Below are 115,343 nucleotides of genomic sequence, written 5' to 3'. Positions count from 1 at the left end.
GCTCAAGGGCTACCACGCCTGGGGCGAAGCGCTGTTGCCCAAGCTCAACGGCATGTTCGCCTTCGCCATCTGGGAACGCGACGCCAAGCGGCTGTTCATCGCCCGCGACCGTCTCGGTGTCAAGCCGCTGTACCTGTCGCGCACCGGCCAGCGCCTGCGCTTTGCCTCGGCGTTACCGGCGCTGCTCAAGGGCGGCGACATCAGCCCGATGCTCGACCCGGTGGCGCTGAACCACTACCTGAACTTCCATGCCGTGGTCCCGGCGCCCCGTACCCTGCTGGCCGGCGTTGAAAAGCTGCCGCCCGCCACTTGGATGCGGGTCGAAGCCGACGGCTCCACCGAGCAGAAAACCTGGTGGACCCTGCCCTATGGTCCCCGGGCCGATGAGCAAAACCTGAACCTGCAGGACTGGATCGACCGCGTGCTCGACAGCACCCGCGAAGCGGTCGCCATTCGTCAGCGTGCCGCCGTGGATGTGGGCGTGCTGCTTTCCGGCGGCGTGGACTCCAGCATGCTGGTGGGCCTGCTGCGGGAAGTCGGTGTGGAAAACCTGTCCACCTTCTCCATCGGCTTCCAGGATGCCGGCGGCGAGCGCGGTGACGAGTTCCAGTATTCAGACCTGATCGCCAAGCACTACGGCACTCATCACCATCAGCTACGCATCGACGAAAAAGAAATCATCGAGCAACTGCCGGCGGCCTTTCGGGCCATGAGCGAGCCGATGGTCAGTCACGACTGCATCGCCTTCTACCTGTTGTCACGGGAAGTGTCCAAGCATTGCAAAGTGGTGCAAAGCGGCCAGGGCGCCGATGAACTGTTCGCCGGTTACCACTGGTATCCGCAGGTGGACGGCGCCAGCGATCCATACGCGGCCTATCGCGCCGCGTTCTTTGATCGCAGCTACGAAGAATATGCCGCTACCGTGCAGCCCAAATGGCTGACGGCCAACGACGCGGCCGGTGACTTCGTCAAGGACCACTTCGCCCAGCCGGGCGCCGACGCGGCGGTGGACAAGGCCCTGCGCCTGGACAGCACGGTGATGCTGGTGGACGACCCGGTCAAGCGTGTCGACAACATGACCATGGCCTGGGGCCTGGAAGCGCGCACGCCCTTCCTGGATTACCGACTGGTGGAACTCTCGGCGCGGGTTCCGGCGAAATTCAAGCTGCCTGACGGCGGCAAACAGGTCCTCAAAGAAGCCGCTCGACGGGTGATCCCCGGCGAAGTCATCGACCGCAAAAAAGGCTATTTCCCTGTACCCGGTCTCAAGCATCTGGAAGGCAACACCTTGGTCTGGGTCCGCGAACTGCTGCTGGATCCGAGCCAGGATCGCGGCCTGTTCAACCCGGCGATGCTGGATCGACTGCTGACCGACCCCAACGGCCAGCTCACCCCGTTGCGCGGCTCAAGGCTGTGGCAACTGGCGGCGCTGAACCTGTGGCTCAGCGAGCAAGGAATCTGATCGATGAAACCCCACAACCAACGCCTGCTGCGCGGCCAGGCACCGTCCTATGAACGCCTGCAGGCACGTTTGGCCGAAGACGGCAGCGAACTGGGCGCCGACCCGATCGCGGTGCACTGCGGCTGGGGCCGATTGCTGATCGGCCACACCTTCCCGGACCCGGCGAGCCTGGCCCAAGAGCTGCTCAATGAGCAATCGGGTGAGCGCGACATTGCCTTGTACGTCGCCGCGCCCCAACAAATATTGGGGCTGGAACCGGCGCAGCTGTTTCTCGATCCATCCGACACCTTGCGCCTGTGGTTCAGCGACTATCGCCAGGCCACCCGGGTATTTCGCGGTTTCCGGATTCGCCGAGCGCAAAGCGAGGCCGACTGGCAAGCGATCAACCTGCTGTATCAGGCCCGGGGCATGTTGCCCATCGATCCGCAACGGCTCACACCGCGCCATGAAGGCGGGCCGGTCTACTGGCTGGCCGAAGATGATGATACCGGCGCGGTGATCGGCAGCGTCATGGGCCTGAATCACCAGAAAGCCTTCAACGACCCGGAAAACGGCAGCAGCCTCTGGTGCCTGGCCGTGGATCCGCAGTGTTCGCGGCCCGGTGTCGGTGAGGTCCTGGTGCGTCACCTCATCGAGCACTTCATGAGCCGGGGCCTGAGTTACCTGGATCTTTCGGTGCTGCACGACAATCGCCTGGCGAAAAGTCTCTACGCCAAACTCGGGTTCCGGAACCTTTCGACGTTCGCCATCAAACGCAAGAACTGCATCAATCAGCCGTTGTTCCTGGGGCCAGGCCCCGAGGCGCAGTTCAATCCTTATGCGCGCATCATTGTCGAAGAGGCTCACCGCCGGGGCATCGAAGTCCAGGTGGACGACGCCGAAGGTGGATTGTTTACCCTGGTCCATGGCAGCCGTCGGATCCGCTGCCGTGAATCCCTCAGCGACCTGACCAGCGCTATCAGCATGACCCTGTGCCAGAACAAAAGCCTGACCCACAAAGTGCTGAAGAACGCAGGCCTGAACTTGCCGGCCCAGCAATTGGCAGGCAACGCCGATGACAACCTGGCATTTCTCGATGAGCACGAACGGGTGGTGGTCAAGCCTCTGGACGGTGAACAGGGCCAAGGGGTGGCGGTGGATCTGCGCACGATTGAAGAGGTGCAGAGCGCGATTGAAACAGCTCGCCAGTTCGACACTCGAGTGCTGCTGGAAAGCTTCCACGAAGGCCTGGACCTGCGCATCCTGGTGATTGGCTTTGAAGTGGTGGCCGCAGCGATCCGGCGGCCGGCGGAGGTGATCGGCGACGGTCGGCACACCATCGGCGCGCTGATCGAAGCCCAAAGCCGCCGCCGACAAGCGGCCACGGGGGGTGAAAGCAAGATTCCCATGGACGCCGAGACCCAACGCACATTGAGCGCGGCCGGCTATGACTACGACAGTGTGCTGCCTGCTGGCAAACACCTGTTCGTACGGCGTACGGCGAACCTTCATACGGGCGGCGTGCTGGAAGATGTCACTGGGATCCTGCATCCGGTCCTCGCCGACGCGGCGGTGCGCGCCGCGCGGGCGCTGGACATCCCCATGGTCGGCCTCGACTTGCTGGTGCCGGCGGCCGATCAACCCGAATACGTGTTCATCGAAGCCAACGAACGCGCCGGCTTGGCCAATCACGAACCACAACCCACTGCCGAGCGCTTTGTGGATTTATTGTTTCCTCATAGTCAGGCGGTGGCCTAGGTCTTTTCTCTGTGGCGAGGGAGCTTGCTCCCGCTGGGCTGCGAAGCAGCCCCCTCCATCTATAAGCGGGTTTGTGGGACAGGCCGGAGATCTGAACGGCGACCGCTTCGCGGTCGAGCGGGAGCAAGCTCCCTCGCCACGGGTTTCCCTTACTTAAACCTTCCTGGAGGAGTTTCCATGATCAGCAAGATTCCCGAACCGAATCTCGAATACCTGCAAAAGGTCCTGCTGGAAATGCTCGCCATTCCCAGCCCCACCGGTTTCACCGACACCATCGTGCGTTATGTCGCCGAGCGGCTGGAAGAGCTGGGCATTCCTTTTGAAATGACCCGGCGCGGCACGATCCGCGCCACCCTCAAGGGCCGCCAGAGCAGCCCAGACCGAGCCGTATCGGCTCACCTGGACACCATCGGCGCCTCGGTGCGCGCGATCAAGGACAACGGGCGCCTGACCCTGGCGCCAGTGGGTTGCTGGTCCAGCCGGTTTGCCGAGGGCAGCCGGGTCAGCCTGTTTACGGACACGGGGGTGATCCGCGGCAGCGTACTGCCGTTGATGGCGTCCGGGCACGCGTTCAATACCGCCGTCGATGAGATGCCCATCAGTTGGGATCACATCGAACTGCGCCTGGACGCCTACTGCACCACCCGCGCTGATTGCGAATCCCTGGGCGTGGGCATTGGCGATTATGTAGCGTTCGATCCTCTGCCGGAGTTCACCGAGAGTGGTCATATCAGTGCCCGGCACCTGGACGATAAGGCTGGGGTTGCGGCGCTGCTGGCGGCGCTCAAGGCGATTGTCGACAGCGGCGAAGAACTGCTGATCGACTGCCACCCGCTCTTCACCATTACCGAAGAAACCGGCAGCGGCGCGGCGGCCGCACTGCCCTGGGATGTCAGCGAGTTCGTCGGCATCGACATCGCCCCGGTCGCACCGGGCCAGCACTCCAGCGAGCACGCGGTGAGCGTGGCGATGCAGGATTCCGGGGGCCCTTACGACTATCACCTGTCACGGCACTTGCTGAAGCTGGCCAGGGAAAACGAACTGCCGGCGCGTCGCGACCTGTTCCGTTATTACTTCAGCGATGCCCATTCCGCCGTCACGGCCGGCCACGATATCCGCACCGCCCTGCTCGCCTTCGGTTGCGACGCCACCCATGGCTACGAACGCACTCACATTGACAGCCTGGCCGCCCTGAGCCGCCTGCTCGGCGCCTACATCCTCAGCCCACCGGTATTCGCCAGCGACGCCCAACCGGCCCAGGGCTCGCTGGACCGCTTCAGCCATCAGCTCGAACACGATGCGCAGATGGAAAGCGATACCCGAGTGCCGTCGGTGGACAGTTTGATTGGGCAGCGGTCGGATAACTGAGCAAGATTCCAGAATCTCAGTGCCAGTCATACCGCCATCGCGAGCAGGCTCGCTCCCACAGGGATATCTTCATTGAGCATAAAGTTTGTGCTCAACGCTGAGCCCATGTGGGAGCGAGCCTGCTCGCGATGAGGCCTGAACAGACACCCAAAACCCAAAGCTAGCCGCAAAAGCCCTTTGGCCGTAGCATCGCGACATTGTCTAGCCGAGGTACCCCATGCTGATCCCCCACGACCAACTCGAAGTCGACACGCTCACTCGCCTGATCGAAGATTTCGTGACCCGCGACGGCACCGACAATGGCGACGACACGCCGCTGGAGACCCGCGTATTGCGGGTCCGGCAGGCCTTGACCAAAGGCCAGGCGATGATCGTCTTCGACCCGGAAAGCGAACAGTGCCAGTTGATGCTCAAGCACGACATACCCAAGCATCTATTCGACTGAACAGACCTTGCGGCTGGCCTGGGCCCTTTTTTTCTGAATCTTTTCGTAAATCTCGGAGCGATGAACGTCGATATGCCGGGGCGCTTCCACGCCAAAACGAACAGTGGTGCCGTTGACCGAGAGCACTCGGACGGAAATATCATCACCGATGGAAATCAGTTCACCCACAGCGCGGCTAAGTACGAGCATGGTTCTTGTCCTTAAGAATATCTGGACCTTGACCATGCCCGGCCCGCTTGAGGTTCTCAAGACACCCTCAAGAATTCAGTAACGCCCTACAAGCAAGACTCTGGCAACTGAAGGAAACGTCCTGCAAAACCCTGTCAGACAGCGGACTTATTCAAGAGGTGGAAATCCGCGGGCCAAACAGAATCACACTCGCCCCCACCACGCAGAGCGCCACACCCACCCAGTCGGAAGCCAGCGGCCGCGCTCGCTCCACCACGGCCAGCCAGCCGATCGAGGCGATGATATAGATCCCGCCATAGGCGGCGTAGGCACGACCGGCGTAAGTCGCCTCGATGCGGGTCAGCAACAGGGCGAACAGCGTAAGGCTCAGCAGCGCCGGCGCGATCCACCAGGCGCTCTTGCCCTGGCGCAGCCACATCCAGAACGCGTAACAGCCGGCGATCTCAAACAGCGCGGCGAGAAAGAACCAAAAGTAGTTGAGCATGGGAGCGTCCATCAGGAGGGCCGAATGTGGCCATCCTGAGGACGTCGGACACTGAGGTCAACTCGGGTTCTGCCGAGCCTTGGCGCGCATCTTGTCGGCCATGACGGTCATTTCGTCGTACAGCAACTGCGGATTCTTCTGCTTGATGGCCCAGGCCATGCGCCCTTGCTCGTGAGGCAGGATCATGAACTGGCCCTGGGCGACCTGCTCATAGATGTAGTCGGCAATATCGGCCGCGCTGATCGGCGAGCTTTCCAGCAACTTGCCAACCTGGGCTTTCATCGCCGGCGTAGGGCCGCGGAAGGAGTCCAATAGGTTGGTCTGGAAAAACGACGGGCACACCACATGCACACCGATTTCCTGCTGCGCCAGCTCGATCAACAGGCTTTCCGACAGCGCCACCACGCCGGCCTTGGCCACGTTGTAGTTGCTCATGGCCGGGCCTTGCATCAGGGCGGCCATGGAGGCGATGTTGATGATCCTGCCGTGGCTTTTTTCCAGCAACGGCAAGAACGCCTTGCAACCCTTGACCACGCCCATCAGGTTGATCGCGATTTGCCAATCCCAATCCTCCAGGGACAGTTCGCTGAAGAATCCACCCGAGGCCACACCGGCATTGTTGACGATGATGTCGATGCCACCGAGCTTCTCTTCGCAGGCCTGGGCAAACGCCGTCAGTTGACTGTAGTCGCGCACGTCGCAGCGCTGGACAAAACCGTCGCCGCCAGCGTCACGCACCAACCTGAGGGTTTCCTGAAGGCCTGGCTCACTGACATCCGACAAGGCCAGGCGCCAGCCTTCGCGGGCCCAGCGCAGCGCGATTTCGCGACCCAGGCCAGAACCGGCACCGGTAATCATCATGCGATTTTGCATAGCAAACAGCCTTGTTGTTCCGGGAGAGATGAGCCGAGTGTAGCGAAGGACCTTGCCGGACCCACGCTCCATCAGAGTGCTGAATGGCGAGGGCAAACCTTAATGGGTTTTCAGGGGAACAGCGCTGTGGAACAGCTTCGCTCCCATAGAGGGGTTCTTTGGAGCACTAAAAAACTTTGAATTTTTTACAGGACGTTACGGTCGGACATATTAAGCCGCCCGGATTTAATGCATGCGTGCTGGTAGTTGAAAGTTGCATCACTCCAGAACTGACCAATAAGGAAATCACCAATGGGCACAATACTCATCATTATCCTGATCCTCCTGCTGATCGGTGGCCTGCCGGTCTTCCCTCACTCCAGAAGTTGGGGTTACGGCCCGTCCGGTATCCTCGGTGTCGTACTGGTAGTGCTGTTGATCCTGCTGTTACTGGGCAAGATATGAACCACTAAGTGACAAAAAAAGAGGCCCGTTAAGGCCTCTTTTTTTATGCGCTGAACTTTTCAGTCCGGAACACCCTGTGTCACGCCGGCGGTGTTATCCAGCAGGCTCTTGGTGGCGGTTTGCAGAAACGCCTCCAGCTTGAGTTTCATTTCAGCCGCCTGCGGCGCGTCGGCAATGACATCCGCGCGTGGCTGGGCACCGAGTTGGTAGCGATACAACTTCGGCGCCATTTCCTTTTCCCTCGGCAACACCAGGATTTTGTCGTCGCGGATGATCGCCGTGGTCTGGTCACTGCCCGACGGTTTGATCACGCCAAATCCGCTGTCGCCTGGCGGCAGGTTCAACAAATCGCGGCCCCAGCACTGGTTACGCACTTGCCCGCCGATCCGGCCCATGATGGTCGGGACGATATCGATCTGGGTGCCCACGGTGTGGTTGCGCTGGCCGAACTTTTCCTGGATACCCGGGCCGATCAACAGCATCGGCACGTTAAAGCGGCCCAAGTCCATTTCGGTAAGCTGGCGCTCGTTACCAAAACCGTGGTCACCGACGATGACAAACAGTGTTTCCTTGAAATAAGGCTCCTTACGAGCCTTTTCGAAGAACTGCCCCAGCGCCCAATCGGAATAACGCATGGCGGTCAGGTGCGTATTCAGGCTGCCACGGTCCGTGACCGGCTCCACCGGCAACGGTGTCGGCAACGCATACGGCGTGTGGTTGGAGAGGGTTTGCAGCAGCGCATAGAACGGCTTGCCGTTTTCCCGTGCCTTGAGCTCGATCAGGGAACGGTCGAACATATCCTGATCGGACACGCCCCAGGTCGGATCGGAGAACACCGGGTTCACATAATCATTGCGCCCGATGAATGTGGTCATACCCTGGCCGCTGAAGAAGCCCGACTGGTTGTCCCAGGCGAAATCACCGTTGTAGACATACACGTCGTCGTAGTCGCGGGCACTGAGCAGTTGCGGCAGCCCGGAAAACTTGTGGCTGCCTTCAGGTGTCTGCATCAGGTACTCGAAACCCGGCAGGTTCGGGAAACACGCCATGGTGGCAAACATGCCCTGATGGGTGTGGGTGCCATTGGAGAAGAAGCGGTCAAACAGCAGACCTTCCTTGGACAGTTTGTCCAGATAAGGCGTGATATTGCCCGGCGCGCCCAGGGCGCCCACCGAGTGACCCGCCATGCTTTCCATGAGGATCACCACCACGTTCTTGATCGGCAAAGTCTTGTCGGCGGGTGGCGTGTAGTCGCGACGTACGGCAGCGGTGTCTGCATCGACCAGTTTGTCGTCGGGCATCACCAGCATGTCCCGCACGGTCTGCTGGGCCAGCGGCTGCTCGAGGGTGGCTTTCCAGATATTGTCACGGTGTTCGGACATCCGGCTCTTGGCCGCAGCCACCAGTGACAACGTGCCATTGAGGCCCAACTGATTGGCAAAGTTCGAATCGGTGGTGTAGACGTCACCCCAGCGCATGGGCGGCCCCTGGCGCAGTGTGCCCCGGGCGGCTCCCACGGCCACGACCAAGCAGACCAGGAACACCGCGACACGCCCGTACCACGGAGCAACCTGGCGTGTGCCGATCGTGCCGCCACTGAACGGCCCGCGCGGTCGGGTCGCGCGGTCGGCGCCCTTGAACGCCATCGCGAGGATCAGCGTGCCCACGGCCCACGCCAACAGGTAGCGCACCACCGGGAAACCGTACCAGAGCATGCTCATCACGGTTTTCGGGTCTTCCTGCACATACTGGAAGACCAGGCCGTTGAGACGCTGGTGAAACTCGCGGTAGAAGTCCATCTCCATCAGACCGAGGAACAGCCCGATGCTGGCGGTGACGGTCAGCCAGAAACGAAAAAAACCACGTGCCGCCATGGCCCGCGCGCTGAACAAGGCCAGCAGCAGCGGAATACACAGATAGACCACCAGACGCAGGTCAAAACGCAGTCCGTTGACGAATGCCTCAACGAAGGTAGAGGCCGGGGAGTCGAGGATCATTTCGCGGTTGTAGACCAGCAGCGCCACGCGCAACAGGCTGAACATGATCATCATGACCAGGGCACAGAGCAAGGTGTAGACCAGGTGTGATTTGACGGTCGGTTGCAGCAGGCGATGCGTGGTGCGGTGCTGACTCAGGGCGTCCGGGATTGCCATGTCGTGTAAGGACCTAAAGGGGTTGGGGGCGAATAGAACAACGGCGCGTCCTATGCCGACCATCACCCGGGTCCCTGGGTCTGCGCGGGTGCGCAAGCGTTGAATGAATGGCGGGGCATCGCCATTTGACTCACCGACCGCAACAAGCGCCGGGATTGTCCGCGAGGGGCTGTGAAAATTTTGTTCAATGACTATTCGCAAACACAAAACCGCGGATTGCCCGATGAATTGTGTGCCGAACCGCACTGTGGTCAGGGGATAGATCCCTGACCACAGGTCAGCGTTGTTCCCGATCAGTCGTTACTTGGTTTGTTGATTGCCTGCAGAACGTACTGCGGCATGGCGAACGCGCCGAGGTGAACTTCGGGGTTGTAGTAGCGGGTGATGATACCGCTGCCAATGAAACGCTCGCGCAGGGTCTCGCGAGACAGCTTGCGATAGGCGGTATCCGTCGAGCCCCAGGCGAAAGTCATCGCGCCGCCAATGTAGGTCGGCACGGCGGCCTGATAGAAATGCCAGTCGGCAAACAGGCCACGCAGACGTCCGGCGGTGGTTTGTACCTCGCCCAGTTGCATGAACGGCGTGCCGTTCTGGGTCACCAGAATGCCGCCTTCGTTCAGGCAGCGGTGACAGGCCTGGTAGAAGTTTTCCGAAAACAACACTTCACCCGGACCGATCGGGTCGGTGGAGTCGGAAATGATGACGTCGAATTTCTCCTGAGTGGTCGCGACAAAATGCATGCCGTCGTCGATCACCAGGTTCAGCCGCGGGTCGTCGTAGGCGCCTTTGGAGTGGTTGGGCAGGAACTCCTTGCACATGTCCACCACGGTGCCGTCGATTTCCACCATGGTGATGTGCTCAACGCCCAGGTGCTTGGTCACCTCGCGCAACATGCCGCCGTCGCCACCGCCGATGATCAACACGCGCTTGGCCGCGCCGTGGGCGAGAATCGGTACGTGGGTCAGCATTTCGTGGTAGATGAATTCGTCGGCTTCGGTGGTCTGGATCACCCCATCGAGCGCCATCACCCGGCCCATGCGCGGGTTCTCGAAAATCACCAGGTGCTGGTGCTCGGTGCGCACTTCGTGCAGCAGCTTGTCCATCCGAAAACGCTGGCCGTAGCCTTCGTAGAGGGTTTCCAGGTAGTCGCCGGTCGGGGTAGTCGTCATGGTCAGGTGCTCCGATAAATACGCGGTTGGCCGATGAAGGCTCGCAAAGGCGCGCATTCTACGACGCCGGGCATGACAGGTCGAACCTTGAAGACTCATCACCGGCTGAACTCAGCTTCCTGTGGCGAGGGGATTTATCCCCGCTGGGCTGCGAAGCAGTCCTTTGACACTGAACTCAATCTTCCTGACACACCGAGTTGCCTGGTTGGGGGGCTGCTTCGCAGCCCGGCGGGGATAAATCCCCTCACCACAGGGTTCATCGCCAGCTTTTAGCGGAACTGACGCCCCAACCCCGCCGGAACACCTTCGATGGTGGTTTCTTCCCACGGCCCGTTGGGGCTGATGGAGCGGCTCCAGCCGTTGCTCCAGCGGTAATAGGTGCGCTGGCGATAGAAGGTGTTGGTGTGGTTGTCCAGCACATAGACCCCAAGTTTGGCGTCCCAGTGGCTATTGCCGCCGGGTGGTGGGGCGAAGCTGGCGGAAGTACGGGGCAACGGCTTGGCCGGTGTGTTCGGCGTGACGGGCTTGCTTGGGGCGGTCGACGGCCCCGGCTTGGTGGCCGGGCCTGAAGACGGGATGGGAGGCAGCGGCGCCGACGGCTGCGGCGGACGCTGGACCGCACAAGCACTCAGGCCCAGGACGAGCGTGAGCAGGGTGATACGAGCGATGGCGGTCATGGTGCGAATTCCTGTTATTTATCCGGGCTGTCGATAGTCAGTTGTTGCTGCGCCGTGGTGCTGCTCGCCAGAGGCTTGCTGCGGCCGATCCATTCACCGGCGGTCGGTTGACCGGCCCGGGAAATGCGCGCCACCAGTTGGACTTCAGGGAAGTTCGACAGTTTCAGTTGCGGCATCATGGCGTCCGCATCGCCCAGTTCCACGGTAACAGGCAGGTCAGCGACGGTCAGGCGCTTGGCCGCCAGCGGCGCCGGCGGGCCGGAAGCGGCGCGGGCAAAGATGAACACGCTGTCGCCCGGCTGCACCTTGGCCTTGAGCTCCGGCGCCAGCTCGACGCGCACCTTGAGCAATGCCGCAGCCTTGCTCACTGGCGCCTGGGCAACCTTGCCGCCGCTGGCCTCAAGCTTCTCGGTGGCGCGGTTGATACCGCCTTGTAGCGCATCACGGGACTTGTCGCCTTCCGGCAGTTGCGCGAGCAGACGGCCCCAGTAATCAATGGCCTCCTGATAGCGCTCGCCTTCGAACGCGGCGATTCCCAGCAGGCCCAGGCTGGTGACCTCCTTGGGATCGAGCTTGAGCGCTTCGTCGGTCAGGGCCTGGACCTTGTCCGACCATTTCTTGCCATCGGCGAAATACTGCGCCTGAGCCCACTGGCCCAACAACTCGGGTTGGCGACCGGCCACCGCCACGGTCCGCTCGAAGATCTTCGCGGCATCCGCCGGCCGGTCCTGGGCCATGTAGGTGCGACCGAGGAAATACAAGCCCTCGGCGTTATCCGGTTGCGCCGCCACCGCGCGCTCCAGGCGCAGGGTCATTTCTTCCATCGACTGCGGCGCCTGGGCGAATTCGCGGGTCAGCTCGACCTTGTCGCTGGCGCCGAAATGCAGATACAGCCCCAGGCCCAGCACCGGCACCAGCACGGCGGCGAGTAACGGCAACGGTTTACCCAAGCGAGACTCGCGCGGCGCATCAGCGCCTTCGGTGTCGGCGAGCAGTTCTCGCGCGGCTTCGGCGCGGCCGGTGTCCAGCTGCGCGGTATTCAGCACGCCCTCTTCCTGCTCGGCCTGCAACTCGGCGACGCGCTCCTGATACAGCGCCACGTTGAGCGCGGTACGGTCCTCTTCGCGCTGGGCGCGGCGAACACGCAATACGGGGATCAACAGAAAACTCAGGGCAACCAGGAGAAGCAGACCTGCGGCGAGCCAAAAATCAATCATGCTTGGTTTTATCCAACAGTTGGTCGAGGCGCTGGCGCTCTTCGACAGAAAGCGTGTCCGGGGCAGCCGTGCGCTGGACCCGGCGGCGACGCACAATCACCGCGATGACCACGAAACCACCGAGCAACAGCCCGGCGGGGCCAAACCAGAGCAGTGCGGTCTTGGAGGTCAAGGCCGGGTTGTAGCGCACGAACTCCCCATAGCGGTCCACCATGAAATCGATGATCTGCTGGTTGTCCTTGCCCTCGCCGAGCATGCGGAAGATTTCCTTGCGCAGATCGGCGGCAATCGGTGCGTTGGAATCGGCGATATCCTGGTTCTGACACTTGGGGCAGCGCAGTTCCTTGGTCAGTTCACGGAACCGCTCGCGCTCGCCCTCGTTGGCGAATTCGTAGGTGTCGATGGCGGCGTGGGCCACGCCGGCCAGGCTCACGCCGAGGATAACGGCTGCTAACCAGCGCTTCATGGCTTGGCCTCATCGACCAGCGCCTGATACTTGGCGGCCAGTTTTTCGCGCCAGACCTGTTCGTCGATCACGCCGACGAACTTGTCGCGGATGACGCCCTTGGCGTCGATGAAGAAGGTTTCCGGCGCCCCGTAAACGCCCAGGTTCAGGCCCAGAGAGCCTTCTTCATCACGAATATCCAGTTGATACGGGTTGTGGAACTCGGCCAGCCACTTCAAGGCATCGGCGTTGACGTCCTTGTAATTGACGCCGTAGATCACCACGCCGTTCTGGGCCAGTTTGTTCAATACCGGATGTTCAACCCGGCAGGAAATGCACCAGGTGCCCCAGACATTGACCAGCGCCGGTTTGCCCAGCAGGTCCGCCCGCGTCAGGGTCTTGTCGCCCTGCACCGACGGCAGGGAGAACTCCGGGAACGGCTTGCCGATCATCGCCGACGGCAATTCGGCCGGGTTCAGGTAGAGCCCTCGGTACAAAAACACCGCCATCAATAGGAACAGAGCCAGCGGCAACACCATCAACCAACGCTTCATGCAGGGGCTCCCGTCATGCCCAGGGTTTCACGCACCCGGGTTTTTACCTTGACCCGATAACGACGATCCAGCGCCGCCAGTATTCCGCCCAGGCCCGTCAGCAGGCCACCGAACCAGATCCAGCGCACGAACGGCTTGACGTGGACCCGCACCGCCCATGCCCCATCACCCAGGGACTCGCCCAGCGCTACGTAGAGGTCGCGGGTGAAACCGGCATCGATCCCGGCTTCGGTCATCACCGAATTCTGCACGGTGTAGAGGCGTTTTTCCGGATGCAGCACGGTGATTTCTTGACCGTTGCGAATGACCCGCACAGTGCCTTTGTCGGAGGTGAAGTTCGGGCCTTCGTAATGTTTGGCCCCCTCGAATACGAACTGATAGCCCCCCAGGTCCATGGACTCTCCGGGTGCCAGACGCAGGTCGCGCTCGGCGCTGTTCTGGCTGGACAGCACCACACCCAGGGCGCAGACGGCGATGCCCAGGTGGGCGATCTGCATGCCCCAATAACTGCGAGTCAGGGTGGGCAGGCCCTTGATCAGGCCTTTGTGGCGGGTCTTGTCGAAGATATCCCGCACGCCAGCCAGCAACACCCAGGCCGCCAGCACGAAAGTCGCCAGTACCGCCCAGTTGAAATCGCCATATGCAATCGCGGCAATGACGGCCAGGGCAGCAGTGCCCAGCAGCACGGGCGTCAGCATGCCCATCAGCCATTTGACCGGCGTGTCTTTCCAGCGCACCAGCATGCCGACAGCCATCACCACCATCAGGATCGCCATCAGCGGAATGAACAATGCATTGAAGTACGGCGGGCCGACCGACAGCTTGGCGCCGGTCAGCGCGTCGAGCACCAGCGGGTACAGCGTACCCAGCAGGATCATCGACGCGGCGACCACCAGCACCAGGTTGTTGCCCAGCAACAGGGTTTCCCGGGACCAGAGGTTGAAGCCGACCTGGCTTTTCACCACCGGCGCCCGCAAAGCGAACAGCGTCAGCGAGCCGCCAACCACGAACAGCAGGAACATCAGGATGAACACACCACGCTCAGGGTCGGAGGCAAAGGCATGCACCGAAGTCAGTACGCCGGAACGCACCAGGAAGGTTCCCAGCAGGCTGAGGGAGAATGCCGCGATGGCCAGCAGCACGGTCCAGCTCTTGAACACCCCACGTTTTTCCGTGACGGCCAGCGAGTGAATCAGCGCGGTGCCCACCAGCCAGGGCATGAACGAGGCATTTTCCACCGGGTCCCAGAACCACCAGCCTCCCCAGCCGAGTTCGTAATAAGCCCACCACGAACCCAGGGTGATGCCAATGCCCAGGAAAGCCCAGGCGACGATGGTCCAAGGACGCGACCAGCGCGCCCATGCGGCATCCAGACGACCGCCCAGCAGCGCGGCGATGGCGAAGGCGAAGGCCACTGAGAATCCAACGTACCCCATGTAGAGCATCGGCGGGTGAACGATCAGGCCGATGTCCTGCAGCAACGGGTTGAGGTCGCGGCCATCCAACGGCACCTGCGGCAAGATGCGCTCGAAGGGGTTGGACGTGAGGATCAGGAACAGCAGAAAACCGATGCTGATCATGCCCATCACCGCCAGCACACGGGCGAGCATCACTTGCGGTAACTGCCGGGAGAACACCGAGACCGCGAAGGTCCAGCCGGCGAGGATCAACGCCCAGAGCAGCAGAGACCCCTCATGGGCGCCCCACACTGCGCTGAACTTGTAGTACCAAGGCAAGGCGCTGTTGGAGTTGCCGGCAACGTACGCCACGGAAAAATCGTCAACCATGAAGGCGTAGGTCAGGCAACCGAAGGCGAACAACATGAAGGCGAACTGCCCCCAAGCCGCCGGCTGGGCCAGGCTCATCCACAAACGATCGCCACGCCAGGCACCGAGTAAAGGCACCACCGCCTGAACGATGGAGAAACACAAAGCCAGGATCATCGCCAGGTGACCCAGCTCGGGAATAAACAGACCGGTCATCGATCAACCCTCCTTCACGGGAGCGGGCGCCGACTGGCCGCTGTCTTTCAAAGCCTTGGTCACTTCCGGCGGCATGTATTTTTCGTCGTGCTTGGCCAGGACTTCATCGGCCACCACCACGCCTTCGGCATTGAGCTTGCCCAGGGCGACGATGCCCTGCCCTTCGCGAAACAGGTCGGGCAGGATGCCACGATAGGTGATGGTCACGGTCTTGTTGAAATCGGTGACGTTGAATTTCACGTCCAGCGAGTCCCCGGTACGCACCAGGGACCCCTCCTCCACCATGCCGCCGGCACGGATGCGCGTGTCTTGGGGCGCTTCGCCGTTGGCAATCTGGGTCGGGGTGTAAAACAGGTTGATGTTCTGTTGCAAGGCGCTCAGGGCCAGGCCGACCGCAGCGCCGACACCCACCAGGAGGGCAAGAATGATGACAAGACGTTTTTTGCGCAGCGGATTCACTGACCGTTCTCCCGGCGCAGACGACGCGCCTCTTGTTGCAGATACCGCTTGCGGGCCAGGATCGGCGCCGCCACGTTGAGGGCCAGCACCGCCAGGCAGATGCCATAGGCTGACCAGACATACAGGCCGTGATGGCCCATGGCGAGAAAATCGCCGAATGACGCAAAACTCATCGAGCGGCCTCCAGGCTGTTCTGTACTTCGGCCTTCACCCAACTGGCCCGGGACTCGCGCTTGAGCACTTCCAGGCGCATGCGCATTAACAGCACAGCGCCGAAGAAACAGTAGAAACCCAGCGCTGTGAGCAACAGCGGCAGCCACATCTCCACCGGCATCGCCGGTTTTTCGGTGAGGGTGAAGGTCGCGCCCTGGTGCAAGGTGTTCCACCACTCCACCGAGTACTTGATGATCGGGATGTTGATCACGCCGACAATCGCCAGCACCGCACAAGCCTTGGCGGCGCTGTCACGATTGCTGATGGCGTTGCCCAGCGCAATAAGACCGAAGTACAGAAACAGCAGGATCAGCATCGACGTCAGTCGGGCATCCCAGACCCACCATGAGCCCCAGGTCGGTTTGCCCCAGATCGCGCCGGTGACCAGCGCTACGGCGGTCATCCAGGCACCGATGGGGGCGGCGCATTGCAGGGCCACGTCCGCCAGTTTCATTTTCCACACCAGCCCGACCACACCGCACACCGCCAGCATCACGTAGATGGACTGGGCCAACAGCGCCGTGGGCACGTGAATGTAGATGATGCGAAAGCTGTTGCCCTGCTGGTAGTCCGGCGGGGCGAAGGCCAGGCCCCAGACTACGCCAATGCCCATCAGCAGCACTGCCAGGAGGCTCAACCAGGGCAACAGTTTGCCGCTGATGCCGTAGAACCACTTGGGTGAGCCGAGCTTATGAAACCAGGTCCAGTTCATTGCTGTTTTCCATCACGGTTGCGGCACGCTATCACGGGCCGCCAGTCTGCCTTTACTTCAGAAGAAGTGGTCAGTTTTCGACCAGGCGTCATTATTATTCGCCGACGCTGATTTTCAGGCCAGCGGCTATTGCAAAGGGTGTCAGGGTTATCGCCAGGGCGGTCAGGCTCCCAAGCCACAGCAGATAACCGGTTGCCGGCATGCCTTGCAGCGCGGCTTGCAAGGCGCCACTACCGAGGATCAACACCGGGATATACAGCGGCAGGATCAGCAGCGCCAGCAACAGGCCGCCACGCTTCAACCCAACCGTCAATGCCGCGCCGACTGCGCCGAGCAGGCTCAACACCGGCGTGCCCAGCAACAGCGACACCAACAATACCGGCATGCAGGCAGCGGGCAAGCCCAGCATCATTGCCAGCAGCGGCGAGAGCAAGACCAGCGCCAGGCCGGAAAAAACCCAGTGTGCCAGTACCTTGGCCAAAACCAGAAGGGCCAGGGGGTGCGACGAAAGGACCCACTGCTCCAGGGATCCGTCCTCGAAATCACTGCGGAAAAGCCCGTCCAGCGAGAGCAGGACCGATAAAAGGGCCGCCACCCAGACCAGCCCCGGCGACAAGGTTTGCAACAATTGAGTCCCGGGACCGACGGCCAGCGGGAACAGTGCGATGACAATCGCGAAGAACACCAGCGGATTGGCCAGTTCGGCCGGACGGCGGAACAACAGGCGCGCCTCGCGAGCAAGCAGTAGGCCAAACACACTCATACAGCCCAATTCCCAAGATCGATGTTGCGATAACCGGATGGCATCCGCGCCAAGGTGTGGTGGGTGGTCAACAGCACCATGCCGCCTCTCTCGCAGTGCCCGGCCAGATGCTCCTCGAGCTGCGCCACGCCCTGCTTGTCCAGAGCGGTGAAAGGCTCGTCGAGAATCCACAGCGGCGGGCTGTCGAGATATAACCGGGCCAGGGCCACGCGGCGCTGCTGGCCGGCGGACAGGGTGTGGCACGGCACGTCTTCGAAGCCGCGCAGGCCCACCGTCGCCAGCGCCTGCCAGATCGCCTCACGACCGGCCGGTCGATGCAGCGCGCAGAGCCAACTGAGGTTTTCTTCAGGCGTCAGCAAATCCTTGATGCCGGCGGCATGGCCGATCCAGAGCAGGTTGCGGGCCAGTTCGCTGCGCTGGCTGTGCAACGGCTGGCCATTGAGCAGCACTTGGCCGGCGGTCGGCTGCATCAACCCGGCCAGCAGGCGCAACAGGCTGGTCTTGCCACTGCCGTTAGGGCCGCTGATCTGCACCATATCGCCACGCGAGAGTCTCAATTCGAGATTCTCGAAAAGCAGCCGCAAATCTCGCTCACAGGCGAGGCCGACGGTTTGCAGGAGAGGACTGGTCAAGGGATAGCGGGCCTTATACGGTTCAAGTCGGCCATGCAGCGGCCGTTAAAGAGGTGCAGCATAGATGCTTTGGTGGCCGGTTCCACAGAGCTGCGTCAAACAATTGCAAGGTTTTCGCCACTCCCTGAAAGACCGGCGGCATTATACATGTCATGCCCCAGGGGGCGTGCTCAATTAGCTTCCCAAGGTAAGACCGCAGATGACAGGCGACATGAACATACCGCCGCTGCCTCAGGCCTCGGCAACCACCCGTATGCCGGCGGTCACGGGCGAGCTGCTCAAATTGCTGACGCCGGTCGAAGGCCTGATCGGTGCGGGCCAGACCGCCAAGGCCGAGGTGTTGTCGCTCAAGCAGGCGGAACAGACCTTCCAGCTGTTGCTCAAGGTCACCCTGGAGAGCGGTCGCCAAACCACCGTGCAAGCCACCAGCACCCAGCCATTGCCCCAAGGCACCAGCTTGGCGGTGACGCAGCCATCCGCCAGCAACCTGGCGATTACCGTGCAGCAGGCCATCGCCTCCAGCGTCGCCACCCTGACCCGTATCGACACGGCACAGATGCCGGTCGGCACTCTGCTGCAAGGCAAGGTGCTCACCAGCCAGGCGTTGCCGCAGTTGCCGGGACAACCGGCGGTTTACCGGTCGCTGGTGAGCCTGCTCAACACGGCCCAGGCTGGCAGAACCCTGGACATCGACAGCCCGCGACCGCTGCGCATCGGCACGCTGTTGAGTGCTCAGGTACAAGATGCCCAGACCTTGAAATTTGTCCCCTTGAGCAACCGCCAGGAACAACTGGCGGTCAGCCAGCAACTGGTCACGCAGATGAGCCGTCAGGGCTCGCTGGACAGCTTGGTCACCGCGCTGCAGAACACCGCGCTGCAAAAGCTTCCGGCCAGCGACGACACCGGCGCCGAGCTGCGCGCCGCAGTGACACGGCTGTTGGCGGGCCTGCCGGACATCCAGCAACTGAGTACACCCAAGGGCCTGGCTCAGGCCATGGCCGCCAGCGGCGCGTTCCTGGAAAGCAAACTGCTGGCCGGGCAAGTACCGAGCCTGGCGCCAGACATGAAGGGCGATCTGCTGAAACTGATCGCCCAACTGACCCCAGCCCTGCCCGCCTCCACCAACCTCGCTGCCATCATTGCCGCCAACACGTTGGCCCAGGCGCTCCCCAGCTTCGTGCGTAACGCCCTGGGAACCCTCGGCCAGGTCAGCGTCAAGCCGCAACCCACCAGTTTCCCCCTGCCCTCACGCCTGTTGAAAGGCCAAGACGATGAAGGCGACCTGGAGCAGCTGCTGCGCCTGGCCGCCGCCGCCGTGTCGCGCCTGCAAACCCATCAGTTGTCGAGCCTGGAACAGACGGGCCTGACCGACGATGGTCGGCTGATGAGCACTTGGCAGCTGGAAATCCCCATGCGCAACCTGCAGGACATCGTGCCGCTGCAGGTCAAGTTCCAGCGCGAGGAAACCCCGCCCCGGGAGCAGCCACAGGAACGCCGTGAAGAACGCGAACCGAAACAGCAGCTCTGGCGGGTCGAGCTGGCGTTCGACATGGAGCCACTGGGGCCGCTGCAGATTCAGGCCCAGTTGCTCAGCGGCAGCCTGTCGAGCCAGCTATGGGCTGAGCGGCCATACACCGCCAGCCTGATCGAAAGCAATCTGACCGCGCTACGTGAACGCCTGGTGACCTGTGGCCTGAATGTGGGCGACCTGGATTGCCACCTCGGCACCCCGCCCCAAGGCCCCAAGACTCGACTGGAACAACGCTGGGTGGACGAAACCGCATGACAACCGACACCGCACCACGCCAGGCCATCGCCCTCAAATACGACGGCCTCCACGCACCGACCCTCACCGCCAAGGGCGACGAAGCCCTGGCCGAGGAGATCCTGCGGATCGCCCGGGAAAGCGAAGTGCCGATTTATGAAAATGCTGAGTTGGTGAAGCTATTGGCCCGAATGGAATTGGGCGACAGCATTCCGGAAGAGTTGTATCGCACGATTGCCGAGATCATCGCGTTTGCCTGGAATTTGAAAGGCAAATTCCCCCAGGGCTATGACCCGAACGCGCCAAGTGTCGAGAAGGATGTGACCGATCGCGGCGACGATTACTGATCGCTCAAGTCAAAGGCGGCTCTTGTGGCGAGGGGATTTATCCCCGTTGGGCTGCGTAGCAGTCCCCAAAAAAGCGACTCATTTTATCTGACACGCCGGATCGCCTGGATTCAGGACCGCTTCGCGGTCCAACGGGGATAAATCCCCTCGCCACAAATGCGCCCCAAAAAAAATCGCAGCCGAAGGCTGCGATCTCTTGATCTCTCTTGCAGCTTGCCCCTCGAAGCGCTTAGCCGCCCTTATGCAACTTGCTCATCAACTCCGCCTCGGCCTGGGTCAAACCGCAGGCCTGGGTCAGTTCGTCGACGCTGGCGCCCATGCCCACCAGGCGGGCGGCCTGGGCGAAGGACAGGCTGGAGGGGTCGCGCTGCTCCAGTTGGGCCAGTTTGTCCGGCAACGGTGCGACCACGGCACGTAGCTCATGCAAGGCTTCGCCCATGCGCACTGTGCCGTTCTGGTAATCGTCGACGCGTTTGGCCAGGCCCCGGATGCGTTGATCACGCAACGCATCGCCCTGGGCCTGCTGAGCGGCGATCTGCCGCTGACCGCGTATGTACGCGACAAACATCGCCAGCGTGCCTGCCCAGAACAGGAACAGGACAATGACTGCTACCTCAAGAATCAAATCAGATACTCTCCAGTTCCGACCATTCCTCTTCGCTCATCATCTTCTCCAGCTCGACCAGGATCAGCAACTCGTTGTTCTTGTTGCACACGCCCTGGATGAACTTGGCCGACTCTTCGTTACCGACGTTAGGTGCGGTTTCGATCTCCGACTGACGCAAGTAAACCACTTCAGCGACACTGTCGACGAGGATGCCGACCACTTGCTTGTCGGCCTCGATGATCACGATACGGGTGTTGTCGTTGACCTCGGTGGAGTTCAGGCCAAACCGCTGGCGAGTGTCGATCACCGTGACCACGTTACCGCGCAGGTTGATGATGCCCAGCACGTAGCTTGGCGCACCGGGTACCGGGGCGATCTCGGTATAGCGCAGCACTTCCTGAACGCGCATCACGTTGATGCCGTAGGTTTCGTTATCGAGTTTGAAGGTTACCCATTGCAAAATCGGATCTTCGGAACCCTTGAGAGACGACGCCTTATCATTCATACCCTGACCCCTCGAAAAACCGCCTGTGGCGGTGTGTGTTCTGCCCCGTGACGCTGTGCGTCACCGGTTGTCTTATTTCGGTTTCTGGACCGGCTTGGTGCCGCCCAGGTGTTTTGCCCCGCCGCTGGCGATCAGCTCGGCCAGCTCGGATACGTCCAGCAAGGCGCACATATGCTCGATCACTGTACCGGCCAGCCATGGCCGTTGCCCTCGATGGCTGCGCCACTTGATCTCGTTCGGGTCCAGGCGCAGCGAGCGACTGACCTGATGCACCGCCAAACCCCATTCATACCCTTGCACCGAAATCACGTATTGCAGGCCCTGGCGAAAATCATCGCGATAACGGTCCGGCATCACCCAGCGCGCGGTATCCAGCACCTTCAGGTTGCCGGCCTGGCTCGGCAGGATCCCGAGGAACCATTCCGGCTGGCCGAACAACGGCGTCAATTCCTGCCCGGCCAGGGAATATATCGATCCCAGGCATACCAGCGGCACCGCCAGGGTCAACCCGGCCACATCGAACAACAAACACTCGAACGGCTCGGCGGCCCAGGCCGGACGGTCGTCGGTCGGCACCGGCGGCGGTGGGCTGCTCGGTGGCAGATGGACTTCCACCACCGGCGTCACCAGGCCCTGCAGCAACGGTGCAACGGTCGAGACCGGCGCCAGGATCGGCGCAGGCGCTTCCATCACTGCCACCTGAGGCTTGATGAACGGAGCCTCGACTGCCGCGGCAATCACCGTTTTGTGTGCATCACGGGCCTGCTCTTCGAGCACGGCCGCCTGAAACTCATCCAGTCCACCTTCGGCTTCGACGGTCTCGGGCAACGCCTCGATCACGCTCGGTTGCGGTGGCAATTCTTCGGTTGCTTCCTGCAACAGCCCATCCAGATAAGACTGCAGGGCCAATTGCGGACGCGAGGTTGTCTTTATCGGGCGGCTCATGGGAACAGTGCGCCACTTGAAAAGGTTATCGGCATGTATGCGCCAGGACTTGAGCGCTCACAATCGAGTGCAATGCCTTTGGTAAGCCTCTTCACCTTAAGCCACCTGCTGCGAAACGAGCTGCTGGGCCAGCAGGTGCTTGAGCAGCGCCCGGTAGGCCAGCACGCCGCGGCTCTTGCCATCGAATTGCGAAGGGGTCACACCGGCACGGCTGGCGTCACGCAAACGCGTGTCGACCGGAATGTAGCCTTGCCAGATGTCATCCGGGTACATGTCCCGCAGCACGCGCAGGGTGCCCAGGGACGCCTGGGTGCGACGATCAAACAGGGTCGGTACGATGTTGAAGGCCAACGATTGCTTGCGCGAGCGATTGATCATCGCCAGGGTATTGACCATGCGCTCCAGGCCCTTGACGGCCAGGTGCTCGGTCTGCACCGGGATAACCAGTTGCTGGCTGGCCGCCAGGGCGTTGACCATCAGCACGCCAAGCAGCGGCGGGCTGTCGATGATCGCGTAATCGAAATCCTGCCACAGTTGCGCCAGACTCTTGGCGATCACCAGGCCCAGACCGCTTTGCCCCGGCGACTGCCGTTCCAGGGTCGCCAGGGCAGTGCTGGATGGCAACAGGGAAATACGCTCATCGCTGGTGGACAGCAGCAACTGCCCCGGCAAGCCTTCGGGCACCCCGCCCTTGTGCAGGAACAGGTCGTAGTTGCTGTGCTCCAGACTGTCGGGATCGTAACCAAAGTAGCTGGTCATCGAGCCGTGGGGGTCCAGATCGACCATGACCACGCGCTTGCCCGCCTCGGCCAGCAATCCGGCTAAAGCGATGGAAGATGTGGTTTTACCCACACCACCTTTTTGATTGGCGACTGCCCAGACTCTCATTCGGATTGTTCCTCCCGGCCGATACAGGCTCGACCGAGAAATAGCTCGGTTATAAAGCGGGTGACGGAGAATTGACGGCGCTCTGTCTTCCCGGCGACTTGGGCTGGGTCGGTGCAGTTTGTGTGCCAGCACGCTTCAATGCCGCATCCGGTGTTGCATGGGCCGTGCCGGTCCCGGTCAGGCTACGGCGCACCTCAAGGTTGCGCGACACCACCAGCACCACTCGCCGGTTGCGCGCACGCCCCTCGGCGGTGGCATTGTTGGCCACCGGCTGGAATTCACCATAGCCCACCGACGCCAGCCGGCCGGGGTTTACGCCCTGCATGGCGAGCATGCGCACGATGCTCGCCGAACGCGCCGATGACAGTTCCCAGTTGGTCGGGTACTGCGCAGTGCGAATCGGCTGATCGTCGGTGAAGCCTTCTACGTGGATCGGGTTGTCGAAAGGCCTGAGGATAGCGGCCACTTTGTCGATGATGTTGAACGCCATATCGCTGGGCATGGCGTCGCCGCTGCCAAACAACAGGCTGGAATTGAGTTCGATCTCAACCCACAACTCGTTGCCGCGCACGGTCATCTGATTGGAGCTGATCAGATCGCCAAACGCCGCGCTGATGTCATCGGCAATGCTTTTCAACGGATCGCTGCCGCCAGCGATACCGGCATCGACCTGCTCGGAGTCCCTGACCAGCGGTTTGGCCGGCGTGGTGGTCTTGGGCCGCTCATCACCAATGGGGATGGGCTTGAGGGCGCGGTCGGAGTCGGTAAACACGCCGATCAGCGCCTCGGAAATCACCTTGTACTTGCCTTCGTTGACCGACGAGATCGAATACATGACCACGAAGAAGGCGAACAACAGTGTGATGAAGTCGGCATAGGAAACGAGCCAGCGTTCATGGTTGACGTGTTCTTCACGATGCCTGCGACGTGCCATTTTCCATGTCTCCCATCAGTCCATGAAGCCCTGGAGCTTCAACTCAATGGAACGCGGGTTTTCACCTTCGGCGATCGACAGGATCCCTTCCAGCAACATTTCGCGATAACGCGACTGGCGCAACGCGATGGACTTGAGCTTGGCGGCGATCGGCAGCAGCACCAGGTTGGCACTGGCCACACCATAAATGGTCGCGACGAAGGCCACGGCGATGCCGCTGCCCAGTTGCGACGGATCGGCCAGGTTGCCCATCACGTGGATCAGGCCCATCACCGCACCGATGATGCCGATAGTCGGTGCATAGCCACCCATGCTTTCAAAGACTTTGGCCGCTTCGATGTCACGGCTTTCCTGCGTGTAGAAATCCACTTCCAGGATGCTGCGGATGGCTTCCGGCTCAGCGCCATCCACCAGCAGTTGCAGGCCTTTGCGCGAGTAGTTGTCGGGTTCGGCATCGGCCACCCCCTCCAGGCCCAGCAAGCCTTCCTTGCGGGCGGTCAGGCTCCAGTTCACCACGCGGTCAATGCCCCCGGCCAGGTCGACTCGCGGCGGGAACAGAATCCAGATGAGCACCTGCATGGCGCGCTTGAAGGCGCTCATGGGGGACTGCAACAGCGCCGCACCCACGGTGCCGCCGATCACGATCAACGCCGCCGGGCCGTTGGCCAAGGCCCCCAGGTGACCGCCTTCCAGGTAATTGCCACCGATAATGGCGACGAACGCCATGATGATGCCGATCAGGCTGAGCACATCCATTACAGGCACGCCTCGACCAGGTGTCTACCAATGTCGTCCAGCCCGTACACCGCGTCGGCCAGATCCGCTTTGACAATCGCCATCGGCATGCCATAGATCACGCAACTGGCTTCATCCTGGGCCCAAATGGCACTGCCGCCCTGCTTGAGCAGGCGTGCGCCTTCACGACCGTCGGCGCCCATGCCGGTGAGCACCACCGCCAGAACTTTGTCGCCGTAGGATTTAGCTGCGGAGCCGAAAGTGATGTCCACGCACGGTTTGTAATTGAGGCGCTCATCGCCGGGCAGGATTTTCACCGCGCCGCGACCATCGATCATCATCTGTTTGCCGCCCGGCGCCAGCAGCGCCAGGCCCGGACGCAGGATGTCGCCATCCTCGGCCTCCTTGACGCTGATACGACACAGCTTGTCGAGGCGCTCGGCGAACGCCTTGGTAAAGGCTGCGGGCATATGCTGGATCAGCACGATCGGCGCCGGAAAGTTGGCCGGCAACTGGGTCAGGACCCGCTGCAATGCCACCGGGCCGCCGGTGGACGTCCCAATGGCGACCAGTTTGTAGGCTTTGCGTTTGGGGGCCGGCGACGATGGCGCACTGGCTGGCGCGGAACGAGTTGGCACTGGGGCCGGGGCACTGCGCGCAGGGGCCGGGTTGAAGCTGCCCGACGAAGCTGGGGCTGGCGCAGGTGCAGGCGTTGGCGCAGGTGTGCTATAGGCTCCAACACGCCGGTTGCTGCGGGAAATACTGTGGACCTTCTCGCACAGCAACTGCCGAACCTTGTCAGGGTTGCGCGAAATGTCTTCGAAATTTTTCGGCAGGAAATCCACCGCCCCGGCGTCCAGCGCATCGAGGGTCACCCGCGCGCCTTCATGGGTCAGGGAGGAGAACATCAATACGGGGGTCGGGCAGCGCTGCATGATATGCCGCACCGCCGTGATGCCATCCATCATCGGCATCTCGTAGTCCATGGTGATCACGTCCGGCTTGAGCGCCAGCGCCTGATCGATTGCCTCTTTGCCGTTGGTCGCCGTACCGACGACCTGAATACTCGGGTCCGCCGAGAGGATTTCCGAGACGCGGCGGCGGAAAAAACCCGAATCGTCCACCACCAGGACTTTAACTACCATAAACACTCCGTTAGACGAGACGCGGCTGCGGGCCGCGCCCCTCCAGAATCAAATACGCCGTGCGGCGTAACGCTTGAGCATGCTTGGCACATCGAGAATCAACGCGATGCGGCCGTCGCCGGTGATGGTGGCGCCGGACATGCCCGGGGTGCCCTGGAGCATCTTGCCTAGCGGCTTGATGACCACTTCTTCCTGGCCCACCAACTGATCGACGACGAAGCCAATCCGCTGGGTGCCCACCGAAAGGATCACCACATGGCCCTCGCCCTGCTCGACATGAGCGGCGGAGCTGACCAGCCAGCGCTTGAGGTAGAACAGCGGCAGTGCCTTGTCCCGCACGATCACCACTTCCTGGCCGTCCACCACGTTGGTGCGCGACAGGTCGAGGTGGAAGATCTCGTTGACATTGACCAGAGGGAAGGCAAATGCCTGGTTGCCCAGCATCACCATCAGGGTCGGCATGATCGCCAGGGTCAGCGGGACCTTGATGACGATTTTCGAGCCCTGGCCCTTGGTCGAGTAGATGTTGATCGAACCGTTGAGCTGGGAAATCTTGGTTTTCACCACGTCCATGCCCACGCCACGGCCCGACACGTCGGAAATCTCGGTCTTGGTCGAGAACCCCGGGGCGAAGATCAGGTTGTAGCACTCGGTGTCGCTCAGGCGGTCGGCGGCGTCCTTGTCCATCACACCGCGCTTCACCGCGATGGAGCGCAGCACGTTCGGGTCCATGCCTTTGCCGTCGTCGGAGATCGACAGCAGGATGTGGTCGCCTTCCTGCTCGGCGGCCAACACCACCTTGCCGCTGCGGGGCTTGCCTGACTCTTCGCGCTCTTGCGGCGACTCGATACCGTGGTCGACCGCGTTGCGCACCAAGTGGACCAGCGGGTCGGCCAGCGCCTCGACCAGGTTCTTGTCCAGGTCGGTCTCTTCGCCCACCAGTTCCAGGTTGATTTCTTTCTTGAGCTGGCGTGCCAGGTCGCGAACCAGGCGCGGGAAGCGCCCGAAGACTTTCTTGATCGGCTGCATCCGGGTCTTCATGACCGCGGTCTGCAAGTCAGCCGTGACCACGTCCAGGTTCGACACGGCCTTGGCCATGGCTTCGTCCTGGCTGTTGAGGCCCAGACGCACCAGGCGGTTACGCACCAGCACCAGTTCGCCGACCATGTTCATGATCTCGTCCAGGCGAGCGGTGTCGACCCGTACAGTCGTCTCGGCTTCGCTGGCTGGCTTATCCGCCGGCGCGGCCGCCGGTGCACGGGCTGGCGCCGGGGCGGCCGCAGCGGCAGGCTTGGGTGTCTCAGCCTTCGGTTCCGGTGCCTTGGCGGCGGGTTTGGCCGCGGCCTTCTCCGCTGGCGCAGCTGCTGTGGTGGTGGCGGCAGGCGCAGTGGCTGCTGAGGCGGTGCCGACTTCGCTGAACTTGCCCTTGCCGTGCAGTTCATCAAGCAGTGATTCGAACTCGTGATCGCTGATCAGGTCGCTGCCCGCTGCGGCGGCGGCAGGCTTGGCTGGGGTCGGCGCCGAAGCGATGGCCGAATCCAGTGCGTCCACGGCAAAGTTGCCCTTGCCGTGCAACTGATCGAGCAAAGCCTCGAACTCATCGTCGGTAATATCGGAGTTGTCGCCTGCTGCTTTCGGGGCGGCCGGGGCACTCGGGGGGACGACTGCATCCACGGCGAACTGGCCCTTGCCGTGAAGCTGATCGAGCAGCGACTCGAACTCGGCGTCGGTGATTTCATCGCTGGTGGCGGCATCGGCGGCCGGCGCAGCCGGGGCAGCAGGCGCCGCCGGAGCCTGGGCTTGGGCCTTGACGGCGTTCAGCGAGTCCAGCAGTTGTTCGAATTCGTTATCGGTGATGTCGCCTGATTCCTCGGCGACCGGTTCCTCAACCACTGGTGCGGCTACCGGTGCAACCTCGTCAGCCGACTGCGGCTCGGCCAGGCGCGACAGCGCGGCGAGCAACTCAGGCGTAGCAGCGGTGATCGGTGAGCGCTCGCGCACTTCACTGAACATACTGTTGACCGCATCCAGCGCTTCGAGCACCACGTCCATCAATTCCGAGTCAACGCGACGCTCACCCTTGCGCAGGATGTCGAACACGTTCTCGGCAATGTGACAGCACTCCACCAGCTCATTGAGCTGGAGGAAGCCGGCGCCTCCTTTTACAGTGTGGAAACCGCGAAAAATTGCATTGAGCAGATCCGCATCATCCGGTCGGCTTTCCAGCTCGACCAGTTGTTCGGAAAGTTGCTCTAGAATCTCGCCGGCCTCAACCAGGAAATCCTGAAGGATCTCTTCATCGGCGCCGAAGCTCATTAATGGCTGCTCCTAAAACAGGGCTAAAACTCAGAATCCAAGGCTGGACAGCAAATCGTCCACATCGTCCTGACCGGACATAACGTCTTCTCTTTTATCGGCATGAATCTGCGGACCTTCACCCTGAGAGAGATGTTTTTGTGGATCTTTTTCAGCAAGTATCGCTTCACGGTCGTGTTCGATGCCTGCAAAGCGGTCGACCTGGCTGGCCATCAACACCAGTTTGAGCAGGTTGCTTTCCACTTCGGTGACCAGTTGGGTTACCCGTTTGATCACCTGGCCGGTCAGGTCTTGATAGTCCTGAGCCAGCAGAATGTCGTTGAGATTGCTCGCCACAGCACGGTTCTCGGTGCTGCTGCGCGTCAGGAAACCGTCAACCCGACGGGCCAGGTCCCGAAACTCCTCAGCGCCGACTTCACGCCGCATGAAGCGGCCCCAGTCGGTGCTCAAGGCCTGGGCTTCATCGCTCAGGCCATTGACCAGCGGCGTTGCGCTCTCCACCAGGTCCATGGTGCGGTTGGCCGCGGCCTCGGTCAGCTTGACCACATAACCCAGACGCTCGGTCGCATCAGTGATCTGCGAGACCTCCTCGGCCTGCGGCATGTTCGGGTCGATCTGAAAATTGACAATCGCGCTGTGCAGTTCACGCGTGAGCTTGCCCACTTCCTGATACAGACCGCGGTCACGGGTCTGGTTGAGCTCATGGATCATTTGAACCGCATCGCCAAAGCGGCCTTTTTCAAGGCTGTCGACCAGTTCGCGGGCATGTTTTTTCAGGGTCGATTCGAAATCACCCATTGAAGATTCGTTATCCATAGCTCCCCCGTGGCGCCGTTAACCGATGCGTTCGAAGATTTTTTCGATCTTCTCTTTCAACGCCTGGGCCGTGAAGGGTTTGACCACGTAGCCGTTTACACCGGCCTGGGCCGCTTCGATGATCTGCTCGCGCTTGGCTTCGGCAGTGACCATCAGCACCGGAAGGTGCTTGAGTTTTTCGTCGGCGCGCACATGGCGCAGCAAGTCGATACCGGTCATGCCGGGCATGTTCCAGTCAGTCACCAGAAAGTCGATGCTTCCGCTGTTGAGAACCGGAATGGCAGTGGTGCCATCGTCGGCCTCGACCGTGTTGGTGAACCCAAGGTCACGCAACAGGTTTTTTATGATCCGCCGCATCGTTGAGAAGTCATCAACGATGAGGATTTTCATGTTCTTGTCCAATTCGACCTCCAAGCAGTCTTAAACGCGCCCAGCACCTGAACGCGCCATTTCAATCAATCCGGCACAACACTCGACAACGGTCTGGAGGACCACGGAGAGAGACTGGCTCAGCGCATGCCAGGCCAGACTCGTTCGCAGTGTCCCCACACTGCTGTCAGCGCGCTCGCCACTCCCCCAAACGCCCCCGCAAACGGGCCGCGCACTGGCTGTGTAACTGGCTGACCCGCGATTCGCTGACCCCCAGGACCTCACCGATTTCCTTGAGGTTCAGCTCTTCGTCGTAGTACAGCGCCAAGACCAGTCGCTCACGCTCCGGCAAATTGGCAATCGCATCCGCCAGCGCGCTCTGGAAACGTTCATCTTCCAGGTCACGCGATGGCTCCATGTGAGCACTCGCGCCGTCCTCGTGCAGCCCTTCGTGTTCGCCGTCCTGCAACAGGTCGTCGAAACTGAACAGGCGACTGCCCAAGGTATCGTTCAAAATCCCGTAATAATCGTCGAGACTCAATTGGAGTTCGGCCGCAACCTCATGATCTTTAGCGTCACGCCCGGTTTTAGCTTCAATGGCGCGAATGGCGTCACTGACCATGCGGGTATTGCGGTGCACCGAACGCGGTGCCCAGTCGCCCTTGCGGACTTCGTCGAGCATCGCCCCGCGAATGCGAATACCGGCATAGGTCTCAAAGCTGGCGCCCTTGCTCGCGTCGTATTTGTTCGACACTTCGAGCAGGCCGATCATGCCCGCCTGGATCAAGTCCTCGACCTGGACACTGGCCGGCAACCGCGCCAGCAAGTGATAGGCGATACGCTTGACCAGAGGCGCATAACGCTCAATCAATTCGTACTGGGCGTCCCGTGCCGATTTTTTGTAGAGATGGTTGTAACCGCTGGCTGTCATAGCACGGGCCCTGCTGTTTGTTGCACGAGACGCTCGACGAAAAACTCCAGATGCCCGCGAGGGTTGGCTGGCAATGGCCAGGTATCAACCTTCTGGGCAATAGCCTTGAACGCCAGTGCGCATTTGGAACGGGGAAAAGCTTCATAAACCGCACGTTGCTTCTGGACGGCTTTACGTACGCTTTCGTCGTAGGGCACTGCGCCGACGTATTGTAGGGCGACGTCCAGGAAGCGATCCGTGACCTTTGTCAACTTGGCGAACAGGTTGCGTCCTTCCTGCGGGCTCTGGGCCATGTTGGCCAGGACGCGGAAGCGGTTCATGCCGTAGTCACGGTTCAGTAATTTGATCAGGGCATAGGCGTCGGTGATGGACGTCGGTTCGTCGCAGACCACCAGCAAGACTTCCTGGGCAGCGCGTACGAAACTGACGACCGAATCACCGATACCGGCAGCGGTGTCGATCACCAGCACATCGAGGTTGTCACCGATGTCGCTGAAAGCCTGGATCAGACCCGCGTGTTGAGCCGGAGTCAGATGAACCATGCTCTGGGTGCCCGAGGCAGCCGGCACGATGCGAATCCCGCCGGGCCCCTGCAGCAGCACGTCACGCAGTTCGCAGCGCCCCTCTATCACGTCCGCCAGCGTGCGCTTGGGAGTGAGCCCCAACAGCACATCGACGTTCGCCAGGCCCAGGTCGGCGTCCAGCAGCATGACCCGTCGGCCAAGCTCTGCCAGAGCCAGGGACAAGTTCACTGACACGTTAGTCTTGCCGACGCCACCTTTGCCGCCGGTCACCGCGATCACCTGTACGGGATGCATGCTGCCCATGTTCGTTCTTTACCTTGTCTTACTTAGACGGAGGCCACATTACTGGCTGCGCGTTCACATTCGGAACAATGCATGGCAGACCATCGATGTAGGTACAAAAAATATTCATGATTACCTCAGCCGACCTGCTTGGTCGGGCTGTGGTAGATGTCAGCGAACATATCAGCCATGGCTTCTTCGCTGGGTTCTTCCTGCATTTGCACACTCACGGCACGACTGACCAGTTGATGACGGCGCGGCAGATGTAAATCATCCGGGATCCGCGGCCCGTCGGTCAGGTAGGCCACCGGTAAATCATGACCGATCGCCAGGCTCAACACCTCGCCCAGGCTTGCCGTTTCGTCCAGCTTAGTCAGGATGCAACCGGCCAGCCCGCAGCGTTTGTAGCTGTGGTACGCGGCGGTTAGAACCTGTTTCTGGCTGGTGGTTGCCAACACGAGATAATTTTTTGACCGGATACCACGCCCGGCCAGGCTTTCAAGCTGCATGCGCAGGGCCGGATCGCTGGCTTGCAGGCCGGCGGTATCAATCAGCACGACGCGCTTGCGCAGCAGCGGCTCCAGCGCCTGGGCCAGGGACTGGCCCGGATCCACATGGGTCACCGACACATTGAGGATCCGACCCAAGGTCTTGAGTTGTTCCTGGGCACCGATACGGAAACTGTCCATGCTCACCAGGGCGATGCTCTGGGCGCCGTACTTGAGTACATAACGCGCCGCGAGCTTGGCCAGGGTGGTGGTCTTGCCCATGCCGGCCGGGCCGACCATGGCAATGACGCCACCTTCTTCGAGGGGCTCGACTTCCGGGGTGGCGATCATTCGCGCCAGGTGCGCCAACAGCATGCGCCAGGCCTGACGGGGTTCTTCGATATCGTTGATCAGCGCCAGCAGGTCGCGGGACAACGGGCCGGACAAGCCGATGCGTTGCAGGCGACGCCACAGATTAGCCTGGGCCGGACGGTTGCCTTGCAACTGGTTCCAGGCCAGGGAGCCGAGCTGAACTTCCATCAGTTCACGCAGGCTGTTGAGTTCGAAGCGCATCGAGTCCAGGGCCCGCGGGTCGACGCCACCGCCTGACGCGGCCTGAACCGGTGCCGGACGACGCGGCTCAGCCTTGGCCTGCTCGACCAGCGGCTCGGCAGCGGTCAACGGCAGTCCAGCGGTCAGTGGCTGACCGGCGAACAATTGACGATTGGTGCCCTCGCTAGCTTCGCCATCGCTGCTGCGCAAGCTCAATTCGGCCTGAGCACTGGCGATGCGCGACTGGGTCTTGCGCAGCTCATCCTCGAGTTCCATGTTGGGAACGCGCGGGGCCAGCGCCGACAATTTGTAATCCAGAGCCGCCGTCAGCTCGACACCGCCGGCGATCCGGCGATTGCCAATGATGGCTGCTTCAGCGCCCAGCTCGTCACGAACCAGCTTCATGGCCTGACGCATATCGGCGGCGAAAAAACGCTTCACTTGCATAAACCACTACCTCAGCCGTTGGGCCCTACTGTCGCAACGATGGTCACTTGCTTGTTGTCCGGTATTTCCTGGTACGCCAGCACATGCAGCCCCGGGACCGCGAGGCGCCCGAACCGCGAGAGCATCGCGCGAATCGGACCGGCCACCAGCAGGATCACCGGTTGGCCTTGCATCTCCTGCCGCTGGGCTGCATCGATCAGCGAACGCTGCAGCTTCTCGGCCATGCTTGGCTCCAGCAGAACGCCCTCTTCCGAGCCTTGTCCTGCCTTCTGCAGACTATTGAGCAATATCTGTTCCAACCTTGGCTCCAACGTGATCACAGGCAGCTCCGACTCAGTGCCTACAATGCTTTGGACGATTGCGCGGGATACGCCAACCCGCACCGCAGCCACCAGAGCGGCGGTATCTTGACTCTTGGAAGCGTTGTTGGCGATCGCCTCGGCAATGCTGCGGATGTCGCGCACCGGCACCTGCTCGGCCAACAGCGCCTGCAACACCTTGAGCAATTGCGACAACGAAACCACACCGGGCACCAGCTCTTCGGCCAGCTTTGGCGAGCCTTTGGCCAGCACTTGCAGCAATTGCTGGACTTCTTCGTGGCCGATCAGCTCACTGGAGTGCTTGTACAGAATCTGGTTCAAGTGGGTCGCAACCACGGTACTGGCGTCCACCACGGTATAGCCAAGGGACTGGGCCTGGGCCCGCTGGCTGATTTCGATCCACACCGCTTCCAGGCCAAAAGCCGGATCCTTGGCGGTAATGCCGTTGAGCGAACCGTAGACCTGCCCTGGGTTGATCGCCAGTTCACGGTCCGGGTAGATCTCGGCTTCGGCCAGAATCACGCCCATCAGCGTCAAGCGATAGGCACTGGGCGCCAGATCGAGGTTGTCGCGAATATGGACGGTGGGCATCAGAAACCCCAGGTCCTGGGACAGCTTCTTGCGCACGCCCTTGATCCGCGCGAGCAATTGACCACCCTGATTGCGGTCCACCAGGGGGATCAGACGGTAACCGACTTCCAGGCCGATCATGTCGATCGGCGTCACGTCGTCCCAACCCAGCTCCTTGGTTTCCATGGCGCGAGCCGGCGATGGCAGCAGCTCCTGCTGGCGCTTGACCTCTTGCAGGGCCTGGACCTTTTGCACGTTCTGCTTCTTCCAGAACAGGTAGGCAGCCCCCGCCGCCAGGGCGGCCATGCTCAGAAAGGAGAAGTGCGGCATCCCGGGGACCAGGCCCATCACGGCCATCAGCCCGGCTGCAACGGCCAACGCTTTGGGCGAAGCAAACATCTGCCGGCCGATCTGCTTACCCATGTCTTCGGAGCCGGACGCACGGGTCACCATGATCGCGGCGGCTGTGGATAACAACAGTGATGGCAATTGCGCCACCAAACCGTCACCAATGGTTAACAGGGCGTAAACCTTGCCGGCCTCGCCGAAAGTCATGCTGTGCTGGAAAATACCGACAGCCATGCCGCCGATCAGGTTGATAAAGAGGATCAGCAAACCGGCGATGGCGTCACCGCGCACGAATTTGCTGGCACCGTCCATGGAACCGTAGAACTCGGCTTCCTGAGCCACTTCCAGGCGACGGGCCTTGGCCTGACCCTGGTCGATCAGGCCGGCGTTGAGATCAGCGTCGATTGCCATTTGCTTGCCGGGCATTGCATCGAGGGTGAAACGCGCGCTCACCTCGGAAATCCGCCCGGCACCCTTGGTCACCACCACGAAGTTGATGATCATCAAAATGGCAAAGACGACGATACCCACCACGTAGTTGCCGCCAATCACCACCTCACCAAAGGCCTGGATCACCTTGCCAGCGGCATCATGACCGTCATGACCGTGGATCATCACCACGCGGGTGGACGCCACGTTAAGGGCCAGACGCATCAGCGTCGCCACCAGCAGAATGGTCGGAAACACCGCAAAATCCAGTGGCCGCAATGCGTACACGCACACCAGCAGTACAACGATGGACAACGCGATATTGAACGTGAAGAACACGTCCAGCAGAAACGGTGGCACCGGCAGCATCATCATGGCGAGCATGACCAGCAGCAACAACGGCACGCCCAGATTACCCCGGCTGAGGTCGGCTACGTTGCTGCGTGCGGTGCTGAATAACTGAGAGCGATCCACCAATAATCCCCGTTCCTGTGAAGCAAACTTTTGACGCCCGAAACGGACGCAGACGGGGTATTGCAAGAAGCCTTCCAACTTTCGTCGGAGGCCGAAATAGAGGCGCTAGCCAAAGCGCTGAATGCAATCGAGTGGGAGCCCGAATCAGGAGTCGCGGCGCAAATCCGGTGGAATCGGCAAATCCTTGAGAGGCTCGGGGCGCTTGCCCTTGCCGGCGCGGTGTTGACGGATCTGATAGACGTAAGCCAGCACCTGAGCCACGGCCAGGTACAGGCCACCAGGAATTTCCTGGTCGAGTTCGGTGGAGTAGTAAATCGACCGCGCCAATGCCGGGGATTCAAGCAGCATCACTTCGTTGGCTACGGCGATCTCGCGAATTTTCAGCGCCAGGAAATCACTGCCCTTGGCCAGCAACACCGGGGCATTGCCTTTATCGGGATCGTACTTGAGCGCCACGGCATAGTGGGTCGGGTTGGTGATGACCACGTCGGCGTCTGGAATCGCCGCCATCATCCGACGTTGGGACACCTCACGCTGCAACTGGCGAATCCGCTGCTTGACCTCCGGCTTACCCTCCTGGTCCTTGTGCTCGTCGCGGATCTCCTGCTTGGTCATCAGCAACTTCTGCTTGCTCTGATACAGCTGGATCGGCACGTCGATGGCGGCAATCAGAATCAAGCCGCAAGCCATCCACAATGTACTCCAGCCCACCAACTGCACGCTGTGGATGATCGCCTGCTCCAAGGGTTCATGGGCGATGCGCAGCAAGTCGTCGATATCAGCCTGCAGTACCGTCAGCGCTACGAACAGGATCAGGAGGAACTTGCCGAGCGCCTTGAGCAGTTCAATCAGCGCCGTGCTGGAAAACATTCGCTTGAGGCCGTTAGCCGGGTTCATCCGACTGAACTTGGGGGCCAGGCTCTTGCCGGCAAACAGCCAACCTCCGAGGGAGATCGGACCAATAATGGCCGCCAGCAGGAGAAAGATCAGAACCGGTTGCACGGCCAGGATCGCGATCTTGCCGGAGTGCAGCAGGTATTGCCCCATGGCACCGGGACTGAGCAGTACCTCGCGGGGCAGGGAAAAATTCAGGCGCATGATTTCCAGCAGATCCAGGGCCAGCCCGCCGCCATAAATCAATAAGCCACCGGCCCCGGCCATCGTCACCGCCAGAGTGTTGAGCTCCTTGGAGCGCGCAATCTCACCTTTGTCCCGGGATTCTTTCTTGCGCTTCTCCGTGGGGTCTTCTGTCTTGTCCTGACCACTCTCGCTTTCGGCCATGGTTCAGCGCGCCTGTGCCATATCGCGTAACAGCTGCAGGGCTTGGGTCGCCAACGGCTGGTACTGATTGAGAATATCCCCCAGGCTGATCCAGAAAATCACCAGGCCCAGCACCAGGGTCAACGGAAAGCCTATGGAGAAAATGTTCAACTGCGGCGCCGCCCGAGTCATGACACCAAAGGCAATATTGACCACCAGCAGCGCGGTAATCGCGGGCAATACCAACACCATCGCCGCGCCCAGAACCCAGCCAAGCTTGCCAGCGATGTCCCAGAAATGATTGACCAGCATCGCGCTGCCCACTGGCAATGTGGTGAAGCTCTCAGTCAGCACCTCAAACACCACCAGGTGCCCGTTCATGGCCAGAAACAGCAGGGTCACCAACATCGTCAGAAACTGCCCGATTACCGCACTGTTCACGCCGTTGGTGGGGTCGATCATGGAGGCGAACGCCATGCCCATCTGGATCGAAATGATTTGCCCGGCGACTACAAACGCCTGAAAGAACAGTTGCAGCGAAAAGCCCATCAAGACGCCAATCAGAATCTGCTCGGCCACCAGCATCAACGCACTGAGGTCCAGGGCGTTGACCGGCGGCATAGGTGGCAGCCCCGGCGCGATGACCACCGTGATCGCCAGGGCGAAGTACAGCCGTACGCGGGTCGGCACAAGGGTGGTGCCAAAGACCGGCATGCTCATCAGCAGCGCGGTAACGCGAAACAGCGGCAGGATAAATGACGCCACCCAGGTACTGATCTGGGTATCCGTCAGTTCGAGCATCGACATCAGGTCAACCGATCAACTGCGGAATACTGCCGTAAAGCTGCAGGATGTATTCCATGAAGGTTTGCACCAGCCAGGGACCGGCGACGATCAACGTCACCAACATCACCAGCAGACGCGGCAGAAAGCTCAGGGTCTGTTCGTTGATCTGGGTCGCGGCCTGGAACATTGCCACCAGCAAGCCCACCAGCAGGCTGGGTATCACCAGCACGGCGACCATCATGGTCGTCAGCCAGAGCGCTTCGCGGAACAGGTCTACCGCTACTTCAGGCGTCATATTCTTGCTACCCGCACAAATGGCCTACACACCGCCGAAACTGCCCGCCAGGGTGCCGATGATCAGGGCCCAGCCGTCCACGAGCACGAACAGCATGATCTTGAACGGCAGGGAAATGATCAATGGCGACAGCATCATCATACCCATGGCCATCAGCACGCTGGCGACCACCAGGTCGATGATCAGGAACGGGATGAAAATCATGAAACCAATCTGGAACGCGGTCTTGAGCTCGGACGTCACGAACGCCGGCACCAGGATGGTCAGCGGCGCTTGATCCGGGCTGGCGATGTCTGTGCGCTTGGACAAGCGCATGAACAGTTCCAGGTCGCTGGTGCGGGTCTGGGCCAGCATGAAATCCTTGATCGGCACTTCAGCCTTGGCCACCGCATCCTGGGCGGTGATGGTTTCCGCCAGATAGGGTTGCAGCGCATCCTGGTTCACCCGGTCGAAGACCGGTGCCATGATGAACATCGTCAAGAACAGCGCCATGCCGGTCAGAATCTGATTCGACGGCGTCTGCTGCAAGCCCAGGGCCTGGCGCAGGATCGAAAAGACGATAATGATCCGGGTGAAACTGGTCATCAGCATGACGAACGCCGGGATGAAACTCAGCGCGGTCATGATCAGCAGGATCTGCAGGCTGACCGAATACTCCTGAGCCCCTTCGGCGTTGGTGCCCAAGGTAATTGCCGGGATCGACAGCGGATCGGCAGCGAGCACCAACGGCGCGGCCAGCATCAGGACCACCGCCAACAGAATGCGCAACGGCATTACTTTTTATCCTTCTGATCTTTACCCAACAGCTCCATGAGACGCTGGGCAAACTCGGGGGTGGCCTGGTCGGTGGCAGGCACCTGCACCGGCTCCTTGAGAACATGCAATGCAGTGATAGTGCCCGGGCTAAGCCCCAGCAGAATCTGCTCGTTGCCAACCTGAACCAGCACCAGCCGATCCCGCGGGCCAAGCGCGCGGGAACCGACGATGTCGATGACCTGCCCCTTGCCGGCTGGCCCAGCCTGCTGCACGCGCCGCAGCAACCAGGCCAGGAAAAAGATCAACCCCAGCACCAACAGCAGACCGAGCACCAATTGCGCCAGTTGCCCAGCGATCCCGCTACTCGCCGCCGGTGCCGCAGCGACGGTGGCTACCGGCTCGGCTGCCAGCACACTGAATGGCAGCATCAAGGCTGCGGCGAAAAAACCTTTCACTCAGCGCAGCTTCTTGATGCGTTCGCTCGGGCTGATCACGTCCGTCAGGCGAATGCCGAACTTCTCGTTGACCACCACCACTTCGCCATGAGCGATCAACGTGCCGTTGACCAGCACATCCAGCGGCTCGCCAGCCAGGCGATCCAGCTCGATCACCGAGCCCTGGTTAAGCTGCAGCAGGTTGCGGATATTGATATCGGTGCTGCCCACTTCCATGGAAATAGACACTGGGATGTCGAGAATCACGTCCAGGTTCGGCCCGTCCAGCGTCACCTGTTCGTTGCTTCTAGGCACGCTGCCAAACTCTTCCATCGGCAGGCGGTTGGAGGCGTGAGCGCCAGTGTCGGCCGCCAGCAAAGCGTCAATGTCGGCCTGCCCGGCGTCGCCGGTTTCTTCCAGGGCTGCAGCCCACTCGTCGGCCAGCGCCTGGTCATCCTGGGTGTTCATATCGTCAGCCATCATTTGTCCTCGGCGGGCAAAAATTCAGTTAAAAACGTAAGGGTTCGACACCGCTCAGCGGCGTTCGATCGGCTCGATCACCTGCAACGCCAGGTTGCCTTTGTGAGAGCCCATCTTGACCTTGAAGGCCGGTACACCGTTGGCGCGCATGATCATGTCCTCAGGCATCTCGACAGGAATAATGTCCCCCGGCTGCATATGCAGGATGTCCCGCAGGCGCAGCTGACGCCGGGCAACCGTCGCGCCGATCGGCACGTCGACATCCAGCACATCCTGACGCAAAGCATTGATCCAGCGCTCGTCCTGATCGTCGAGATCCGACTGGAAGCCGGCGTCGAGCATTTCCCGTACCGGCTCGATCATCGAGTACGGCATGGTCACGTGCAGATCGCCACCACCGCCATCGAGCTCGATGTGGAAGGTCGAAACCACAATGGCTTCGCTCGGGCCGACGATGTTGGCCATGGCCGGGTTCACTTCCGAGTTGATGTACTCGAAGTTCACTTCCATGATCGCCTGCCAGGCCTCCTTCAGATCGACGAAGGCCTGCTCCAGCACCATGCGCACTACCCGCAGCTCGGTCGGGGTGAATTCACGCCCTTCGATCTTGGCGTGACGACCGTCACCGCCGAAGAAGTTGTCCACCAGCTTGAACACCAGTTTGGCGTCAAGGATGAACAGCGCAGTGCCGCGCAACGGCTTGATCTTCACCAGGTTGAGGCTGGTGGGTACATACAGCGAGTGCACGTATTCACCAAACTTCATCACCTGCACGCCACCGACGGCCACATCGGCCGAACGGCGCAGCATGTTGAACATGCTGATGCGGGTGTATCGGGCGAAACGCTCGTTGATCATTTCCAGGGTCGGCATCCGTCCGCGAACGATGCGATCCTGGCTGGTCAGGTCGTAGCTTTTGACGCTGCCCGGCTCAGCAGCGTTTTCGGTCTGCACCAGGCCATCATCGACACCATGCAACAGCGCGTCGATTTCATCCTGGGACAACAGGTCCTGCACGGCCATGTCGGGTTCCTACTGCAATACGAAGTTAGTGAAGAGCAACTGTTCGATCACCACTTTGCCGAGCTCTTTCTGAGCCACTTCCTGCACGCTGGCCGTGGCTTTCTGACGCAGCATTTCCTGGCCGACGGGCGTGGCCAGGGTGTCGAAATTCTGTCCGGAAAAGAGCATCACCAGGTTGTTGCGGATCAGTGGCATGTGCACCCGCAGCGCTTCCAGGTCAGCCTGGTTGCGGCCCAACAGGGTGATACTGACCTGCATGTAGCGTTGGCGACCGTTCTGGGTGTAGTTGGCCACGAAAGCGGGCGCCATCGGCTCGAAAATCGCCGGCTGCTTGCCTACCGGCGCGGCTTCGACCGCCACGGCCGGCTTGCTTTGAGCGTTGTGCATGAAATACCAGGTCGCTCCCACGGAAAGCCCCATGGCCAGGAGCAAGCCCACCACGATCAAGATGATCAGCTTGATTTTGCCCTTGGTTGCCGGGTCCTTTACAGCTGCTGCTTCGCTCTTCGCCATGCCAATAATCCGTCACTAATCGGGGTTTTCACTGTTGCACGGCAAGGCAGGAGCAAGTGTTATGCCAGAAGTGTTTGGAGAAAGGGATGTGAGATAAATCTTCAGGACGCCATAAACCAATGTGGGAGCGGGCTTGCTCGCGAAGGCGCAGTGTCAGTCGACATCATTGCCAACTGACACACCGCTTTCGCGAGCAAGCCCGCTCCCACAGGGTTTTCAGCGTTTGGTCAGGCGTAGAAATCGACCGCGCTGGTGCCGATCACGCTGGTGGCAGTGGCTGCTACTTCAGCAATGCTGGCTGGCAGGTCTTCCTCTACCGAATCCACCCGCCCGCCGGACGATGTTGTGCGCCCAGCCTGAGCCTGTTGCTGCGCTTGCTGATCCTGCCCCTGGGAGCCACGGGACTGGTCGGACACGCTGACGTCGACCTGGCCCATGCCCTGCTGGGCAAAACTGTCGCGCAGGCGATGCATCTGGCCTTCGAGAGCTTCGCGAACGCCGGAATGAGCGCTCATGAACGTCACTTGGGTCTGCTGATCCGGAACCATGTTCACCCGAATATCCAGGCGACCGAGTTCGGCCGGCTGCAACTGGATATCGGCCGCCTTGAGGTTGACGCTCGACAGGTACATCACCCGGTTGACCACCTCTTCGGTCCAGCCGCTCTGATTCATCGCGATAGGCTGGTTGACCGGTATCGCATTGGCGGTTTTTGGCGTGGCGGCCTGGGTCAGCGCCGCCAGACGGTTGGCGAAGTCATCCACGCGAGTATCGCTGGAAGCAGCGGTCAGATCCTTGAGGCCCTCATTGAGCAAGCCGCCAAATGCCTTTTCACCACCCTGGCTGCCGGGGCCGGTACTGTTCTGGTCAGCCTGCACGGTGAGCATGCTTGCCATGCCGGCGGCAAAGGTTTGAGCAGATGTCGATTCAGCGTCGAGCGATACCGGGGCGGGTGCCTTGGACTGGGCCTGACTGGCAGCGGAAACATGGCCGCCCTGCTCCATCGCCAGGCGCAAGGCAGGCAATGCATCAAGCGGATCGGCGGCCGGATCGAATTCAGGGTCGACCACCACCGCAGCCTGGGCCACTGTGGCCAATGGAGCGACCGGCGCCGCCACCGCAGCCGCGACTTGAGGCGTCGTCGTGGCCACCACGGGCGCGGGCTCTGCCTCGGTTGCGACAGCCGGTGCGATCATATCCGGCAGCAACGCGGGATCCACTGCTGGATCGCCAGAAGCAACTTGCGCCGCCGGGGTTTCAGTCGTGTCGGCGCCGTCATCATTGGCCACTTTGTCATCGGCCGTTGACGGTTTGTCGGCGGGCAAGGATTTGCCGCTATCGGCAACCGTCGTCTCGGGGGCGGCAGCCGTTTCGTCGCCATCATCTTTTTTGACGGTGTTATCAGAAGCCTGGTCGCGCACCTGTTTAACCGATGGCTCGGGGGCCATCGACGACTTGGCGGGGGCCTGGCGGGCGAAGACCTGAGCGAAGCTGGAGGCTTTATTCCCGAACTCAGGGGCCGCTGCCGGTGAATTGACGGCGGCCTGAGGCTTGGCCTGCGGGGTGGCCTGAAGCAGTGTATTGGGCGTTACGGGCATAAAAAGGTCTCCGCTGCACTGGAATCATAGGTACAGTCGAGAGAGGAGAATGCAAGGGACGGGCCAACCTATTGGCAATGCTCGAATCTCAGCAGTGGAACCCTTCACGCTCTTCCCTGCAAAGCTTGCGAACGTGGGCGAATTCACTGTCGATTTCGCTGACCAGCTTTTCGATCCCGCCTAACGACGGCTGTTTGGCACGTTGCTCCAGTTCGCCGCACAGTTCTGCCAGACGGATGGCACCCATGTTACTGCTGCTGCCCTTGAAGCTGTGGGCCGTGGCACTGAGCTTTTCCGCGTCCCGAGCCTCATGCAGCACACGCAGGCGTGCTTCGGAATCGTTAAGAAAGGTATCCAGCAACTCCAGATACCCGTCCTCCATGACTTCCTTCAACGTACTCAGTACGTCGCGGTCCAGATGAATCTCACTCACTTGTTCGCTCCCTGATCAAGAATGGCGCCGATTATGCCAGAGCCTCCCAGAAAAACTCCACGCGCGCACTACGACCATCGTCTGACCAGCAGGCCTGATGGCTCAACTGGCGGACCAGGCTCACGCCGCGCCCCGACAACCGGTTACTGTCCGCAGGTCGCGCCAACACCCGGGCGACATCGAAGCCCTTGCCACTGTCTTCGACTTCAATGACCAGACGACCACCGTCACCGTGAGGCGTGACGTGCACATGAACCCGGACGTGACCGCTGTTCAATTCATCCAGGCGCTGGTTGCGCTCGCTGTAGTAACGGGCGAAACCCGACGCGTCGCGCTTGATACTCGAGTCGAGCCCCAATACGCCATGGTCCAGCGCATTGGAGTAGAGCTCCGAAAGCACGCTGTAAAGGGCGCCACTCTGAGCCCTGAGCCCGTGAACCTCAAGCAACAGCTGCAACAGGTACGGCATCGGGTTGAACCGCCTGAGCGTCTGCGCGCGAAACTCGAAACTCATCGACCAGTCCAGCGGGCTGGACTGGCCGCTATCGGAATAGACCGGCGGCGGCGGGTTGAGTTGCGTCGGTGCGACCAAACGCACCTCGACCATACTGAAGTCATCCCGCGGCTCGCCGCGAAAGTCTCGCAAGGCTTGCTGGATGTCTTCGAAAAGACAGTCGGGCTCGCGATTGGCCGAAAAAACCTGTTGCAAACGCTCCACGCCAAACAGCTGCTCATTGTCGTCGGCGGTGTCGATCACGCCATCGGACAGCAGGAATACCCGGTCACCCAGCGACATGGGGTGCACTTCAGTGCGGTCATCGAACAATTGGGGAGTGAGCACGCCCAACGGCAGGTGGCGCGCCGGCAATAGCGTGCGCACGCCGCTGAGGCTGTCATGCAGGTAACCATCAGGCATGCCGCCGTTCCAGACTTCCACCGTGCAGCGCTGGAAACTCAGACATAACAGGGTCGCGCAACAGAACATGTCCACCGGCAGGATGCGCTTGAGCTTGGCATTCATCTCCCGCAGGATCTGCGCCAGGCCATAGCCTTTGGCGGTCATGCCGTAGAACACCTCCGCCAGCGGCATCGCGCCGACCGCGGCCGGCAAACCGTGTCCGGTGAAATCCCCCAGCAGGATGTGCATGTCGCCTGCCGGATTGAATGCGGCCAGCAGCAAATCGCCGTTGAACAGCGCGTAGGGGGATTGCAGGTAGCGGATGTTCGGTGCGCTCAGACAGCCGGAATGGGCGATCTTGTCGAACACGGCCTTGGCTACGCGCTGCTCGTTGAGCAGGTAGTCATGGTGCCGGGATATCTGGTCACGCTGCTCCACGACAGTGGCCTGCAACCGACGCAAGCGGTCCATGGCCTTGATCTTGGCGGCTAGGATGACCTGGTTATACGGCTTGGCCAGAAAATCGTCACCCCCCGCTTCCAGACATCGGGCCAAGGCTTCGCTTTCGGTCAGCGAGGTGAGAAAAATGATCGGAACCAACTGCTCCCCGGCCAGTTGCTTGATCTTTTGCGCCGCCTCGAAACCATCCATCACCGGCATCATCGCGTCCATCAGCACCAGGTGCGGACGCTGCTGGATATAGATATCCACCGCCTCGGCACCGTCAGCCGCAGTGAGCACGTGATGGCCCTGACGACGGACAATAGTCGACAGCAGCAGTCGGTCAGCGGCACTGTCTTCGGCAATCAGGACCGTCAGCGGTTCGAGGTCGGACAACATGGCTGCAGGTCAAGCTTTTCCGGGATGAAGCTTGTCCTGGAGATGGCCTGCCTGTGGCTTGTCTTTTTCTCCCGCGCTGTCTTTCCCTGCATCTTCTTTCGGATAGATATCGAACAGCTTGTCGAAGTTGGAGATCGCCAGGATTTTCTTGACGTCACTGTTGCTGTTCACGATCCGGATATCCGAATCTTCGCCGCCTGCATGATCGCGCAGCAACAGGAGCATGCCCAAGGCGGAACTGTCGAGATAGGTGGCTTCTTTCAAGTCCACCACAATGGATTCGGGCTTTTGGTTGAGCCGCTCGTAAGACTCGCGAAACTCTTGATGCCGGCCAAAATCGAAACGACCCTTGATCGAGATCGTCAGCTTTTGCCCATCGGGGGATACTTCGGTAACGACTGACATGTTCGGCTTCCTTGTCATGGACATACGTGTACAAGGTTTAGCACCTGGTAGAAGTCTGAGCAAGGTTTGCAACACTTGCCTCGCAAAATCCCGGCCCGATGATCAATACGGATCCTGACGCGGCAGACGCTGGGACAACTCATCCAGCAGTTTTTGCTCGCGTCTGTCCTCCAATCGCCGCGCTTCGTCGATATAACGCTGTACGAGTTTGCGCAGGCCTTCGACCCGGGCGAAAGCTTCTTGCCAGCTCTGACGGGCCTTTTCCAAGTTGTTCTGGTGCCAGACCAGACTCTGGCGCTGCTGGTCGATGGCGGTGCCCAGTTGCGCAAGAAAGCCCTGGTAGCCCAGCAACCATTGCCCAGAAACGCCATGACTGCCACGGGCGATCCATTGTTCCTGATATTCGAGGCGAAAGTTTTCCAGGTCCGCCAGCTTGCTTTCGGCGACTGCCACCTGGCCCTGGAAATAGGCCAGGCGCTGGACGGCAGTTTTTTCGGCCTTTTCCGCCATCTCCACCACGGGCGCCAGACGTGCCGCACGACTCGTGGCCATGGCCGGTTACCCGCCTGCGACCGGAGTGAAGATGCTCTGCAGGTGCGCTTCGCTGGCGCCCATGCCGATGTTGTCGTTCAGGCTCTGGCGCAGGTAAACCGCCATTGCCGGATAGAGATTGATGGCGGTATCGGTCTCACGATCACCGCCCGGCACGTAGGCACCCACGCTGATCAGGTCACGGCTCTGCTGATAGCGTGACCAGTATTGCTTGAACTGTTGCGCACGCTTCAAGTGCTCGGCGCTGATGACCGACGGCATGACCCGGCTGATGGACGCCTCGATGTCGATGGCCGGATAGTGCCCCTCTTCGGCCAGACGCCTGGACAACACGATGTGACCGTCGAGCACGCCACGGGCCGAGTCGGCAATGGGGTCTTGCTGGTCGTCGCCTTCGGACAGCACGGTATAGAACGCCGTGATCGAACCGCCGCCCTTCTCCGCATTACCCGCGCGCTCAACCAGCTTGGGTAACTTGGCGAATACCGAGGGTGGATAGCCCTTGGTGGCCGGCGGCTCGCCGATGGCCAACGCGATTTCCCGCTGGGCCTGGGCGAAGCGGGTCAACGAGTCCATCAGCAACAGGACGTTCTTGCCCTTGTCGCGGAAATACTCGGCGATCCGCGTGCAATACATGGCAGCCCGCAGACGCATCAATGGCGCATCATCGGCCGGCGAAGCCACCACCACCGATCGTTTAAGGCCCTCTTCGCCGAGGATGTGCTCGATGAATTCCTTCACCTCGCGCCCCCGTTCGCCGATCAGCCCGACCACGATAATGTCCGCCTCGGTGAACCGGGTCATCATGCCCAGCAGCACACTCTTGCCCACCCCCGTACCGGCAAACAGGCCCAGACGCTGGCCGCGCCCGACTGTCAACAAACCGTTGATGCAACGGATGCCCACGTCCAGCGGTACGCTGATGGGGTCGCGCTTGAGGGGGTTGATCGTCGGGCCGTCCATCGGCACCCAATCCTCGGCCTTCATGCCGCCCTTGCCGTCCAGGGCACGCCCGGCGCCGTCCAGCACCCGTCCGAGCATGCTCATGCCCATGGGCAGCCGACCGGTGTCAGCCAAAGGCACAACCCGCGCCCCAGGTGCGATGCCGGCTACGCTGCCCACCGGCATCAGGAAGACCTTGCTGCCGGAGAAGCCCATGACTTCTGCTTCGACCTGGACCGGGTGATAACTGTCGTCGTTGATCACCATGCAGCGACTGCCCATGGCGGCACGCAGGCCCTCGGCTTCGAGGGTCAGGCCAACCATGCGCAGCAAGCGCCCTTCCAGGATAGGCTGTCCGGCCAGCTCGGTAGCCTCGGCGTAACTGCCCAGGCGCTTGCCGAAGCTGGTTCGCTCAAGGCGCATCGCGGCCGTCCAGTTCAGGGGCAGTGAGTTCAAGAGCATCCGATTCTGCGGCGTCTTGATCAATATGGGTGTCAACCGGGGGCTCGTCTGGCAATTCCAGGCTCAGGTCGGCAGCGGCCGGGTGCAGTGCCTGTTCGTGCAACTGGTCGAAGAGCTTGGCCATGATCTGGCTGATGCGGGTTTCGATGGTCGCATCAATGCGGCTGTGCTCGGTTTCCACACGGCAACCGCCCGGCAGTAGGGCTTCGTCCTCGACGATGCGCCAGGTTTCTTCATGACGCTCACGCAGCGCCTTGACCAGTTCGAAATCCTGAGGATTGATGTACAGCCGCACATTGCCCACGCCCAACGGCAAAAGCTTGAGGGCTTCGCGCATGACGTGTTCGATCTGGCTCGAATCAATGGCCAGTTCACGCTGGATCACTTGTCGAGTGATGTGCTGCACCAGCCCGACCAGGGACTTCTCGATCTGAGTGTCCTGCTCGGCGATAGGCTCGAACAGGTTGAGCATCAGCGATTCCAGCGCGCGGAGCTTGGCTGTCAGCGCTACGTCGGCTTCCTGGCGAACCTTGAGCGTGGTGCTATGGAAACCTTCTTTTTCACCAATGGCGAAGCCTTCGTTGTAGGCCTCCTGACGAATGCTTTCGACTTCTTCGAGGGTCAGTGGCTGGACTTCTTCCAGCGGCACCTCCTCCATTTCCGGCAGTTCTTCCTCGGGCTCAGGCTCGGGCTCGGGGACGTGGGGATCGAAGCTGGGCAGCGACCAGACGTCAAAACCACCGACATCCCGAGCGCGGATCAGGTCGCTGGGTGAATCATCACTCTTGGCAGACATAACGACCTTAAATCATCTCTTCGCCGCCCTTGCCACCGAGCACGATCTCTCCGGCTTCGGCCATACGGCGGGCGATGGTGAGGATTTCCTTTTGTGCGGTTTCCACGTCGCTGACACGTACCGGGCCCTTGGCCTCGAGATCGTCGCGCAACAGTTCGGCCGCCCGTTTGGACATGTTCTTGAAGATCTTTTCCTTGACGCCTTCGTCCGACCCCTTGAGGGCCAGTACCAGGACGTCGGAGGACACTTCGCGCAACAACGCCTGAATGCCACGATCGTCGACATCGGACAGGTTGTTGAACACGAACATGAGGTCTTCGATCTGACCGGACAGGTCTTCGTCGAACTCGCGGATCGAGTCCATCAACTGACCTTCGATCGAACTGTCGAGGAAGTTCATGATGTCCGCCGCGCGCTTGATGCCACCCAGGGTGGTGCGCGAGGCATTGGAGTTACCCGAGAACTGTTTCTCGAGAATCTGGTTCAATTCTTTCAGGGCCGCCGGCTGCACGGTATTGAGCGACGACACCCGCAGGATGATGTCCAGGCGCACCTTATGATCGAAGTTGCCCAGCACTTCACCGGCCTGGTCCGGGTCGAGGTAAGCCACCACGATCGCCTGGATCTGCGGGTGCTCGTAGCGAATCACGTCAGCCACTGCGCGCGGCTCCATCCATTTGAGGCTGTCCAGGCCGCTGGTGTTTCCACCCAGCAGAATCCGGTCGATCAGGCCATTGGCCTTGTCTTCGCCCAGCGCCTGGGTGAGCATTTTGCGCACGTAGTCGTCGGAGCCGACGCCCAGGCTGGTCTGGTCGCCGACGATGTCGACGAACTCACTCATCACCTGCTCGACCTGCTCACGGTGCACGTTGCCCATCTGCGCCATGGCCACGCCCACGCGCTGAACCTCCTTGGGCCCCATGTGACGCAACACCTGGGCGGCGTCGGTCGATCCCAGGGACAGCAGCAAAATCGCGGCTTTGTCGACCCGGGACAATTTGGCAACAGCGGCTCGATTATCACTCATCTGCGTTAATCCACTCTTTCACGACCTGAGCCACACGACCCGGGTCTTCTGCCACCAGACTCTTGATAGCGTTCAACTGAGCGTCATAGCCTTCGCTCGGGCTTGGCAGCAGAATGCTCTGCGGCCCGCCGAGGCTGACGCGATCATTGGCCAATTCGCCATCCAGGCCGCCCATGCCTCCCAGCTCTACATCACCCAAGCCAGCCAACTGCTTGTTCTTGCCGCCACCGGTGATGTTGTTGAGCACCGGACGCAGCACGCCGAACACCAGGATCAGGATGAACAGCACACCCAATACTTGCTTGACCACATCCCAGAACCAGGGTTGCGAATAAAATGGAATGTCGGCGATCTCTTCGCCGCGCTCCTGGGAGAACGGCACGTTGATCACGCTCACGCTGTCGCCACGGCTGGCGTCGAAACCCACCGCGTCCTGCACCAGACGAGTGAATCGTGCCAGCTCGTCGGCACTCCACGGCGCACGGCTGGTTTCGCCATTGGCCGGGTTGATCTTGACCTGATCGTCCACCACCACCGCCACCGACAAGCGATTCAAACGGCCCTGCTGCTGCTTGGTGTGGCTGATGGAACGGTCGAGCTCGAAGTTCTTGGTCGACTGTTGGCGCTTGTCGGCCGGGTACGGCGCCAGCATGGGCTGACCGGTGGCCGGGTCCATGATCTGTTGACCGTTGGCGTCGATCAGCGGCTGGCCCGGTTGCACCATGCCAGCGGCCGCAGTGGCACCACCGGTGGTTTGGGGCGCGCTGGCCGGCGACGGCGGTTGGTTGCTAAGCGCACCAGGTACCCCTTGCGGGCCATTGCTGGCGGTGCGTTGCTCGTTCACCGACTGTTCGCTGCGCAACGCCGGTTGATCGGGGTTGAACTGTTCGGACGTTGATTCGACGGAGCTGAAATCCACATCGGCCGACACCTCGGCCTTGTAGCGGTCGTTACCCAGGATCGGTTGCAGGATGTTGTGCACCCGCTGAGTCAGCATGCCTTCCATGCGACGGCTGTAGTCGAATTGCTTGCCGGCCATGGTCAGAGCAGAGTTCTCCGCCTGATCGGACAACAGGTTGCCCTTCTGGTCGACCACGGTGATCTGGGACTTGCTCAACTCGGGAACACTGGTTGCCACCAGATTGACGATGGCCACGACCTGGCTGGGCTCCAAAGAGCGACCGGAATACAGTTCAACCAGTACCGAGGCGCTTGGCTTGCGCTCATCGCGCACAAACACCGAGCTTTTTGGAATCGCCAGGTGCACACGGGCACCCTTGACGTTGTTCAGGCTGGCAATGGTACGCGCCAATTCGCCTTCAAGGCCGCGACGATAACGGGTCGCCTCCATGAACTGGCTGGTACCCAGGCCCTGGTCCTTGTCGAGGATCTCGAAACCGATATTGCCATCGGTGGGCGTTACGCCAGCAGCGGCGAGTTTGAGGCGCGCGCGCGCCACGTCGTCGGCCTTGACCAGCAAGGCGCCGGAATTGGGTTCGACGGTATAAGGAATGTCGGCGGCAGCCAGGGTCTCCATGACTTGCTTGGCGTCCATGCCCTCCAGACTGCCGTACAAAGGACGGTAGTCCGGCTGCTGGGACCACAGCACCACGGCAAACCCGATCGCCACGCTCGCAGCCAGGCCGACCAACAGGCCCACCTGACGCAGCATGGTCATCTCGGAGAGGTTTTCCAGGAAGGACAGACCGAACAGCGGCGGTTTGCCGTCGGGCGGAGTGGCCTTGGCCGGAACGTTATCAGCGACTGCTTCTGCCATGACTCAATAATTTCCTTAGACCGGCATCTGCATGATGTCTTGGTAGGCTTGAACCAGCTTATTGCGAACCTGGGTCAACGCCTGAAACGAGACACTGGCTTTCTGCGAAGAGATCATCACGTCCGTCAGGTCGACGCCACTTTTGCCAATCTCGAAAGCACTGGCCAACTGACTCGACGCCTGCTGGGTATCGTTCACTTTATTGACGGCTTGACCGAGCATGTCGGAAAAACTGCTGGCACCCACTTCCGGGACCGCGACCGACTTAGGCTGTGCCATGGCGTCCATTTGCATGGCCCGCATGTCCAGCATCAACCGATTAAATTCAATACCTTGGCTCATGGTCTACTCTCTCTGGCGGCCCGCATTTTTTTGACACTTACTCAGCGGGTACACAGGTATTAGCAACAAGGGTGCCAGCTCCGTGGCGACAGAAAACAAATGCTCACATAAGCTCATGTGGGAGCGGGCTTGCTCGCGAAGACGATCTGTCAGTCACATTTGCATTGGCTGAACCACCGCTTTCGCGAGCAAGCCCGCTCCCACATGGATTTTCGGTGCATACCACTCAACTGGCGAAGAGATAAGCCTCCACGTCCATCCCCGCATCACGCATTTGCGCCAGCTTGTAGCGCAGGGTGCGCGGGCTGATCCCCAAGCGCTCGGCCGCTTCCTTACGCCGGCCACGCTCGGCGCGCAGGGTGTCGATGATCATCTGGAATTCGCGACGACGCAGATCGTCTCCCAAAGCACCGGCCGATTCGCCCTCCACTTCCACCGGAGGGGCAAACGCCGGGACTGCGGTCGCTGCCGGCAATGGCGCGCAGGCCACCGGCCCGCTCAGACAGAAATCTTCCGGTTGGATCAAACCGCCCTGCTGCAGAATCAATGCCCGCTGAATGGCATTGTCCAGCTCCCGTACATTGCCAGGCCAACGGTAGGCAATCAGAAACGCCTGGGCCTCGGGGGACAGTCGGGCTGCCGCGTGCTTCATTTTATTGACGTGTTTGCTCAGCAGACGCTCGGCCAGCGGCAGGATATCGGCGGTGCGCTCGCGCAACGGTCGCCAGGCCAGCGGAAATACGGACAGACGGTAATAAAGGTCTTCACGAAAACGCCCCGCCGCCACTTCGCCGGCCAGGTCGCGGTTGGTGGTCGCCACCACGCGGATATCCAGGCTGATAGGCTTACGCGCACCGACCCGCTCCACTTCCCGCTCCTGCAACACGCGCAACAGCTTGGCTTGCAGGCCGAGGGGCATTTCGGAAATTTCATCGAGCAGAATGGTGCCACCGTCAGCCTGCTCGAACTTGCCGGCCTGGGCCGAGATGGCCCCAGTAAACGAGCCCTTCTCGTGACCGAACAGCGTCGCTTCCAGCATATTGTCGGGAATCGCCGCACAGTTGATGGCAATGAACGGTTCGCTGGCACGCCGGGATTGCTGGTGAATGTAGCGCGCCAGCACCTCCTTGCCGGTGCCGGACTCGCCGGAAATCAAAACAGTGGAGTCACTGCGCGCCACCCGCGCGGCCAACGCCAGCAACTGCGCGCTGGCCGGCTCGATCGCTATCGGGCCTTCGCCCTCGACGGCGGGGCTGCCCAAGGCATGACGGGCCACCAGGTCCAACAGCGCCTTGGGCTCGAACGGCTTGACCAGATAATCCGCAGCTCCTTGGCGCATGGCATCCACGGCGCGCTCGACGGCACCGTGGGCAGTCATCAGCAGGACCGGCAATTGAGGTTGGCGGGCGCGCAACAGACCAAGCAGTTGATGGCCATCCATGCCCGGCATGTTGACGTCACTGACCACCAGGCCGAAGGTCTCTTGAGCCACAGCCAGCAAAGCATCTTCCGCCGAACCGACGGCGGTGTAATCGTGCCCGGCCAGCACCAGGGTATCGGCCAGCGCCTCACGCAGGGCCCGGTCATCCTCAACCAGTAACACCTTGATCGTCATGCCCCTCACTCCACTCCCGGCGTACTGCAAAACAATGGCAAAAGCACCAGTGCACAGGTGCCACGCCCCAGACGCGAGCGCAGTTGCAATTCTCCCTGATGGGCACGCGCCACAGCCTTGACCACGGTCAGGCCAAGGCCCGTGCCTGTAGTCTTGGTGGTAAAAAAGGGCTCGCCCAAACGCGTCAGCACCGCCGGCTCGATGCCGCTACCACTATCACTGACGCATAAGCGCAAGGTATTGCCCCGCGTATACAAGTGCACCTTGAGCCGAACATCGCCGCCGCTGGCCTGGACCGCGTTTTCGATCAGGTTCAACACTGCGCCCACCAGGGTGTCGCGGTTACACAACACCTCGCCAGCATGGCTGTCGCATTGCCAGCGAATCGGCAGGTCCTGCACGTGGGTCAATGCGGCGGCCTGCAAGGATTGGAGCAAAGCCTTAGGGGTGACGCGATCGGTCAATGGCAACTCGCCTCGAGCGAACACCAGCATGTCGCGCACTTGATGCTCCAGCTCGTGCAGCCGCTCTTTCAGGCGCCCGGCGAAGCGTTGCTGGGTTTCCATGGGCAATTGCTGCTCGGTCAGATGACTGGCGTACAACAGGGCGGCGGACAGCGGCGTACGAATCTGATGAGCCAGCGAGGCCACCATCCGCCCCAGGGAAGACAGGCGCTCGTGGCGGGCCAGTTGATCTTGCAGGTGACGGGTTTCAGTCAGGTCATTGAGCAACACCAACTGCCCGGGCTCGGCGTCCAGTGAACGAGTGGAGATGGACAGGCGCCGACCGTCCTTGAGCGACACTTCATGGCCGTCGTCTTCACGCGGGGCGAAGCAGCGGGCGATGACGTGCCGCCACAACTCGCCCTCCAACGGCAGGCCGAGCAGCTCGCAGGCCGCCGGATTGGCTTCGCGCACGCGCCCATGAGCATCGATGACGATAACGCCACCGGGCAACAGGTCGAGGAGATTTTGCAGCCGATTGGCCAGCCGTTCCTTTTCCGCCAGCTCCTGCATGCGCTGGGCACTGACCACTGCCAGCTCACCCTTGAGCTCAGTGACGCGAGCTTCAAGCAGGCTGTAGGAATCGGTCAACCGGCTGGACATCTGGTCGAACAGCGAATAGGCCTGCTCAAGTCCAACCCGGCTTGCCTGTTCGGCGGACGGCATGATCCCCGGCTCGGGGACAGGGGAGATCTGGGCGGCTTGGGTCATCGTGCTCTCTCGCTTGGCTGACCGTCAGTTAAACGGAACGTTGCGAGGGATGTAGCAATACCCGTGCCGAAAAAAAACCGCCTGAAAAATCAGACGGTTGGAAAACAGGCGTCAATCATCCGCCTGTTCATCTCCTTCGCGACGGCTCATGCCGTACTTGCGCATCTTCTCCACCAGGGTGGTGCGACGGATGCGCAGGCGTTCGGCGGCGCGGGCCACGATACCGTTGGCATCGTCCAGAGCCTGCTGGATAAGGCCTTGTTCCAGGCCTCCCAGATAATCCTTGAGGTCAAGGCCTTCTGGTGGCAGCAGGGCATTGGCGGTGAAGTCCGGCGTATGGCCGTTGATTGCTACGCGCTCTTCCAGATCGCTGCGCAGGCTATCAACCATTTGCTCGTCTTCATCGTCGACATAACGGAATTTCTTCGGCAACTCGACCACGCCGATCACACCGTAGGGATGCATGATCGCCATGCGCTCGACCAGATTGGCCAGCTCACGGACATTACCCGGCCAACCGTGGCGACACAGGGACATGATTGCCGCCGAGTTGAAGCGGATCGAACCGCGCTTCTCGTGCTCCATGCGCGAAATCAGCTCGTTCATCAGCAGCGGAATGTCTTCGACCCGCTCACGCAGCGGTGCCATTTCAATCGGGAAAACATTGAGGCGGTAATAGAGGTCTTCGCGGAAACTGCCCACCTCGATCATGCTCTCGAGATTCTTGTGGGTCGCGGCGATGATTCTTACATCGACGCTCTGGGTCTTGTTGCTACCCACGCGCTCGAAGGTGCGCTCCTGCAAGACTCGCAGCAACTTGACCTGCATCGGCAACGGCATATCACCGATTTCATCGAGAAACAGCGTGCCGCCGTTGGCCAGCTCGAACCGACCAGCCCGGCTGGTGATGGCGCCAGTGAAGGCCCCCTTCTCGTGCCCGAACAGTTCGCTCTCGAGCAACTCGGCCGGGATCGCACCACAGTTGACCGGCACGAACGGCGCTTCGCGACGCTTGGAATGGTAGTGCAGGTTACGCGCAACCACTTCCTTGCCGGTGCCCGACTCACCCAGGATCAACACGCTGGCGTCGGTATCGGCGACCTGCTGCATCATCTGGCGCACATGCTGGATCGCCCGACTGGTGCCAACGAGGCTACGGAAAAGGTTGGGTTCGCGATGCCGACCGCGCTCACGCGCCTGGTCGTACATCTCGCGATAAACCTGGGCGCGGTGCAACGAATCGAGCAACTTGCTGTAGCTGGGTGGCATTTCCAAGGTGGAAAGTACCCGACGACGCTGGTCTTCAGGCAAGTCAACGGAAGAATTTTCGCCCATTAACAAAACCGGAAGGAACTCATCCCAGGTTGAGAGTGTCTTTAGCAAGCCCAAAAGTGTTGCGGGCGCATTTACGGTCCCAATCAGAACGCAAATGACTTCACGACTGGATGACAAAGAGCCGACGGCCTGCTGCCAGTCATGGCTTCCGCAGGGTAAATTTTCTTCACCAAGAAAATTTAGGATCACCGCCAAATCGCGGCGGCGGACGCTATCGTCATCGATCAGGAGAATTTTGGTTTCACGCCACATGCAATAGCAACTTCCCTAGTCAACTCAATGCCCGGAATTAGGGGGCAAGCTAGACGCTTGCAGACTTGTCATGCCTGTAGACGCCTGAAATCTGTAAACAGCCACTAGTTAAGTCAAAAATCCGTGCACAGTCAAATTTATGGCGCACTTTGTTCAGATTAACTGAGCGTTAACCGAACAGATGGTAAACCTTTGCCGCGTTCTGCGCTTGATGGATCTGCGACATCTCGTCGACGATCGCCTGACGCTCGCCAGTGGCCGCCTCCAGCAGTTGCCGATAGACCCCCAGCAACTCCTCAAGATTGCTCCGCAACGCCGCCTCGTCTACCTCAGGCTCGCTCAGAACGTCTTCCATGCAGGAACGGCAAGCCAGGTCCAATTGACCGATTGCCTCCCAGTTGCGCTCGACCAGGGCACCGACCAGGGCATCACGGGTTTGTTCGATTCGCTGCAGGACAAGACTCATGAGCGTGCTCCTTAGAATTGCGGACCCGGTGCGGCGATGGCATCCCAACCTTCCTTGACCGTGCTCAGCAGATCGGCGACTTCGTCAAGGATCTTCGGTTCGGTCTTGGCATTGGCTTCGGCCAGGCGATTCATCATGTAGGTATAGAGACTATCCAGCTCGGCGACCGACTCAGCCTGGTTTTCCAGGTCCAGGCCTTCACGCAAGCCGCCAATGATGCCGATGGCCTTGCTGATCAGTACGCCTTTGTTGGCAATATCCTTGCGCTCCATCGCGCCCTTGGCCTGGGCAATGCGATCCAGCCCGCCCTCCATCAGCATCTGCACCAGACGATGGGGACTTGCTTCGGAGGTTTGCGCCTGGGCGCCAATCTTCTGGTATTGGCGAAGGGCTAACATCGGATTCATGTTCTACCTCATCAAAAAAACTTCGGTTCGTATAAACAGCGTATCGACGCCGCGTCAAAAAACTTTAGATCGAAAAAGCCGAAAGCCCGGAGCGCTGTCAAAACGCTGCCGGGCTTTTTTGTATCAGGCGAAATCAGCTATTTTTCTGCTGCGCCGTCATCGCTTCGAACATGGAGGTGATGTTACTGGCCGTGGCTTTCAGCTTGCCGACCAGGGTATCCATGTCGTTGTACTTTTTGGTCAGTACCGCGGTGAGGGTTTCGATTCGACGATCAAGGGCTTGCTGGTCTTCGAAGAGCTTCGTCTTGATGATATCGAGGTTCTTTGAACGAGTGGTCAGGATAGCTTCGACATTCGACGCTCCACCCGAACCGGTCTTGCCTTCCGTATAGGGCTTGATTGCATTATCCATGCGTGCAAGCAGACCATTTTCTCCCGCGAACAGCGTCTGGACCTCCCCACCCAACTGCTTGTCATTCAACGCAGCGGTAAATTTCCCGCTGTCAAAATCCAGAGCACCGGTCGCTTGGTTGGTCGTGATACCCAACTGAGAAAGAACGGTCAGCTTGTCACCAGCACCAGTCTCGGACAAAGGCGCTCGAATAGCTGCCAAAAGCGAGCGTGGTAACGAGTCACCGGTCAATGCCGCGGGGACCGAATTACCTTCCGCATCCGTCGACGGCTTGGTCAGGGATGTCACAGCCCTGGCAACGGCGTTATAAGCATCGACGAATTTCTGAATTGAAGCTTTCAAGCCATCAGCGTTGGTGGCGACAGTGACCGTCGTTGGACCGGTATTGGCAACGAGCAACGTCATACTCAAGCCCGAGACCACATTATCCAACTTGTTGGTCGGGCTGGTCATTGCCAGGCCATCAACACTGAAAATGGCGTCCTTGGCAAACCCCAGGGAACCTGAAGAAGTTGCGGTTGGGGGGGTGGCCATCGCTACGGAGCCGTCAGCCGCAAGGCTGGCAACACCGCTAAGAGAGATATCGCTGCCTGCACCAGTCTTCGTCGACCCCACTACCAGACGTGAACCGAAACTGTCGGTCACGATGTTGGCGGTCAGACCGCTGGAGGAGTACTTGCTGTTGATTGCGTCCCGAACCGACTGCAGCGTCGAATCAGCAGGGATATCAAGGGTGTAATCCGTGCCCCCCTGACTGATGGTCAGCGTACCGGTTTCCACAGCACTGGAAGCACCACCTGCGAAAGCAGCCGTCGCAACTTTCGACGAGGTAGCCAACTGAGTGACGTTTACCGTGTAAGTGCCGCTCACCGCCGAGTTGCCGGCAGTCACCGTCAAGGCACTTGTATTGGCCGAAGTAGCGGCAACCCCTGTGAATTGAGGCGTGGTCGTGCTACCCAGGCTTTTCAGCGTGGACTGGAAGGTAGCCAACAGCGATTTCAGAGTGCCGATACCTGAAATATTGGCCGTATTGGTCTTGGTGGCACGGTCAATCTGACCTTGCTTGGCTGCTTTGTCAGAATCCACCAATGCCTTGACGATAGCACCGGTATCAAGGCCAGAGCCTAAACCCAAGCCAGGTAGAATTGGACTTGCCATGTGGGACTCCCTTCAGTGTGCCGCCGGCCTTTTGACCTTTACAACGCTCAAAAGACTAAAAGAACAAAATTCGTGCCAGCTATCAGGCTTGCGCGCTGAACAACAGGCTGCTTGCATCATTCAAACTGTTCGCCAGTTTAAGCACTTCTTCATTTGGGATCTGGCGAATCACTTCACCGGAGCCACTGGCAATCACTTTGACAACCACTTTGCCTGAAGGCTCATCGATTGAGAACTCCAGGTTACGCTTGACCGACTGAACGAAGGTTTCGATTTCCTGAACCGCCCTCTTCAGTTTTTCCTGCTCGGCCACAGCGTCTTTCGGTTCATCCTTGACCGGTACCACGGTGGCAGCATCGGCTCGAGGCTTCTCCACTGGCTTGTCGGCAATTGTCGTCGCCGGCTTCGCAGCTGGATAAGACAAGTTCAGCTTCACGCTCATATCCATGTCCATCACCTCATGAACTGAAAAAGCGGAAGAGCACGCAAGCGCACTCCCCCGCTAAAAACTCATCCGACTATTACTGAAGCAGCTTCAGTACAGCGGATGGCAGTTGGTTGGCCTGAGCCAGTACTGCGGTAGAGGCTTGTTGCAGAGTCTGTTGCTTGGTCAACTGTGCAGTTTCAGCAGCGAAGTCGGTATCTTGTACGCGACCCAGTGCAGCGGCGGCGTTTTCGTTGATGTTCTGCAGGTTGGAGATGGTGCTGGTCAGACGGTTCTGGGCAGCACCGAGGTCCGCACGGCTGGCGTTGATGGTCGCCAGAGCAGCGTCGATCGCGTCGATTGCAGCGGAAGTGTTGGTTTCAGCCTCAGCACTATCTGCAGCACTGATCGCGATGGCAGCAGAGTCAACGCTCAGGGTCGCAGCGTCGAAGCTGTCGCTCAGGGTCAGAGTGATCTGGTTGGTAGCACCGGTGTTGGAGCCGACCTGGAAGGTCATGGTGCCAGCGGAACCGTCGATCAGGTTCTTACCGTTGAGGTTGGTGGAGTTGGCGATACGGGTCAGTTCGTCCGACATCTGAGCAAATTCTTTGTTCAGAGCATCACGGTCAGCAGTGCCGTTGTTGTCGTTTCGTGCCTGTACTGCCAGTTCACGCATACGCTGCAGAATGTTGGTGGATTCCTGCAGAGCGCCTTCAGCGGTCTGAGCGATGGAGATACCGTCGTTGGCGTTCTTGATCGCAATAGTCTGACCGCGGATTTGCGAGGTCATACGGGTGGAGATCTGCAGGCCGGCGGCGTCGTCTTTGGCGCTGTTGATTTTCAGGCCGGAAGACAGACGGGTCATCGAAGTGGAGAGAGCATCGGAAGCCCGGTTCAGGTTCTTCTGAACGTTCAACGATGTGACGTTGGTGTTTACTGTTAAAGCCATGACGAATTCCTCGTTGGTTGGGTACTGCGGCTTCCGGCCCTGGCAACCGCCGGGTGTGGCCTAGAGAACCTTCGTAATAGTTATCGTCGTAATCGGAACTTGCTTTAGCGGTTTTTTCAAATAATTTGCCATCAGGATGCCACCCCTCGTAAATCAAGGACTTGGCAGGGCCTGGAGGTAAAAAAATGACGTCAGGGAAATGCCAGGGCCGTCCTTCCATCAAGCAACGGCCTCAATTGAGAGAGAAATGGACTTAAACCGCCGGACCAGCGGTCAACAAGTCAACCAGCTCATACTCAAGATAATCCGCCAGCGAGAGCCAGTTCTGAGCCTGCTGATCGTGGAACATCAAGCCGAGCAAGCCGCTCCAGGATGACTGGACATCGCCTGGCATAAGCTCGACAAAAGGCTGCGCGGCCTCGATCACTGCAACCATCGCCAGCCCCGCCTCGACATCGCAGCCAAGACGAAACAGCCGGGCACACCGGCGCGCGTCTTCGATCACACCCTCAAGGCCGCTCATCGCACAAACTCCGGATGAAAAGCAGTCCCCACGATCATCGCCCCATCCCGGCTGCTGTTATAGAAACGCACCTGCGGGTGCCCAGCGATAAAACGCTCCAGCTCACACAAATAACTGCGAAAGTTGAGCTGAGTCTTGACGCGCTGACCATGGCCGTCCAAAACCCAGTGTTTTGCCACGCCCAACTGTGGCCCCAGGTCGCCGTCGCCCCAACCCGCATGGGTCTTGTCATGGGGAAAAGCGAAGTCAGCTCCGAACAAGGTGACTTGCGCCGCGCCCATCCTGACGGCCAGGTCCACGGCCGGATGAATCACGCTGCCACCTACGTACAGCTTGCCCCGAGGCAGTTGTTGGCGCATTTGATGATAGACAGGGCTGGCGGAATAACCGGCATAACGGCGCCCCTGCCAGGCTTCAATCACCGATGGATCCGCCATGGGCAGGTAAACCAGGGCAATGTCGCCTGTGTCTTCGGGCGGAAGGTGGCGTGCCGAAATGCGTTGATCGATGCTGACCACGATATCCGGCCGAATGCCGTGGTTGAGCAATGGTCGGTAGGCCGTATCGACACAGATCACCAACGGCCGCTCGGCTTGCTCACTCAGCTCGCGCAGCCGCTCGAAATGTTGCTCGAGACTCGGCCCGGTGGCGATGACAAAAACCTCGCGTCCATTGAGGGTGCCAAACAGCTCGGCGACATCATGATCACCTTGCACGAGGCCGAAGGTGGCTTGCAGACGCTCGATGATCACCGGGTTCCGGGGGTCGAATTCGCGGTTATTGAAGGCCAGATGGATTTCACTGATCAATCGATCGCGAATCTTCGCGTTGAAATCATCGGCCAGCACCAGTTCGGCGGGCAGGGCGAAAAACGGTAGCTGGATTTCTGCCAGATCGCCGGCATAAAGCACTTCGACCCGCGTGTCAGCAAGCCATGACGACTGGTCCAGCAACTGCAACACAAGGGCGAACACTGAGCCATTGAGGATATGCACGTGCAGGCGCTCGACCTCTACCCGCTGCAGCAGCCGGCTTTGCAGATCCCCCAGCCCGGTGCCATAGACATGCACCGAGTTGGCGTCCTGCGGCAGACTGGCGGCTTGCAGTTCGGCTTCGGCGAGACGGTCATGCCGGCTGGTCAGCTGGATGCCGTTGATGCTCAGGGTCGAACCCAGGCCCTCCACCAGATCGGCCTGCAATTCACCGGCGTTCTCCAGCAGCAACCGCTGGGCCAGGGCCGGCCAACGTTGCTCGATCACCTGGAAATTTCGCTCAAAGAACTCGCTCATGGCGTCTCGCTTTTCCATCGGGCAAAAAAATAGCGTTCAAGGTTACACCTTGAACGCTATTTTTTGTGCCCCGGATTTAACGGCTCAGGGACGATAAATAATCGCCGAGCCCCAGGACAGGCCTACACCAAAACCACTTAACGCCACGCGCTTCCAGTCGGAATCGAGCACGTGCTTTTCCAGCAGCAATGGAATGCTCGACGACACGGTGTTCCCGGTCTCGACCATATCCTTGATGAACTTCTCCGGCTCACCTTCGAAACGCCGCGCCACCGCATCGACAATCGCTGCGCTGCCCTGGTGAATGCAAAAGGCATCAATGTCGCTGGCTTGCAGATCGGAATCGGCGAGCAATTCATGCAAATGGGCCGGCACCTTGATCAAGGCGAAATTGAACACTTGGCGACCGTTCATGAAGAACACCCCGTCGCTGACCTTCAGGTGCGGTGCACCGGAACCGTCGGTGCCGAACTTGGCCTTGCCCAAATGCCAGGGTGCATCCTCGCCCATCCAGGTAGCGGTGGCCGCGTCGCCAAACAACATCGTGGTGTTGCGATCTTCCGGGTCGACGATCTTCGAATACGGGTCCGCCGTTATCAGCAGGCCATTCTTCAGGCCGGCGGCTTCCATGAAGCCCTTGATGGCGTAGATGCCATAGACATAACCCGAGCAGCCCAGGGAGATATCAAACGCCGCCACGGTGGTCGGCAAGCCGAGCTTGTCCTGAACAATGGCCGCGGTGTGAGGCAAGCCTTCTTCGTCACCGTTCTGGGTAACGACGATCAGTACATCGACAGACTCACGCTTGAGGCCGGGATTGTTGGCAAACAGCGCATTGGCCGCTTCTACACACAGGTCCGAGGTTTCCTGCCCGTCATCCTTGCGCGGCAAGAAGGCGGAACCGATCTTGCCCAGGATGAACTCTTCATCCTTGTCGAACTTCGCACCTTGTGCGTAATTATCCACGCCGGCTACAGGAACGTAGCTCGCAATGCCTTTTATGCCAATCATTACGGCTTCCCAATTAAAAACAGCCCAATACCACCGCTCGCAAGGATTCGAGGGGCGCCGACAAACGGGAAGTGTAAAGGGCTATCACTGGGCCTGATAAGGGCCAGGCGCCATCTTCCCGGTCAATACAATACAGTGAAGATGCGCGTTATGACTCACAGGTCACGCGATTTTACTGATTAAGCCTTTTTGAAAAGGCCTAATCAGCAACAACGAGTGTAGTAACAGGCCCTATGCCAACAACCGCGCCCAGTCCACCGCCGTGGCGGTGCCCAGCGCAAAGCCGGTACCGGTCAAGGCCAGGTTGGGGTTACGGGCCGGGTCGTGTTCGAAGCGCGCCTGCCATTTGTCCTGCAGGGCGCCGGCAGCCTGTGGCGCTTCGACGAATGTGCCGGGGTGCAGCATCTGGGCCTGAGGGGTCCAGACGGTGAGATAACCCGCATCGGCCGCTTTCAGGCACAGATCGACGTCGGCAAACGCCTCGGCGAAGTGCTCCTCGTCCAGGCCGCCCACGGCTTCGAACAGCTCCTTGCGGATCATCAGGCAAGCGCCCGACACCGCCGAGTAGCTCTGCTCCACCTGGTGGCCGTTGAGGTAGCCCTTGGCGTCTTTGCGTTCGCCTACAAACACCGAGCCCACCTGGCCGTCGGGCTTTAGTACCAGCCCGGCCTGGGTGGTGACACCACGGTGGTCCATCTGTTTGCTGCCGACGATCCCCACCTCAGGCCGCTGGGCCTGGTTGAGCAGACTGTCGAGCCAGTTGGCATTGACCACTTGCACCTGGGCCGACAGCAGCACCAGATAGTCACCTTTGGCCTGACCGCTGGCCCAGTTGTACAACGCCGACGCGCTCAAGCGGCGGTCGCTGCGCAGAATGCGAACCCGTTCGCCCTTGCCTTCCAGGCTGTCCAGCCATTGGATCAGGTCTTCGGATTGGCTGTGGTTGTCGGCAATCACGATTTCATGACGATGGTAGCGAGTACGTTGCAGCACGCTGACCAACGCCTGTTGGACGTGTTCAAAGTTGTCGCGACTCTCGAGGATGATCGACACCAGCGGCCGTTCGGCGTGCTGGTAATCGATCTGGTAGGTCAGCGGCTGGGCCGAGGTGACCTGGGCGCGATAGCCCCGGACAGTCAAGTGACGGGTCAACACCTGACGCTCTTGAGGGTTTTCTTCCTGCGTCGGGGCGTTGCAGATCAACAGCGGCTCGGCCAGATGCGCCAGACCGCTGAGCCCTTCGTCCTCGATCAGGCGCAACAGCAGGTCCAGTTCCAGGGCCTGGGTGTATTGCGCGCTAAAGCCACCGGCCTGGGTCAGCACCTCACGGCGAATCAGCCAGTGCCGCGCCATCAACGAAGGCACCGATTGCAACAGATCAAGGTTGACCCCCGGACGGAATACGTCGGTGAGGCTGCCATCGGTCTTGCGCTGGATTTCATCCATGGCTACCGCACGCACACCCTCGGCACCGATCAGTTCGAGGCTGGCGCGCAGCAGGCCGCTTTGGGTGAACTGGTCACCGGCTTCGGCCAGCAACAGCCAGTCGGCGGTGGATTGCCCGACGACCTGATTGATGCGCTCGACGTAATTGGCGGTGCTGACTTTGACGAAGTGCACGGTGTCACGCGCGGTGGTGGTCGCCGGCAAATCACCGGTGGTGAACACCACTACGTTGAATGCTTTGCAATGGCCATTGACCAGGCTGTCGAAGGAGGCCTGCAACTTGAACATGTCAGCGTCCAGATCCAGCAACAGGATGCCAAACCGCGGCCCGCCCTGATGCTCGGCCAGGTGGGCGGCGATGGACTTGAGTTGCTGTTCATCAGGGTTACGTGCCTCAAGCCAGCTCAACAAGCGGCCGGAGTGCATGTTCTCCAGTAGCCGGCGATCCTGCTGTCCCGGCACCGAGTCCAGGCGCTCGAGCCAGGCTTGCAATTTCACAGCTTCCTCGGGCTCATCGCCGTTCTTCAACGATTCGGCCAGGCGCTTGACCACGGTACGGTTGAACGCATAAAGACCTTGGGCTTCCCACAAACGGCTGCGTATCGTGCGTTCGTTGTCGTTGGGTTGCACCTGCATCAATTCGTGCTGGCGCAGCAGGATGCCTTCCAGTTGCTGAAGCTGAAGGCGACCGGCCGGCATGGCATGCAGCAGGAATTCGAACTGGGTCAGCAGATCGAATACCCGTTGGTTGTAGAAAGGCATCTCGACAAACTGCTGTGGGCCAAACGAACGTATCGGCTCGCCCCCTGCTTCCAGCCAGGCCGAACGAATGATCTGTGTGCCCTTGAGTGAACGCCCCTGCTGCAGGCAGTCAGCCATGGCCGCGAAGCTGTCCAGAGCGATCTGCTTGGCACGTCCCGGCGCTTGCTCGCGCAGCGGCGTTGGAAGGGACGCCAGAAACTCGGCGAATTGCTCGCGCTCGGCAACGCTTTTGGCGTCCTTGTAGCTAAGCACGGTCAACACATTGGTGTTGTGTTCGGAACCGCCGTAGTTGAGTTCGCGCACGGCGAACGGAATCGGCAGGATCCGCGCCTTGGCGCACGCCAGCAAGTAAAAGGTATGACCGATTTCCTGCCATTCGAAACTGGTGCCTGGCGGCAGCATGCCGTACCACTGCTGCAGCAGGTCGGTGCGGGTCACGGCATAGAACGGCGGCAGGAACTGATCCATGAAGCGGATCACCCGGTCTTCGGACAGTTCGCTGTTGTAGTCCTCATGCACCTTGCGATCACGACGGAAATAGTTCACTTCGGTCGCACAGGACAGGTACATGATCCCGTAGCCATGGCACAGGCCATAGTCAGGATTGGCTTCGAGGAACTCCACCGACTCGGTCAAGGCATTGTGCAGCAGGAAATCGTCATCGGCGGCGAACACCATGTAGGGCGTCGTGACCTGATTGACGCCGTACACCAACTTGTCTTGCAGCCCCTTGTAGGTGAACTGAGGCAAGTGCCGGTAATCGACCGACGGAAAGTCCCGGGCAATTTGCTCATCGCGCTCGACCGATGAATCAAGCACCAGCACCGAACACGGATAACCGCTGTAGTAATGCAATGTCCGGCGCAGGAACGCGCTGCGGTTGTGGGAGATCACCACCACCGTGAACCGCTCGTTCAGCGGTGCCACGTTGCTTTGAGCATTGTTTCGAACCTGCATATTTCCTGTCCCCACAACCTGCCAGACGCCAATGATTTGATACGGATGAATTAACGAACCCGGCGCAGATAGCCATCCGGTGCAACGGTGATCAGCAGCTTGTTCTGCAACTGCCGGTCAATTTCGAAATCGCCATTTTCCTCAAGGTATTTCCACACCGCGGTTTTCGGGTTGTCGCCCGGGCCCCATGGACGATCCGGGAAAAAGTCCGCCGGCATGTCCTCGACCACGGTGTCCATCACCACGCAATAGCTGCCCACCGAAACCAGCGGTGCGTACAGGCGCAGTTCTTCGAGGACATGGTCGTGGGTGTGGTTGGAATCGAGCACCAGGATGACTTTTTTGCCTTTGGCCGCAGCATGGACCTGCTCGGCGATGGCCGGATCGATGCTCGAGCCCTCGATCATCGAGATGCGTTTGCTCATCGGGTGGTTTTCGATGGCTTCACGGTTATGCGGGCGGATATCCAGGTCGATGCCCAGCACTTCGCCGTGGCCTTGCAGTTCCAGCAACGAGGCGTAATAGATGATCGAACCGCCGTGGGCGATGCCGCACTCGATGATCAGGTCAGGCTTGATCTGCCAGATCAGTTCCTGCATGGCCATCATGTCCTGCGGCAGCTGGATGATGGGGCGGCCCATCCAGGAAAAATGGTAGCTGTACTTGTGACGGGCCGATTCGTTGAAAAACTCCTTGGCCAGGCCAACGAGTTTCTGGTCTTGGCCTTGACCGGCGATTTCGGTCTGGCATTGGGCTTCGAAGGCTTTATGGATCGTGTTGTCGGTCATGTTCGAATCTCGTGGTTATTGGAACGAAGCACTGTCAACGGCGTGGTAGACGTAACGCCCACCGGTCATCCGCTTGATCTCTTCAAGGTAATTGGAATTCATCACAAACACGTGCGCCCCTTCAGGCAAGGTATCCATCGCCTCATCCGGTGAGCAGACACGCGCGCCGCTCAAGGGCAGATACCGTCCTTGCTTGGCCGGGTTGATATCCACCACGCAGTCCACCGCCACACCCGCGCGTTGCAGGAACAGCGAATAGATCACCCCTTTGGACGAAGCCCCCCAGATCGCCGAGCCTTGCTGCGGCGCAGCCTGGATAATCTGCACCGCGCGCCCGAGACTGGCAGTGAAGCCGTCCGGCAACGCAAGTTCCGCCGCGGGTTCTTCCGGCGTCAGGCGCAACGTAGCCAGGTCAGCCACGATGTACAGGTACTGGCCGCCGAACAGATGTCCGGCCTCATGTACCGTGCCGAACATTCGGCGCAGGTCATCAAGGCGGAAATAATTGACATGCTCGTAGAACAGGTCGAACCAGGCGCGATGCTCCAGGATCCAGTCCAGGCAAGGCACTTCGATGTAGATTTGTCCGCCCTGGTTGGCCGCTGCGATTTCGGCGAGAAAGCTCAGCGGGTCCTGGATGTGCTCAAGCACATGACGAAGCACCACTGCATCGGCCGACAGGCCCAGGTCACGAGTGAACGGCGCCTTGATCACATCGGTGTTATCGCCCTCGTAGGCCGGGTCGATGCCCGTGATGGCGTAGCCACGCTGCTTGAGCAGCTCCAGGAAATAACCCTTGCCACAACCGACCTCGATCAGCTCCTGAGCGCGGAAATGCCGGGCAATGATGCCTTCTACCTCAGACAGATGCTGCTGGAACTGAGCTGAGTGGGCCTGTTCGTTCTGATAATCACTGTCGTAGCTGAGCTTGTCGGCATCGAATGCCTGGTTGAAGACCAACCCGCTCACTTCGTCCTGGACGAGTACCATATCGGCACACGCCGAGGCTTTGGCCGACTGCTCATCGGCAAAGGTTCGGTTTTGCAGCACCGGAAGACCGGTGGCCCGGTACAGCTCACGCGTCATGTGCGGCTCCCAATAAGGTTTGCAAACGGTCAGCCACGCCCCAGAACGCCATGGGTTCGTGAGTCGGATAAGGATATTGGCCCAGGTTCAGGCGAAGGATGGCACCACGCTCGCGCAGGTGTGCTTCCACCAGCGCGCGCACCGACACCGGCTCGCCGCTGGAACAATTGACCACGCCATTGAATCGCCGCCGCAGCAGCAGGCCAGCCAAATGGGCGACCGCAGTCTCGATGGGCAGGTAATCGCGCAACTGCTCCCCCCCAGACATATCGAATACCGCTGCTTGCGCATCGATCGCCCGGTCCAGCGCCGCCAGCAGACTGTTGGGGTTCTGGCCAGCGCCATGCAGGTAGAACAGACGGGCCCACTGCAAGGTAAAGGGATGCTCGCGTTGCAGGTGTTCGAGAAACAGGCGCAAGGTATTTTTCGCCAAGCCGTAAGGATTGGCCGGTTGCGGCGCAGTCTGCTCGTCGAGCGGCCCGCTTTGCAGGCCATATTCGAAACAGGTGCCAGTGACCAGCACTTGGGAAACGCCTGCCTCGACGGCCTTTTTGATGAAGCGATAATCAGCCATCAAGTTGTGTTCGAAATGAAACAGTGCGTGGTAATTCGGCAACCCAGGCCATGCCAGGTGCGCCAACGCATCGACTCCTTCGGCCAGCGCCGCGACGTCCAACGCGTCATCGTGAACATCAGCCGCCACGAACTCGACCTGGTCGAACCAAGGCAATGCTCTCGCCGGTTCGACCCGACGGGCAACAGCCCTTACCTCACAGCCACGCGCTAGCAACGCCTGGACCAGATGACGGCCGACGAACCCCGTAGCGCCAGTCACCAGGACCTTCATAGCACCGTCAACTCAGGCACGGCGATCACGAACTGCCCACCCCACTGGCGAACCTCGGCCAACTGCTGGCTGACTTCGCTCAACAGGTTCCAGGGCAGGACGAGGACATAATCGGGTTTCTCCCGCGCGATACGCTCAGGCGACACCACAGGGATTCGACTGCCCGGCAGGTACTTGCCCTGTTTGTGCGGGTTGGCATCGGCGACCCAGGCCAATAGGTCGGGTTTGACCCCAGCATAGTTGAGCAACGTATTACCTTTGGCGGCCGCGCCATAACCGACCACATGCTTGCCATCAGCCTTGGCCTGCAACAGGAAGCGCAGCAAACCATGCTTGATGGCCTCCGCGGCCGGCGCCAGGGTGGCGTAATACGCAGAAGTTTTCACGCCAGCAGACAGCTCAGCCTGCAACTGCTGTTGCACCGTGGCCTGCACCGGACGACGCACGTCATCGGCACGCTGGACGAACACCCGCAACGAACCGCCGTGGGTCGACAGTTGGCTGACATCGAATACTTCCAGCCCGTTGCGCTCGCACAGTGTTTGTACGGCCGTCAGCGACAGGTAGGAAAAATGTTCGTGATACAGAGTGTCGAACTGCTGCCCGGCCATTAGCGTGAGCAATTGCGGAAACTCAAACGTCGCTACGCCCGTCGGCTTCAGCAGCGTGGCGAAACCGACGAGGAAATCATTGATGTCCGGCACATGGGCGAGCACGTTATTGGCCGCCATCAGGTCGGCTGCCCAACCCTCCCCCATGAGTTGCAACGCGGTATCGCGGCCAAAGAACAGCTCGCGAATTTCCAGACCCTTTTCACGAGCCGCCTCGGCGGTGCTGCGGGTCGGCTCGACGCCCAGGCACGCAATGCCGCGCTTGGCCACGTACTGCAACAGGTAACCGTCGTTGGCGGCAATCTCCACCACGCGGCTGTCCGGGGTCAAATCGAAGCGTTCGACCATCTCGGCCACATAGCGCTCGGCATGGGCCAGCCAAGTACTGGAGAACGAACTGAAATAGGCATAGTCGGCGTCGAACAGACTGTCGGCGCGGGTGTAATCCTCGGTCTGTACCAGCCAGCACTGCTGGCATACCGCAACCTTGAGCGGCACCCACTGCTCGGCCTGCTCCAGTTGGTCGGCCCGCACGTAGGCGTTGGACGGCGGCGACGTGCCAAGGTCAATCAGTGGCAACACCAGGGCAGTCCCGCAACCTCGGCAATTCATACACGCACTCCAGCGAAATGCTCATCGAGCAAGGGATGGCTGCTGTCCCGGATCGACAGATTATTGACAGGCAGCGGCCAGGCAATCGCCAGCCGCGGATCATTGACCGACACGCCACCCTCATGCTCCGGGGCGTAATCGGCACTGTGCAGATACAGGAGTTCGGCATCGTCAGTCAGGGTCTGGAAGCCGTGGGCAAATCCGGCCGGGATCAACAGGCTGCGTCCGTCACCCGCCGTTAAATGCTCGGCATGCCAGCGCAGGAACGTGTCGGAATCGGGGCGCAAATCCACCGCCACATCCCAGACCTCACCGCGCAGGCAAGTGATCAATTTGGCCTCCGGTTGCGCCGCGCTCTGGTAATGCAGACCTCGCACACTGCCTCGCTCGCGGGTGCAGGAATGGTTGATCTGACGGATATGAAAGGGTTGGCCGAACGCGCTCAGACTGCCCTCGCAGAACAGCCGGGCAAAATGCCCGCGCTGGTCTTCGAAGCGTTTGTGCTGGACGCTGAACAGCCCGGCAAGAGGCAATGCCTTTAACAAAAACTCGCTCACAACGCGCCTCGGTACAGGTTCAATTGGCCGAGGGTGACCTGACGCATGTCATCGCCGTTCTGCCACGCCAAATGCCAATCGAGGGTCTGGGCCAGACACTGCTGCAACGACCAACGCGGCTGCCAACCCAACAACTGCCGGGCGCGGCTGCTGTCCAGGCGCAACAGGCCGGCTTCATGCAAATCGCTCGGTTCGATCCGCAGGCCTGGCGCCAGCGGCCAGCGCTCGGCGAGCAACTGAACGACTTCGCCGACGCTGCACATGTCAGCCTCGCCGGGGCCGAAGTTCCAGGCACCGGCGAACTCCGGGCCTTGCTCAAAGAGCCGCGCAGCCAATTGCAGGTAACCGGCCAGCGGCTCCAGGGCGTGCTGCCAGGGGCGTACGGCCTGGGGATAACGCAGCGTCACCGGTTCGTCCGCCGACCAGGCCTTGAGCACGTCCGGGATCAGCCGTTCAGGGGCGAAGTCACCGCCGCCCAGCACGTTTCCGGCCCGGGCCGTGGCCAGGGCCAGGCCGTGTTCGGCGTAACGATCGGCGGAGAAAAACGAGGCGGCATAAGACTGCGCCAGCAACTCGCAACAGGCCTTGCTGCTGCTGTAAGGATCATGGCCGCCCAGGGCTTCGTTTTCGCGGTAAGGCCACAGCCATTCCTGATTGGCATAGACCTTGTCGGTAGTGACCAGAACACAGGCTCGCACGCCGCCGATCTGACGGACCGCTTCGAGCAGGTTCAGGGTGCCCATGACGTTACTGGAATAAGTGCCCAGCGGGTCGCGATAACCCTCGCGCACCAACGGCTGGGCCGCCAGGTGCAGGACGATCTGCGGCTGCACGTCGGCGAGCACTTCCAGCAAGGCACCGAGGTCGCGCAAATCACCGCGCCGATCATCGATGCCCTCGCCTACGCGGGCCAACTCGAACAGGCTTGGATCAGTGGCCGGATCCAGGGAAAAGCCACTGACCTGCGCGCCCAGGCTTTGCAGCCACAGCGCCAGCCAACTGCCCTTGAAACCGGTGTGGCCGGTAACCAGCACTCGCTTGCCGCGCCAGAACTCCGGACTCAACCCCATTGCTTCCATGGGGCCTCCCCGCTTTGCCACAGGGCCTCAAGATGATTTTTATCTCGCAGGGTGTCCATCGGGTGCCAGAAACCGTCGTGCTGGAACGCCTGCAGTTGCTGTTCCGTTGCCAACGCCGCCAGCGGTTCGGCCTCCCAGGAAGTCTGGTCGTCAGCGATATAAGGCAGGACCTTGGGCGAGAGTACAAAAAAACCACCGTTGATCCAGCCGCCGTCACCCCGAGGTTTTTCGGTGAAACCCAGGACGCTATCGCCGTCGCGCTCCAGCGCACCGTAACGTCCAGGAGGTTGGACCGCCGTGACCGTGGCGAGCTTGCCGTGGGCCAGATGAAAATCCACCAGTGCACCGATGTTGAGGTCCGAGACGCCGTCGCCATAGGTAAAGCAAAACGCCTCTTCGTTTTCCAGATAACGCGCCGCGCGACGCAGCCGCCCTCCGGTCATGGTGTCTTCACCGGTGTCGATCAGGGTCACGCGCCACGGCTCGCTGTAGTTCTGGTGAACGTCCATGCGGTTGTTGCACATGTCGAACGTGACATCGGAGGTGTGCAGGAAGTAATTGGCGAAGAAGTCCTTGATGGCGTAGCCCTTGTAGCCCAGGCAAATGACGAAGTCGTGGATTCCATGGGCGGAATACTGCTTCATGATGTGCCAAAGAATTGGCTTGCCGCCGATTTCGATCATCGGCTTGGGCTTGAGGTGCGACTCCTCGCTGATCCGCGTGCCGAGACCACCTGCCAAGATAACTGCCTTCATCGTCTCCCCTCTTGTCCATCACCGGGCTCGGCCAAGCGTTGTTTCGCTTTGCGGGCGCGGGGATTACACCTTCGATGCCGATCCGGGCGCCGCGGTATGCCGCAAGCGCTCGTTTTATGGCGATATGAGGGGGGCTTGCAGGAAACGCGCCAGCTCGCTGGAGGGGATTTGAATCAGAACAGGGTTGGATACTGATCTTTGTGGCGAGGGAATTTTATCCCCTCGCCACAGGCCTTCCGGCCCAAACAGCTCATGCTCAGTCCGGCAACCAGCCCCACAACCAATGCTGCAAGTTGTCGCCACTGAGCATGAAATCACGAAGCACTGCTTCGCGCAGTTCATCGCCCATGCGGTAGCTGGCGTCAGGGTCGGCCAGGTGCATGCGGATTGCCGCGATCCACTCCTCGGTGCTGTTGCTGCGTACTTTGGTACACGGCAGGAAACCGTCGTAGGCCTTGGTGTCGGTGCAGATCACCGGGTAACCGCAGGCGCCGTATTCCAGCAGGCGCAAGTTGCTCTTGCAGTCGTTGAAGATGTGGAACTCCAGCGGCGCCAAGGCCAGGTCCAGGTTCAGGCTGGCCAATTTGGAAGGATAAGTGCTCAAGGCAACCGACCGGTGGAATTCATGGATGTACGGCCGCAGCGCATCCGGACACATACCAAAGAAGACCCACTCCACCTCGTCTGCCAGCTCGCGAACCACGTCCGCAATGATCTCCAGGTCACCGCTGTGACTTGTCCCACCTCCCCAACCCACCCGAGGCTTGGAGGACGTACCGCGACGACTGGTCAACCGACTCCATGGTTTGGGCGGCAGCATGTTGGGCACGATACGGATCTCATGGTGCATGCTGGACAACGCATCAGCGAGCGACGGCGTCGTCACCACAACGCGATCACACAATCCGATCCCTTCGCGCAGCATCTGCTCGATATTGACCGGCTTGTTGCGCGCATGAGTGTTTTTCTTGGGCGCATTGACGACGTAATCGTCAAGCTCGAAGATCCGCAGGGCATTGGAATACTTCTTCATCCTCAGGATATCGCCAGCAGCACCTTCACTGTAGCGCCCCTGCAAGACGATCGTATCCGGCGACAAGCGCTCGACTTCTACGGTCGAAGGCGACTCGTAGGCGACTCGGGCAATCACCCGTCCCGCAGCCTCCAATTCGGCCAACGGAGCCGTGACACGATAATGGCCGACCGCGGTGGCGTTGACCGGCAAGCCAAGCACCAGTGGCAACGCGCGGGTGTAGAACGGATTCCAGTTGTTGCGCAGCGAAGGCTCCAGGCTGAAGCTCGATGCTCCCAGGCTCAGCGCAGGATTGTAGGCAGGATCCCGGGCAATCTGCGGTAACCACCTACGAGAGAAGATTTCGTGTTCGCGCTCCATTAACGTGGTTTCATCGGGCCGGACAACGCTTGATTGAGGGTCGACTTTCATCAAGGTGGCGTAAGGCGTCCAAACCACCAGATAGCCGTGCTGGCCAGCGCGCAAGCACAGGTCGACATCGCTGAGACCGAGGGTAAAGGACGTTTCGTCCAGGTAGCCGAGTTCATCGAAAACCTGCTTGCGCACCATCAGGCAGTCGCTGCTCACCGAACTCCAGTTCTGGGTCGTGTGCAAACGTTGCATATAGCCCCGGGAAGCCGCTGACTCACCATAGAACGGCGTCCCCACCGGCCCGGCCAACCCGAGAATCTGCCCGCCGCCAACAAGGGCGCCTTGAGGGCTGAGGATCCTGGCACCTACCACCGCGACCTCAGGTCGCTGGGCATGATTGATCATCTCGTCCAGCCAATCATTATCGCGAACGATAATGTGCGTACTGAGCAGCAGCAAGTATTCACCACGGGCATGGCTGGCGGCAAAATTACGCACAGCGGCGTCATTGGCCTCGCCGACATGACGCAGCACCCGCAGCATGCTCGCCCCCAACTGAGCCATGTTCGCCAGCCAGTCGAGCATGGCCGGATCCTGGACGCCGCTGTCGACGATCAGGATTTCATAATGGGTATAGGCAGTACGCTCGATCAGGCTTTCGGTGCAGTGTTGCAACGCCGCAAGCGAGTCACCGGTACGCACGATAATCGACACCAGCGGACGTGCACCGTGTCGATAGTTGATGCGATTGATCAACGGCATCGTATCCGGTGAGATCTTGTGTTCGATGCCGATACGATCCAGATGCGCGCCAACCAACCGGGCATTGCCTTCAATGACCTCGGGCAGCGACAACCATTGGGCGAAGCTCAGGGCCGACTCGACTTGGATTTCCGGAATGTGTTCGATGGTCTGAGGGCCGGCCTCTTCCACCAGGCGCCAGAGCAGATCGTGGGGCGCCAGTTCACCCTGGGCCGGCTCGAAGCCGCCTGCGGTCATGAACCGCTCACGCTCGAAAGCCAAGGTTCGGCCAACATAAGGATAGGCCCGCATCAGGTCCAGGTTGAAGTCCGGCTTGAATACCGGCTCGAAGGACTCCCCGTCCACCAACGCACCTTCATCACTGTAGACGCAAAGGATGCCCTGCCTCCCGGCCACGCGCTCGGCCAGGATCAGCAATGCCGAATCGCGCAAAACGTCGCCCGCTCGCAGCAGGTAAAACCAGTGCGCGCCTTCCAGCTGTGGAATGATGGCATTGAGCTGACGCTGCCAATCGGCCTGATAAGGCAACTGCAGCACTCGCTCGTCGACCTCGCAATGCGCATCGGAAAGCACCACCACGGCCTGGGCGCGATACAGTTGGCCCTTGATGCTACGCAACGTCGCCGCAAGCGACGTCGCATCGCCAAGAGCATCGATGATCACAGGCACGATGTTCGGCTGAAACGACCAGCTATCGATGCGCGCGGGCATGACACGCCGCTCAACCTCGCTGAACTGGCGGACGCTCAGCCACTCGCGGTAAAAGTCGGCGTAGCTCTCACTTTGCGCACCTACCCGACCATTGACGACGGTATTGCGGTTGCCCAGCACGCGGGTTACGCAGAGTTCCTGCCAGGCATGAGGCTGGTCAGTGATTTTGTTCAAATCGATGCAGCGCACCCAACCCGAGGCCGGAGCCGCTTCGCCGCTGCGCGCAACAAGCATTTGCGCCAGCCACCCCCCTTCTGCCTTCGCGGCCTTGAGCATTTCCGGAGTCTTGCTCAAACGCTCCGGGTACAGTCGCTCGACACTCAACACGGTATTCAAGGCAATCAAGTTGCCACGACGCATCAGGCAGACGAACAAAGCAAAGTCGAGCAAAGCGACAAAACCGGCACCGTCCTGAAGGAGCGCCGGCAGCAATTCCAGCACATCGGCCCGGCGCATCAGCGCGGAACTGAAATTACCAACGAAATTGGTCAGCGTGCTCTCGAAAATCGCCAGCATGTCATCGCCCTTGAGCAGGGCATCGTTGGGCGAGAAGCGGCAATTGTCCACACGGGGTGGCAGGATGAAGTTACCTGCGTCACACAACAACCGAAGCGCGAACACAACGCTGACATCAGCATGATCCATCAACGCCTGGGCCTGCATGGCAATGCTCGGCGCAAACAGCCGATCATCGTCACACAGCACTTTGATGAACTCGCCCCTGGCCTCCTCGACACAGCGCAACAGGTTGCCCTGAAGCCCCAGCCGCTGCGGATTTCGCAGATAGCGGATCGGATGGGACGGTTCAGTGAAGGAATCGACTATCCGACGAATTTCATCGCCAGGCGAATCGTCGCAAACCACGATTTCGATCTGTGCGTAAGTCTGGGCAAGGGCACTGAGCAGTGCCTGGTCGAAGAACCGGGGGTTGTACGCAGGAATGACGATGCTGACGAGGGGCAATGATTTCACGGTGAAAACTCTCGAGCGGCGGGCCCCGGCCTTTTCAGGCCGAAGCCCCGGAACCGCTTAAAAAAGACGGTTGGCGGCTCGGTCGATACCGGCTCAGATCTTGTTGAACAGGCCCAGTTGGGCGATCTTGCTGAAAGCCAGTTGCGAGGCCTGCAACATGGTCTGCTGCAAGGTCAGGCGCGTCATCACTTCAGCCGCATCGGAATCACGAATCGACGATTGGGTCTGGCTATTGGCCAACAACAGACTCTGGTTCGTGTCGCTTTGGGTTTCCAGAGCCTGACCACGCCCACCTACCGAACTCAAGGCGCTGGACAACTGATCGGTGCCGCTGGCCAGGTTGCCAATACCGGAGGCCAGCGAAGCCTGCAGCTTTTGCAGCGCAATCGGATCGTTGTTGGTCGGCGTGCTCAACGCGGTTTTCAGTTGGTTCACGGTGTCCAGAATGTTCTGGGTCTCGTGGGTATTGACCGCGATACTGAACTGATCGCCCGCACCGGGCGTACCGTCGAGTGTGAAGCTCACACCCGAGGCGGTGGCCACGTTGCCGGCCAGAGTGCCGCTGGACACCGGCTGGCTGTTGGCGGTCAACGGCGCGGCGTACAGGTCGAAATCGGTGGCGCTGGTGAACTTCAATACGGCCGAACCGGTAGGGAAACTGGCGTGATACGCCACCGGGTCGGTGATCTCGCTCCCCGTGACCTGGACGGCGGTCGGGTTGCCCGGGCTACGGGTCGCGACAAAGGTGTCCGGCTTGGCGGCCAGGGTGAAGGTATGGCCTGGCAACACGGTATTGGCATCATCACCGGTTTGCAGATTGATGTTCAAGGTCAGTTCCAGGCCACGGAACTGCACTGCCTGACCGCTTTTGCTGGTGGGGTCAAAAGCGCCGCCCTGGCTGGCTTCGGCGGTGACGTCGTTGCCGCCGGAGTCGGTGATTCTCAGTTGCGTGCCACTGGTGAATTCAACGGTATACGGCTCGCCGCTGCGGAATTTGCTGTTGTAGCTGACACTGGACGAGACCTGACCGTCGGACAGCACTACACGACCATCATTCACCGCCGGCGCGGTCATGGTGACCTGGCTGCGACTGGTGTTGACGGCCTGCTGGAACACTTCCCAGCCGGTGCTGTTGGTGGCCATCGACATGGTGTCGCCGACTGGCAGGTCGAGGGTCACCTGGTCACCGTTGTAGCTGTAGCTGCCATCAGTGTTACGGGTGAACGGGATGGTGTCGCCCTTGGAACCGGCGAAAATGTACTTGCCGTTTTCGTCCTTACTGTTCATCAGGCTGAGCAACTGCTCTTCGATCTGTGCCAGCTCGGAGGCGTTGGCCTGGCGGTCGGCGTCGGTGTAGCCAGCGTTGCCGGCACCGACGGCCAATTCCTTGGCGCGTTGCAGCACGTTGCCAATGCTGGTCATCACCGCTTCAGTGGTGCCCAGGGTGGCCTTGATGGTGTTGGCGTTGGTTTCGTACTGGGCCAGCATCGAGGCCTGCGTGCCCAATTGCAGCAGACGCGAAGCCCCTACCGGGTCATCGGCGGCGGTATTGATGCGCACCAGGCTGCTGGCCTCTTCGCTGGTCTTGACCACATTGGCGAAGTTTTTCTGATAGTTCGCAGCCGTGGATTCGTAAAACTGGGCGGTAGAAATTCGCATGGGCTACGACTCCTTAAAGACTGTTGATCAATGTGCTGAAGATTTCCTGCGCAGCCTTGATGATCTGCGAAGACGCGGTGTAGTACTGCTGATACTTGACCAGGTTGCCGGTTTCCTCGTCCAGGTCCACGCCCGACAGCGAGTCGCGAGCGCCTTTGGCGTTATCCAGGATCGCACCGGTGGCGGCGCTGTCGAGTTTGCCCTGGGCGGCCTTGGAGCCGACCCCTTCCACCAGCTTGCCGTAGGCATCGCCCAGGGAAATACCCTTGCTGGCGGAACCGGTGTCCACGGTCTTGGCAGTCTGCAAACCGGCCAGGACAGTACCGTTACGGTTGTCCAGGCTGCCGGCCTGGCTGACGCTCACATCGATCGCGGCGCCGTTGGACGGCGCGCCCGCAATCGACATGTCGAAGGTGACGGTACGCTGCACCGGCGGTGCGGAAGAATCCATGATCGGGTTGCCGCTGGCATCCTTGAGCGGAACGCTCAGGCTCAAGGTATTGCTCTGGCCGGGCTTGATCGTGCCATTGCTGATCTCGACGCCCGTGGCATCGAGCAACTGATAAGCCTGGCTGGTGCCGTCGGCGGACGTCGCGCCGAAGACCACCTTGACTGGCATCGAGGTCTTGATGCCGTTCTGGATGATGGTGGTGGTGGCTTCGTCATAGATATCCAGCTGCGACGTCATGGCCGGCTGGCCGCTGGCCGGAATGGTCAGCGTACCGCTGCCGCCCGGCACGATGGCGGCGCCCAGCGGGGCGGCAATCGCCAGCCGCTTGGAGTCGGTCATCTCGGTCTTGATACTGGTCGCTGCGTTGCGGGTCGGGGTGATCTTGAACGAATCACCAGCGGCAGCGGTGCCATTGGCGAAGGTCATCGAGAAACCGTCGATCACCGGCGGCGGCGTCGTTGCGGTATTGAACGACCCCATCGAAGTGCCGTCGGGCAGGCGCTGGACCGTGTAGTCGGTGCCGCTGGTGAACGTCACCTTGTAATCGTTGGTGGTCAGCGCGCCGGTGTCTTTGATGGCCACGTTGAAGTTGCCGGAACCGGCGCTGTTGTCCAGCGCGGCAATGCTGCGCTGGCTCATCTGCGCGGCACTGTTGATGTTGGTGAACAGGTTGGAACCGAAGGCGCCGTTCTTGTCGATGCCGGAGGCCTGGATCGCGTTCATCTGGTCGGCGACCACCAGGGCCACGCGGCCCAACTCATTCATGGCCGGGTCGAGCACGGTGCTGCGATAGCGCATCAGGCCGCCGATCTCGCCACCGGTGAGTACCTGGGTGAGGTCCATGACACTGGAGCCGCTATTGAGCTGGATCCCCAGGCGCCCCGGATCGTTCTTGTCCGGCACGGTTTGCAGGGTATTGACGGTATTGCCCATCACCAGCGGCTGGCCGGAACCCAGGTAGATGTCCAGGCTGCTGCCGTTCTCCACGACCTGAGTACCGGTGAACGCCGAGAGCTGGAGGATGGTCTGGTTGCGGGCATCGAGCAGATCGTTGGGAGCCCCGCCGGAGTTGGAGACTTCGGCGATCTTCTTGTTCAACTGAGCAACGGTGGTGGCCAGTTTGTTGACCTGATCGACCATGCTCGACAGGTTGCCGTTGATGTTCTGGTTCTGCTCCGTCAACTGGCTGGCGACCGAATTGAAACGGTTGCTCAGGGCCTGGGCATCGCTGAGCAACAACTGACGGGACGCATCGTCACCCGGCTTGGCGTTGACGTTCTGCACCGACGCGAAAAACTTGGTCAGGGCGCCGTTAAGACCGGTGCCACTGTCCGAGAGCAGGGAGTCGAGCGGGGTGATCTGCCCTTGATAGGCCGCCGCATCGCTGTTGAGCGAGGTCGTGGTCTTCAACTGCGCTTCAAGGTAAGAATTATAGACCCGGCGCACATCGGCCAGGGTGGTGCCGGAGCCGATGAACACGTTGCCGTATTGATTGGACGCTTTGGTGGTCTGCACAGTCTGCTGACGCGAATAACCGGCGGTATCAACGTTGGCAATGTTGTTACCCGTGGTCACCAATGAGGTCTGACTTGCGGACAGACCCGACATCCCGATGTTGAGCAAACTCATGGTTCAGACCTTATAAAGTCGTAGTGGCGCCAGCCGAAGCGTAGTTTTGGTAACTGGTCATCTGCCGGGCTATATTCGAAATCTTGCTGGCGTAGTTCGGGTCGGTGGCGTAACCGGCCTTCTGCAACTCACGCACAAACTGTTCCGGGTTATCGGCCGACTTCAGCACATCTTGATAGCGACTGTTGCTTTGCAGCAGATTGACCAGATCATGGAAGCTGTCGCGATACGAGGCGTAGGAACGGAACTGGGCCGTCTCCTTGACCATCTCGCCATTGCGGAATTCGCTGGTGATCGCCCGCGCCGAATCGCCCGTCCAGTTCTTGCTGGCCTTGATACCGAACAGGTTGTGGCTGCTACTGCCATCGGGCTGACGCATGACCGACTTGCCCCAGCCGGTTTCCAGGGCCGCCTGGGCCACCAGATAACGCGGGTCTACGCCGATACGGTCTGCGGCTTCCTTGGCCATTGGCAGCATGGCATCGACGAACTCATCAGCATCGCGGAAGGCCTTGCGAGCAGGAGCCAGGGGTGGCTGCGCCACGGCGCGACCGTACACCTGCATCGATCCGCTCGGTTCTGCTGCCTTGAGCGCGGCCAGCCAGTCGCCATTGGCCAGTTCGCCGGTGGCAGGCTTGACGGCGGTGATGGCACGATCCGGCAATATGTTCTGCGCCTTGACGTCAGGCGCTGCGGCAGCCGAAGGCACCAGCCCGGCAAGCAGACGGTCGGCCAGTTTCGGCGGCAAGGCCAGGCGGCGCTGGTTGAGCAATTCCATGTCGTTGCGATGAACGCCCTCGCCCGCCCCTTGCGGCGCACTCACGGCCCGCGAAGCCCACAACGGACGCTGGCCGTTGGAGCGCGACAATGGCCCGTCGGGTAATGTTCCGGCGGCAATGGGCGTCGGCACCGGGGCCTTGACGGCCTCGTCCAACGCTTGCTCCTGCTTGCCGGCCGCCAGTGTTGCCGCCTCGCCTGACACCAGGGGTTTGTTCTTGGACATCTGGCGCAGCAGCACGTCGGCCAAGCCGATACCACCGCCCTCGCGAGACATGGAAACGGCCAACTGCTGGTCGTACATTTCCTGGTACTGCTTGGCTTCAGCGGTATTGAGCGGGTTGTCCTTGCCCATCGACTCGGTGGCCGCGCGCATGGACTTGAGCATTTCACCGATGAACAACGACTCGAATTCCTGCGCCACTTTGCGCAGGTTGCCGTCACTGTTCTTGTCGCCGACCTTGAGCTGGTTCAGGCGATTGAGGTCCGAGTAGGAACCCGAATCCCCGCTGATCAAAGCGCCCTTGCGCATATCCATGGCTCGTTCCTTAAATCACGATCAGGTCGGCTTGCAACGCGCCGGCCTGCTTCAAGGCTTCGAGAATCGCCATCAAGTCGCCCGGCGCCGCGCCGACCTGGTTCACCGCCCGGACAATTTCATCCAGGGTAGTGCCCGGGCCGAACTTGAACATCGGCTTGGCTTCCTGCTCGGCATTGACCCGCGAACGGGGCACCACGGCGGTCTGGCCATTGGACAATGGTCCAGGCTGGCTGACGATCGGGTCTTCGGTAATGGTCACGGTCAGGCTGCCGTGGGTCACCGCAGCGGGTGAAACCTTGACGTTCTGGCCGATCACAATGGTGCCGGTACGCGAGTTGATGATGACTTTCGCCACCGCCTGGCCCGGATCGACTTCGAGGTTTTCCAGGATCGACAGGTAGTCGACCCGCTGACTCGGATCCAGCGGTGCAGTGACGCGCACCGAACCACCGTCGATGGCCTGGGCCACGCCTGGGCCAAGCATGTCGTTGATCTTGTCGACGATGCGCTTGGCGGTAGTGAAGTCGTAACGGTTGAGGTTCAGGGTCAGGCTGTTGCCCTGGTTGAAACCGCTCGGTACCGCACGTTCCACCGACGCGCCACCAGGAATGCGGCCAGCCGACGGAACGTTGACGGTGATCTTCGAACCGTCGCGCCCCTCGGCGTCAAAGCCGCCCACCACCAGGTTACCCTGGGCGACGGCGTAGACGTTGCCGTCGATACCCTTGAGCGGCGTCAGCAGCAGGGTGCCGCCGCGCAGGCTCTTGGAGTTACCGATGGACGAAACAGTGATATCCACCTGTTGCCCGGGCTTGGCGAACGCCGGCAGGTCGGCACTGACCGACACCGCCGCGACGTTTTTCAACTGCACGTTGCCCGACCCCGCCGGCACCTTGATACCGAACTGCGACAGCATGTTGTTGAAGGTTTGCAGGGTGAACGGGGTCTGGGTGGTCTGGTCACCCGTGCCGTTCAGACCCACGACCAAGCCATAACCGATCAACTGGTTGGAACGCACGCCGGAAATGCTGGCGATGTCCTTCAGACGCTCGGCTTGAGCGGTGAAGGCCGCCGTCAGCAGAAACGCGCCCATCAACAGCTGCTTGAGATTCAACCGCTTGAGATTCAACTGGGCCACCTAGAAAGGGAACTTCGGGCTGAGGAAGAAACGGTCGAACCAGCCTGGCTGACTCGCATCGGCAAAGGCACCGGTGCCCGAGTAGGTAATACGTGCGTCGGCTACACGGGTCGACGATACGGTGTTGTCGGTAGCGATATCATCGGCGCGAACCATGCCGGCGATACGCACCAGTTCGTCACCGGTGTTGAGGGTCAGCCACTTCTCGCCCCGCACAACGATGATGCCATTGGGCAACACATCGGCGACGGTCACCGTGATCGAGCCGGTCAAGCTGTTGCTCTGGCCAGACTTGCTGTCACCCTTGGTAGCCCGGTCGGAGCCATAACCGGCGTTGAGGCTCAGGTCCCCGCCACCGATGGGATTGTTGGTGGTCAGGCTGGAGCCGAACAACGACGTCAGGCCGACGCTGGTCTCGCTGGTCTTGTCGATCTGCGAGTTGGCGTTCTTGCTGGCCTGGGTCCGCTCGTTCAGGGTGATGGTGATGATATCCCCGACCCGGAAAGCCTTGCGGTCGCTGTACAGGTTCTGCTCAAAACCGGCCTGGTAGATCGAACCATTGTTGGCGGCGGCCGGCAACGGTGTGCGCGGCAACACCGGAGCGTAATACGGGTCATTGGCCTTGGGCGTTGGCGCGACACAGCCCGCGAGCGCGGTAATCCCACTCAGTGCCAGAACAGATACGAAGCGATTCATGACCCTACCTCTTGGTGTTGCAGGCGACCTCAGGCCGCCTTATAGACGTGATTACAGATTCTGCGTAACGAACGAGAGCATCTGGTCGGCGGTGGAAATCACCTTGGAGTTCATCTCGTAGGCGCGCTGGGTGGTGATCATGTTGACCATCTCCTCCACCGTACTCACGTTGGACGTTTCCAGGGTGTTCTGCAGCGTGGTACCGAAGCCGTTCAGGCCTGGCGTACCGACTTGTGGCGCGCCGCTGGCCGCGGTTTCCAGGAACAGGTTGTTACCCGCCGCTTGCAGGCCGGCCGGGTTGATGAAGTCAGCAGTCTGCAGGTTGCCGATCACCTGAGAGGCCGGGTTGCCCGCCACGGTGATGGACACGGTGCCGTCGCGGCCCACGGTGAACGTTTGGGCATCATTCGGAATGATGATGGCCGGTTCCAGCGCAAACCCGCTGGCGTTGACAATCTGGCCATTGGAGTCAAGGTGGAACGTACCGTCACGGGTGTAGGACGTGGTGCCATCGGGCTGCAGAATCTGGAAGAAACCGCGACCGTCGATCGCCATGTCCAGCGGCTGCTCGGTGGTTTGCAGGCTGCCGGCGTTGAAGTTTTTCTGGGTGCCGACGATGCGCACACCGGTACCCACTTGCAGGCCCGACGGCAGTTCGCTGTCCTGGGTCGACTGGGCGCCTGGCTGGCGTTTGACCTGATACAGCAGGTCCTGGAACTCGGCGCGATCACGCTTGAAACCCGTGGTCGACACGTTCGCCAGGTTGTTGGAAATAGTAGAAAGGTTGGTGTCCTGGGCGGACAGACCTGTTTTGGCAACCCAAAGAGCCGGAAGCATTCGATTCTCCTCGTACGCCTGTTTTTCGGCGCAACGCTGTAATTAATGATTAGATCTGCAAGACCCGAGCCATGGCTTCGTCGCCTTCTTTGGCGGTGTTCATCATCTTGACGTGAAGCTCGAACTGCTTGGCCAGGGCCAGCACCGAAGTCATCTCGTCCACGGCATTGACGTTGCTCGCTTCCTGGAAACCCGATACCAACTGCACGTTGGCGTCGATGGGTGCAGGCTGGCCGTCCTTGGTACGGATGGTGCCGTCCAGGCCCTTGGTCATGTTGCGAAGATCCGGGTTGACCAGCTTGATGCGGTCGACTTCAGCCATCACGCGCGGACCTTCGCCCATGGCGCGGATGCTGATGGTGCCGTCCTGGCCGATTTCGATTTTCTGCTCTGGCGGCACGGCGATCGGACCACCGTTGCCCATTACCGGCATACCGTTGCCGGCCCGCAGCACGCCCAGGGCGTCAACGTTGAGGCTGCCGGTGCGCACGTAGCTTTCACCGCCTTCAGGGTTCTGCACAGCCATCCAGCCCGGCCCGCTGACTGCCACGTCGAGGTCGCGGCCGGTTTCCACCAGCGCGCCAGGGGTGAAGTCGGTGGCTGGACGCTCGGACATGGCAAATGCCCGCGCCGGAAAGCTGTCGCCAAACACCGGCATCGAACGAGCCTGTTCCAGGTCCTTCTGAAAACCGTTGGTGGAGATGTTCGCCAGGTTGTTGGCATGGGCCCGCTGCGCCAGTGCATTCTGGCTGGCGCCGGTCATTGCCACATAAAGGTACTTGTCCACTGTCGTTCCTCTGCATGCCGGACGTTTGCCGTCCACTGCTGTACTGCTGAGCACTAAGCAATTTGCAGACCAACTTTTTTCTGGCGCCGTCGAGCCGCACAAACAAAGGGTTTGCGGGTTCTTGAAGGGATTTGGGGAAATGTATCGAAGACGAAAAACCGGCGGTGTCATGCCGCTGCAAGGCAAAGGATGACCGGATGGGCAGGCTCACGAATACTTGTGGCGAGGGGATTTATCCCCGCTGGGCTGCGAAGCGGCCCCAAACTGTGCCTGCTTGCGCGGTGTGTCAGACAGAATATCGGGGGCCGCTTCGCGCCCCAGCGGGGATAAATCCCCTCGCCACAAATAACGGATTACATCCCAGGTTCCTTACCGACCTCATACTCACGCAACTTATTGGCGATGGTGGTATGGGAAACCCCCAGCCGCTTGCCCAGTTGTCGGCTGCTGGGGTGTTCGGAATACAGCCGCTCAAGCACCGCTTTCTCGAATCGCCCGACGATGTCGTCCAGCCCGCCCTCCAGGGAAAAGTCCCCCAGGGGCTGACGCACGCCGTAGTCCGGCAGGCGGATGTGCTCGGCCTTCACGGTTGCGCCGTCACATAGGGAAACGGCCTGGAACAGCACGTTTTCCAGCTGCCGAACGTTGCCTGGCCAGTGGTAGTGGCTCAGACGGTCCATCGCCGCCGGGGCCAGTTTCGGTAGCGCACAACCAATCTGCCGACTGGCCTGGTCAAGAAAATGTTCCACCAGCGGCATCAAGCCGTCGAGGCATTCGCGCAGGGGCGGGATGTGCAGCGAAAGGACGTTCAAGCGGTGGTACAGATCCTGACGGAATTCCCCTCGGGCGCAGAGTTCGGACAAATCCACCTGCGTTGCACAGATCACCCTGACATCCAGGTACACCTCTTCATCGCTGCCGACACGACGGAAGCAACCGTCCTGCAAAAAGCGCAGCAATTTCACTTGCAGGCGCGGGCTCATTTCCCCCACCCCGTCGAGGAATAACGTGCCTCCGGCGGTCAGCTCCAGCAAACCGAGCTTGCCTTCGGCACGGGCGCCCTCGAAAGCACCGGGGCCATAGCCGAACAGTTCGGTCTCGGCCATGGACTCGGGCAACCCCGCGCAATTGAGCGCCATCAGCGGAGACTGCCCGCGCGGACTCGCCAGGTGACAGGCGCGAGCCAGCAACTCCTTGCCAGTGCCGGTTTCGCCCTCTATCAACAGCGGCGCATCCAGTGGCGCCATGCGTCGGGCCTCGCGGACCACCGCAGCCATTACCTTCGAACTCTGGAAAATGCTGTCAAAGCCGCGCAGCTCCTGCTTGCGCACGTTATAAATGCGCTCGCCGACCCGGTCCGCCCGATGCAGCGTCAGCACCGCACCGGCCATGGCCTCGCTGTCGTCGTGCTCCGATTGCAGTGGCGCGATGTCCGCCAGGAACACATCGCCCCTGACCTTGACTCGCAAGCCGTTGATGCGTGACTGATTGGCCCGCACCAGCTCCGGCAGGTCAAAATCCTCGGCGTACCGGGACAGGGGGATTCCTGGCACTTCGTCCACTCGCACCCCGAGCAACTGCGCCGCTGCCCGGTTGGCGGCGACGATGGAGCCTGCCATGTCGATGGACAGCACCGGAAATTCCAGGGCGCCGAGCAGCGCGTTGAGCTCCATGTGCCGGCGCTCACTGGGCATCAACCCGACGCGCTTGACGCCGAACACCCCGGCAATACCTTCGAACTTCGGACGTAGCGCCTGAAACTGGATGTTGATCAGATTCGGGCAGTGCAGATAAATCGCATTGCCGTGCTCACCACCCACTTCCCCGCGGGCGACGTTGATGCCGTACTCCACCAGCAAGTTGAGAATGTCCCGCAGGATGCCGATGCGGTTCTGGCAATGGACTTTGATGCGCATAAAAAGACCCGATGTGTATTAGGAATTCGTGGCGAGGGCACTCGCTCCCGCTTGGAGCTGCCGAGCGAAGCGAGGCTACGATCTTTTCCAAAACACTTGAGTCCCAACAGATCGCAGCCTTCGGCAGCTCCTACGGCACAGCCCCAGCGGGAGCACGCTCCCTCGCCACAAAGAATTTCTGCAGTGGCGCGCAAATAGTCGTCAAGATTATGTGACAGTTGTAGGCCGATTCCCACTCGAAAATCTCCAGAACATCGCCACGCCAGCCGATACGTAACGAAAACTTTACGTTATTGGCCTTTATCAGAGACTGATCTCTGCGTCTCGTCGCTGCGCCGACGCCTGCTTCGGGTTATCTCTAATGCATCGCTGGACATAACAACAAACAAGCCGTCCCCCAGAGGGAAATCAGCAGGAGAGCAGCATGAAGCAGACGCAATACGTGGCCCGCGAGCCCGATGCGCAAGGTTTTATCCACTACACCGCCGAGGAACACGCGGTGTGGAACACGCTGATCACCCGCCAGCTCAAAGTCATCGAAGGCCGTGCGTGCCAGGAGTACCTGAACGGTATCGACAAGCTGGGCCTGCCCCACGACCGTATCCCGCAATTGGGTGAAATCAACAAGGTGTTGGGCGAAACCACCGGCTGGCAAGTCGCCCGGGTACCGGCGCTGATCCCCTTCCAGACCTTTTTTGAATTGCTCGCCAGCAAGCAGTTTCCAGTCGCGACGTTTATTCGTACCCGCGAAGAACTGGATTACCTGCAAGAGCCGGACATTTTCCACGAGATATTTGGCCACTGCCCGCTGCTGACCAACCCCTGGTTTGCCGAATTTACCCACACCTACGGCAAACTCGGCCTACAGGCTTCCAAGGAAGAACGCGTCTACCTGGCGCGCCTGTACTGGATGACCATTGAGTTCGGCCTGGTGCAAACCCCGCAAGGCCGACGCATCTACGGTGGTGGCATCCTGTCTTCGCCCAAAGAAACCGTTTACTGCCTGTCGGACGAGCCGGAGCATCAAGCCTTCGATCCGCTGGAAGCCATGCGCACGCCGTATCGCATCGACATCCTGCAGCCGGTGTATTTCGTGCTCCCCGAGCTCAAGCGACTGTTCGACCTGGCCCACGAAGACATTATGGGCATGGTCAAGCGCGGTCGCGAACTGGGCCTGCACGCTCCGAAATTTCCGCCAAAAGCTGCGTGAACCGCGTCTTTTAATCTCAATTGAGTCTGTTGCACAACGCGGCTTTGCTTTAGCGTGAGTGCATCGACGTTTTTCAAATATTCGATCCGGGAACACACCATGAACACTCTGAACCAAGCCCATTGCGAAGCCTGCCGCGCCGACGCTCCACAAGTCAGCGACGAAGAACTGCCGGTACTGATCAAGCAGATCCCGGACTGGAACATCGAAGTGCGCGACGGCGTGATGCAACTGGAAAAAGTCTTCCTGTTCAAGAATTTCAAGCACGCCCTGGCCTTCACCAACGCCGTCGGGGAAATCTCCGAGGCCGAAGGTCATCACCCGGGCCTGCTCACCGAATGGGGCAAAGTCACCGTGACCTGGTGGAGCCACTCCATCAAAGGTTTGCACCGCAATGACTTCATCATGGCCGCCCGCACCGATGACGTGGCCAAGACCGCCGAGGGCCGCAAGTAATGCATTTCGATGCCATCGGCCGGGTGCCCGGCGATCCGATCCTCGGCCTGATGGAGGCTTACGCGGCAGACAGCAATCCGGGCAAGTTCGACCTGGGCGTGGGCGTCTATAAAGACGCCCAAGGCCTGACGCCGATTCTTGCGGCAGTCAAACAGGCCGAGCAGCGCCTGGTGGACCGCCAGAGCACCAAGACCTACATCGGCGGTCATGGCGACGCCGCGTTCGGCCAGTTGATCAATGAACTGGTGCTGGGCGCCGACTCGACGCTGATCAAGGACAAACGCGCCGGTGCTACCCAGACGCCGGGCGGCACCGGCGCCCTGCGCCTGAGCGCCGACTTCATTGCCCAATGCCTGCCGGGCCGCGGCGTATGGTTGAGCAACCCGACCTGGCCGATTCACGAAACCATCTTCGCCACTGCCGGGGTCAAGACCAGCCATTACCCCTACGTGGGCACCGACAATCGCCTGGATTTCGAAGCGATGCTGGCGACCCTCAGCCAGGCGCCCAAGGGCGATGTGGTGCTGCTGCATGCCTGCTGCCACAACCCCACCGGTTTCGACCTGACCCAGGAGCAATGGCGCCAGGTGCTGGAGGTGATGCGCAGCCGCAACCTGCTGCCGTTGATCGACTTCGCTTATCAAGGCTTCGGCGATGGGCTGGAGCAGGATGCCTGGGCCGTGCGGCTGTTTGCCCAAAGCTTGCCTGAAATCCTGATCACCAGTTCCTGTTCGAAGAACTTCGGCCTGTACCGCGACCGCACTGGCGCGCTGATCGTCTGCGCCGGCGATGCCGACAAACTGGTGGACATCCGCAGCCAACTGGCGAACATCGCCCGCAACCTGTGGTCGACGCCGCCGGATCATGGCGCAGCCGTCGTGGCGACGATTCTGGGCAACCCGGATCTCAAAAGCCTGTGGGCCGACGAAGTGCAGACCATGCGCCTGCGCATTGCGCAGTTGCGCAGCGGCCTGCTGGAAGCGCTCGAACCTCACGGCTTGCGTGAGCGCTTCGCCCATATCGGCGTACAACGCGGGATGTTTTCCTACACCGGCCTGACGCCGGAACAGGTCAGGCACCTGCGCGAACGTCACAGCGTGTACATGGTCGGCACAGGCCGGGCCAACGTGGCCGGCATTGATGCCACGCGCCTGGATTTGCTGGCGGAGGCGATTGCTGACGTGTGCAAGTAACATGTAGGAGCTGCCGAGCGAAGCGAGGCTGCGATCTTTTGATCCTGACCTTTCGCTCGGAACTCAATGGGGATGGGGAAAGATCGCAGCCTCGCTTCGCTCGGCAGCTCCTACAAGCCAGTCCACTCGCTGACAAACTCTGCCGTTTCCGCCTTCGGCGCCGTGCGCGCTTCTTTCTGCGGCGTCCCCAGGTAGAGAAAACCGATCACCTCTTCCCCGTCCTCAAGGCCCAGCCCCTTGGCCACATGAGGTGAATACGCCAGCTCACCGGTCCGCCAGACTCCGCCCACCCCTTGGGCATACGCCGCCAGCAGGATTGCGTGGGCCGCGCAGCCGGCCGCCAGCAATTGTTCTGACTTGGGGATTTTGAAATGGTCCTGCAACCGTGCAATTACCACCACAACCAGCGGCGCGCGTAGGGGGCCGTTGAGCGCTTTCTCCACGACGGCTTCGGCGACCAGCGGATCATTGAACCGTGCCGCTTCGGCCAGGAGCTCGCCCATGCGATGACGCGCCTGCCCTTCGACCGTCAGAAAACGCCATGGCCGCAACTGGCCATGATCCGGAGCCCGCATCGCAGCGGCGAACATGACCTCGCGCTGTTCAGCGGTAGGCGCCGGGTCCACCAGGCGCGGGACGGAAACACGGTTGAGCAAAGCGTCGAGAGCCTGCATCGGCCACCTCCTGAAAAAATGTCCCGCTATTCTAGTGGCTTGTACGGCGAGTTCGTTAGCTCAAATTCCGCGACAAGAAGTCCATTGCCCAGGCCACTGGCCTCACGCGTCACCGGGTGCCGGTTTACATGCCGCTTGTCGCGGGTAGAATGACGCCCTTCCCTTTCAGCCCGAGCGGACTTCATGGCGTTGCCGACCCTACGGATCATTGGTTTCATCATCGGCATCTTCCTGATCACCCTGGCGATCTCCATGGTCGTGCCCATGGCCACCTTGCTGATCTTCGAGCGCACCAACGACCTGCCGTCGTTCCTCTGGTCGAGCATGATCACTTTTGTCGCCGGCCTGGCCCTGGTCCTGCCCGGACGCCCGGAACACGTGCATCTGCGCCCCAGGGACATGTACCTGCTGACCGTCAGTAGCTGGCTGGTGGTGTGTATCTTTGCCGCGTTGCCCTTCCTGCTGACCCAGCACATCAGCTATACCGACTCGTTCTTCGAAAGCATGTCCGGAATCACCGCCACCGGCGCCACGGTCCTGAGCGGCCTGGATAACATGTCCCCTGGCATCCTGATGTGGCGGTCGTTGTTGCACTGGCTCGGCGGGATCGGCTTCATCGCGATGGCGGTGGCGATCCTGCCACTGTTGCGCATCGGTGGCATGCGGCTGTTCCAGACCGAATCCTCCGACCGCTCAGAGAAAGTCATGCCCCGCTCCCACATGGTGGCGCGGCTGATCGTGGCGTCCTATGTGGGCATCACCATTCTCGGCACCCTCGCACTGTGGTGGGCGGGGATGAGCCTGTTCGATGCCATCAACCATGCAATGTCGGCGATTTCCACCGGTGGCTTCTCGACGTCGGACAAATCCCTGGCCAAATGGACCGAGCCGGCGGTGCACTGGGTCATTATCGTTATCATGATTCTCGGTAGCCTGCCATTTGCCTTGTACGTCTCAACGCTGCGGGGCAATCGCCGGGCGCTGATCAAGGACCAGCAGGTCCAAGGCCTGCTGGCGGTGCTGCTGGTGACCTGGGTGGTGCTGGGCACATGGTACTGGGCAACTACCGACCTGCACTGGCTGGAGGCCCTGCGGCACGTGGCGATGAACGTGACGTCGATCGTCACCACCACCGGTTTCGCCCTGGGGGACTACAGCCTGTGGGGCAATTTCTCGCTGATGTTGTTTTTTTACCTGGGGTTCATCGGTGGCTGTTCAGGTTCGACGGCCGGCGGGATCAAGATCTTCCGCTTCCAGGTCGCCTACATCCTGCTCAGGGCCAACCTCAAGCAACTGATTCACCCGCGCGCGGTGATCAAACAGAAGTACAACGGCCACCGCCTCGACGAAGAAATCGTGCGCTCGATTCTCACCTTCTCGTTCTTCTTCGCCATCACCATCTGCGTGATCGCCCTACTGCTCTCGCTATTGGGGGTGGAATGGATGACAGCCCTGACCGGCGCCGCCAGCACCGTGTCCGGCGTTGGCCCAGGGCTTGGCGAGACCATCGGCCCGGCCGGCAATTTTGCCCCGCTGCCGGATGCGGCCAAATGGATTCTGTCGGCTGGCATGCTGCTGGGCCGACTGGAGATCATCACCGTGTTCGTGCTGTGTATCCCGGCGTTCTGGCGTCACTGACCAGCCTGGCCGTTTGACCGCGCCCGGTATTCGCCGGGCGTCGTGTCGAACCAGCGTCGAAAGGCCCGGAAAAAATTGCTCGGGTCGGCGAAGCCCAGCAGATAGGCGATTTCCAGCAGGGTCAGGGCCGGCTGCGCCAGGTACTGTTCGGCCAGTTCGCGGCGGGTGTCATCGAGCAGGCTCTGGAAACTGGTGCCCTCTTCCTGCAAGCGTCGCTGCAAGGTGCGCTGGGACAGGTGCAGCGTCTGCGCCACCACGTCACGCTTAGGCTCGCCCCGTGGCAGTAGCCGGCATAATACCTGGCGGGTCTGGTGGGTCACGCGGCTTTCGGAAAAACGCGCCAGGTATTCACCGGCAAACCGGTCGTGGAGCTGCGCCATGGCCTCGTTGGCGGTGGGTAACGGCGCCTCCATGTCGCTACGCTCGAAGATCAACGCGTCGTAGGGCGCGCCGAATACCAGCGGCGCGGGAAACGCCTGCTGATAAGGTGCCAGATCAACCGGTTCGGCGCCCTGGAACAACACCTTCATCGGGTGCAGCGTGCGTCCGGTCAACCAGTTGCACATGGCCAGCGCACAGGCCAGGGAAGCCTCGGCGCTTTGACGGGTGGGCGGGAGGTGATCGCCATGCACAGTCAGCACCAATCCGTAGCCCCCCTCCATCTGACGAAAGCTCAGGTCGGCGCTTTCAGCGATGATCCGCTGATAACGCACGAGCCGCTGAAAACCCTCGACCAGCGTGCGGCTGGACATCAAGGCATACCCGACCACGTGAAACGACGCCGGGCGCACCACTTTACCCATGTTCAAGGCGATGGCCGGGTTGCCCGACAACTCCACAGCGCGTTGCCAGAGGCGGGTCATCGAATCCTGGGGGAAACGTGCATCCGGATCTTCCAGCGCGTCATAGTCCAGCCCCAGCTGTTTGAACAGCATCCGACAATCCAGGCCGTCCATTTCCAGTGCCTTGACAATCCCCATCGCCCAGCTTGAAGAAGTCGTTCGTTCGCTCATGACGTTTTACTTGCATGACGAGCCGCAGGGTACGGCTGGATTTGCGAAGGATACTAAAGTGGCGCCCATTGTCACTGGTCGTTGCAAGTGATCGCTCTAGACTTCAATCAAACCGTTGGTCGCCCAGAATCAACAGAACAATAACCACAGAGCCCGCAGTCGTGGAAAACACCAGACGCTTCAATACGTTCGCTGAGTTCTATCCCTATTACCTCAGCGAACACAGCAACAGCACCTGCCGGCGCTTGCACTTTATCGGCACCTCCCTGGTCATCCTGATTGTTGCCCTGGCTCTGATCGTCGGCAACGCCTGGTGGCTGATCGTCTTGCCCATTGCCGGCTACGGCTTTGCCTGGGTCGGGCATTTCTTCTTTGAAAAGAACCGTCCCGCCACGTTCCAGCACCCGTTCTACAGCCTGCTCGGCGATTTTGTCATGTACCGCGACATGCTGCGGGGCAAGGTCGCGTTCTAGCCACGCTCAAAGGACTGCCCATGAACTCTCAAGCGAGCTTTACCCACATGAAGGACGGTACTGAGGAAGACTGGGCAATCATCGCCGCCGACTTCAGCACCTATGCCCGGCAATTACCGGGTCGGATCCTGACCCATTTGAAGTTGCTGGACGGCGATTTCGGCGGTTTTCCGGTGGATCGCCTGACCCATTCCCTGCAAACCGCCACCCGTGCCTATCGTGACGGACGGGACGAGGAATATGTGATCTGCGCCTTGCTTCACGACATCGGCGACACCTTGGGCAGCTACAACCACCCGGACATTGCCGCCGCCATCCTCAAGCCATTCGTCAGCGCCGAAAACCTGTGGATGGTGGAGAAACACGGGATGTTCCAGGGCTATTACTTCTTCCACCACCTGGGCATGGACCGGCACCTGCGCGAGCAATTCAAAGCGCATCCCCAATACCAGGCGACCATTGATTTCTGCGCCCGATACGACGCCGCGGCGTTCGATGCCGAGTACGACACCCTGCCGTTGAGTTTCTTCGAGCCGATGCTGGAAAGGCTGTTTGCTGTGCCGAAGCAGTCGATCTACAAGGCGGCGATGGCTGAAACACCGGCCTGACAGACATCAAACGCCTGCTGTAGGAGCTGCCGAAGGCTGCGATCTTTTGATCTTGAAGCTTCGGTTGAGACTCAAGCGGCAGGAAAAGATCGCAGCCTCGTTGCACTCGTCAGCTCCTACGGGTTCAAGCAGGTTCGGCGACTTTCAGTGCTTTCAACTGCGCCTCCCGCGCCTGGGCATCGGCCAACCGATACAACTCGATCGACCCGTCCCAGTGCTCGATCAGCGCCGTGCATGACTCGACCCAATCGCCACAATTGAGATACTCCACCTCGCCCACCCGGCGCATCTCGGCATGGTGGATGTGCCCGCACACCACGCCGTGCAGCTCACGCTTCACACATTCATGGGCGATGGCTTCTTCAAAATCACTGATAAAGCTGACCGCCGTCTTGACCTTGTGCTTGAGGTACGCCGACAACGACCAGTAACCGTAGCCATAACGGGCCCGCCAATGGTTGAGCCAGCGATTCAGGGTCAGGGTGAACTCGTAGGCCGAATCGCCCAGGAATGCCAGCCAACGGTGGTACCGGGTGATGACATCGAACTGATCGCCGTGGATCACCAGCAAATGTCGGCCGTCTGCGGTGACGTGCACCGCTTCGTCCACCAATTGGATATTGCCCAGAATCAGCTTGGAGTAACGCCGCAGGAACTCGTCATGGTTGCCGGTGACGTAGATCACCTCGGTGCCGCGCTTGCTCATGGTCAGCAAGCGACGAATGACGTTGGTGTGAGCCTGTGGCCAGTACATCCCGCCGCGCAGCTTCCAGCCGTCGATGATGTCACCCACCAGGTAGATCTTGTCAGTATGGTAGCCCTTGAGAAACTGCGACAAATGCTCGGCCTGGCAGTCCCGGGTGCCCAGATGCACATCGGAAATCCATAGGGTGCGAACACGCTGTTTGCGGCTGGGTCTGGCGAGCTCGGCGCTGGTCATGGGCAACCCTCTGATCGTTTTAGCCACTGTGCCTGCCTGCGGTTAATACCCCATGACAAACACAAGTCCGTTACATGACAGCGCGAAGCGTCGTGGCCTCGGTGTATGCTGACGGCCTGCCCCGGGAGACCGAGATGAGACCGATCCTCACGCTACGCCAGTACAGCCACGACCTGATTGTCCACAGCCACGACCACGCCCAACTGGTGTTCGGGTTGTCCGGCCTGTTGGATTTCGAGGTCGAAGGTTGTGGCAGCCAGGTCGTGCAGCAGAGCTTCGTGGTGATACCGGCCGGCGCCCATCACGCCTGCGGCAGCCCCCGTGGCAGCCGTTGCCTGGTATTGGATGTGCCGGGCGATGACTGGATCGGGCAAGCCTTGGGTGATCACGCCGACGCCAGCCGCCGATTGCTCGACAATACCGCTCGCAGGCCCCTGGATGCGGGGCAAAGCCAGTTGGTCAACTGGCTGGCGGGCAGCCCGGTGGACGACCCACTGATTGCCCAACAAGGGGCGGTGCTGCTCCTGGCCAGCCTCAATGGCTCTGGTCAGGACACAATCGGTGGCCGGCGCCTGCCCTATGCGGCGCTCAACGCCCACATTGACCAGTACGCCGCTTATCCGCTGCAAGTAGCGGACCTGGCCCAGGTCGCCGGGCTCTCCAGTGCCCGCTTGCATGCACGTTTCGTCGCCGAATGCGGGCAAACCCCGATGGACTACATCCGCAGCCGCCGTCTACACAAGGCGGTAGGGCTGCTGCGTGACTCACAACTGCCCATCGGTGAAATTGCCCACCGGGTCGGCTATAGCTCGCAAAGTGCGTTTGCCGCTGCAGTGCTGCGCGAATTCGGCGCTTCACCGGGCAAGCTGCGGCGCCAGCGCTAGCTTCGCGCTAAAAAACGCTAGGATCGCGACAGACAAGAACGGCCGGTAACGGGTTCAATACCCTGACGCTCAACCGTTGGACAAGGATCGCAATGACTCCCCGTACCGCCCTCGGCGCCCTGCACATTGGCGCACTCATGTTTGGCCTGACCGGTGTATTCGGCAAGCTCGCCGCCGCCTCACCAGCGGTCATCGTGTTCGGTCGCGCCGTATTCGCGGTGCTGGCCCTGGCAGTTTTTGCCCGTTTCGCCAGCAGCGCCCGCTGGCACAAGCTCCACGCACAGGACGTTCGACGCTTGCTGCTGGGCGGGCTATTGCTCGCCGGCCATTGGGTGAGCTTCTTCATCGCGGTGAAAGTCGCCGGCGTGGCGATCGCCACGTTGGGCTTTACCAGTTTCCCGGCCTTCACGGTGCTGCTCGAAGGGGTGATTTTCCGCGAGCGGATCCGCGTCAATGAAATCCTGCTGGTGGTATTGGTGAGCATCGGCCTGGTGCTGGTCACACCGCACTTCGACCTGGCCAGCGGCGCCACCACCGGCCTGCTGTGGGCCATGCTTTCGGGCTTGCTGTTCTCCCTGCTTTCGCTGGTCAACCGCGCCGGTTCCACACGGGTACCGCCGGTACAGGCCGCTTTGTGCCAGAACCTGGTGGTCGGGTTTTGCCTGTTGCCAATGGCAGCGCCACAACTGATTGACGTGCGCCCTGTCGACTGGCTGTGGATCGCCCTGCTGGGGGTGTTCTGCACCGGCCTGGCCCACAGCTTGTTCGTCGCCAGCCTGGCGGTGATCAAGGCCCGCACGGCGGCGGTGGTGTTTGCCATGGAGCCGGTCTATGGCATCACCATGGCCTGGTTGCTATTCGATGAAAATCCCACATTGCGCATGCTGCTGGGTGGCGCGCTGATCATCGTTGCGATCGTGGTGTCGAGCCAACTCAGTGGCGGCACACAGAAACCGGGTGTAGGGGCCCAAGCCACGTCTCACTGAACCCGGTCGTTATGGCCCAGATCCCGCTCCGGGTCGATCCGGTCGCGGACCCGCTGCTTGAGAACCTTGGCCTCGGGAAAACCACCATCGGCCTTGCGCTCCCAGATCTGCGTGCCATCGCAACTGATGTGAAACACCCCACCGGTGCCCGGCACCAAAGACACTTTGCCCAAATCGTCGCTAAACGTACTGAGCAGCTCCTGAGCCAGCCAGGCGGCGCGCAGCAGCCACTGACATTGGGTGCAATAGGTAATGACGACTTCCGGTTTGTGTGCGGTCATTGCGGGGGAACTCCTGGGGGCAAAGGCATCGCTATAATACCTGCCTTTGATCGCCCGCCCCGAGATTGACGATGCGCCGCCTGCTGCCTTGCCTGCTCCTGTTACTGCTGCCCCTGCTCGGCCATGCCAACGAGCCCGTCGTCGAGGCGCCGCATCCGAAAGTCGGCCTGGTACTGTCCGGCGGCGCCGCCCGGGGCCTGGCCCACATCGGGGTGCTCAAGGCTCTGGAGGAGCAAGGCATCCAGATCGACGCCATCGCGGGCACCAGCATGGGCGCAGTGATCGGTGGGCTGTATGCCTCGGGTTACAAAATCGACGAGCTGGAAAAACTCGCCCTGGGCATCGACTGGCAACAGGCCCTGTCCGACGCCCCGCCGCGCAAGGATGTGCCGTTCCGGCGCAAGCAGGATGACCGCGACTTTCTGGTGAAACAGAAACTGAGTTTTCGCGACGACGGCAGCCTCGGCCTGCCCTTGGGCGTTATCCAGGGGCAGAACCTGGCCCTGCTGCTTGAAAGCCTGCTGGCCCACGCCAGCGACACCCGGGATTTCGACAAACTGCCAATCCCGTTTCGCGCCGTGGCGACCGACATCGCCAGTGGCGAGAAAGTGGTGTTTCGCAAGGGCCACCTGCCCAAGGTGATCCGCGCCAGCATGTCGATCCCGGCGGTGTTCGCGCCGGTGGAACTGGACGGCCGATTGCTGGTAGATGGCGGCATGACCGACAACATCCCGCTGGATGTGGCCCGGGAAATGGGCGTGGACATGGCCATCGTGGTGGACATCGGCACCCCGCTGAGCACCCGCAAGCAATTGGTCACGGTGATCGACGTCCTGAACCAGTCGACCACCTTGATGACCCGGCGCAACTCCGAAGAACAATTGGCAACGCTCAGAGAAGACGATGTGCTGATCCAGCCGGCACTGGCGAGCTTCGGCGCCACAGACTTTGGCCGTGCCCAGGAGATGATCGACGCCGGTTACCGTGCCACCCAAATACTCGAGGCTCGCCTGGCGCACCTGCGCCCCACGGAACCGGCCGACCCCGAACTCATGGCGGCGCGCACCCCGAGTGAGCGCACACCGGTCATCACCGCCATTCGCGTGGAGAACGACTCGAAAGTCGGCGACGATGTGATTCGCTATTACGTTCGCCAGCAAGTCGGCGAGCCACTGGACCTGGGTCGTTTGCAGACCGATATGGGCACGTTGTACGGGCTGGATTACTTCGAGCAGGTGCAATACCGCGTCGTGCACAAGGCCCCGGAGCATACGCTGGTCATCAGTGCCCGGGGCAAACGCACCGGCACCGATTACCTGCGGCTGGGGTTGAGCCTGTCGGACGACATGCGCGGCGACAGCGCTTACAACCTCGGCGCCAGCTATCGGGTCAATGGCATCAACCGCTTGGGCGCGGAGTGGCTGACCCGGGCGCAGATCGGCGGCAAGCAGGAACTGTACAGCGAGTTCTACCAGCCGCTGGATGTCGGTTCGCGCTACTTCATCGCCCCCTACGGGCAATTCGAATCCCGCAACGTGGAGTCCATCCTGGACAACGATCCGGTGGCCCAGTACCGCGTCGAGCGTTATGGCTTCGGCTTGAACCTGGGCCGGCAGATCGGCAACAGCGGCGAAATCCGTTTCGGTGTCGGCCAAGCCTGGGGCGAGGCAGATGTACGTATTGGCGATCATGACCAGCCCAGCGAAAGCTTCAATGAAGGCTTCTACGACCTGAAGTATTCATTCGACTCCTTCGACAATGTGTACTTCCCCCATGAAGGCGAAGATATCGGCCTGACCTGGCGCCAGTATGAGCCGGGATTGGGTTCCGACCAGCGTTACCGCCAATGGGAACTCAACCTGGACAAAGCGCTGAGCCGCGGCCCGGACACCTTCATCCTCGGCGGGCGTTACGGGCGTACCCTGGACACCGCCGATGTGGTGACTTCAAGCTTTGTACTCGGCGGTGCGCGGCAGCTGTCGGGCTTTCGCGAAGACGGCATATCCGGGCAGAACATGAGCCTGATGCGCGCCGTGTATTACCGAAGGCTCACACCGCGAGCCTACCTGCCGCTGGATTTCCCGCTGTACATCGGCGGCTCCCTGGAACGGGGCCGGACGTGGAACAACGACAATGAGTTCGACAGCGGCTACATCAATGCCGCCAGTATTTTCCTGGGGTTTGATACGCCACTGGGGCCACTGAATTTCAGTTATGGGTTTAACGATGATGATGAACAGGCGGTGTATCTGAATCTGGGGCAGACGTTTTGATGGCCATGCAACAAACCAAGGGGAGGCGTAGACACACCCCTGTATCCGCAACAGCTATTGTGTGGGAGCGAGCCTGCTCGCGATCGCGGTGGTTCAGTTGCAATGACGTCGACTGTGCTGCCGCTATCGCGAGCAGGCTCGCTCCCACATTGGTTTCGTGTCGGGCGCAGCATTGGCGTTCACCGTACCCCCCTATGGGAGCGGGCTTGCTCGCGAAGGGGCCGGTAGGTTCAGATCAATAAAGGACTTCAGCGAATCCCCGCCAGCAGCACCCGCGCGGTTTGCTTGAGGGGTTCGTTGCCCTCTTCCAGCAACTCTTCCAGCAGTGCGACGGCGGTTTTCAAATCGCCATCATCAATGCAATTCTGCGCCTGCTCCAGCTTGTCGGAGTGTTCCGGTACCTGAGGCTCTTGGCGAACAGGTTCGAGGGCCATCGGTTCCAGTTCCAGCGACTGTTCTTCATCGGCAAACCCGTCGAGAAATGCATCGTCCAGCGATTCGGTTTCCGACGGTGCGCTCCACTGCAGCTCCGGCTCGTCGAAACTCGAAAGCGACAAGTCCCCAAAGCCTTCGGGTGCAACAGGTGTTTTTTCAGCGGCACTGTCCGGGGGCTCGGCAAGGTCCCAACTGGTTTCCATGGACAGCGCATCCAGATCGAGCTCGAACTCGTCACTGGACACAGGGACGGCGTCAGGCAGCGGCGCCAGCGGCTGAGGCTCTGTCACCATGGGCGCGGCGACCGCGGCGACCTTCGGATAACGCCCGCGGATCTCCTCCAGTGTCCTGACATCAATGCCCTGCGCCAACAAATGATGTTCCTGGGCCTGGAAACCGATGGTATCGCCCTGCTTGCCCAGCACCTCCAGCAACTTGAGGCCCAGGTCGGTACGCGCGGGCTCCGTCAGCAACGCGGCGCGCAGCAATCCCGCCGCTTCGGTGAAACGACCGTAGGTCAGGTAAATCCCGACTCCTTCCAGCACGTCCCCCAAAGGTGCATCACCGTTACTGAACGATGTGGCGGCCTCGGGCTGCTCCGTATCGGCGGTCGACGCATAGGTTGGGCTGTCGTCTTCAAGCATCGGTTCAGGACGCTCGGGTATGGGCTCCATTTCGGCCTGTTCTTGCTGCCGTCGACGAAGGAACAGCAATAACCCCAGCAACCCCAACAGCCCCACCAGCGCCGTCATCCACAACCAGTTAATGCCCTCCTCTGGTTCCGGGACCGGTTCTGTGACGGGTTGTGCTTGATCTGCCGGCGCGGGTGATGCGGCTGATGCGGCAGGCACCGACTCCGGCTGCGCAGATTCAGCAGGGGCCGGCGTGACCTCGGCCAGTTGTGTCTGCAACTCGCTGATCTGCTTGCGCTGACTCGCGATTTCTTCGTCCTGGGATTGGAGCAGCGCCTGCAGTTGCTCGATGGTTTTTTGTTGCTGCTCGGTCTGCAGCACGCTGGCGGCCAGTTGCTCGTCGGACTCGGCGGCGGCCGGGGCCGCAACCGCTTCTGTCGCTGATGGCAGCACCGCAGAATCGGGCAGCAATAAACGCTGGCCCACGGAGAGCCGCTCGCTGCCGGGGTTCAGGGCCTGGATGCCCTGCATCAGCTCATTGACCGAAGCATTGCTGCCGGCGTCATGCAGGCGTTTGGCGATGGACCAGGGGTTGTCTCCCTGCACGACGGTATAGCGCTTGCCTTGAGTAGCCGCAGGCGGCTTGATCGCAGGCGTTGCCTGGACCGTGGCGGAAGGCTCGTCCCGGGCCGGCACGATACCCGGCGTGCCCGGTGGGTCGATCAACACGGTGTATTCGCGCAGCAGGCGCCCGTTGGGCTGGTTGAGCTGCACCAGGAAATTGAGGAAGGGTTCCTCCACCGGTTTGCTGGAGGTCACCCGAATGTAGCTGCGCTCGCCGCGCAGCACTGGCGTGAAGCGCAGGCTATTGAGAAAAAACACCCGCTCCACGCCGGCACGGCTGAAATCGTCCGGGCTCGCCAGGCTGGCCGATAAATCGCTTTCACTCACCCCGGTCACATCGACCAGGGCGATATCGGCACGCAACGGCTGATTCAGGGCGGAATGGAGGGTGATCTCCCCAAGCCCCAGCGCCGATGCAAACGCCGGATACCCCATGGCTGCCACGACGACCAACACGTTGACCCAACTGCGCAACGTGGACTGCAAACTTACAAGCATGGGCATCCCTTTTGATTACCAGACTGAGCGCCTAAGTACTGGTTATAGTTCGCGAACCGCCGAATCTCAAAAAGTCTGACCCGCAGGATATGCCTCAGGATTTTTCCAGATTGGCCAGAATCGTGCCGTGGACCCGCATGCACACGCGCATGTCGGCTTCATCGACTCCCTCGAACAACTCGCGGCGCAGCTGCGTGGCAATGGTTTCGATCTGTTCGATCAGCGGCAACGCCGGTGCACAAAGCACGATTTTCTTGGCACGACGATCCTCGGCCACGGCCTGACGCTGCACCAGGCCCTGAGCTTCCAGGCTGTCGAGCAACCGGGCCAGGGTCGGGCCTTCGACAGCGACACTCTGAGCCAGTTCACGCTGGGTCGGCGCCTGTTCGAAACGGGCCAGGTGCAGCAGCACCAGCCAGCGGGCCTGAGACAGACCCAACCCGGCCAGGCGACGATCCAGCTCGGCACGCCAGCCTCGAGACATTTGCGCCAACTGCATGCCAAAACGGTGTTGATCGGTTAACGGCATAAAAAAACTCATCAGATCTGAAATAGAGAAAAACTAATTATTAGTCAGCTAAGCATGAGCTTTGGATTCAGGCAAGGTTTCCCCTGTAGTGAATCGTTAAAGGACCGTAACTCACTGATCAGACTTCAAATTCAGACTGCAACGCAGCTCTGACACAATACAGGACGCCCTCTGGGACCCGACCGACAAACAACGCAGAAATTTCCGACACTGGCGGCAACTCGCCTTCGCCATCCAGAAATGCATCCTGCACCTCGCCCATCAATTCCTCGGGTAAATCCAACGCCTGCTCCAAAGACAACTGCTGCTTGCCGATGGCCTCGGCCAGCATCGTATACACGTTCTTTTCCGAGCATTGCAGTTGCCCGGCGATCTGCAACGGGGTCATGCCAGCGCGGGCCAGGGTGATCAATTCGTGACGAACATCGGCCACCGCTTTCGGCACTTCGGCCTCGCCGCCCAGCACTTGGAGGAAGGCTTCACCGTAACGCTCCAGCTTGCGCGCGCCCACGCCGCTGACCCGGGCCATTTCCGCCAGGGAGGTCGGTTGGCTGCGGAGCATTTCCAGCAGCGTCGAGTCGGGGAAGATGACATACGGCGGCACGCCATGCTCTTCGGCCAGCTTGCGACGCAAGGCGCGCAAGGCTTCCCACTGGTCCCGCTCTTCGCCGCGCACCAGTTGGCTGGCCTGGCTCTTGCTGCTCTTGATCGCCGTTGCCGGTTTGAGATCACGGCGCAGTTCGAGGGAGACCTCGCCTTTGAGCAACGGTCGGCAGCTGGCACTCAGGCGCAGGCCACCGTAGCCTTCCAGGTCGATATCGGCCAGCCCGCGGGCCACAAGCTGACGGAACAATGAACGCCATTCACTCTCCGTGCGTGCCTTGCCCACACCGAACACCGAAAGATGCTGGTGGCCAAAGCTGCGCACCTTCTCGTTGTCCTTGCCCAGCAATACGTCCACCAGATGCCCCACGCCATAGCGTTGGCCGGTGCGATAAATCGCCGACAACGCCTGGCGGGCCGGTTCGGTGGCATCCCAGGTTTCCACGCCGTCGACACAGTTGTCGCAATGTCCGCAAGGCTGGGGCATGTCTTCGTCGAAATAGGCCAGCAAGGTCTGGCGCCGGCAACGGGTCTCTTCGCACAGCGAAAGCATGGCGTCGAGCTTGTGCTGCTCAAGACGCTTGTGGCGCTCGTCGCCCTCGGAGTTCTGCAGCATCTGCTTGAGCATCACCACGTCTTGCAGGCCGTAGGCCATCCACGCGTCGGCTGGCAAACCATCACGGCCGGCGCGACCAGTTTCCTGGTAATACGCCTCGAGGGATTTGGGCAGGTCCAGGTGCGCGACGAAACGCACGTTGGGCTTGTCGATGCCCATGCCGAACGCCACGGTGGCCACCATGATCAGGCCCTCTTCATTGAGGAAGCGCTTCTGATGGTAGGCCCGCAGGTCATTGGGCAGGCCGGCGTGATACGGCAATGCCGGAAAGCCTTGCTCGCAGAGAAACGCCGCCACTTCATCGACCTTTTTGCGCGACAGGCAATAAACGATGCCGGCGTCGCTGCGCCGCTCGGCAATAAACGCCAGCAACTGCTTGCGCGGCTGTTCCTTGGGCACGATGCGGTAGAAAATGTTGGGTCGGTCGAAGCTGGAGAGGAAGCGCTCGGCGTTCTGCAAATGCAGGCGCTCGACGATTTCTTCGCGGGTGCGTTTGTCGGCGGTGGCGGTCAGGGCGATGCGTGGCACGTCGGGAAACAGTTCGGCCAGTTGCCCCAGTTGCAGGTACTCGCGACGGAAGTCGTGGCCCCATTGGGACACACAGTGGGCTTCGTCGATGGCAAACAGGGCAATTTCCAGGCTCTGCAAGAACGCCAGCATGCGCGGCTGCACCAGGCGTTCCGGGGCCAGGTAGAGCATTTTTATCTCGCCGCGCTTGATTCGCGCCGCCAGGTCCCGCTGTTGCTCGGCGCTGAGGGTCGAGTTCAGAGAAGCGGCGGCAACCCCCAGCTCTTCAAGGGTCGCCACCTGGTCGTCCATCAACGCAATCAGCGGCGAGACCACTACCGCCAGGCCGTTGCGCAACAGCGCCGGCACCTGGAAGCACAAGGATTTGCCACCGCCGGTAGGCATCAGCACCAGGGCATCGCCGCCGCTGGCCACGCGCTCAATAATGGCACCCTGGCGGCCACGGAAACTGTCGTAGCCGAAGATGTCCTTGAGGACGCGTTGAGCCTGTTCGAGCATAAAAACTCCAAAAATCACCGAAACATCCCTGCAAGGCTGGTTCAGATTCAAACACGCTGCACCGGCAAATCGTAAGTGCGCGTTTCGAAACGCCAGGACGCCGCAGGGCATCACAAAACGCGGCAGTATACCCGAGGCCTTCACGGCAAAGGGCGCTGCTGACAAGAGGTGATCAAATAGGCGATTGCACGCTATGCGCCCTGTAGGAGCTGCCGAGTGCAACGAGGCTGCGATCTTTCCACTGTCCATTGAGTCGAGAGACGAAAGATCAAGATCAAGATCAAAAGATCGTCCGAACGCGGCCCGAGCCTTCGGCAGCTCCTACAGGTATCGCGACCTGCCCGTGCGCCCAAGTCGAAGCAAATACACCACGCGGCTGGCCTGGGCGCTCAAGAAGGCCTAGAATTCCCGCATTGTTTATTCCCCAAGGTAGCCTGTAATGTCCTTCGCTGAGCAACTGACCCGCCTGCAAGTCTTCCTCGACGCCGATGAGCTGCACGAAGAAGCGCTGGATTACGTGGCCGCTCACGGCTATCTGACCGCCCTGTCCATCTGCTCCGAACAGGTGCCGGAGCGTGAGTGGATCGATGCCCTGTTCGCCGAAGAGCCGCATTACGCCGACGATGCCGAGCGTGAGGTCATCGAAACCACGCTGGTGTTGCTCAAGGCCCACATCGCCCGTCAGTTGGCTTCCGACGAAGAATTCGAATTGCCATGCGAGCTGGACCTGGGCGATGACCCGGACGATTCGGAACTGCGTGGCTGGTGCATCGGCTTCATGGAAGGCGTGTTCCTGCGTGAAGCCGCCTGGTTCGAAACCGCCGAAGACGAAGTCAGCGAAATGCTCCTGCCGATCATGGTCGGTTCCGGCCTGTTCGACGAACAACCGGAGTTTTCCGACATCGCTGCCGACGCGAACCTGATGGACGACATGGTCGTACAGATCCCGGAAGCCCTCACTGCCCTGTACCTGCTGTGCAACGCACCCGACGAGAAACCGGCGATCCTCAAGCCGCGCCACCACTGAGCCACCGGGTGCCCGCGCCCCTCGGCAAGCGCCCGCTGATCCTGCGTTACGCTCTGCTGGCCATCGGCTGGCTGAGTGTGGTGCTGGGGGTCATCGGCATCTTCATTCCGGTATTACCCACTACCCCTTTCCTGCTGCTGGCGGCTGCCTGCTTCGCCCGCAGCTCGCCACGCTTCTACCGCTGGCTGGTGGGCCATCCGCGGCTCGGGCCCTGGATCGCCGATTACCTCAGCGGCAACGGCATCCCACTCAAGGGCAAGGTCTACGCCATCGGGTTGATGTGGGCGAGCATCCTCTTGTCCTGCTACCTGGTGCCCCTGCCTTGGGCGCGGGCGTTCATGCTGACCAGTGCGGTGCTGGTGACGGTTTATATCCTCAAGCAAAAAACCCTGCATAAGCCCTGAGTATGGGCTCGCCCTAGCAACACACTTCCCTCCCCATAAAAAACATCCGCAAACCTGCCCTCTTCTAGACGGGACTGGTGGGTTTGCCCCATGGCTCTGTTTCAACCCCACCATTTGTCTTAAAGAACCACGCACCTGTTAGTTCTGACAGTAGCCAGTTCCGTCCCTCTGGAGTTTGATAACTGCGTCCCCCAAAGCCCCGGAAATCGCACCTGCCAGGAGAACATGATGGATACGCCCTCCAAGACGTTAGCGAATTTGGTTCCTGTGATGATTCCAGGCTGGGTGACACCGGTGAAGCCGGTCGACCTTGCCCACGGTGGTATCCCCAAAAGTCTTTACGACGGCCAGACCCGGGGCCTCGAATGCCTGATCGATCCATTACCCGAGCCCGACCCCCAGCGTCGGGTCTGGACAATGCAGGCGGATGACCGTGTCGATTTGTACGTCAATGACGAATCCACTCCCGTGGCAGGCGCGACCATAATAAAAGGCGAGGAAAACGATCGCATCCGCTTGTACGTGCCCCACGGCCGATTGATTCAAGGCGTCAACCGGCTGCACTACAAAGTGACCCGTCCCAGTGGCGGCGGCGAGGACTCGGAAGATCTGAATGTTCTGTATCACCTGCGCGCTCCGGGCGAACCCGCGCCGGACGGCCTGGACCTGGTGATTCCACCCGATGTAATCAGCGATGGGATCAGTGCCGAGCGAGCGGCGCAGGGCGTGGCGTTCGGTTTTGACTACAGCTACCGGCGCCCCTTCGATCGCATTCGCTTTCTACTGGGTGATACGACTGATGAATGGGAGATCGCCGACGCTTCGGTACCAGAGGTGAAGACCTATTTCACCGATTTTTTCCAGCAGGCGGGTGATAACCCCAATACCCTGGTGGAGTTCGTGGTGTTCGATCAGTTGGGCAACTCCAACCGGTCGCCAACCAAGCGTTTGGATATTCACCTTAACCGATTTGCTCCGCCGCAGATCACCTCTGTGGAGGATGGAAAAGGCGTTGAGATTCCTCATGGCTCAAGCACCGTGGAAACTGCCGTCATGCTCAGGGGCACCGCGGTTAAAGATCAAGTGGAAGTTTTTGACCGTATGGATTCCAAAGGCATCGCCCTGGTCAACGGCAGCGGTATCTGGACCCATGCCGTTATCGGCTTGGACGTCGGCGCCCACAGCTTCACCGCCAAGGCGCTCTACGGTAACAATCCGGAATCTGCCGCTTACACTTTCACTGTGGTGGAACCGCTGAACTTCGGGCAGGACCACAGCCAAGCCACGTCGGATTATTTTATCGTGCGTGGGCGGCCACCCAGGATGCCCCCCGATGATGCAACCGCAACCTATGCGCGTACGGCTACGGGAGGCGTTCCTCCCTATCGATATACATCCTCGAACGAACAGGTTGCCCTTGTGGATGCGGAGTCAGGACTTGTGCGAGCAGCGGGAAATGGCTCGGCGCGGATAACAGCCACTGATGAAGATGACCGTGCTGCTTCCTACCTGATCACCTTTTCAGGTGTCCGGCTCGTCGAGCGAGTCGATGGAATGTGGTGGGACCCGGACTTTTCAGCTGTGCGGCCCTCACTGGAACTTCACCTTGATCTCGCTCAAATGAAAAGGTTTTGGGGAATCTATTACCCATCTGAAGGATCCGTAGCCGAGGCATTGGGCTGGCCCCTCACTTGGTATTGGACATCGGATGGAGCACCCGGCCCCTACGCCTTGGCCTTTCCGCTAAATGCGACAAACCCTGCCGAAGCTACTCACCACGGCTCGGAGGTCCTCCCGGCAATCAGAAAACTGTAACCGTGCGGCGAGCACACAACGCGTAGAACCCGCGCTGACGGAATATAAGTTTGAGTGTAGGACGTTGCCAGCCAGGGGCTACGCCGCCTTGCGCCATTGCCTACAACTGCGCCAGAATCCGCCGGCTTGTGCGCCTGGGGACCGGGCTCTATTGTTTCCCGGTCGCTGATAAATCAGCGATCGGGTTTAGCGACCCGGATCATTCTAGGCACACAGCATCCATGCTTCGTTGCAGGTTTAACTGCAACTACGTTATGGCGGCTGTATGTGGGAGACCTTCGAGTCTGCCGGGTGCCTATGACCGGTTCGCTAACCCGCTGCAGCCGCCACCCTATCTGTTTAGCGACAGATCTTGGTGGCTCTATCCCCCATAGGAGCTTCACCATGTTCAAACCAACACCCAACCCACCGGACACCGATTCGACATCCCCAGGCGAACCCCTCGATTCAAAAGCATTCGCCGAAGCCACCGAACGCGCTCTCGATTACTACCTCAAACCCAAACCGACCAAACCCGAGGCGGATCCAAGCCAGATCTTCACCGTCGTCAACGGCGTCGACACCGAATGCCTGCTCGCCAACCTCAGCGAAACTCTGGCTTCGGCCAATGCCATGGTCAGTGACCTGGCGTTCGAGCTGGACGGCTCGCGACGACATGTCGCGCTGGGCATCCAGCAGTTGATCGAATTGAGCGGATTGCTGGCGAACCGCGCGCTGGATAACGTCGACCCGCGCTAGCCCTCACACCACGCCACAAAAAAGCATTTGCAAACCTGCCCTCTTCTCAACGGGACTGGTGGGTTTGCCCCGTGGCTCTGTTGCAACCCCACCATTTGTCTTAAAGAACCACGCACCTGTTAGTTCTGACAGTAGCCAGTTCCGTCCCTCTGGAGTTTGATAACTGCGTCCCCCAAAGCCCCGGAAATCGCACCTGCCAGGAGAACATGATGGATACGCCCTCCAAGACGTTAGCGAATTTGGTTCCTGTGATGATTCCAGGCTGGGTGACACCGGTGAAGCCGGTCGACCTTGCCCACGGTGGTATCCCCAAAAGTCTTTACGACGGCCAGACCCGGGGCCTCGAATGCCTGATCGATCCATTACCCGAGCCCGACCCCCAGCGTCGGGTCTGGACAATGCAGGCGGATGATCGTGTCGATTTGTACGTCAATGACGAATCCACTCCCGTGGCAGGCGCGACGATAATAAAAGGCGAGGAAAACGATCGCATCCGCTTGTACGTGCCCCACGGCCGATTGATTCAAGGCGTCAACCGGCTGCACTACAAAGTGACCCGTCCCAGTGGCGGCGGCGAGGACTCGGAAGATCTGAATGTTCTGTATCACCTGCGCGCTCCGGGCGAACCCGCGCCGGAAGGCCTGGACCTGGTGATTCCACCCGATGTAATCAGCGATGGGATCAGTGGCGAGCGAGCGGCGCAGGGCGTGGCGTTCGGTTTTGACTACAGCTACCGGCGCCCCTTCGATCACATTCGCTTTCTACTGGGTGATACGACTGATGAATGGGAGATCGCCGACGCTTCGGTACCAGAGGTGAAGACCTATTTCACCAATTTTTTCCAGCAGGCAGGCGATAACCCCAATACCCTGGTGGAGTTCGTGGTGCTCGATCAGTTGGGCAACTCCAACCGGTCGTCGATCAAATATCTGGATATTCATCTGGGCCGGGGGCAACTGCCGAAACCTATCCCACGGGAAGTCCTCAGCGAGGCGAATGACGATCCCAGCGTCATCGACTTGGAAAAACTGGGAGCCAATCCCTTATCGCTGATCATCTTGACCGACGACCCCGTTTTTTGGCCTGGAGACACGATCACAGCGACCTACTTAACGAAAGTCACCGACCAGCCGGATGACAGCTTCCCCGTGACGGGCAACGTTGAAGTAGATGAGTTGGGGCAAAAAACCCCCTGTGTCGTTAAGGTCCCGAATGACAAGGTGATCCCGGATAGTACGGTGCTGGTGTCATACATATTATCCAGAAACGGCACAAACGTGGGGGAATCGAAAACGGCCACAGCGACTGTTACGGGCGCCTCGGATGACCATCTGCCCATTGACCAAAGTCTGATGGAGCTTAACGGTGTGGAGGTATTTCTCGCGGAACATATTACTGATCCGTGGACTCAGACCAGCAATTACGGCCCTGAAAATCAACGCCGCCGAACCCCAGACGGAGGCAGTGCGCCATTTGGGTACAGTTCGGCGGACAATACTATAGCGACTGTAAGTGCTGATGGACTTGTGACCGGGCTACGCAATGGCCGCACCTTGATCACCGTGATCGACGCTAACAAGAAATGGGCCTCCTACGAGGTTCGGGTCTCGAACAAATATGAGATTGAGAGTCGTAGTGGATACGCCACGGGTGTAGTTTTATATACGTGGTCGCTAGATCAATTGAATCCCGTGGTGCCACGTCCTTCCGAAATTACAGGGTTGCGCGAGGCGATTCTCCGCAGGTTTCCAAATAAAAACGAATACCTTTACCCTATCTGGAACACTGCTAATCAGCTCATATATGCCGCCGGCCGGGTAAGTGGGCACGACCCGTTCCCACATAATGTGGGAACACTAACGGTGCACTTTGTTACCGCTGAAAATATACTCGGCGTGGCCACAAGACCTGTTTTCGAACTTGGCAATGCGGCGGGATGGGGTTTCCGCCTCCGTAATGCGCCTCAGCTAGACGCAGCCACCACCGAGCTTTACAGCGAACTTGTCGAAGCAAGTGCTGAGCTGACGGTCGTGCCAGAAAATCAAGAACAGTGAAGGGTTACCCTCTTCCGTGGCGAGGGGATTACTCCGTCGCCACGGGGACTTGCCAACCTTACCTGCCAGGAGAATAGACATCTGGTCATCCGAGTTGGACGAGCTTTTAATTTCCGTGATCCTTGGGAGTTGGATGACTCATTTATTTCGAGCTCGCTCGCGGTGGTGAACATTTAGCCAAGCTGAATTGAATGTCGAAAAGGGTAACTGACTCATTTAGATCAGCAGTGATCACGTGGAATTTCTCTCCTGTCCGGTGATGATCGTGAGCTTTCGGATAGGACGTATCAGGGCCGACGGACATGTGGTTGTCTGGGGATTGGCCGAGGCCGGCGGCAACAGCGATTCGGTTCAGGGCGACCTGCGCGGCAAGGTTTCGTACGAAGCGCCGGCCACCGCTTACGAAGTGTCTGAACAGGCGGTGTAGAAACGAATACTGAAACTTCAGGAGCCAACGTCATGCGCAACATCCTTTCCTTTGCCCATGTCGTATTGCTCACCCTGCTGTTCATTAGTTGCCCGGTGTTCGCCATCACCGGCCCCGAAGTCGCGCAACTACTCAATGGCCGCTACAAATATACCGTTACCCAGTGCCCGGGCAACAACCCGGCTTACTTCTGCAGCGGTGTGTTGGTTCGCGCGAGTCAAGGCACCGAACAGTTCTGGAAACACGCAAGCGTGTCCGCCCAATCAGGTGCGGAAAGCTTCACCTACCTGCGGTCCGATCTTGGCATCCGGGTGATGACGCAGAAAAACGGAGGGATCTTTACCGACTCGTTCACCGCCATTGCCCATGGCAAATCCCTTGAGGTGCTGTGCGCCTACCCCTTCGAACTCACCCTTTCAGGTGATCGCCCCGACCACGGCTGCGGTCTGTCAGCGGTGACAAACGCCACGCAAGCCCCCGGCTCATGCGCCGCGCTGGGCATCAGCGACGCGCTCGGCTGGCTTGCACACTTCCAGCAACAGAACCAGCAGCCCGAGCGACAATGCTCACTGAGCGGCGACGAGCCTGCACAATTCAAGGCAAGCCTCGTCGCCCACCAGCTCATCGACACCGCGTGGTCAGCCAGGCCGAACCTGCTGCTGGTCAAGAATTGGGACGCTCAGGTCCCCAAACAGATGCCTCTGCATGGCCTGTTTTATGACACAACACAAACGGGGTCATTACTGGGTGCACAAAAGGATCAGCGCGACTACTTCATTGCCACCGGTGATTGGTTGCCGATCCTGCGAATGGATCTGAACCGGGCAGACGATGGAGTTTTCGGTTTCAACCAACAGGACCAGTTGTACATTGGCTATCAGGTAGCGTCGAAGCTCAATGCCCGGTATGCCGATACCGCAGCGGCCTGTCCCGGCGATACGCCGGCTTACAACTGCAACGGGGTGCTGATTCGAATGACTGACGCCTCACCGGATTTCCATGCCTGGAATCCAAGCCCTGGTTCCATAGAGCGCGATGGTGTTTCGTTTTCGTATATGCGGGCGGATGTACATTTGCCGGTGCTCTCCAGGGCCCGAAACCAGGGTTTGATTATGAAAGAGTTGGCCGCCCCAACCGCTTACCCACTCACGGTGCGCTGCTCTTACCCCTACGATGGAGCCACTATTTTTCGTTCCAATAGCTGTAATCAGCACTCAGGATCACCACAAACCAGCAGACCGTGCGCGGAACAAGGCATTACGACCGAACACCAATGGAGAACGCACTTTTACGCACAAGCCAATAAGCTGGCGGCGTGCAGCTTCACGGGAGAGACGATACCGTTCGCAGTGAGCATCAGGGCCAGAGCACTCATGGAGGCCGCTGACCGGATCGTTCACAATGAAATCATCGTCGCGAACTGGCCACAACATATTCCAGAGCAACTTCCTCTCGAAGCCTTCTTCTACGTCGAGCTCAGTGGAAAACCCAATGCTGTTTTCTTTCAGAAAGATTACTTCCAGAAGACGGGACGCTACCTGCCAATTGTGCGCGTGGATCTGGCCGCAACAGACGGAATTGTCTTTACCTTTGATCCACAGGATCAAGACGTTGGTGGTAGCTGATTTGTGGAAAACCTGTGAGCTGCCGCGATCAAAAAACCGTGGGAGCGGGCTTGTTCGCGAAAGCGGTGTGTCTGGGGCGGTGATGGTGGATGTGCCGCCGTCTTCGCGGGCAGGCCCGCTCCCACAGGGGATCTGTGGCGAACCCTGGATCTGTGAGCAGCCGCAATCAACAACCGTGGGAGCGGGCTTGTTCGCGAAAGCGGTGTGTCTGGGGCGGTGATGGTGGATGTGCCGCCGTCTTCGCGGGCAAGCCCGCTCCCACAGGGGATCTGTGGCGAACCCTGGATCTGTGAGCAGCCGCAATCAACAACTGTGGGAGCGGGCTTGCTCGCGAAAGCGGTGTGTCTGGGGCGGTGATGGTGGATGTGTCACCGTCTTCGCGGGCAGGCCCGCTCCCACAGGGGATCTGTGGCGAGCCCTGGATCTGTGAGCAGCCGCAATCAACAACTGTGGGAGCGGGCTTGCTCGCGATGGCGCCCTGCCTGAGCCTGAAGTGCTGGATGTGCCGCCGTCTTCGCGGGCAGGCCCGCTCCCACAGGGGATTTTTTTTGTGGCCGAATACCGGGCACCACCACAAGACCGCTGTGGGAGCAAAGCTTGCTCGCGATGACTGAGGCACATTCAACCTCAATGCAACTTTGAACCACCGCTATCGCGAGCAGGCTTTGCTCCCACAGGGAATCCGACACAGCCCCACCTCCGAAATACAGAAAACCCGCCATTCCCAGTCAAGAAATGGCGGGTTTTGTCGTTTCAGCTCACCTCACACCGTATCCACCTTCAACGAGTGATCATTCAGCATCCCGTTGATGATGGTCGCCGTATCCGCACCCGCGACCATGCCGTCCACACCCGGCGTGACGCCGTAGTAGCTGGCAAGGTTGACGCCGGCCAGGTCGATGGTCTGGTTCGGTGTCGCACCGGCAATGCTGCTGACGTCGATGCTGGTCATGACCGAGGCACCGCTACCGGTAACGCTGAAGTGCAGGTAGTCGTCCAGGGACGCGCTGCTGCCGTTTTCCCCCAGCAACAGTTGCGACAGGTCGAGTTTGTCCAGGCCAGGGGTGAAGTCCGTGACCAGGTCATGGCCGCTGTTGCCCACCTGCCATTGGAAGGTATCAGCGCCGCTGCCACCGGCCAGGGTGTTGTTGCCCAGGCCGCCGATCAACACGTCATCGCCGCCACCGCCATTGAGCACGTCGTCGCCCAGGCCGCCGTTGATGCGGTTGCTGGCGCTATCTCCCGTGAGGGTGTCGTTGAAGTTCGAACCGACCAGGTTTTCGATGCCCGCCAGGGTATCGATGCCGGCGCCCACGGTGTTTTGCGCGGCCAACAGACCCAGGTTCACCGTAACCCCGGCAGTGGCGTGGGCATAACTGGCGGTGTCGTTGCCGGTGCCACCGTCAAGCAGGTCGTTGCCGGCGCCGCTGTAGAGCAAGTCATTGCCCGCCTCGCCATGCAAGGCGTTGTTGCCCGAACCGGCGCTGAGTATGTCGTCGCCGTCGCCCGCGTTGAGGATGTTGTCCCCCTCGCCGGCCATCAGCACGTCGTCTCCGGTCGTGCCCGTCAGGGTGTGGCCGGCCTGATAGCTGATGCCGACCGCTGCGCTGTCGCTGCCACCGTGATTGTCGCTGGCGGTGTAGCTGCCGTGGTAGTCCGGCGTGCTGTCCTGGGCGCCGGCGTAGTTGACGGTCAAGGTCAGTTGGTAGTTTTCCGCGCCGTTGAGGTTGCCGCCGCTGGCATTGGCGATGTTGGTGACGTGAATCTGGTAGTTGCCATCGGCCGCCGCGGTGAACGAGGCACCGTCGGTGATCGCGATGAAAGGCCCGCCGTTGAGGGAGTACTCCAGGGCGATGCGTCCGGCTGCCAGATTGTGGTCCAGGGTGAGGGTTTCACCCTGCTTGAGGCTGATATTGAGCAAGTCTTCATCGTTGCTGTTGTGGTTGGAGACCATCCCCAGTGCACCGCTGACCACCAGCACCGCGGTCATGGTCGCGGCATTGGCGACAAAGGCACCGCGGTTGAGGTTGATCGACTGCACGTTGTTACCGGTGAAGCTGGCCGTGCCGGTGCTGCCGGTAAAATCCCCGCCTTTGGCTGTCCATCCGGTATTGAAGCTTGTGGGGGAGGCAGTGAGCGGATCACCGTTGGCATCGCTGTCGTTGCCCAGCAGCATTTCTCCCGGGATCACGATGTTGCCCGACAGGACGTTGGTGATGATGTTGTCGTCGACTGCCACGGGCGGGCTGTTGGGGAGAACCTTGACCACCAGGCTGGAACTGGCCAGGTCACCGTCGTTGTCGCTGACAGTGAAGCCGATGGTCTCGGTGATCAATGTGTTGGTGGCGGTCTGGGAGGTATAGCTGTACTCGCCGGTGTCGAGATTCACCACCAGTGTACCGTCGTGGTCGGTGGCGATACTCAGCGTGTTGTTGGCGGTGTTGAAGGTGCCATGGTTAGCGCCGCCGCTGGCGGTCAGCGCACCCTGTCCGGCGTTGGCGGTCGGATCGTAGCTGTAGGTGGTGCCATCGACCACCAGGCTTTTGACAAACCCACCGTCGGCGCCGAACGAGCCGCCCTCACCCAGCAGGCTGCCAGTGACTGGCACTCCTTGCACGGTGCCGGAGAGCACCGAGTTGAGCTGGTTCAGGTCAGTGACCAGCACCGCGTCGGTGTCGGTGTGGGTACTGCCGTCGTAGGCCAGCGGGTCGAGGTGAGTGTCACTGACTCCGCCGCCCAGGCCGATGGCGTAGTTCTTGATGCCATTGGCGTCGAGAAACGCTTTCCACGCCGCTTCGTCCGCCGCATCGATCCCCTGGCCCGTAGTGGGCTTGCCGTCGGAGAAGAAGTAGCCAATGTTCTGTGCTCCGGTCAGTTGCCCCGAGGTGACAAACGCGGTCTTGGCCGCCGCCACCGCCGCATCGTAGTTGGTCCCACCGCCCGCTGACAGGCCGGTGAGGAGCGACTTGGCGGTCGCCACGTCCACCCACACGGAAGTCTGGTCGGTGGCGCTGCTGCTGAAGGTCACGAGCTGGACTTTCACATCCCCCAGATCGTCGTATTTATCGAGCAAGGCACTGATGGCCTGTTTCGCCAGGTCCAGCCGCGAGAGCCCCGGTACACCAGAGGGATCAGCCATGCTGCCGGACACGTCAAGCACGATCAGCAGGTTCGAGTCGATCTCCACCGCCGTCACCGAACGCTCGGACGCGATGGCCGTCGGCACGTCGTCGACGATGCTCACCACCAGGTTGCCGGTGACACTGTTGCCCAAGGCGTCCGTAGCCTGGTAGGTGAAGCTTTCGCTCAAGACATTCGGGCCGTCGTTGGCGTTGGGCGCCGTCGTGGCGGGCGAAGTCAGGGTGTAGGTGTACGAGCCGTCAGGGTTGAGCAACAACTGACCGTAGGCGCCGGTCGCGTTGCCCACCAGGGCAAACGTCACAGCGCCGACGGCACCGCTGACCGAGCCGACAAGGCTGCCCGTGGCGGTTTCGCTGGTGGCGCTCGGGTCGCTGCCAATGACGGTGCCGGGAGCCAGGTCCTGGCCGTCCTGATTCAGGTCCAGGGCTTTTTCGTAGACGGTGATGTCCTGATCGGTTTCGGCGACGAGGCAGCTGTTGTAGACATCGATGGTGATGGTGGTGGTGCTCTCATCGCCGTCGGCATCGCGCACGGTGTAGGTGAATACGTCGGTGGCGCCCGGCGCGCCGACGGAGTCCGGGTTACTGTGGTAAACGGCGTTGCCATTGGTGTCCAGAGTCAGGTAGCCGTAGGTGCCGTTGATCTGGGTGTTGAGACCGCCCACAGCCGAGGTCGATGTATCGCCGCCAGCCCGTACGCCGATCACCGCGCCACCGTCGGCGCCGAGCACGTCGTTGTCCAGCACATTGCCGCTGACCGTGCCGCCCTCCATCACCGAGGCGTTATCACAATGAGCGATGGGCACGTCGTCGACGATGTTGATGACGATGGTGCTGGTGACGGTATTGCCCAGGGAATCGGTGGCCTGATAAGTAAAGCTCTCGCTCAACACGTTCGCGCCGTCGTTGGCGGCGGGCGTGCTCGTGGCGGGCGAAGTCAGGGTGTAGGTGTACGAGCCGTCAGGGTTGAGCAACAACTGACCGTAGGCGCCGGTCGCGTTGCCCACCAGGGCAAACGTCACAGCGCCGACGGCACCGCTGACCGAGCCGACAAGGCTACCCGTGGCGGTTTCGCTGGTGGCGTTCGGCGCACTGCCGGTGACCGTGCCGGGGGCCAGGTCCTGGCCGTCCTGGTTCAGGTCGAGGGCTTTCTCGTAGACGCTGATTGCCTCGTCCGGTGAAGCGACAAGGCAGCTTTCGTAGACGTCGATGGTGATGGTCGTCGTGCTTTCATCGCCGTCGGCATCGCGCACGGTGTAGGTGAACACATCGGTGGCGCCGGGTGCGCTGACGGTATTGGGGTTGCTGTGGTAAACCGCATTGCCATTAGCGTCGAGGGTCAGGTAACCGTAGGTGCCGTTGATTTGGGTGT

At 60.5% G+C, this 115,343-nt stretch carries 105 protein-coding genes and 1 pseudogene (2 of these 106 cut by a window edge); 23 read left to right on the top strand and 83 right to left on the bottom strand.

All coding sequences use genetic code 11. The features are described from left to right. The 4 genes from BM132_RS20960 to BM132_RS20945 form a co-directional block, all read left to right on the top strand. Window positions 1-1,462, top strand: the 3' portion of a protein-coding gene (locus BM132_RS20960) for an N-acetylglutaminylglutamine amidotransferase (protein ID WP_092458453.1). It extends 311 nt beyond the left edge of the window; 1,462 of the gene's 1,773 nt are visible here — the last part of the coding sequence; its start codon lies beyond the left edge, outside the window; its stop codon occupies window positions 1,460-1,462. A gap of 3 nt (window positions 1,463-1,465) precedes the next feature. Continuing rightward, window positions 1,466-3,199, top strand: coding sequence for an N-acetylglutaminylglutamine synthetase (gene ngg / locus BM132_RS20955; RefSeq protein ID WP_092458451.1), 1,734 nt, complete (start codon window positions 1,466-1,468; stop codon window positions 3,197-3,199). A 177-nt stretch (window positions 3,200-3,376) separates the two neighbouring features. Beyond that, complete coding sequence (locus BM132_RS20950) at window positions 3,377-4,567, top strand: osmoprotectant NAGGN system M42 family peptidase (protein ID WP_092397601.1); 1,191 nt, start codon at window positions 3,377-3,379, stop codon at window positions 4,565-4,567. 217 nt (window positions 4,568-4,784) lie between these two features. Next, window positions 4,785-5,012: a YheU family protein gene (locus tag BM132_RS20945; RefSeq protein ID WP_092458448.1), complete on the top strand. Its 228-nt coding sequence runs from the start codon at window positions 4,785-4,787 to the stop codon at window positions 5,010-5,012. Here BM132_RS20945 and csrA read toward each other — a convergent pair. From csrA to BM132_RS20930, 3 genes are all read right to left on the bottom strand, one after another. Further along, window positions 5,001-5,201: a carbon storage regulator CsrA gene (gene csrA, locus BM132_RS20940; RefSeq protein WP_092397599.1), complete on the bottom strand. Its 201-nt coding sequence runs from the start codon at window positions 5,199-5,201 to the stop codon at window positions 5,001-5,003. The two genes, BM132_RS20945 and csrA, sit on opposite strands and share 12 nt — an antisense overlap. A gap of 151 nt (window positions 5,202-5,352) precedes the next feature. Further along, window positions 5,353-5,685, bottom strand: coding sequence for a YnfA family protein (locus BM132_RS20935; RefSeq protein WP_092397597.1), 333 nt, complete (start codon window positions 5,683-5,685; stop codon window positions 5,353-5,355). A 57-nt stretch (window positions 5,686-5,742) separates the two neighbouring features. After that, complete coding sequence (locus BM132_RS20930) at window positions 5,743-6,558, bottom strand: SDR family oxidoreductase (RefSeq protein WP_092458445.1); 816 nt, start codon at window positions 6,556-6,558, stop codon at window positions 5,743-5,745. Window positions 6,559-6,849: 291 nt separating this feature from the next. Between BM132_RS20930 and BM132_RS20925 the strand changes: the two genes are divergently transcribed. Then, window positions 6,850-7,002 carry a DUF3309 family protein gene (locus BM132_RS20925; RefSeq protein WP_092397593.1) on the top strand — a complete coding sequence of 51 codons (153 nt, stop codon included), beginning with the start codon at window positions 6,850-6,852 and terminating at the stop codon, window positions 7,000-7,002. 59 nt (window positions 7,003-7,061) lie between these two features. Here BM132_RS20925 and BM132_RS20920 read toward each other — a convergent pair whose 3' ends face one another. The 12 genes from BM132_RS20920 to ccmA all read right to left on the bottom strand — a co-directional run bounded on the left by BM132_RS20920 (window position 7,062) and on the right by ccmA (window position 17,978). Beyond that, window positions 7,062-9,155 (bottom strand): LTA synthase family protein, encoded by a 2,094-nt coding sequence (locus tag BM132_RS20920; RefSeq protein WP_092458443.1) that lies wholly within the window; start codon window positions 9,153-9,155, stop codon window positions 7,062-7,064. Between the two features lie 293 nt (window positions 9,156-9,448). Then, on the bottom strand, window positions 9,449-10,324 hold the full coding sequence (speE, locus tag BM132_RS20915) for a polyamine aminopropyltransferase (RefSeq protein WP_092397589.1): 876 nt from the start codon (window positions 10,322-10,324) through the stop codon (window positions 9,449-9,451). A 269-nt stretch (window positions 10,325-10,593) separates the two neighbouring features. Next, window positions 10,594-11,001, bottom strand: a complete 408-nt coding sequence (locus BM132_RS20910; protein ID WP_092397587.1) for a hypothetical protein — start codon at window positions 10,999-11,001, stop codon at window positions 10,594-10,596. 14 nt (window positions 11,002-11,015) lie between these two features. Then, window positions 11,016-12,218, bottom strand: a complete 1,203-nt coding sequence (gene ccmI, locus BM132_RS20905; RefSeq protein WP_092397585.1) for a c-type cytochrome biogenesis protein CcmI — start codon at window positions 12,216-12,218, stop codon at window positions 11,016-11,018. Further along, window positions 12,211-12,684, bottom strand: a complete 474-nt coding sequence (locus tag BM132_RS20900) for a cytochrome c-type biogenesis protein (protein WP_092397583.1) — start codon at window positions 12,682-12,684, stop codon at window positions 12,211-12,213. Before BM132_RS20900 ends, ccmI begins: the two co-directional genes overlap by 8 nt. Then, a complete protein-coding gene (locus BM132_RS20895) occupies window positions 12,681-13,217 on the bottom strand; it encodes a DsbE family thiol:disulfide interchange protein (RefSeq protein WP_092397581.1) in 537 nt (178 codons plus the stop codon). The genes BM132_RS20900 and BM132_RS20895 overlap by 4 nt, the downstream gene beginning before the upstream one ends. Continuing rightward, window positions 13,214-15,199 carry a heme lyase CcmF/NrfE family subunit gene (locus BM132_RS20890; RefSeq protein WP_092397579.1) on the bottom strand — a complete coding sequence of 662 codons (1,986 nt, stop codon included), beginning with the start codon at window positions 15,197-15,199 and terminating at the stop codon, window positions 13,214-13,216. The genes BM132_RS20895 and BM132_RS20890 overlap by 4 nt, the downstream gene beginning before the upstream one ends. A 3-nt stretch (window positions 15,200-15,202) precedes the next feature. Continuing rightward, window positions 15,203-15,658 carry a cytochrome c maturation protein CcmE gene (ccmE, locus tag BM132_RS20885; RefSeq protein ID WP_092397577.1) on the bottom strand — a complete coding sequence of 152 codons (456 nt, stop codon included), beginning with the start codon at window positions 15,656-15,658 and terminating at the stop codon, window positions 15,203-15,205. Next, the gene (ccmD, locus tag BM132_RS20880; RefSeq protein ID WP_007939192.1) at window positions 15,655-15,831 is read right to left on the bottom strand and encodes a heme exporter protein CcmD; all 177 of its coding nucleotides are present in this window, start codon (window positions 15,829-15,831) and stop codon (window positions 15,655-15,657) included. Before ccmD ends, ccmE begins: the two co-directional genes overlap by 4 nt. Beyond that, the gene (locus BM132_RS20875) at window positions 15,828-16,583 is read right to left on the bottom strand and encodes a heme ABC transporter permease (RefSeq protein WP_092458440.1); all 756 of its coding nucleotides are present in this window, start codon (window positions 16,581-16,583) and stop codon (window positions 15,828-15,830) included. The genes ccmD and BM132_RS20875 overlap by 4 nt, the downstream gene beginning before the upstream one ends. Window positions 16,584-16,677: 94 nt before the next feature. Next, window positions 16,678-17,346, bottom strand: a complete 669-nt coding sequence (ccmB, locus tag BM132_RS20870) for a heme exporter protein CcmB (protein ID WP_047226272.1) — start codon at window positions 17,344-17,346, stop codon at window positions 16,678-16,680. Then, window positions 17,343-17,978 carry a cytochrome c biogenesis heme-transporting ATPase CcmA gene (gene ccmA, locus BM132_RS20865; RefSeq protein ID WP_092458437.1) on the bottom strand — a complete coding sequence of 212 codons (636 nt, stop codon included), beginning with the start codon at window positions 17,976-17,978 and terminating at the stop codon, window positions 17,343-17,345. The genes ccmB and ccmA overlap by 4 nt, the downstream gene beginning before the upstream one ends. A 199-nt stretch (window positions 17,979-18,177) precedes the next feature. On the opposite strand from ccmA, the gene BM132_RS20860 reads away from it, so the two are divergent. Both BM132_RS20860 and BM132_RS20855 read left to right on the top strand, forming a co-directional pair. Continuing rightward, window positions 18,178-19,764 carry a flagellar hook-length control protein FliK gene (locus BM132_RS20860; RefSeq protein WP_092458435.1) on the top strand — a complete coding sequence of 529 codons (1,587 nt, stop codon included), beginning with the start codon at window positions 18,178-18,180 and terminating at the stop codon, window positions 19,762-19,764. Further along, window positions 19,761-20,090 carry an EscU/YscU/HrcU family type III secretion system export apparatus switch protein gene (locus BM132_RS20855; RefSeq protein WP_047226269.1) on the top strand — a complete coding sequence of 110 codons (330 nt, stop codon included), beginning with the start codon at window positions 19,761-19,763 and terminating at the stop codon, window positions 20,088-20,090. Before BM132_RS20860 ends, BM132_RS20855 begins: the two co-directional genes overlap by 4 nt. Window positions 20,091-20,319: 229 nt before the next feature. Here the strand turns inward: BM132_RS20855 and BM132_RS20850 are convergent, their stop codons facing one another. The 60 genes from BM132_RS20850 to BM132_RS20555 all read right to left on the bottom strand — a co-directional run bounded on the left by BM132_RS20850 (window position 20,320) and on the right by BM132_RS20555 (window position 85,149). After that, window positions 20,320-20,715, bottom strand: coding sequence for a DUF2802 domain-containing protein (locus BM132_RS20850; RefSeq protein WP_092458432.1), 396 nt, complete (start codon window positions 20,713-20,715; stop codon window positions 20,320-20,322). Between the two features lies 1 nt (window position 20,716). Continuing rightward, on the bottom strand, window positions 20,717-21,202 hold the full coding sequence (locus BM132_RS20845) for a chemotaxis protein CheW (protein WP_024778681.1): 486 nt from the start codon (window positions 21,200-21,202) through the stop codon (window positions 20,717-20,719). 72 nt (window positions 21,203-21,274) lie between these two features. Next, the gene (locus BM132_RS20840) at window positions 21,275-22,147 is read right to left on the bottom strand and encodes a CheW domain-containing protein (protein WP_092458430.1); all 873 of its coding nucleotides are present in this window, start codon (window positions 22,145-22,147) and stop codon (window positions 21,275-21,277) included. A 96-nt stretch (window positions 22,148-22,243) separates the two neighbouring features. After that, the gene (locus BM132_RS20835; protein ID WP_047226266.1) at window positions 22,244-23,035 is read right to left on the bottom strand and encodes a ParA family protein; all 792 of its coding nucleotides are present in this window, start codon (window positions 23,033-23,035) and stop codon (window positions 22,244-22,246) included. Between the two features lie 49 nt (window positions 23,036-23,084). Beyond that, window positions 23,085-23,969, bottom strand: coding sequence for a flagellar motor protein MotD (motD, locus tag BM132_RS20830; RefSeq protein ID WP_047226265.1), 885 nt, complete (start codon window positions 23,967-23,969; stop codon window positions 23,085-23,087). Between the two features lie 15 nt (window positions 23,970-23,984). Then, window positions 23,985-24,725: a flagellar motor protein gene (locus BM132_RS20825; RefSeq protein ID WP_018606553.1), complete on the bottom strand. Its 741-nt coding sequence runs from the start codon at window positions 24,723-24,725 to the stop codon at window positions 23,985-23,987. After that, complete coding sequence (locus BM132_RS20820; RefSeq protein ID WP_092458427.1) at window positions 24,725-25,849, bottom strand: protein-glutamate methylesterase/protein-glutamine glutaminase; 1,125 nt, start codon at window positions 25,847-25,849, stop codon at window positions 24,725-24,727. Before BM132_RS20820 ends, BM132_RS20825 begins: the two co-directional genes overlap by 1 nt. A 48-nt stretch (window positions 25,850-25,897) precedes the next feature. Then, window positions 25,898-28,165: a chemotaxis protein CheA gene (locus BM132_RS20815; protein ID WP_092458425.1), complete on the bottom strand. Its 2,268-nt coding sequence runs from the start codon at window positions 28,163-28,165 to the stop codon at window positions 25,898-25,900. Window positions 28,166-28,195: 30 nt separating this feature from the next. Continuing rightward, entirely contained in the window at window positions 28,196-28,981 is a 786-nt protein-coding gene (locus BM132_RS20810) for a protein phosphatase CheZ (RefSeq protein ID WP_092397563.1), read from the bottom strand. Between the two features lie 18 nt (window positions 28,982-28,999). Further along, on the bottom strand, window positions 29,000-29,371 hold the full coding sequence (locus BM132_RS20805) for a chemotaxis response regulator CheY (protein WP_003183998.1): 372 nt from the start codon (window positions 29,369-29,371) through the stop codon (window positions 29,000-29,002). Window positions 29,372-29,537: 166 nt separating this feature from the next. Then, on the bottom strand, window positions 29,538-30,281 hold the full coding sequence (fliA, locus tag BM132_RS20800; protein ID WP_003184000.1) for an RNA polymerase sigma factor FliA: 744 nt from the start codon (window positions 30,279-30,281) through the stop codon (window positions 29,538-29,540). Then, window positions 30,278-31,108, bottom strand: coding sequence for a flagellar synthesis regulator FleN (gene fleN, locus BM132_RS20795; protein WP_003184001.1), 831 nt, complete (start codon window positions 31,106-31,108; stop codon window positions 30,278-30,280). The genes fliA and fleN overlap by 4 nt, the downstream gene beginning before the upstream one ends. A 116-nt stretch (window positions 31,109-31,224) precedes the next feature. Next, on the bottom strand, window positions 31,225-32,574 hold the full coding sequence (flhF, locus tag BM132_RS20790) for a flagellar biosynthesis GTPase FlhF (RefSeq protein ID WP_092458422.1): 1,350 nt from the start codon (window positions 32,572-32,574) through the stop codon (window positions 31,225-31,227). Between the two features lie 11 nt (window positions 32,575-32,585). Further along, complete coding sequence (gene flhA / locus BM132_RS20785) at window positions 32,586-34,715, bottom strand: flagellar biosynthesis protein FlhA (protein ID WP_092397765.1); 2,130 nt, start codon at window positions 34,713-34,715, stop codon at window positions 32,586-32,588. 144 nt (window positions 34,716-34,859) lie between these two features. Beyond that, a complete protein-coding gene (flhB, locus tag BM132_RS20780; protein ID WP_092397559.1) occupies window positions 34,860-35,996 on the bottom strand; it encodes a flagellar biosynthesis protein FlhB in 1,137 nt (378 codons plus the stop codon). Between the two features lie 3 nt (window positions 35,997-35,999). Continuing rightward, window positions 36,000-36,782: a flagellar biosynthetic protein FliR gene (fliR, locus tag BM132_RS20775; RefSeq protein ID WP_092458419.1), complete on the bottom strand. Its 783-nt coding sequence runs from the start codon at window positions 36,780-36,782 to the stop codon at window positions 36,000-36,002. A gap of 4 nt (window positions 36,783-36,786) precedes the next feature. Continuing rightward, window positions 36,787-37,056, bottom strand: a complete 270-nt coding sequence (fliQ, locus tag BM132_RS20770) for a flagellar biosynthesis protein FliQ (protein WP_047226258.1) — start codon at window positions 37,054-37,056, stop codon at window positions 36,787-36,789. 24 nt (window positions 37,057-37,080) lie between these two features. Next, window positions 37,081-37,830 carry a flagellar type III secretion system pore protein FliP gene (gene fliP, locus BM132_RS20765; RefSeq protein WP_047226257.1) on the bottom strand — a complete coding sequence of 250 codons (750 nt, stop codon included), beginning with the start codon at window positions 37,828-37,830 and terminating at the stop codon, window positions 37,081-37,083. Continuing rightward, complete coding sequence (gene fliO, locus BM132_RS20760; RefSeq protein WP_092397555.1) at window positions 37,830-38,267, bottom strand: flagellar biosynthetic protein FliO; 438 nt, start codon at window positions 38,265-38,267, stop codon at window positions 37,830-37,832. Before fliO ends, fliP begins: the two co-directional genes overlap by 1 nt. Next, window positions 38,268-38,726: a flagellar motor switch protein FliN gene (gene fliN / locus BM132_RS20755; protein ID WP_047226255.1), complete on the bottom strand. Its 459-nt coding sequence runs from the start codon at window positions 38,724-38,726 to the stop codon at window positions 38,268-38,270. It abuts the gene before it with no gap. Between the two features lie 54 nt (window positions 38,727-38,780). Then, window positions 38,781-39,749, bottom strand: a complete 969-nt coding sequence (gene fliM, locus BM132_RS20750) for a flagellar motor switch protein FliM (protein WP_003184019.1) — start codon at window positions 39,747-39,749, stop codon at window positions 38,781-38,783. Window positions 39,750-39,758: 9 nt separating this feature from the next. Continuing rightward, on the bottom strand, window positions 39,759-40,262 hold the full coding sequence (gene fliL / locus BM132_RS20745) for a flagellar basal body-associated protein FliL (RefSeq protein ID WP_092458417.1): 504 nt from the start codon (window positions 40,260-40,262) through the stop codon (window positions 39,759-39,761). Between the two features lie 227 nt (window positions 40,263-40,489). Then, on the bottom strand, window positions 40,490-41,860 hold the full coding sequence (locus BM132_RS20740) for a flagellar hook-length control protein FliK (RefSeq protein ID WP_092458413.1): 1,371 nt from the start codon (window positions 41,858-41,860) through the stop codon (window positions 40,490-40,492). Window positions 41,861-41,948: 88 nt separating this feature from the next. Beyond that, a complete protein-coding gene (locus BM132_RS20735) occupies window positions 41,949-42,293 on the bottom strand; it encodes an Hpt domain-containing protein (protein ID WP_092458410.1) in 345 nt (114 codons plus the stop codon). A 31-nt stretch (window positions 42,294-42,324) separates the two neighbouring features. Further along, window positions 42,325-44,031 (bottom strand): ATP-binding SpoIIE family protein phosphatase, encoded by a 1,707-nt coding sequence (locus BM132_RS20730; protein WP_177218198.1) that lies wholly within the window; start codon window positions 44,029-44,031, stop codon window positions 42,325-42,327. A gap of 9 nt (window positions 44,032-44,040) precedes the next feature. Further along, window positions 44,041-44,436, bottom strand: coding sequence for an STAS domain-containing protein (locus BM132_RS20725; RefSeq protein ID WP_256244292.1), 396 nt, complete (start codon window positions 44,434-44,436; stop codon window positions 44,041-44,043). Window positions 44,437-44,538: 102 nt separating this feature from the next. After that, window positions 44,539-44,988: a flagellar export protein FliJ gene (fliJ, locus tag BM132_RS20720; protein ID WP_047226250.1), complete on the bottom strand. Its 450-nt coding sequence runs from the start codon at window positions 44,986-44,988 to the stop codon at window positions 44,539-44,541. A 6-nt stretch (window positions 44,989-44,994) separates the two neighbouring features. Further along, on the bottom strand, window positions 44,995-46,353 hold the full coding sequence (fliI, locus tag BM132_RS20715; protein ID WP_047226249.1) for a flagellar protein export ATPase FliI: 1,359 nt from the start codon (window positions 46,351-46,353) through the stop codon (window positions 44,995-44,997). Continuing rightward, the gene (gene fliH / locus BM132_RS20710; RefSeq protein ID WP_092397546.1) at window positions 46,343-47,188 is read right to left on the bottom strand and encodes a flagellar assembly protein FliH; all 846 of its coding nucleotides are present in this window, start codon (window positions 47,186-47,188) and stop codon (window positions 46,343-46,345) included. The genes fliI and fliH overlap by 11 nt, the downstream gene beginning before the upstream one ends. 7 nt (window positions 47,189-47,195) lie before the next feature. Next, window positions 47,196-48,215, bottom strand: coding sequence for a flagellar motor switch protein FliG (gene fliG, locus BM132_RS20705; RefSeq protein WP_003199086.1), 1,020 nt, complete (start codon window positions 48,213-48,215; stop codon window positions 47,196-47,198). Continuing rightward, complete coding sequence (fliF, locus tag BM132_RS20700) at window positions 48,208-49,992, bottom strand: flagellar basal-body MS-ring/collar protein FliF (protein WP_047226247.1); 1,785 nt, start codon at window positions 49,990-49,992, stop codon at window positions 48,208-48,210. Before fliF ends, fliG begins: the two co-directional genes overlap by 8 nt. A 15-nt stretch (window positions 49,993-50,007) precedes the next feature. After that, complete coding sequence (gene fliE / locus BM132_RS20695) at window positions 50,008-50,334, bottom strand: flagellar hook-basal body complex protein FliE (protein ID WP_047226246.1); 327 nt, start codon at window positions 50,332-50,334, stop codon at window positions 50,008-50,010. 226 nt (window positions 50,335-50,560) lie between these two features. Continuing rightward, window positions 50,561-51,949, bottom strand: coding sequence for a sigma-54-dependent transcriptional regulator (locus BM132_RS20690; RefSeq protein WP_092397544.1), 1,389 nt, complete (start codon window positions 51,947-51,949; stop codon window positions 50,561-50,563). A 5-nt stretch (window positions 51,950-51,954) separates the two neighbouring features. After that, on the bottom strand, window positions 51,955-53,163 hold the full coding sequence (locus BM132_RS20685; protein ID WP_092397542.1) for a sensor histidine kinase: 1,209 nt from the start codon (window positions 53,161-53,163) through the stop codon (window positions 51,955-51,957). 111 nt (window positions 53,164-53,274) lie between these two features. Next, on the bottom strand, window positions 53,275-54,750 hold the full coding sequence (locus BM132_RS20680; protein WP_047226243.1) for a sigma-54 dependent transcriptional regulator: 1,476 nt from the start codon (window positions 54,748-54,750) through the stop codon (window positions 53,275-53,277). A 169-nt stretch (window positions 54,751-54,919) separates the two neighbouring features. After that, window positions 54,920-55,216, bottom strand: coding sequence for a flagellar protein FliT (locus BM132_RS20675; RefSeq protein WP_092458407.1), 297 nt, complete (start codon window positions 55,214-55,216; stop codon window positions 54,920-54,922). Between the two features lie 11 nt (window positions 55,217-55,227). After that, window positions 55,228-55,623: a flagellar export chaperone FliS gene (fliS, locus tag BM132_RS20670; protein ID WP_092397538.1), complete on the bottom strand. Its 396-nt coding sequence runs from the start codon at window positions 55,621-55,623 to the stop codon at window positions 55,228-55,230. Window positions 55,624-55,756: 133 nt separating this feature from the next. Then, window positions 55,757-57,193, bottom strand: coding sequence for a flagellar filament capping protein FliD (gene fliD, locus BM132_RS20665; RefSeq protein ID WP_092397536.1), 1,437 nt, complete (start codon window positions 57,191-57,193; stop codon window positions 55,757-55,759). A gap of 82 nt (window positions 57,194-57,275) precedes the next feature. Next, on the bottom strand, window positions 57,276-57,641 hold the full coding sequence (locus BM132_RS20660; protein WP_092397534.1) for a flagellar protein FlaG: 366 nt from the start codon (window positions 57,639-57,641) through the stop codon (window positions 57,276-57,278). A 73-nt stretch (window positions 57,642-57,714) separates the two neighbouring features. Beyond that, window positions 57,715-58,566 carry a flagellin domain-containing protein gene (locus BM132_RS20655; RefSeq protein ID WP_092397532.1) on the bottom strand — a complete coding sequence of 284 codons (852 nt, stop codon included), beginning with the start codon at window positions 58,564-58,566 and terminating at the stop codon, window positions 57,715-57,717. Window positions 58,567-58,819: 253 nt separating this feature from the next. Beyond that, window positions 58,820-59,089: a hypothetical protein gene (locus tag BM132_RS20650; protein WP_092397530.1), complete on the bottom strand. Its 270-nt coding sequence runs from the start codon at window positions 59,087-59,089 to the stop codon at window positions 58,820-58,822. Further along, on the bottom strand, window positions 59,086-60,378 hold the full coding sequence (locus BM132_RS20645) for a motility associated factor glycosyltransferase family protein (RefSeq protein WP_092458404.1): 1,293 nt from the start codon (window positions 60,376-60,378) through the stop codon (window positions 59,086-59,088). Before BM132_RS20645 ends, BM132_RS20650 begins: the two co-directional genes overlap by 4 nt. An 84-nt stretch (window positions 60,379-60,462) precedes the next feature. Next, window positions 60,463-61,389 carry a ketoacyl-ACP synthase III gene (locus tag BM132_RS20640; RefSeq protein WP_047226235.1) on the bottom strand — a complete coding sequence of 309 codons (927 nt, stop codon included), beginning with the start codon at window positions 61,387-61,389 and terminating at the stop codon, window positions 60,463-60,465. A 231-nt stretch (window positions 61,390-61,620) separates the two neighbouring features. After that, window positions 61,621-64,554 carry a TIGR00180 family glycosyltransferase gene (locus tag BM132_RS20635; protein WP_092458401.1) on the bottom strand — a complete coding sequence of 978 codons (2,934 nt, stop codon included), beginning with the start codon at window positions 64,552-64,554 and terminating at the stop codon, window positions 61,621-61,623. A 50-nt stretch (window positions 64,555-64,604) separates the two neighbouring features. Then, window positions 64,605-65,342 (bottom strand): cephalosporin hydroxylase family protein, encoded by a 738-nt coding sequence (locus BM132_RS20630; protein WP_092397514.1) that lies wholly within the window; start codon window positions 65,340-65,342, stop codon window positions 64,605-64,607. 15 nt (window positions 65,343-65,357) lie between these two features. After that, window positions 65,358-66,428, bottom strand: a complete 1,071-nt coding sequence (locus tag BM132_RS20625) for a class I SAM-dependent methyltransferase (protein ID WP_092458398.1) — start codon at window positions 66,426-66,428, stop codon at window positions 65,358-65,360. Beyond that, window positions 66,418-67,275: an NAD-dependent epimerase/dehydratase family protein gene (locus tag BM132_RS20620; protein WP_092458395.1), complete on the bottom strand. Its 858-nt coding sequence runs from the start codon at window positions 67,273-67,275 to the stop codon at window positions 66,418-66,420. Before BM132_RS20620 ends, BM132_RS20625 begins: the two co-directional genes overlap by 11 nt. Further along, window positions 67,272-68,498, bottom strand: a complete 1,227-nt coding sequence (locus BM132_RS20615; protein ID WP_092458392.1) for a class I SAM-dependent methyltransferase — start codon at window positions 68,496-68,498, stop codon at window positions 67,272-67,274. The genes BM132_RS20620 and BM132_RS20615 overlap by 4 nt, the downstream gene beginning before the upstream one ends. After that, on the bottom strand, window positions 68,495-69,055 hold the full coding sequence (locus BM132_RS20610) for a dTDP-4-dehydrorhamnose 3,5-epimerase family protein (protein ID WP_092397506.1): 561 nt from the start codon (window positions 69,053-69,055) through the stop codon (window positions 68,495-68,497). The genes BM132_RS20615 and BM132_RS20610 overlap by 4 nt, the downstream gene beginning before the upstream one ends. After that, the gene (gene rfbG, locus BM132_RS20605) at window positions 69,052-70,134 is read right to left on the bottom strand and encodes a CDP-glucose 4,6-dehydratase (RefSeq protein WP_092458389.1); all 1,083 of its coding nucleotides are present in this window, start codon (window positions 70,132-70,134) and stop codon (window positions 69,052-69,054) included. The genes BM132_RS20610 and rfbG overlap by 4 nt, the downstream gene beginning before the upstream one ends. Beyond that, window positions 70,116-70,889: a glucose-1-phosphate cytidylyltransferase gene (gene rfbF, locus BM132_RS20600; protein WP_076385852.1), complete on the bottom strand. Its 774-nt coding sequence runs from the start codon at window positions 70,887-70,889 to the stop codon at window positions 70,116-70,118. Before rfbF ends, rfbG begins: the two co-directional genes overlap by 19 nt. A gap of 256 nt (window positions 70,890-71,145) precedes the next feature. After that, entirely contained in the window at window positions 71,146-74,718 is a 3,573-nt protein-coding gene (locus tag BM132_RS20595) for a glycosyltransferase (protein ID WP_092458386.1), read from the bottom strand. A gap of 93 nt (window positions 74,719-74,811) precedes the next feature. Continuing rightward, on the bottom strand, window positions 74,812-76,377 hold the full coding sequence (locus tag BM132_RS20590; RefSeq protein WP_092458383.1) for a flagellar hook-associated protein 3: 1,566 nt from the start codon (window positions 76,375-76,377) through the stop codon (window positions 74,812-74,814). Between the two features lie 13 nt (window positions 76,378-76,390). Continuing rightward, window positions 76,391-78,457, bottom strand: a complete 2,067-nt coding sequence (gene flgK / locus BM132_RS20585) for a flagellar hook-associated protein FlgK (RefSeq protein WP_092458380.1) — start codon at window positions 78,455-78,457, stop codon at window positions 76,391-76,393. A gap of 10 nt (window positions 78,458-78,467) precedes the next feature. Beyond that, entirely contained in the window at window positions 78,468-79,772 is a 1,305-nt protein-coding gene (flgJ, locus tag BM132_RS20580; protein ID WP_092397497.1) for a flagellar assembly peptidoglycan hydrolase FlgJ, read from the bottom strand. A gap of 10 nt (window positions 79,773-79,782) precedes the next feature. Further along, window positions 79,783-80,868 carry a flagellar basal body P-ring protein FlgI gene (locus BM132_RS20575; protein WP_177218201.1) on the bottom strand — a complete coding sequence of 362 codons (1,086 nt, stop codon included), beginning with the start codon at window positions 80,866-80,868 and terminating at the stop codon, window positions 79,783-79,785. 45 nt (window positions 80,869-80,913) lie between these two features. Further along, the gene (gene flgH, locus BM132_RS20570) at window positions 80,914-81,609 is read right to left on the bottom strand and encodes a flagellar basal body L-ring protein FlgH (RefSeq protein WP_092397495.1); all 696 of its coding nucleotides are present in this window, start codon (window positions 81,607-81,609) and stop codon (window positions 80,914-80,916) included. Between the two features lie 51 nt (window positions 81,610-81,660). Further along, entirely contained in the window at window positions 81,661-82,446 is a 786-nt protein-coding gene (gene flgG / locus BM132_RS20565; RefSeq protein ID WP_092397493.1) for a flagellar basal-body rod protein FlgG, read from the bottom strand. Between the two features lie 49 nt (window positions 82,447-82,495). Then, entirely contained in the window at window positions 82,496-83,233 is a 738-nt protein-coding gene (locus BM132_RS20560; RefSeq protein WP_092458376.1) for a flagellar basal body rod protein FlgF, read from the bottom strand. A gap of 353 nt (window positions 83,234-83,586) precedes the next feature. Continuing rightward, a complete protein-coding gene (locus BM132_RS20555) occupies window positions 83,587-85,149 on the bottom strand; it encodes a sigma-54-dependent transcriptional regulator (RefSeq protein WP_092458373.1) in 1,563 nt (520 codons plus the stop codon). Window positions 85,150-85,573: 424 nt separating this feature from the next. On the opposite strand from BM132_RS20555, the gene phhA reads away from it, so the two are divergent. The 3 genes from phhA (at window position 85,574) to BM132_RS20540 (ending at window position 88,008) form a co-directional block, all read left to right on the top strand. Further along, on the top strand, window positions 85,574-86,359 hold the full coding sequence (gene phhA / locus BM132_RS20550; RefSeq protein ID WP_092458370.1) for a phenylalanine 4-monooxygenase: 786 nt from the start codon (window positions 85,574-85,576) through the stop codon (window positions 86,357-86,359). 99 nt (window positions 86,360-86,458) lie between these two features. Then, window positions 86,459-86,815, top strand: coding sequence for a 4a-hydroxytetrahydrobiopterin dehydratase (locus BM132_RS20545; RefSeq protein WP_003184087.1), 357 nt, complete (start codon window positions 86,459-86,461; stop codon window positions 86,813-86,815). Further along, window positions 86,815-88,008, top strand: coding sequence for an amino acid aminotransferase (locus tag BM132_RS20540; RefSeq protein ID WP_092458367.1), 1,194 nt, complete (start codon window positions 86,815-86,817; stop codon window positions 88,006-88,008). Before BM132_RS20545 ends, BM132_RS20540 begins: the two co-directional genes overlap by 1 nt. Before the next feature lie 110 nt (window positions 88,009-88,118). On the opposite strand, the gene BM132_RS20535 is transcribed toward BM132_RS20540, so the two are convergent. Next, entirely contained in the window at window positions 88,119-88,682 is a 564-nt protein-coding gene (locus tag BM132_RS20535) for an NAD(P)H nitroreductase (RefSeq protein ID WP_092458363.1), read from the bottom strand. A 183-nt stretch (window positions 88,683-88,865) separates the two neighbouring features. On the opposite strand from BM132_RS20535, the gene BM132_RS20530 reads away from it, so the two are divergent. After that, window positions 88,866-90,320, top strand: a complete 1,455-nt coding sequence (locus BM132_RS20530; protein WP_092397485.1) for a TrkH family potassium uptake protein — start codon at window positions 88,866-88,868, stop codon at window positions 90,318-90,320. Here the strand turns inward: BM132_RS20530 and BM132_RS20525 are convergent. After that, window positions 90,277-91,333, bottom strand: a pseudogene (locus tag BM132_RS20525) (AraC family transcriptional regulator). The gene BM132_RS20530 and the pseudogene BM132_RS20525 overlap by 44 nt on opposite strands. 161 nt (window positions 91,334-91,494) lie before the next feature. On the opposite strand from BM132_RS20525, the gene BM132_RS20520 reads away from it, so the two are divergent. Then, window positions 91,495-91,806, top strand: coding sequence for an Mpo1-like protein (locus BM132_RS20520; protein ID WP_092458360.1), 312 nt, complete (start codon window positions 91,495-91,497; stop codon window positions 91,804-91,806). A gap of 20 nt (window positions 91,807-91,826) precedes the next feature. Continuing rightward, complete coding sequence (locus tag BM132_RS20515; protein ID WP_092458357.1) at window positions 91,827-92,414, top strand: HD domain-containing protein; 588 nt, start codon at window positions 91,827-91,829, stop codon at window positions 92,412-92,414. Between the two features lie 124 nt (window positions 92,415-92,538). On the opposite strand, the gene BM132_RS20510 is transcribed toward BM132_RS20515, so the two are convergent. Then, window positions 92,539-93,354, bottom strand: coding sequence for a UDP-2,3-diacylglucosamine diphosphatase (locus tag BM132_RS20510; protein WP_092397479.1), 816 nt, complete (start codon window positions 93,352-93,354; stop codon window positions 92,539-92,541). Window positions 93,355-93,488: 134 nt separating this feature from the next. Between BM132_RS20510 and BM132_RS20505 the strand changes: the two genes are divergently transcribed. Continuing rightward, on the top strand, window positions 93,489-94,238 hold the full coding sequence (locus BM132_RS20505; RefSeq protein WP_092458354.1) for a helix-turn-helix transcriptional regulator: 750 nt from the start codon (window positions 93,489-93,491) through the stop codon (window positions 94,236-94,238). Between the two features lie 92 nt (window positions 94,239-94,330). Then, a complete protein-coding gene (locus tag BM132_RS20500; RefSeq protein WP_092458351.1) occupies window positions 94,331-95,224 on the top strand; it encodes a DMT family transporter in 894 nt (297 codons plus the stop codon). On the opposite strand, the gene BM132_RS20495 is transcribed toward BM132_RS20500, so the two are convergent. After that, complete coding sequence (locus BM132_RS20495) at window positions 95,218-95,505, bottom strand: Rdx family protein (protein WP_092458348.1); 288 nt, start codon at window positions 95,503-95,505, stop codon at window positions 95,218-95,220. The genes BM132_RS20500 and BM132_RS20495 overlap by 7 nt on opposite strands. Window positions 95,506-95,576: 71 nt before the next feature. Between BM132_RS20495 and BM132_RS20490 the strand changes: the two genes are divergently transcribed. Continuing rightward, window positions 95,577-97,778, top strand: coding sequence for a patatin-like phospholipase family protein (locus BM132_RS20490; protein ID WP_092458344.1), 2,202 nt, complete (start codon window positions 95,577-95,579; stop codon window positions 97,776-97,778). 248 nt (window positions 97,779-98,026) lie between these two features. Here BM132_RS20490 and BM132_RS20485 read toward each other — a convergent pair whose 3' ends face one another. The 3 genes from BM132_RS20485 to recQ form a co-directional block, all read right to left on the bottom strand. Next, the gene (locus BM132_RS20485; protein ID WP_092458341.1) at window positions 98,027-99,967 is read right to left on the bottom strand and encodes a FimV/HubP family polar landmark protein; all 1,941 of its coding nucleotides are present in this window, start codon (window positions 99,965-99,967) and stop codon (window positions 98,027-98,029) included. A 94-nt stretch (window positions 99,968-100,061) separates the two neighbouring features. Next, a complete protein-coding gene (locus tag BM132_RS20480; protein WP_047226202.1) occupies window positions 100,062-100,496 on the bottom strand; it encodes a MarR family transcriptional regulator in 435 nt (144 codons plus the stop codon). A 118-nt stretch (window positions 100,497-100,614) separates the two neighbouring features. Further along, window positions 100,615-102,741 carry a DNA helicase RecQ gene (recQ, locus tag BM132_RS20475; RefSeq protein WP_092458338.1) on the bottom strand — a complete coding sequence of 709 codons (2,127 nt, stop codon included), beginning with the start codon at window positions 102,739-102,741 and terminating at the stop codon, window positions 100,615-100,617. Between the two features lie 439 nt (window positions 102,742-103,180). Here recQ and BM132_RS20470 point away from each other — a divergent pair, with 439 nt between their 5' ends. The 7 genes from BM132_RS20470 (at window position 103,181) to BM132_RS20445 (ending at window position 110,831) form a co-directional block, all read left to right on the top strand. Then, window positions 103,181-103,768, top strand: a complete 588-nt coding sequence (locus tag BM132_RS20470; RefSeq protein WP_092458335.1) for a UPF0149 family protein — start codon at window positions 103,181-103,183, stop codon at window positions 103,766-103,768. Between the two features lie 8 nt (window positions 103,769-103,776). Beyond that, on the top strand, window positions 103,777-104,172 hold the full coding sequence (locus BM132_RS20465) for a YbaN family protein (RefSeq protein WP_092458332.1): 396 nt from the start codon (window positions 103,777-103,779) through the stop codon (window positions 104,170-104,172). A 228-nt stretch (window positions 104,173-104,400) separates the two neighbouring features. Beyond that, a complete protein-coding gene (locus tag BM132_RS28215; protein ID WP_143092375.1) occupies window positions 104,401-105,987 on the top strand; it encodes an Ig-like domain-containing protein in 1,587 nt (528 codons plus the stop codon). Between the two features lie 384 nt (window positions 105,988-106,371). Next, window positions 106,372-106,725 carry a DUF6124 family protein gene (locus BM132_RS20455; protein ID WP_092458329.1) on the top strand — a complete coding sequence of 118 codons (354 nt, stop codon included), beginning with the start codon at window positions 106,372-106,374 and terminating at the stop codon, window positions 106,723-106,725. 209 nt (window positions 106,726-106,934) lie between these two features. Next, a complete protein-coding gene (locus tag BM132_RS20450) occupies window positions 106,935-108,779 on the top strand; it encodes an Ig-like domain-containing protein (RefSeq protein ID WP_092458326.1) in 1,845 nt (614 codons plus the stop codon). A gap of 235 nt (window positions 108,780-109,014) precedes the next feature. Then, on the top strand, window positions 109,015-109,206 hold the full coding sequence (locus BM132_RS28210) for a hypothetical protein (protein WP_143092374.1): 192 nt from the start codon (window positions 109,015-109,017) through the stop codon (window positions 109,204-109,206). 32 nt (window positions 109,207-109,238) lie between these two features. Further along, window positions 109,239-110,831, top strand: coding sequence for a hypothetical protein (locus BM132_RS20445; protein WP_092458323.1), 1,593 nt, complete (start codon window positions 109,239-109,241; stop codon window positions 110,829-110,831). Between the two features lie 763 nt (window positions 110,832-111,594). Here the strand turns inward: BM132_RS20445 and BM132_RS20440 are convergent. Continuing rightward, a protein-coding gene (locus BM132_RS20440; RefSeq protein ID WP_092458320.1) for a retention module-containing protein crosses the window boundary here: on the bottom strand, window positions 111,595-115,343 show its 3' portion. 3,349 nt of this gene lie beyond the right edge of the window; only the last 3,749 of its 7,098 coding nucleotides appear in the window; its start codon lies beyond the right edge, outside the window; it ends in the stop codon at window positions 111,595-111,597.

The sequence above is a fragment of the Pseudomonas sp. NFACC45 genome (assembly GCF_900113505.1).
In the GTDB taxonomy this organism is placed as follows: Bacteria; Pseudomonadota; Gammaproteobacteria; order Pseudomonadales; family Pseudomonadaceae; genus Aquipseudomonas; species Aquipseudomonas tehranensis.
This window is presented reverse-complemented; position numbering and strand designations above follow the sequence as displayed.

Bases quoted from the DNA above. Each gene is read 5' to 3' on its own strand.
- ngg (WP_092458451.1), top strand. From the start codon at position 1,466: ATGAAACCCCACAACCAACGCCTGCTGCGCGGCCAGGCACCGTCCTAT.
- BM132_RS20950 (WP_092397601.1), top strand. From the start codon at position 3,377: ATGATCAGCAAGATTCCCGAACCGAATCTCGAATACCTGCAAAAGGTC.
- BM132_RS20945 (WP_092458448.1), top strand. From the start codon at position 4,785: ATGCTGATCCCCCACGACCAACTCGAAGTCGACACGCTCACTCGCCTG.
- csrA (WP_092397599.1), bottom strand. From the start codon at position 5,201: ATGCTCGTACTTAGCCGCGCTGTGGGTGAACTGATTTCCATCGGTGAT.
- BM132_RS20935 (WP_092397597.1), bottom strand. From the start codon at position 5,685: ATGCTCAACTACTTTTGGTTCTTTCTCGCCGCGCTGTTTGAGATCGCC.
- BM132_RS20930 (WP_092458445.1), bottom strand. From the start codon at position 6,558: ATGCAAAATCGCATGATGATTACCGGTGCCGGTTCTGGCCTGGGTCGC.
- BM132_RS20925 (WP_092397593.1), top strand. From the start codon at position 6,850: ATGGGCACAATACTCATCATTATCCTGATCCTCCTGCTGATCGGTGGC.
- BM132_RS20920 (WP_092458443.1), bottom strand. From the start codon at position 9,155: ATGGCAATCCCGGACGCCCTGAGTCAGCACCGCACCACGCATCGCCTG.
- speE (WP_092397589.1), bottom strand. From the start codon at position 10,324: ATGACGACTACCCCGACCGGCGACTACCTGGAAACCCTCTACGAAGGC.
- BM132_RS20910 (WP_092397587.1), bottom strand. From the start codon at position 11,001: ATGACCGCCATCGCTCGTATCACCCTGCTCACGCTCGTCCTGGGCCTG.
- ccmI (WP_092397585.1), bottom strand. From the start codon at position 12,218: ATGATTGATTTTTGGCTCGCCGCAGGTCTGCTTCTCCTGGTTGCCCTG.
- BM132_RS20900 (WP_092397583.1), bottom strand. From the start codon at position 12,684: ATGAAGCGCTGGTTAGCAGCCGTTATCCTCGGCGTGAGCCTGGCCGGC.
- BM132_RS20895 (WP_092397581.1), bottom strand. From the start codon at position 13,217: ATGAAGCGTTGGTTGATGGTGTTGCCGCTGGCTCTGTTCCTATTGATG.
- BM132_RS20890 (WP_092397579.1), bottom strand. From the start codon at position 15,199: ATGACCGGTCTGTTTATTCCCGAGCTGGGTCACCTGGCGATGATCCTG.
- ccmD (WP_007939192.1), bottom strand. From the start codon at position 15,831: ATGAGTTTTGCGTCATTCGGCGATTTTCTCGCCATGGGCCATCACGGC.
- BM132_RS20875 (WP_092458440.1), bottom strand. From the start codon at position 16,583: ATGAACTGGACCTGGTTTCATAAGCTCGGCTCACCCAAGTGGTTCTAC.
- ccmB (WP_047226272.1), bottom strand. From the start codon at position 17,346: ATGAGTGTGTTTGGCCTACTGCTTGCTCGCGAGGCGCGCCTGTTGTTC.
- BM132_RS20860 (WP_092458435.1), top strand. From the start codon at position 18,178: ATGACAGGCGACATGAACATACCGCCGCTGCCTCAGGCCTCGGCAACC.
- BM132_RS20855 (WP_047226269.1), top strand. From the start codon at position 19,761: ATGACAACCGACACCGCACCACGCCAGGCCATCGCCCTCAAATACGAC.
- BM132_RS20845 (WP_024778681.1), bottom strand. From the start codon at position 21,202: ATGAATGATAAGGCGTCGTCTCTCAAGGGTTCCGAAGATCCGATTTTG.
- BM132_RS20840 (WP_092458430.1), bottom strand. From the start codon at position 22,147: ATGAGCCGCCCGATAAAGACAACCTCGCGTCCGCAATTGGCCCTGCAG.
- BM132_RS20835 (WP_047226266.1), bottom strand. From the start codon at position 23,035: ATGAGAGTCTGGGCAGTCGCCAATCAAAAAGGTGGTGTGGGTAAAACC.
- motD (WP_047226265.1), bottom strand. From the start codon at position 23,969: ATGGCACGTCGCAGGCATCGTGAAGAACACGTCAACCATGAACGCTGG.
- BM132_RS20825 (WP_018606553.1), bottom strand. From the start codon at position 24,725: ATGGATGTGCTCAGCCTGATCGGCATCATCATGGCGTTCGTCGCCATT.
- BM132_RS20820 (WP_092458427.1), bottom strand. From the start codon at position 25,849: ATGGTAGTTAAAGTCCTGGTGGTGGACGATTCGGGTTTTTTCCGCCGC.
- BM132_RS20815 (WP_092458425.1), bottom strand. From the start codon at position 28,165: ATGAGCTTCGGCGCCGATGAAGAGATCCTTCAGGATTTCCTGGTTGAG.
- BM132_RS20810 (WP_092397563.1), bottom strand. From the start codon at position 28,981: ATGGATAACGAATCTTCAATGGGTGATTTCGAATCGACCCTGAAAAAA.
- BM132_RS20805 (WP_003183998.1), bottom strand. From the start codon at position 29,371: ATGAAAATCCTCATCGTTGATGACTTCTCAACGATGCGGCGGATCATA.
- fliA (WP_003184000.1), bottom strand. From the start codon at position 30,281: ATGACAGCCAGCGGTTACAACCATCTCTACAAAAAATCGGCACGGGAC.
- fleN (WP_003184001.1), bottom strand. From the start codon at position 31,108: ATGGGCAGCATGCATCCCGTACAGGTGATCGCGGTGACCGGCGGCAAA.
- flhF (WP_092458422.1), bottom strand. From the start codon at position 32,574: ATGCAAGTGAAGCGTTTTTTCGCCGCCGATATGCGTCAGGCCATGAAG.
- flhB (WP_092397559.1), bottom strand. From the start codon at position 35,996: ATGGCCGAAAGCGAGAGTGGTCAGGACAAGACAGAAGACCCCACGGAG.
- fliR (WP_092458419.1), bottom strand. From the start codon at position 36,782: ATGTCGATGCTCGAACTGACGGATACCCAGATCAGTACCTGGGTGGCG.
- fliQ (WP_047226258.1), bottom strand. From the start codon at position 37,056: ATGACGCCTGAAGTAGCGGTAGACCTGTTCCGCGAAGCGCTCTGGCTG.
- fliP (WP_047226257.1), bottom strand. From the start codon at position 37,830: ATGCCGTTGCGCATTCTGTTGGCGGTGGTCCTGATGCTGGCCGCGCCG.
- fliN (WP_047226255.1), bottom strand. From the start codon at position 38,726: ATGGCTGACGATATGAACACCCAGGATGACCAGGCGCTGGCCGACGAG.
- fliM (WP_003184019.1), bottom strand. From the start codon at position 39,749: ATGGCCGTGCAGGACCTGTTGTCCCAGGATGAAATCGACGCGCTGTTG.
- fliL (WP_092458417.1), bottom strand. From the start codon at position 40,262: ATGGCGAAGAGCGAAGCAGCAGCTGTAAAGGACCCGGCAACCAAGGGC.
- BM132_RS20740 (WP_092458413.1), bottom strand. From the start codon at position 41,860: ATGCCCGTAACGCCCAATACACTGCTTCAGGCCACCCCGCAGGCCAAG.
- BM132_RS20730 (WP_177218198.1), bottom strand. From the start codon at position 44,031: ATGTTGTCCGACCTCGAACCGCTGACGGTCCTGATTGCCGAAGACAGT.
- BM132_RS20725 (WP_256244292.1), bottom strand. From the start codon at position 44,436: ATGTCAGTCGTTACCGAAGTATCCCCCGATGGGCAAAAGCTGACGATC.
- fliJ (WP_047226250.1), bottom strand. From the start codon at position 44,988: ATGGCCACGAGTCGTGCGGCACGTCTGGCGCCCGTGGTGGAGATGGCG.
- fliI (WP_047226249.1), bottom strand. From the start codon at position 46,353: ATGCGCCTTGAGCGAACCAGCTTCGGCAAGCGCCTGGGCAGTTACGCC.
- fliH (WP_092397546.1), bottom strand. From the start codon at position 47,188: ATGTCTGCCAAGAGTGATGATTCACCCAGCGACCTGATCCGCGCTCGG.
- fliG (WP_003199086.1), bottom strand. From the start codon at position 48,215: ATGAGTGATAATCGAGCCGCTGTTGCCAAATTGTCCCGGGTCGACAAA.
- fliF (WP_047226247.1), bottom strand. From the start codon at position 49,992: ATGGCAGAAGCAGTCGCTGATAACGTTCCGGCCAAGGCCACTCCGCCC.
- fliE (WP_047226246.1), bottom strand. From the start codon at position 50,334: ATGAGCCAAGGTATTGAATTTAATCGGTTGATGCTGGACATGCGGGCC.
- BM132_RS20690 (WP_092397544.1), bottom strand. From the start codon at position 51,949: ATGACGATCAAGGTGTTACTGGTTGAGGATGACCGGGCCCTGCGTGAG.
- BM132_RS20685 (WP_092397542.1), bottom strand. From the start codon at position 53,163: ATGACCCAAGCCGCCCAGATCTCCCCTGTCCCCGAGCCGGGGATCATG.
- BM132_RS20680 (WP_047226243.1), bottom strand. From the start codon at position 54,750: ATGTGGCGTGAAACCAAAATTCTCCTGATCGATGACGATAGCGTCCGC.
- BM132_RS20675 (WP_092458407.1), bottom strand. From the start codon at position 55,216: ATGAGTCTTGTCCTGCAGCGAATCGAACAAACCCGTGATGCCCTGGTC.
- fliS (WP_092397538.1), bottom strand. From the start codon at position 55,623: ATGAATCCGATGTTAGCCCTTCGCCAATACCAGAAGATTGGCGCCCAG.
- fliD (WP_092397536.1), bottom strand. From the start codon at position 57,193: ATGGCAAGTCCAATTCTACCTGGCTTGGGTTTAGGCTCTGGCCTTGAT.
- BM132_RS20660 (WP_092397534.1), bottom strand. From the start codon at position 57,641: ATGGATATGAGCGTGAAGCTGAACTTGTCTTATCCAGCTGCGAAGCCG.
- BM132_RS20655 (WP_092397532.1), bottom strand. From the start codon at position 58,566: ATGGCTTTAACAGTAAACACCAACGTCACATCGTTGAACGTTCAGAAG.
- BM132_RS20650 (WP_092397530.1), bottom strand. From the start codon at position 59,089: ATGAGCGGCCTTGAGGGTGTGATCGAAGACGCGCGCCGGTGTGCCCGG.
- BM132_RS20645 (WP_092458404.1), bottom strand. From the start codon at position 60,378: ATGAGCGAGTTCTTTGAGCGAAATTTCCAGGTGATCGAGCAACGTTGG.
- BM132_RS20640 (WP_047226235.1), bottom strand. From the start codon at position 61,389: ATGATTGGCATAAAAGGCATTGCGAGCTACGTTCCTGTAGCCGGCGTG.
- BM132_RS20635 (WP_092458401.1), bottom strand. From the start codon at position 64,554: ATGCAGGTTCGAAACAATGCTCAAAGCAACGTGGCACCGCTGAACGAG.
- BM132_RS20630 (WP_092397514.1), bottom strand. From the start codon at position 65,342: ATGACCGACAACACGATCCATAAAGCCTTCGAAGCCCAATGCCAGACC.
- BM132_RS20625 (WP_092458398.1), bottom strand. From the start codon at position 66,428: ATGACGCGTGAGCTGTACCGGGCCACCGGTCTTCCGGTGCTGCAAAAC.
- BM132_RS20620 (WP_092458395.1), bottom strand. From the start codon at position 67,275: ATGAAGGTCCTGGTGACTGGCGCTACGGGGTTCGTCGGCCGTCATCTG.
- BM132_RS20615 (WP_092458392.1), bottom strand. From the start codon at position 68,498: ATGAATTGCCGAGGTTGCGGGACTGCCCTGGTGTTGCCACTGATTGAC.
- rfbG (WP_092458389.1), bottom strand. From the start codon at position 70,134: ATGGAAGCAATGGGGTTGAGTCCGGAGTTCTGGCGCGGCAAGCGAGTG.
- rfbF (WP_076385852.1), bottom strand. From the start codon at position 70,889: ATGAAGGCAGTTATCTTGGCAGGTGGTCTCGGCACGCGGATCAGCGAG.
- BM132_RS20590 (WP_092458383.1), bottom strand. From the start codon at position 76,377: ATGCGAATTTCTACCGCCCAGTTTTACGAATCCACGGCTGCGAACTAT.
- flgK (WP_092458380.1), bottom strand. From the start codon at position 78,457: ATGAGTTTGCTCAACATCGGGATGTCGGGTCTGTCCGCAAGTCAGACC.
- flgJ (WP_092397497.1), bottom strand. From the start codon at position 79,772: ATGGATATGCGCAAGGGCGCTTTGATCAGCGGGGATTCGGGTTCCTAC.
- BM132_RS20575 (WP_177218201.1), bottom strand. From the start codon at position 80,868: ATGGGCGCGTTTCTGCTGACGGCGGCCTTCACCGCTCAAGCCGAGCGT.
- flgH (WP_092397495.1), bottom strand. From the start codon at position 81,609: ATGAATCGCTTCGTATCTGTTCTGGCACTGAGTGGGATTACCGCGCTC.
- flgG (WP_092397493.1), bottom strand. From the start codon at position 82,446: ATGCTTCCGGCTCTTTGGGTTGCCAAAACAGGTCTGTCCGCCCAGGAC.
- BM132_RS20555 (WP_092458373.1), bottom strand. From the start codon at position 85,149: ATGCGCATCAAAGTCCATTGCCAGAACCGCATCGGCATCCTGCGGGAC.
- phhA (WP_092458370.1), top strand. From the start codon at position 85,574: ATGAAGCAGACGCAATACGTGGCCCGCGAGCCCGATGCGCAAGGTTTT.
- BM132_RS20545 (WP_003184087.1), top strand. From the start codon at position 86,459: ATGAACACTCTGAACCAAGCCCATTGCGAAGCCTGCCGCGCCGACGCT.
- BM132_RS20540 (WP_092458367.1), top strand. From the start codon at position 86,815: ATGCATTTCGATGCCATCGGCCGGGTGCCCGGCGATCCGATCCTCGGC.
- BM132_RS20535 (WP_092458363.1), bottom strand. From the start codon at position 88,682: ATGCAGGCTCTCGACGCTTTGCTCAACCGTGTTTCCGTCCCGCGCCTG.
- BM132_RS20530 (WP_092397485.1), top strand. From the start codon at position 88,866: ATGGCGTTGCCGACCCTACGGATCATTGGTTTCATCATCGGCATCTTC.
- BM132_RS20515 (WP_092458357.1), top strand. From the start codon at position 91,827: ATGAACTCTCAAGCGAGCTTTACCCACATGAAGGACGGTACTGAGGAA.
- BM132_RS20510 (WP_092397479.1), bottom strand. From the start codon at position 93,354: ATGACCAGCGCCGAGCTCGCCAGACCCAGCCGCAAACAGCGTGTTCGC.
- BM132_RS20505 (WP_092458354.1), top strand. From the start codon at position 93,489: ATGAGACCGATCCTCACGCTACGCCAGTACAGCCACGACCTGATTGTC.
- BM132_RS20500 (WP_092458351.1), top strand. From the start codon at position 94,331: ATGACTCCCCGTACCGCCCTCGGCGCCCTGCACATTGGCGCACTCATG.
- BM132_RS20495 (WP_092458348.1), bottom strand. From the start codon at position 95,505: ATGACCGCACACAAACCGGAAGTCGTCATTACCTATTGCACCCAATGT.
- BM132_RS20490 (WP_092458344.1), top strand. From the start codon at position 95,577: ATGCGCCGCCTGCTGCCTTGCCTGCTCCTGTTACTGCTGCCCCTGCTC.
- BM132_RS20485 (WP_092458341.1), bottom strand. From the start codon at position 99,967: ATGCTTGTAAGTTTGCAGTCCACGTTGCGCAGTTGGGTCAACGTGTTG.
- BM132_RS20480 (WP_047226202.1), bottom strand. From the start codon at position 100,496: ATGCCGTTAACCGATCAACACCGTTTTGGCATGCAGTTGGCGCAAATG.
- recQ (WP_092458338.1), bottom strand. From the start codon at position 102,741: ATGCTCGAACAGGCTCAACGCGTCCTCAAGGACATCTTCGGCTACGAC.
- BM132_RS20470 (WP_092458335.1), top strand. From the start codon at position 103,181: ATGTCCTTCGCTGAGCAACTGACCCGCCTGCAAGTCTTCCTCGACGCC.
- BM132_RS28215 (WP_143092375.1), top strand. From the start codon at position 104,401: ATGGATACGCCCTCCAAGACGTTAGCGAATTTGGTTCCTGTGATGATT.
- BM132_RS20455 (WP_092458329.1), top strand. From the start codon at position 106,372: ATGTTCAAACCAACACCCAACCCACCGGACACCGATTCGACATCCCCA.
- BM132_RS20450 (WP_092458326.1), top strand. From the start codon at position 106,935: ATGGATACGCCCTCCAAGACGTTAGCGAATTTGGTTCCTGTGATGATT.
- BM132_RS20445 (WP_092458323.1), top strand. From the start codon at position 109,239: ATGCGCAACATCCTTTCCTTTGCCCATGTCGTATTGCTCACCCTGCTG.